This is a genomic window from Bradyrhizobium prioriisuperbiae, from assembly GCF_032397745.1.
Classification (GTDB): Bacteria; Pseudomonadota; Alphaproteobacteria; order Rhizobiales; family Xanthobacteraceae; genus Bradyrhizobium_A; species Bradyrhizobium_A prioriisuperbiae.
On the sequence record NZ_CP135921.1, the window covers coordinates 5507960 to 5619751 of the forward strand.

Annotated in this window: 114 protein-coding genes and 1 riboswitch (2 of these 115 only partly in view); of the genes, 54 read left to right on the forward strand and 60 right to left on the reverse strand. The window is 63.4% G+C overall.

Annotated elements, in window-relative coordinates:
- Positions 1–491, forward strand: partial view of an SET domain-containing protein gene (locus RS897_RS25960; protein ID WP_315831576.1) — the 3' portion only. Its footprint begins 169 nt before the window's first position; only the last 491 of its 660 coding nucleotides appear in the window; the start codon falls outside the window, past its left edge; the stop codon is at positions 489–491.
- Here the strand turns inward: RS897_RS25960 and RS897_RS25965 are convergent.
- The 6 genes from RS897_RS25965 to RS897_RS25990 form a co-directional block, all read right to left on the reverse strand.
- On the reverse strand, positions 481–879 hold the full coding sequence (locus RS897_RS25965) for a hypothetical protein (protein WP_315831577.1): 399 nt from the start codon (positions 877–879) through the stop codon (positions 481–483). The genes RS897_RS25960 and RS897_RS25965 overlap by 11 nt on opposite strands.
- Before the next feature lie 34 nt (positions 880–913).
- Positions 914–1192, reverse strand: coding sequence for a hypothetical protein (locus RS897_RS25970; protein WP_315831578.1), 279 nt, complete (start codon positions 1190–1192; stop codon positions 914–916).
- Positions 1193–1477: 285 nt separating this feature from the next.
- Positions 1478–2419: an alpha/beta fold hydrolase gene (locus RS897_RS25975; RefSeq protein ID WP_315831579.1), complete on the reverse strand. Its 942-nt coding sequence runs from the start codon at positions 2417–2419 to the stop codon at positions 1478–1480.
- 8 nt (positions 2420–2427) lie between these two features.
- A complete protein-coding gene (locus RS897_RS25980) occupies positions 2428–3588 on the reverse strand; it encodes an iron-containing alcohol dehydrogenase (RefSeq protein ID WP_315831580.1) in 1161 nt (386 codons plus the stop codon).
- Positions 3589–3744: 156 nt separating this feature from the next.
- Positions 3745–4560 (reverse strand): oxidoreductase, encoded by an 816-nt coding sequence (locus RS897_RS25985; RefSeq protein ID WP_315831581.1) that lies wholly within the window; start codon positions 4558–4560, stop codon positions 3745–3747.
- Positions 4561–4571: 11 nt separating this feature from the next.
- On the reverse strand, positions 4572–5171 hold the full coding sequence (locus RS897_RS25990; protein WP_315831582.1) for a TetR/AcrR family transcriptional regulator: 600 nt from the start codon (positions 5169–5171) through the stop codon (positions 4572–4574).
- 83 nt (positions 5172–5254) lie between these two features.
- Here RS897_RS25990 and RS897_RS25995 point away from each other — a divergent pair, with 83 nt between their 5' ends.
- The 8 genes from RS897_RS25995 to RS897_RS26030 all read left to right on the forward strand — a co-directional run bounded on the left by RS897_RS25995 (position 5255) and on the right by RS897_RS26030 (position 14681).
- A complete protein-coding gene (locus RS897_RS25995; RefSeq protein WP_315831583.1) occupies positions 5255–6364 on the forward strand; it encodes an efflux RND transporter periplasmic adaptor subunit in 1110 nt (369 codons plus the stop codon).
- Positions 6364–9474 carry an efflux RND transporter permease subunit gene (locus RS897_RS26000; RefSeq protein ID WP_315831584.1) on the forward strand — a complete coding sequence of 1037 codons (3111 nt, stop codon included), beginning with the start codon at positions 6364–6366 and terminating at the stop codon, positions 9472–9474. Before RS897_RS25995 ends, RS897_RS26000 begins: the two co-directional genes overlap by 1 nt.
- A gap of 114 nt (positions 9475–9588) precedes the next feature.
- Positions 9589–10752 carry an alpha/beta fold hydrolase gene (locus tag RS897_RS26005; RefSeq protein ID WP_315831585.1) on the forward strand — a complete coding sequence of 388 codons (1164 nt, stop codon included), beginning with the start codon at positions 9589–9591 and terminating at the stop codon, positions 10750–10752.
- The gene (locus tag RS897_RS26010; RefSeq protein ID WP_315831586.1) at positions 10753–11514 is read left to right on the forward strand and encodes a TetR/AcrR family transcriptional regulator; all 762 of its coding nucleotides are present in this window, start codon (positions 10753–10755) and stop codon (positions 11512–11514) included.
- Entirely contained in the window at positions 11511–12245 is a 735-nt protein-coding gene (locus RS897_RS26015; RefSeq protein WP_315831587.1) for an NADPH-dependent F420 reductase, read from the forward strand. The genes RS897_RS26010 and RS897_RS26015 overlap by 4 nt, the downstream gene beginning before the upstream one ends.
- A gap of 52 nt (positions 12246–12297) precedes the next feature.
- Complete coding sequence (locus RS897_RS26020) at positions 12298–13215, forward strand: SDR family NAD(P)-dependent oxidoreductase (RefSeq protein WP_315831588.1); 918 nt, start codon at positions 12298–12300, stop codon at positions 13213–13215.
- Positions 13216–13244: 29 nt separating this feature from the next.
- Positions 13245–13553 (forward strand): hypothetical protein, encoded by a 309-nt coding sequence (locus RS897_RS26025; RefSeq protein WP_315838746.1) that lies wholly within the window; start codon positions 13245–13247, stop codon positions 13551–13553.
- 294 nt (positions 13554–13847) lie between these two features.
- Complete coding sequence (locus tag RS897_RS26030) at positions 13848–14681, forward strand: helix-turn-helix domain-containing protein (protein ID WP_315838747.1); 834 nt, start codon at positions 13848–13850, stop codon at positions 14679–14681.
- 88 nt (positions 14682–14769) lie between these two features.
- Here RS897_RS26030 and RS897_RS26035 read toward each other — a convergent pair whose 3' ends face one another.
- A complete protein-coding gene (locus tag RS897_RS26035) occupies positions 14770–16014 on the reverse strand; it encodes an MFS transporter (RefSeq protein ID WP_315831589.1) in 1245 nt (414 codons plus the stop codon).
- Positions 16015–16161: 147 nt separating this feature from the next.
- Here RS897_RS26035 and RS897_RS26040 point away from each other — a divergent pair, with 147 nt between their 5' ends.
- Together RS897_RS26040 and RS897_RS26045 are read left to right on the forward strand one after the other, a co-directional pair.
- Complete coding sequence (locus RS897_RS26040; RefSeq protein WP_315831590.1) at positions 16162–16956, forward strand: AraC family transcriptional regulator; 795 nt, start codon at positions 16162–16164, stop codon at positions 16954–16956.
- An 85-nt stretch (positions 16957–17041) separates the two neighbouring features.
- The gene (locus tag RS897_RS26045; protein ID WP_315831591.1) at positions 17042–17710 is read left to right on the forward strand and encodes a DsbA family oxidoreductase; all 669 of its coding nucleotides are present in this window, start codon (positions 17042–17044) and stop codon (positions 17708–17710) included.
- A gap of 10 nt (positions 17711–17720) precedes the next feature.
- Here the strand turns inward: RS897_RS26045 and RS897_RS26050 are convergent, their stop codons facing one another.
- On the reverse strand, positions 17721–19001 hold the full coding sequence (locus RS897_RS26050) for a GNAT family N-acetyltransferase (protein ID WP_315831592.1): 1281 nt from the start codon (positions 18999–19001) through the stop codon (positions 17721–17723).
- Positions 19002–19327: 326 nt separating this feature from the next.
- On the opposite strand from RS897_RS26050, the gene RS897_RS26055 reads away from it, so the two are divergent.
- Positions 19328–19732, forward strand: a complete 405-nt coding sequence (locus RS897_RS26055) for a hypothetical protein (protein ID WP_315831593.1) — start codon at positions 19328–19330, stop codon at positions 19730–19732.
- A 28-nt stretch (positions 19733–19760) separates the two neighbouring features.
- On the opposite strand, the gene RS897_RS26060 is transcribed toward RS897_RS26055, so the two are convergent.
- Together RS897_RS26060 and RS897_RS26065 are read right to left on the reverse strand one after the other, a co-directional pair.
- Entirely contained in the window at positions 19761–20003 is a 243-nt protein-coding gene (locus tag RS897_RS26060) for a PilZ domain-containing protein (RefSeq protein WP_315831594.1), read from the reverse strand.
- Between the two features lie 228 nt (positions 20004–20231).
- Positions 20232–20447: a hypothetical protein gene (locus RS897_RS26065; RefSeq protein ID WP_315831595.1), complete on the reverse strand. Its 216-nt coding sequence runs from the start codon at positions 20445–20447 to the stop codon at positions 20232–20234.
- Positions 20448–20705: 258 nt separating this feature from the next.
- Between RS897_RS26065 and RS897_RS26070 the strand changes: the two genes are divergently transcribed.
- Positions 20706–21032 (forward strand): hypothetical protein, encoded by a 327-nt coding sequence (locus tag RS897_RS26070; RefSeq protein WP_315831596.1) that lies wholly within the window; start codon positions 20706–20708, stop codon positions 21030–21032.
- A 67-nt stretch (positions 21033–21099) separates the two neighbouring features.
- Here the strand turns inward: RS897_RS26070 and RS897_RS26075 are convergent, their stop codons facing one another.
- Complete coding sequence (locus RS897_RS26075; protein ID WP_315831597.1) at positions 21100–21450, reverse strand: nuclear transport factor 2 family protein; 351 nt, start codon at positions 21448–21450, stop codon at positions 21100–21102.
- A 298-nt stretch (positions 21451–21748) separates the two neighbouring features.
- On the opposite strand from RS897_RS26075, the gene RS897_RS26080 reads away from it, so the two are divergent.
- On the forward strand, positions 21749–22042 hold the full coding sequence (locus tag RS897_RS26080; protein WP_315831598.1) for a hypothetical protein: 294 nt from the start codon (positions 21749–21751) through the stop codon (positions 22040–22042).
- A 461-nt stretch (positions 22043–22503) separates the two neighbouring features.
- On the opposite strand, the gene RS897_RS26085 is transcribed toward RS897_RS26080, so the two are convergent.
- From RS897_RS26085 to RS897_RS26095, 3 genes are all read right to left on the reverse strand, one after another.
- A complete protein-coding gene (locus tag RS897_RS26085) occupies positions 22504–22719 on the reverse strand; it encodes a hypothetical protein (RefSeq protein WP_315831599.1) in 216 nt (71 codons plus the stop codon).
- A 431-nt stretch (positions 22720–23150) separates the two neighbouring features.
- On the reverse strand, positions 23151–23492 hold the full coding sequence (locus RS897_RS26090) for a PilZ domain-containing protein (protein WP_315831600.1): 342 nt from the start codon (positions 23490–23492) through the stop codon (positions 23151–23153).
- Between the two features lie 391 nt (positions 23493–23883).
- Complete coding sequence (locus tag RS897_RS26095; protein WP_315831601.1) at positions 23884–24153, reverse strand: hypothetical protein; 270 nt, start codon at positions 24151–24153, stop codon at positions 23884–23886.
- A gap of 254 nt (positions 24154–24407) precedes the next feature.
- Here RS897_RS26095 and RS897_RS26100 point away from each other — a divergent pair, with 254 nt between their 5' ends.
- Positions 24408–24680, forward strand: a complete 273-nt coding sequence (locus RS897_RS26100; RefSeq protein WP_315831602.1) for a hypothetical protein — start codon at positions 24408–24410, stop codon at positions 24678–24680.
- Positions 24681–24986: 306 nt separating this feature from the next.
- On the opposite strand, the gene RS897_RS26105 is transcribed toward RS897_RS26100, so the two are convergent.
- The 4 genes from RS897_RS26105 to RS897_RS26120 form a co-directional block, all read right to left on the reverse strand.
- The gene (locus RS897_RS26105; protein ID WP_315831603.1) at positions 24987–25154 is read right to left on the reverse strand and encodes a hypothetical protein; all 168 of its coding nucleotides are present in this window, start codon (positions 25152–25154) and stop codon (positions 24987–24989) included.
- A 173-nt stretch (positions 25155–25327) separates the two neighbouring features.
- Positions 25328–26887, reverse strand: a complete 1560-nt coding sequence (locus tag RS897_RS26110; protein WP_315831604.1) for an LCCL domain-containing protein — start codon at positions 26885–26887, stop codon at positions 25328–25330.
- An 89-nt stretch (positions 26888–26976) separates the two neighbouring features.
- Positions 26977–27456, reverse strand: coding sequence for a c-type cytochrome (locus tag RS897_RS26115; RefSeq protein ID WP_315838748.1), 480 nt, complete (start codon positions 27454–27456; stop codon positions 26977–26979).
- 325 nt (positions 27457–27781) lie between these two features.
- Positions 27782–28288 (reverse strand): GNAT family N-acetyltransferase, encoded by a 507-nt coding sequence (locus RS897_RS26120; protein WP_315831605.1) that lies wholly within the window; start codon positions 28286–28288, stop codon positions 27782–27784.
- A gap of 106 nt (positions 28289–28394) precedes the next feature.
- On the opposite strand from RS897_RS26120, the gene RS897_RS26125 reads away from it, so the two are divergent.
- On the forward strand, positions 28395–28631 hold the full coding sequence (locus RS897_RS26125) for a hypothetical protein (protein WP_315831606.1): 237 nt from the start codon (positions 28395–28397) through the stop codon (positions 28629–28631).
- Positions 28632–28681: 50 nt separating this feature from the next.
- Here RS897_RS26125 and RS897_RS26130 read toward each other — a convergent pair whose 3' ends face one another.
- A complete protein-coding gene (locus RS897_RS26130; protein ID WP_315831607.1) occupies positions 28682–28879 on the reverse strand; it encodes a hypothetical protein in 198 nt (65 codons plus the stop codon).
- Positions 28880–29294: 415 nt separating this feature from the next.
- On the opposite strand from RS897_RS26130, the gene recA reads away from it, so the two are divergent.
- On the forward strand, positions 29295–30383 hold the full coding sequence (gene recA, locus RS897_RS26135; protein ID WP_315831608.1) for a recombinase RecA: 1089 nt from the start codon (positions 29295–29297) through the stop codon (positions 30381–30383).
- Between the two features lie 392 nt (positions 30384–30775).
- Here recA and gcvP read toward each other — a convergent pair whose 3' ends face one another.
- The 3 genes from gcvP to gcvT are packed head-to-tail and all read right to left on the reverse strand — an operon-like array spanning position 30776 to position 35199.
- A complete protein-coding gene (gene gcvP, locus RS897_RS26140) occupies positions 30776–33646 on the reverse strand; it encodes an aminomethyl-transferring glycine dehydrogenase (RefSeq protein ID WP_315831609.1) in 2871 nt (956 codons plus the stop codon).
- Positions 33647–33666: 20 nt separating this feature from the next.
- Positions 33667–34032, reverse strand: coding sequence for a glycine cleavage system protein GcvH (gene gcvH / locus RS897_RS26145; RefSeq protein ID WP_315831610.1), 366 nt, complete (start codon positions 34030–34032; stop codon positions 33667–33669).
- Positions 34033–34050: 18 nt separating this feature from the next.
- Positions 34051–35199 carry a glycine cleavage system aminomethyltransferase GcvT gene (gene gcvT, locus RS897_RS26150; RefSeq protein ID WP_315831611.1) on the reverse strand — a complete coding sequence of 383 codons (1149 nt, stop codon included), beginning with the start codon at positions 35197–35199 and terminating at the stop codon, positions 34051–34053.
- A gap of 146 nt (positions 35200–35345) precedes the next feature.
- Positions 35346–35435: riboswitch (glycine riboswitch) on the reverse strand.
- 324 nt (positions 35436–35759) lie between these two features.
- On the opposite strand from gcvT, the gene alaS reads away from it, so the two are divergent.
- Positions 35760–38435 (forward strand): alanine--tRNA ligase, encoded by a 2676-nt coding sequence (alaS, locus tag RS897_RS26155; protein WP_315831612.1) that lies wholly within the window; start codon positions 35760–35762, stop codon positions 38433–38435.
- 1 nt (position 38436) lies between these two features.
- Positions 38437–39216: a GNAT family N-acetyltransferase gene (locus RS897_RS26160; RefSeq protein ID WP_315831613.1), complete on the forward strand. Its 780-nt coding sequence runs from the start codon at positions 38437–38439 to the stop codon at positions 39214–39216.
- A gap of 6 nt (positions 39217–39222) precedes the next feature.
- On the opposite strand, the gene RS897_RS26165 is transcribed toward RS897_RS26160, so the two are convergent.
- Complete coding sequence (locus RS897_RS26165) at positions 39223–40104, reverse strand: hypothetical protein (RefSeq protein ID WP_315831614.1); 882 nt, start codon at positions 40102–40104, stop codon at positions 39223–39225.
- 173 nt (positions 40105–40277) lie between these two features.
- Between RS897_RS26165 and RS897_RS26170 the strand changes: the two genes are divergently transcribed.
- Positions 40278–40463, forward strand: coding sequence for a hypothetical protein (locus RS897_RS26170; protein ID WP_315831615.1), 186 nt, complete (start codon positions 40278–40280; stop codon positions 40461–40463).
- 235 nt (positions 40464–40698) lie between these two features.
- Positions 40699–42435: a YbaL family putative K(+) efflux transporter gene (ybaL, locus tag RS897_RS26175; RefSeq protein WP_315831616.1), complete on the forward strand. Its 1737-nt coding sequence runs from the start codon at positions 40699–40701 to the stop codon at positions 42433–42435.
- 24 nt (positions 42436–42459) lie between these two features.
- On the opposite strand, the gene RS897_RS26180 is transcribed toward ybaL, so the two are convergent.
- Entirely contained in the window at positions 42460–42969 is a 510-nt protein-coding gene (locus tag RS897_RS26180) for a DUF3455 domain-containing protein (protein WP_315831617.1), read from the reverse strand.
- 166 nt (positions 42970–43135) lie between these two features.
- Positions 43136–44353 carry an NADP-dependent isocitrate dehydrogenase gene (locus RS897_RS26185; RefSeq protein WP_315831618.1) on the reverse strand — a complete coding sequence of 406 codons (1218 nt, stop codon included), beginning with the start codon at positions 44351–44353 and terminating at the stop codon, positions 43136–43138.
- 232 nt (positions 44354–44585) lie between these two features.
- Here RS897_RS26185 and RS897_RS26190 point away from each other — a divergent pair, with 232 nt between their 5' ends.
- Positions 44586–45206, forward strand: coding sequence for a LysE family translocator (locus RS897_RS26190; protein WP_315831619.1), 621 nt, complete (start codon positions 44586–44588; stop codon positions 45204–45206).
- A 9-nt stretch (positions 45207–45215) separates the two neighbouring features.
- Here RS897_RS26190 and RS897_RS26195 read toward each other — a convergent pair whose 3' ends face one another.
- Complete coding sequence (locus RS897_RS26195) at positions 45216–46949, reverse strand: alpha/beta hydrolase family protein (protein ID WP_315831620.1); 1734 nt, start codon at positions 46947–46949, stop codon at positions 45216–45218.
- A 234-nt stretch (positions 46950–47183) separates the two neighbouring features.
- On the opposite strand from RS897_RS26195, the gene RS897_RS26200 reads away from it, so the two are divergent.
- Positions 47184–48383 (forward strand): TrmJ/YjtD family RNA methyltransferase, encoded by a 1200-nt coding sequence (locus RS897_RS26200; RefSeq protein ID WP_315831621.1) that lies wholly within the window; start codon positions 47184–47186, stop codon positions 48381–48383.
- Between the two features lie 32 nt (positions 48384–48415).
- On the opposite strand, the gene RS897_RS26205 is transcribed toward RS897_RS26200, so the two are convergent.
- Positions 48416–49054, reverse strand: a complete 639-nt coding sequence (locus RS897_RS26205; protein ID WP_315831622.1) for a hypothetical protein — start codon at positions 49052–49054, stop codon at positions 48416–48418.
- 266 nt (positions 49055–49320) lie between these two features.
- Here RS897_RS26205 and RS897_RS26210 point away from each other — a divergent pair, with 266 nt between their 5' ends.
- Complete coding sequence (locus RS897_RS26210; protein WP_315831623.1) at positions 49321–50826, forward strand: carboxylesterase/lipase family protein; 1506 nt, start codon at positions 49321–49323, stop codon at positions 50824–50826.
- Here the strand turns inward: RS897_RS26210 and RS897_RS26215 are convergent.
- Positions 50806–51216, reverse strand: coding sequence for a VOC family protein (locus RS897_RS26215; RefSeq protein WP_315831624.1), 411 nt, complete (start codon positions 51214–51216; stop codon positions 50806–50808). The two genes, RS897_RS26210 and RS897_RS26215, sit on opposite strands and share 21 nt — an antisense overlap.
- Before the next feature lie 129 nt (positions 51217–51345).
- On the opposite strand from RS897_RS26215, the gene RS897_RS26220 reads away from it, so the two are divergent.
- A complete protein-coding gene (locus RS897_RS26220) occupies positions 51346–52488 on the forward strand; it encodes a dipeptidase (RefSeq protein WP_315831625.1) in 1143 nt (380 codons plus the stop codon).
- A gap of 55 nt (positions 52489–52543) precedes the next feature.
- On the opposite strand, the gene RS897_RS26225 is transcribed toward RS897_RS26220, so the two are convergent.
- On the reverse strand, positions 52544–52858 hold the full coding sequence (locus tag RS897_RS26225; RefSeq protein ID WP_315831626.1) for a DUF1476 domain-containing protein: 315 nt from the start codon (positions 52856–52858) through the stop codon (positions 52544–52546).
- A 297-nt stretch (positions 52859–53155) separates the two neighbouring features.
- On the opposite strand from RS897_RS26225, the gene purC reads away from it, so the two are divergent.
- From purC to RS897_RS26250, 5 genes are read left to right on the forward strand one after another with little or no spacing between them, the layout of a single operon-like run.
- Positions 53156–53923, forward strand: a complete 768-nt coding sequence (gene purC / locus RS897_RS26230; RefSeq protein ID WP_315831627.1) for a phosphoribosylaminoimidazolesuccinocarboxamide synthase — start codon at positions 53156–53158, stop codon at positions 53921–53923.
- Between the two features lie 5 nt (positions 53924–53928).
- A complete protein-coding gene (gene purS / locus RS897_RS26235) occupies positions 53929–54171 on the forward strand; it encodes a phosphoribosylformylglycinamidine synthase subunit PurS (RefSeq protein ID WP_315831628.1) in 243 nt (80 codons plus the stop codon).
- A 15-nt stretch (positions 54172–54186) separates the two neighbouring features.
- A complete protein-coding gene (locus RS897_RS26240) occupies positions 54187–54420 on the forward strand; it encodes a hypothetical protein (protein WP_315831629.1) in 234 nt (77 codons plus the stop codon).
- Positions 54417–55118: a phosphoribosylformylglycinamidine synthase subunit PurQ gene (gene purQ / locus RS897_RS26245; RefSeq protein ID WP_315831630.1), complete on the forward strand. Its 702-nt coding sequence runs from the start codon at positions 54417–54419 to the stop codon at positions 55116–55118. The genes RS897_RS26240 and purQ overlap by 4 nt, the downstream gene beginning before the upstream one ends.
- On the forward strand, positions 55115–56107 hold the full coding sequence (locus RS897_RS26250) for a tripartite tricarboxylate transporter substrate-binding protein (RefSeq protein ID WP_315831631.1): 993 nt from the start codon (positions 55115–55117) through the stop codon (positions 56105–56107). Before purQ ends, RS897_RS26250 begins: the two co-directional genes overlap by 4 nt.
- Before the next feature lie 20 nt (positions 56108–56127).
- On the opposite strand, the gene RS897_RS26255 is transcribed toward RS897_RS26250, so the two are convergent.
- Entirely contained in the window at positions 56128–56586 is a 459-nt protein-coding gene (locus tag RS897_RS26255; protein ID WP_315831632.1) for a PaaI family thioesterase, read from the reverse strand.
- Positions 56587–56824: 238 nt separating this feature from the next.
- On the opposite strand from RS897_RS26255, the gene purL reads away from it, so the two are divergent.
- Positions 56825–59038, forward strand: coding sequence for a phosphoribosylformylglycinamidine synthase subunit PurL (gene purL, locus RS897_RS26260; RefSeq protein ID WP_315831633.1), 2214 nt, complete (start codon positions 56825–56827; stop codon positions 59036–59038).
- Between the two features lie 45 nt (positions 59039–59083).
- On the opposite strand, the gene RS897_RS26265 is transcribed toward purL, so the two are convergent.
- The 4 genes from RS897_RS26265 to RS897_RS26280 form a co-directional block, all read right to left on the reverse strand.
- Entirely contained in the window at positions 59084–60295 is a 1212-nt protein-coding gene (locus RS897_RS26265) for an MFS transporter (RefSeq protein ID WP_315831634.1), read from the reverse strand.
- A gap of 244 nt (positions 60296–60539) precedes the next feature.
- Entirely contained in the window at positions 60540–60962 is a 423-nt protein-coding gene (locus tag RS897_RS26270) for a cupin domain-containing protein (protein ID WP_315831635.1), read from the reverse strand.
- A 60-nt stretch (positions 60963–61022) separates the two neighbouring features.
- Entirely contained in the window at positions 61023–61775 is a 753-nt protein-coding gene (locus RS897_RS26275; protein ID WP_315831636.1) for an SDR family oxidoreductase, read from the reverse strand.
- 189 nt (positions 61776–61964) lie between these two features.
- Positions 61965–62876, reverse strand: coding sequence for an MBL fold metallo-hydrolase (locus RS897_RS26280; RefSeq protein ID WP_315831637.1), 912 nt, complete (start codon positions 62874–62876; stop codon positions 61965–61967).
- 192 nt (positions 62877–63068) lie between these two features.
- Between RS897_RS26280 and RS897_RS26285 the strand changes: the two genes are divergently transcribed.
- Positions 63069–64037, forward strand: a complete 969-nt coding sequence (locus RS897_RS26285; RefSeq protein ID WP_315838749.1) for a LysR family transcriptional regulator — start codon at positions 63069–63071, stop codon at positions 64035–64037.
- A 47-nt stretch (positions 64038–64084) separates the two neighbouring features.
- Positions 64085–65110 carry a mechanosensitive ion channel family protein gene (locus tag RS897_RS26290; RefSeq protein WP_315831638.1) on the forward strand — a complete coding sequence of 342 codons (1026 nt, stop codon included), beginning with the start codon at positions 64085–64087 and terminating at the stop codon, positions 65108–65110.
- On the opposite strand, the gene RS897_RS26295 is transcribed toward RS897_RS26290, so the two are convergent.
- From RS897_RS26295 to RS897_RS26310, 4 genes are all read right to left on the reverse strand, one after another.
- On the reverse strand, positions 65093–65581 hold the full coding sequence (locus tag RS897_RS26295; RefSeq protein WP_315831639.1) for an RrF2 family transcriptional regulator: 489 nt from the start codon (positions 65579–65581) through the stop codon (positions 65093–65095). The two genes, RS897_RS26290 and RS897_RS26295, sit on opposite strands and share 18 nt — an antisense overlap.
- A 208-nt stretch (positions 65582–65789) precedes the next feature.
- Positions 65790–67313 (reverse strand): acyl-CoA synthetase, encoded by a 1524-nt coding sequence (locus tag RS897_RS26300; RefSeq protein ID WP_315831640.1) that lies wholly within the window; start codon positions 67311–67313, stop codon positions 65790–65792.
- Between the two features lie 22 nt (positions 67314–67335).
- Positions 67336–68529 (reverse strand): ABC transporter substrate-binding protein, encoded by a 1194-nt coding sequence (locus RS897_RS26305; protein WP_407654303.1) that lies wholly within the window; start codon positions 68527–68529, stop codon positions 67336–67338.
- Between the two features lie 34 nt (positions 68530–68563).
- A complete protein-coding gene (locus RS897_RS26310; RefSeq protein WP_315831641.1) occupies positions 68564–69553 on the reverse strand; it encodes an NAD(P)H-dependent flavin oxidoreductase in 990 nt (329 codons plus the stop codon).
- Between the two features lie 141 nt (positions 69554–69694).
- Here RS897_RS26310 and RS897_RS26315 point away from each other — a divergent pair, with 141 nt between their 5' ends.
- Positions 69695–70585 (forward strand): LysR family transcriptional regulator, encoded by an 891-nt coding sequence (locus RS897_RS26315; RefSeq protein WP_315831642.1) that lies wholly within the window; start codon positions 69695–69697, stop codon positions 70583–70585.
- A gap of 83 nt (positions 70586–70668) precedes the next feature.
- The gene (locus RS897_RS26320; RefSeq protein WP_315831643.1) at positions 70669–71265 is read left to right on the forward strand and encodes a class I SAM-dependent methyltransferase; all 597 of its coding nucleotides are present in this window, start codon (positions 70669–70671) and stop codon (positions 71263–71265) included.
- Between the two features lie 28 nt (positions 71266–71293).
- Here the strand turns inward: RS897_RS26320 and RS897_RS26325 are convergent, their stop codons facing one another.
- Positions 71294–72466: an acyltransferase family protein gene (locus RS897_RS26325; RefSeq protein WP_315831644.1), complete on the reverse strand. Its 1173-nt coding sequence runs from the start codon at positions 72464–72466 to the stop codon at positions 71294–71296.
- 176 nt (positions 72467–72642) lie between these two features.
- Entirely contained in the window at positions 72643–73005 is a 363-nt protein-coding gene (locus RS897_RS26330; protein ID WP_315831645.1) for a DUF427 domain-containing protein, read from the reverse strand.
- A gap of 217 nt (positions 73006–73222) precedes the next feature.
- On the opposite strand from RS897_RS26330, the gene RS897_RS26335 reads away from it, so the two are divergent.
- The 3 genes from RS897_RS26335 to serA all read left to right on the forward strand — a co-directional run bounded on the left by RS897_RS26335 (position 73223) and on the right by serA (position 76146).
- Positions 73223–73459: a BolA family protein gene (locus RS897_RS26335; RefSeq protein ID WP_315831646.1), complete on the forward strand. Its 237-nt coding sequence runs from the start codon at positions 73223–73225 to the stop codon at positions 73457–73459.
- Positions 73460–73499: 40 nt separating this feature from the next.
- Positions 73500–74690: a low temperature requirement protein A gene (locus RS897_RS26340; RefSeq protein WP_315831647.1), complete on the forward strand. Its 1191-nt coding sequence runs from the start codon at positions 73500–73502 to the stop codon at positions 74688–74690.
- Between the two features lie 190 nt (positions 74691–74880).
- Positions 74881–76146: a phosphoglycerate dehydrogenase gene (serA, locus tag RS897_RS26345; RefSeq protein WP_315831648.1), complete on the forward strand. Its 1266-nt coding sequence runs from the start codon at positions 74881–74883 to the stop codon at positions 76144–76146.
- Here the strand turns inward: serA and RS897_RS26350 are convergent.
- The 3 genes from RS897_RS26350 to egtB all read right to left on the reverse strand — a co-directional run bounded on the left by RS897_RS26350 (position 76143) and on the right by egtB (position 79743).
- On the reverse strand, positions 76143–77126 hold the full coding sequence (locus tag RS897_RS26350) for a hypothetical protein (RefSeq protein WP_315831649.1): 984 nt from the start codon (positions 77124–77126) through the stop codon (positions 76143–76145). The two genes, serA and RS897_RS26350, sit on opposite strands and share 4 nt — an antisense overlap.
- 199 nt (positions 77127–77325) lie before the next feature.
- Positions 77326–78318, reverse strand: coding sequence for an L-histidine N(alpha)-methyltransferase (gene egtD / locus RS897_RS26355; RefSeq protein WP_315831650.1), 993 nt, complete (start codon positions 78316–78318; stop codon positions 77326–77328).
- Positions 78319–78459: 141 nt separating this feature from the next.
- A complete protein-coding gene (gene egtB, locus RS897_RS26360) occupies positions 78460–79743 on the reverse strand; it encodes an ergothioneine biosynthesis protein EgtB (protein ID WP_315831651.1) in 1284 nt (427 codons plus the stop codon).
- 235 nt (positions 79744–79978) lie between these two features.
- Between egtB and grxD the strand changes: the two genes are divergently transcribed.
- The 4 genes from grxD to RS897_RS26380 all read left to right on the forward strand — a co-directional run bounded on the left by grxD (position 79979) and on the right by RS897_RS26380 (position 84643).
- On the forward strand, positions 79979–80314 hold the full coding sequence (gene grxD, locus RS897_RS26365; RefSeq protein ID WP_315831652.1) for a Grx4 family monothiol glutaredoxin: 336 nt from the start codon (positions 79979–79981) through the stop codon (positions 80312–80314).
- 319 nt (positions 80315–80633) lie between these two features.
- Positions 80634–81929 carry a serine hydrolase domain-containing protein gene (locus tag RS897_RS26370; protein ID WP_315831653.1) on the forward strand — a complete coding sequence of 432 codons (1296 nt, stop codon included), beginning with the start codon at positions 80634–80636 and terminating at the stop codon, positions 81927–81929.
- A gap of 94 nt (positions 81930–82023) precedes the next feature.
- On the forward strand, positions 82024–83247 hold the full coding sequence (locus RS897_RS26375) for a serine hydrolase domain-containing protein (protein WP_315831654.1): 1224 nt from the start codon (positions 82024–82026) through the stop codon (positions 83245–83247).
- 109 nt (positions 83248–83356) lie between these two features.
- On the forward strand, positions 83357–84643 hold the full coding sequence (locus tag RS897_RS26380; RefSeq protein WP_315831655.1) for a serine hydrolase domain-containing protein: 1287 nt from the start codon (positions 83357–83359) through the stop codon (positions 84641–84643).
- Positions 84644–84746: 103 nt separating this feature from the next.
- Here the strand turns inward: RS897_RS26380 and RS897_RS26385 are convergent, their stop codons facing one another.
- From RS897_RS26385 to murI, 5 genes are all read right to left on the reverse strand, one after another.
- Positions 84747–85814, reverse strand: a complete 1068-nt coding sequence (locus RS897_RS26385) for a threonine aldolase family protein (protein WP_315831656.1) — start codon at positions 85812–85814, stop codon at positions 84747–84749.
- Positions 85815–85912: 98 nt separating this feature from the next.
- On the reverse strand, positions 85913–86530 hold the full coding sequence (rpsD, locus tag RS897_RS26390; protein WP_315831657.1) for a 30S ribosomal protein S4: 618 nt from the start codon (positions 86528–86530) through the stop codon (positions 85913–85915).
- Positions 86531–86752: 222 nt separating this feature from the next.
- Positions 86753–87679 carry an AEC family transporter gene (locus RS897_RS26395; RefSeq protein ID WP_315831658.1) on the reverse strand — a complete coding sequence of 309 codons (927 nt, stop codon included), beginning with the start codon at positions 87677–87679 and terminating at the stop codon, positions 86753–86755.
- A gap of 144 nt (positions 87680–87823) precedes the next feature.
- Positions 87824–88216, reverse strand: a complete 393-nt coding sequence (locus tag RS897_RS26400; protein ID WP_315831659.1) for a cupin domain-containing protein — start codon at positions 88214–88216, stop codon at positions 87824–87826.
- 79 nt (positions 88217–88295) lie between these two features.
- A complete protein-coding gene (gene murI, locus RS897_RS26405; RefSeq protein WP_315831660.1) occupies positions 88296–89087 on the reverse strand; it encodes a glutamate racemase in 792 nt (263 codons plus the stop codon).
- 197 nt (positions 89088–89284) lie between these two features.
- Between murI and RS897_RS26410 the strand changes: the two genes are divergently transcribed.
- Positions 89285–89830, forward strand: coding sequence for a cytochrome b (locus tag RS897_RS26410; RefSeq protein ID WP_315831661.1), 546 nt, complete (start codon positions 89285–89287; stop codon positions 89828–89830).
- A gap of 98 nt (positions 89831–89928) precedes the next feature.
- On the opposite strand, the gene purB is transcribed toward RS897_RS26410, so the two are convergent.
- Both purB and rpe read right to left on the reverse strand, forming a co-directional pair.
- Positions 89929–91236, reverse strand: a complete 1308-nt coding sequence (purB, locus tag RS897_RS26415; RefSeq protein ID WP_315831662.1) for an adenylosuccinate lyase — start codon at positions 91234–91236, stop codon at positions 89929–89931.
- Positions 91233–91925: a ribulose-phosphate 3-epimerase gene (gene rpe, locus RS897_RS26420; protein ID WP_315831663.1), complete on the reverse strand. Its 693-nt coding sequence runs from the start codon at positions 91923–91925 to the stop codon at positions 91233–91235. The genes purB and rpe overlap by 4 nt, the downstream gene beginning before the upstream one ends.
- A gap of 252 nt (positions 91926–92177) precedes the next feature.
- Between rpe and oxlT the strand changes: the two genes are divergently transcribed.
- The 3 genes from oxlT to RS897_RS26435 all read left to right on the forward strand — a co-directional run bounded on the left by oxlT (position 92178) and on the right by RS897_RS26435 (position 95742).
- Positions 92178–93437: an oxalate/formate MFS antiporter gene (gene oxlT, locus RS897_RS26425; RefSeq protein ID WP_315831664.1), complete on the forward strand. Its 1260-nt coding sequence runs from the start codon at positions 92178–92180 to the stop codon at positions 93435–93437.
- A 191-nt stretch (positions 93438–93628) separates the two neighbouring features.
- Positions 93629–94426, forward strand: coding sequence for an EF-hand domain-containing protein (locus RS897_RS26430; protein ID WP_315831665.1), 798 nt, complete (start codon positions 93629–93631; stop codon positions 94424–94426).
- A 161-nt stretch (positions 94427–94587) separates the two neighbouring features.
- On the forward strand, positions 94588–95742 hold the full coding sequence (locus RS897_RS26435) for an outer membrane beta-barrel protein (RefSeq protein ID WP_315838751.1): 1155 nt from the start codon (positions 94588–94590) through the stop codon (positions 95740–95742).
- Between the two features lie 73 nt (positions 95743–95815).
- Here the strand turns inward: RS897_RS26435 and RS897_RS26440 are convergent, their stop codons facing one another.
- On the reverse strand, positions 95816–96079 hold the full coding sequence (locus RS897_RS26440) for a hypothetical protein (RefSeq protein WP_315831666.1): 264 nt from the start codon (positions 96077–96079) through the stop codon (positions 95816–95818).
- A gap of 220 nt (positions 96080–96299) precedes the next feature.
- Positions 96300–97298 (reverse strand): P1 family peptidase, encoded by a 999-nt coding sequence (locus RS897_RS26445; RefSeq protein WP_315831667.1) that lies wholly within the window; start codon positions 97296–97298, stop codon positions 96300–96302.
- Positions 97299–97460: 162 nt separating this feature from the next.
- Here RS897_RS26445 and RS897_RS26450 point away from each other — a divergent pair, with 162 nt between their 5' ends.
- Together RS897_RS26450 and RS897_RS26455 are read left to right on the forward strand one after the other, a co-directional pair.
- Positions 97461–98192 carry a cytochrome c biogenesis CcdA family protein gene (locus RS897_RS26450; protein ID WP_315831668.1) on the forward strand — a complete coding sequence of 244 codons (732 nt, stop codon included), beginning with the start codon at positions 97461–97463 and terminating at the stop codon, positions 98190–98192.
- A gap of 139 nt (positions 98193–98331) precedes the next feature.
- Positions 98332–98661, forward strand: coding sequence for a GrlR family regulatory protein (locus RS897_RS26455; RefSeq protein WP_315831669.1), 330 nt, complete (start codon positions 98332–98334; stop codon positions 98659–98661).
- A gap of 185 nt (positions 98662–98846) precedes the next feature.
- On the opposite strand, the gene RS897_RS26460 is transcribed toward RS897_RS26455, so the two are convergent.
- The 7 genes from RS897_RS26460 to RS897_RS26490 form a co-directional block, all read right to left on the reverse strand.
- The gene (locus tag RS897_RS26460) at positions 98847–99980 is read right to left on the reverse strand and encodes a branched-chain amino acid ABC transporter substrate-binding protein (RefSeq protein ID WP_315831670.1); all 1134 of its coding nucleotides are present in this window, start codon (positions 99978–99980) and stop codon (positions 98847–98849) included.
- Positions 99981–100189: 209 nt separating this feature from the next.
- Positions 100190–101320 carry a branched-chain amino acid ABC transporter substrate-binding protein gene (locus tag RS897_RS26465; protein WP_315831671.1) on the reverse strand — a complete coding sequence of 377 codons (1131 nt, stop codon included), beginning with the start codon at positions 101318–101320 and terminating at the stop codon, positions 100190–100192.
- A gap of 96 nt (positions 101321–101416) precedes the next feature.
- The gene (locus RS897_RS26470; protein WP_315831672.1) at positions 101417–101785 is read right to left on the reverse strand and encodes a DUF6867 family protein; all 369 of its coding nucleotides are present in this window, start codon (positions 101783–101785) and stop codon (positions 101417–101419) included.
- Between the two features lie 41 nt (positions 101786–101826).
- Positions 101827–102570, reverse strand: a complete 744-nt coding sequence (locus RS897_RS26475; protein ID WP_315831673.1) for an ABC transporter ATP-binding protein — start codon at positions 102568–102570, stop codon at positions 101827–101829.
- Complete coding sequence (locus tag RS897_RS26480; RefSeq protein WP_407654305.1) at positions 102567–103430, reverse strand: ABC transporter ATP-binding protein; 864 nt, start codon at positions 103428–103430, stop codon at positions 102567–102569. The genes RS897_RS26475 and RS897_RS26480 overlap by 4 nt, the downstream gene beginning before the upstream one ends.
- A complete protein-coding gene (livM, locus tag RS897_RS26485) occupies positions 103427–104749 on the reverse strand; it encodes a high-affinity branched-chain amino acid ABC transporter permease LivM (protein ID WP_315831674.1) in 1323 nt (440 codons plus the stop codon). Before livM ends, RS897_RS26480 begins: the two co-directional genes overlap by 4 nt.
- A 12-nt stretch (positions 104750–104761) precedes the next feature.
- Entirely contained in the window at positions 104762–105676 is a 915-nt protein-coding gene (locus tag RS897_RS26490; protein WP_315831675.1) for an ABC transporter permease subunit, read from the reverse strand.
- A gap of 305 nt (positions 105677–105981) precedes the next feature.
- Between RS897_RS26490 and RS897_RS26495 the strand changes: the two genes are divergently transcribed.
- On the forward strand, positions 105982–106152 hold the full coding sequence (locus tag RS897_RS26495) for a hypothetical protein (RefSeq protein WP_315831676.1): 171 nt from the start codon (positions 105982–105984) through the stop codon (positions 106150–106152).
- Between the two features lie 237 nt (positions 106153–106389).
- Positions 106390–106923: a hypothetical protein gene (locus RS897_RS26500; protein ID WP_315831677.1), complete on the forward strand. Its 534-nt coding sequence runs from the start codon at positions 106390–106392 to the stop codon at positions 106921–106923.
- A gap of 4 nt (positions 106924–106927) precedes the next feature.
- Here RS897_RS26500 and RS897_RS26505 read toward each other — a convergent pair whose 3' ends face one another.
- Entirely contained in the window at positions 106928–107638 is a 711-nt protein-coding gene (locus RS897_RS26505; RefSeq protein WP_315831678.1) for a GntR family transcriptional regulator, read from the reverse strand.
- Positions 107639–107844: 206 nt separating this feature from the next.
- On the opposite strand from RS897_RS26505, the gene RS897_RS26510 reads away from it, so the two are divergent.
- The 4 genes from RS897_RS26510 to RS897_RS26525 form a co-directional block, all read left to right on the forward strand.
- The gene (locus tag RS897_RS26510; protein WP_315831679.1) at positions 107845–109119 is read left to right on the forward strand and encodes an aminotransferase class III-fold pyridoxal phosphate-dependent enzyme; all 1275 of its coding nucleotides are present in this window, start codon (positions 107845–107847) and stop codon (positions 109117–109119) included.
- On the forward strand, positions 109116–109994 hold the full coding sequence (locus tag RS897_RS26515) for a transketolase (protein WP_315831680.1): 879 nt from the start codon (positions 109116–109118) through the stop codon (positions 109992–109994). Before RS897_RS26510 ends, RS897_RS26515 begins: the two co-directional genes overlap by 4 nt.
- Positions 109991–111004: a transketolase family protein gene (locus tag RS897_RS26520; protein ID WP_315831681.1), complete on the forward strand. Its 1014-nt coding sequence runs from the start codon at positions 109991–109993 to the stop codon at positions 111002–111004. Before RS897_RS26515 ends, RS897_RS26520 begins: the two co-directional genes overlap by 4 nt.
- An 83-nt stretch (positions 111005–111087) precedes the next feature.
- A protein-coding gene (locus RS897_RS26525; RefSeq protein WP_407654569.1) for an ABC transporter substrate-binding protein crosses the window boundary here: on the forward strand, positions 111088–111792 show its start. The gene runs 819 nt beyond the window's last position; only the first 705 of its 1524 coding nucleotides appear in the window; its start codon is at positions 111088–111090; its stop codon lies beyond the right edge, outside the window.

Consider the following 111792-nt stretch of genomic DNA (forward strand, 5'->3'; position numbering starts at 1 on the left):
TCGAGCTGAACGGCCGCTGGACCATCGACGGTTCGGTCCGCCGCAACATCGCCCGCTACATCAACCACGCCTGCCGGCCGAACGCCGAATCCGACGTGCAGCCGCGCAACCGCAAGGTCTTCATCCGCGCCATCAAGAAGATCGAGCCCGGCGAGGAGATCAATTACGACTACGGCCGGGAGTACTTCAAGGAGTTCCTGAAGCCGATCGGCTGCAAGTGCGACGCCTGCGAGAAGAAGCGCAAGCTGGCGCGGGCCGAGGAGCGGGCCGCCAAGCAGGCTGCGAAAAAGCGCGCCGAGACGCGGGCGGCCAAGAAGGCCATGAACGGCCATGCGCTCAATGGTCATGCTCTCAATGGCAAGGCTTTGAACACCAAAGCCTTGAAGGGCAAGGCGATCCGCGTCACGGCGAAAGCCGCCGCGAAGCGCAAGGCTCCGGCAGCGGCTTCGCCCAAGCGATCCAGCAAGGCCGGTTCGGGCGCTAGGCTCTGATCGCGGCTGCGCTCCGGCGCAGCCCGATATATTGCAGCTCAGCAATTACGCCGACCGCGATGGCCTGCAGCACGATGGCACCTTCGCCGAGCCAGTTCGGCGACACCGCCGGGCTGAACAGCAGCGCGACACTGGCGAGCACCCAGACTGCATTGACCGCAATCACCGCCCAGACGGCACCGGCTGATAGCGCGGCGCGGGTTCCCAGCCATCCGACCAGCGCGGCATAGACAACCAGGAACAGGCCGCTCTCGCGCAGCAGGGCTTCAGGCAGGTTGAGCAGCGGCGCGAGCAGCGAAGCGCCGCCGGCGAGCGACAGCGCCGAGACGGCGCTGAACACGGCGTCGATAATGAGGATCCGGCGAAGCAGCAGCGAGGGACGGATCATGACAGGTCTCCTTGATTGCAGTGGGTGAGAAGCTTCAGCGTTGCGAAGGGCCGCGGTGGCTGATGTGTCGCCGCTGCCGCAGCTCCCTCATCACGCGCCGCGGACACACCAGAGCGGAGCGCTGCTCCACTTCAGCGACATAAGCGACGACGAATTCGCCGGTGTCGCGCAGCAGCGCCTCGGGCATGTTGAGCGATCCGGCGATCAGCCGCGTCGCGATTGCCAGGAGCGAGTTGGCGAGCGCCGCTGCCGTGCGGATGACGGTGGGGCTGGTCGCAACCGAGCGGCCCATATGCAGCACAAGGTGGATCATGACGGCGTCTCCTGGTTCGGCCTGTTGTGGCCGTGACAGTAAGATGAGCCGCGCCGGAGCCTAAATCGATTACCTGGGAGGTAAGACGGGCGCCTATTAAGGACTGTTCCAAGACGTCCGAGGTCGTCCGCGGGCTCACTACATCCCTTGATCAAGTGTTTCCGCGCACATCGATGTTCACGACTGTTTGTTATTCCGATAGGGGATCCAAGGCAGATGGCGCGCAACGACAAGCACGCCAACTCGATGCTTTTCGGCTGGACCACTGCCCGCCCTTGGAACCGATCAGCATTTCAGGAAGCGCAAAACGTGGCTCAACACGGCATCGGGCTGCTCAAGATGCAGGAAATGACCGACACCAGGCATCACGACGCGGTCGAATCCATTCGTGAACATCGCCTCCATGCCTTCGCTAAGCTGCGTGGACATGCAGCCGTCGTCCGTTCCGTGCAGATAGAGCGACGGGACGGTGATTGGACCGCTCGCGCGGACTTCAAGGGCTTGGGTTTCCGGCTCGGATGGGGGCGTGAACAGTTGCCGGTAATAGGCCAGCGCCTGAGTTAGCACGCCGGGCTGTCCAAATGTCTCGTTCAGTGCAGAACGATCCGCAGGTGGCAGCACGTATCCCGGCGACCATTCTCGCCAGAGCCGGTCGAGGAAGGCAAAGTCGTTGTGCTGGACGGCCATCTCCGCCATGCGCGTCTGAAAGAAGAACATGTACCAGCTTCGCCGCTGCTGATCGCCGTCGGCGACGAGCGCCGTTCGCAGCCCCTTTCCGTAGGGCACCGCCAACCCGACGAGCTTGCGGACGCGAACCGGATCGAGGCTTGCCGCGGCATAAGCTGCCCGAGCCCCCAGATCATGGCCGATGAGATCGGCGCTGTCGGCGCCAAGCGCTTCAATGAGGGCCAATACGTCCTGCCCGGTCGCCGAGGCGCGGTAAGATCCGTCAGGTGCAGCGCCCCCGACCCAATATCCGCGCAGCGCGGGCGCGACGGCCCGATATCCTTCCCGCGCGAGACGATCGATAAAGGAGATCCAGCTCCGTGCATGATCGGGAAACCCGTGCAGGCAGAGCACGAGCGGGCCATTTCCAGCTTCGAGGATCGGGAAATCGAGCCCGTTGGCGTGAACCGTCCGCCTGCGGATATGACCATCGGCCGGAGAGTTCTCCGGCCGATGCGCGAGGCTGGTCAGCGGCTGTTCTTCCACCGGCAAACGTCCCATTCCTGCAGCTACGCTGCCATTCGCAGCAGATCGACGATGTCGGCCTCGCTTTTGAAAGGCCGCGGATTGGCCTGGACGAAGCGATGATTGATCGCAATCTTGCTGATCCGATCGAACTTGTCTTCACCAATGCCGACATCGGCAAGGTGGCCAGGCAATCCGAGTGTTCTGGTGAATTCAGAGAAAGCATCTGCGGCTTCGATACCCGGGGCACCTAGAGCCGTCGCCAAACGCTTTTGCGCATCCTCGGTGAATGGCTTGTTGTAGCGAAGAAGGCTCGGCATGATGACGGGCGTGCAATAATAGTGAGGAACGTCGAAAGTCCCTCCAAGCACATGGCCGATGCCGTGACTTGCTCCCATGGGGACGCGTGCCTGCAACCCGAAAGACGCGAGCCACGAGCCATATTGAGATAGTCGGCGCGCCTCCAGATCATCAGGTTGCTGCAATGTCCGGAGCATTCCTTCACGCAGAACGCGGATGCCGGCCAGGACGGCTTCGTCAGTCAAGGGAGTGCCGGCCGGCGAGCACAAGGCTTCGATGCCGTGGTCCATCGAGCGCGTTCCCGATCCCATCCAGAGCTTCGAAGGCGTATGAAGGGTGAGGGCAGGGTCGAGAATGATCGCCACCGGCATCATTTGGGGGTGAAAGAATATCTGCTTCAGCTTGTTGCGCTCATCGGTGACGAGCGCTGCGGCATTGTATTCGCCGCCATTCAGTGTGGTTGGCACCGCGATCTGCCGGACTTTCGGCGAGCGGAAGGGAGAGAAGTTCACGCCCGGGCCCATGGGAAAGGGATCGAAGCCCGCTTCATCGCGGATATCGTGTTCCATCGCCATGATGACGATCTTGGCGAGATCGATCGCAGAGCCTCCACCGACAGCCACGACCAGATCGGCTCGTGCGTCATTCGCATGGCGCGCAACCTCGGCAGCCTGCTTGCGCGTCGTGTGCTGCGCAATCCCATCGAAGGTCGCTGCATGTTTGTCGCCGAGCGTGCGCCGGATTTTCTCGATCTCATCGGTGTTGGTGTTCAAGGTGCGACTGACGATAAGGAAGACGCGCTTTGCCTCAAGTCGCTCCGCCTCATCGTTCAAGGCGTCAGACGCAGCTTTGCCATAAACGACACGATCGATTGTTGGGAAATTGTGTATCCCGGCCTTGCGCATTTTTTCTCCTCGTGAATTTAAAAAGCTCGTTGCTGTGGTTTTGATAACGACCGCGGATGCGGGGCCTGAGAGATGCGCGTCCTCCTCGCACAGTGGCTCACGACTCCTCGACTCCTGACTCCTGCCACATCGAGCGAAACAGGTGTCGTATCGACGTCAGGCCGGCAGCCCGAGCTGCTTTCGCAGGCTCTTGTCGAATGCGGATGCGGGAACGAAACGGCGCAGGAGGCTGACCTGGCGCGCTAATTTTCCCGCCGCATAGCGCCGCTTCGGAACGCGATCGGTCGCAGCCGCCAAAACGGTCTTGGCGACCACTTCGGGCGAATCGCCTTTTTCCATCGCTTTCCGCACGGCTACAGCCATGCCGGCGCGCGCAGACCCATAGATATCAAGCAGCTGGTCGGGCCTTACGAGATTCTCTTCGAATGAGGTCCGGGTATAGGCGGGCTCGACCAATACAACGCGAATTCCAAACGGGCGCAGTTCGTGGTCAAGCGATTCGGAATAGCCTTCAACGGCATGCTTGGTCGACGCATAGAGCGCAAAATAGGGAGCCGGGATGAATCCCTGCGCCGAACTCAGATTGACGATTCGCCCCTTGCCCTGACGTCGCATGGCCGGCAACACCGCGTTGGTCACGCGGAGAACGCCGAAGACATTCACATCAAACAGCGCCTGGGCCTGTGCAATCGAGGACTCTTCCGCGCCGCCGAACAAGCCAATGCCGGCATTGTTGACGAGCAGGTCGATGCGCCCGGCCTTGGCCAGCACCTCGTCGACCAGTTTCGCCACGGAGGCGCCATCGGTCACATCGCAGGACAGCATGGTTACGCCGTCGGATCGTTCGGCCGCCGCGCGACGGCTGGTGCCGAACACGCGAAAGCCGGCGTTCTGCAGGGTTGTTGCCGTAGCGTGGCCGATGCCGGTAGATGCGCCCGTCACCAGGGCGACGCCGAGACTGGTCTTGGTCATGGAATTCATCCTTATTGGAGCGGTGCTGGTTTGCTATCGCCGGCAGACGATCCCGCCAGCACGCTCCCGGCGGCCGCCTGCAGGAACCGCTCTGACAGCCGCTCGTCGTTGACCGCCCGCGAGAGGACCACCGCACCGACCATGGTCGAGAGAAGGGCCATGGTCTTGTCGCTGGGTTCATCGCCATCGCCAACCCAACGACTGAGCAGTTGGAGGTATTCCCTGATCCCGGCTTCGAATGACGCCTTCACGTCGGCGCCCTGCCGGGCAGCATCCGAGCCGAGCGCAGCGACCGGGCAGCCGTCCATTCTTTCCGCGCGATGATCCATGCTGAGATAGAACGCGATGACCGCGCCAAGCGGGTCCTGTGGATTGGCCGCGGCCGCGGCTGACCATCGTTGAAAGGCGCTCTCCAGCGCCCGCTTCGAGGCCTGCGCCGTCAGGTCTTCCTTTGACGCGAACTGCTTATAGAACGCGCCTTGGGTCAGTCCGGCGCCTTCCATCAGATCCTTGAGACCGATGCCGTCGAAGCCGCGCTCCCGAAAAAGGCGGCTGGCTACATTAATGACGGTCTCGCGGTTTTCCGCGGCCTGGATGCGACTGACTCGCATTGTCGACCTCCTTTTTTAGATTGCGTTCAACATCTATATCGATTATAGAGTTCGAACGCAATCTATTTTTTTGAGGCGATGACATGAAAAAGAGACCCCTTGTCGTGCTGGTAAGCACCTTGGTCGCGGTGTTCGGGGCGGCCGCAGTCGTCACGCTGTCCATTCGCACGCACGCAGCCCCTGCCGTGAGCGACCCGAGGCAGGAACCACCGATCGTCAGACTGGCGACGGCCGCGCCGGTGGCCGGCTCCGAACGCGGCTTCACGGGCGTCATCGGGGCGAGGGTGCAGAGCAATCTCGGTTTTCGCGTTCCCGGCAAGATTGTGGAACGGCTTGTGAATGCCGGTGAGCAGGTCAAAGCCGGTCAGCCGTTGATGCGGATCGATGAAACCGACCTTCGCCTCGCGGTGACGGCAAAGCGCAACGCGGTCGCGGCGGCGCGTGCATCCGTCGTGCAGATGGACGCGGATGAACAGCGATACGCCAAGTTGGTGAGCAACGGATGGGCCTCCAGACAGCGCTACGAGCAAGCGAAGGCCGCGCTGGATACGACCCAGGCGCAACTCGCAGCGGCCGAAGCTGACGCGCGGGTCGCCGAGAACGAGGCGACCTACTCGGTGCTGGTCGCGGACGCCGACGGAACGGTGGTCGAAACGCTTGGCGAGCCCGGGCAGGTGGTCTCCGCCGGCCAGGCAATCGTTCGGCTCGCAAAGGCCGGCCCCCGCGAGGCGGTGGTCGCGCTTCCCGAAACGATCCGGCCGGCGATCGGCTCAGTGGCCCAGGCCAGCGTGTATGGGGCCGATGGGCGGCGCCATACCGCGCATCTGCGACAGTTGTCGGATGCCGCCGATCCTCAGACCCGCACCTATGAGGCCCGTTATGTGCTCGACGGTGAGGCCGCGGCAGCCCCTCTTGGCGCGACGGTGACCATTCGACTGGCAAGCCAGGCGATCCAGCCGGAAGTCGAGGTGCCGCTGGGAGCGGTGCTCGATGACGGCACGAAGACGGGTGTGTGGGTCCTGGACGGCGCCACATCAACCGTCCGCTTTCGGCCCGTCAAACTTGTTCGGCTGAGCGGCGAAAGCGCGGTGATCTCCGGATTGAGTTCTGGTGATCCGATCGTGTCTCTCGGCGCGCATCTGCTGCAGGAGGGCGCTCGCGTCAGGACTGCCTCTGAAAGCAGGGGCAACTGATGAGCTTCAATCTTTCCGCGATCGCCGTTCGCGAACGGGCGGTCAGCCTGTTCTTCATCCTCCTGCTGACGGCCGCCGGCGTCTACGCTTTCCTCATGCTCGGCCGGGCGGAAGATCCGTCCTTCACCATCAAGACCCTGACGGTCACGACGGTATGGCCGGGCGCGACGGCGCGCGAGATGCAGGACCTCGTTGCGGAACCGCTGGAAAAGCGGCTTCAGGAGCTGACCTGGTACGACCGGGTGGAGACGACCACGCGGCCGGGTTATGCGTATCTGACGGTGACGCTGAAGGACAGCACGCCGCCGTCTGTCGTGCAGGAGGAATTCTACCAGGCCCGCAAGAAGCTCGGCGATGAGGCGCGCAACCTGCCGTCCGGCGTGCTCGGCCCCTTCGTCAACGACGAATATTCGGACGTGAGTTTTGCGCTTTATGCCCTCAAGGCGAAGGACATGCCGATGCGGGAGCTCGCACGGCAAGCCGAGACCATTCGCCAGGATCTGTTGCACGTGCCCGGCGTCAAGAAGATCAACATCCTCGGTGAACGCCCCGAACAGATCTTCATCGAGTTCTCCTATGCCAAGCTGGCAACGCTGGGGGTGTCGGCACAGGATATCGTGGCCGCCTTGCAACGGCAGAACACCGTCACGCCGGCGGGCTCAATCGACACCAAGGGGCCGCAGGTCTTCATCCGGGTCGACGGCGCCTATGACAGCGTGCAGGCGATCGCCGACACGCCGATCGTAGCTGCGGGGCGAACGCTGAAGCTCTCAGATATCGCCGAGATCCGTCGCGGCTACGAGGATCCTCCCACCTACCTCATCCGGCATCAGGGTGAGCCCTCCATCATGCTCGCGGCCGTTATGCAAGAGGGCTGGGATGGCCTCGCCCTCGGCAAGGCGCTGGAGGCAAGGTCCGCAGCTATCGCGCGGACGCTGCCACTCGGAATGACGCTGGCGAAGGTCAGCGACCAGGCCGTCAACATCAACTCGGCGGTCGACGAATTCATGATGAAGTTCGCGATGGCGCTCGGCGTGGTGCTGCTGGTGAGCCTGCTCAGCCTCGGCTGGCGCGTCGGCATCGTCGTGGCGGCCGCCGTCCCCCTGACGCTGGCCGTCGTGTTCCTCATCATGCTGGAAACCGGCCGGTTCTTCGACCGCATCACGCTCGGCGCGCTTATCCTGGCGCTTGGTCTTCTGGTCGACGACGCCATCATCGCCATCGAGGTGATGGTGGTGAAAATGGAAGAGGGCATGGACCGCATCAAGGCGGCGGCCTATGCGTGGAGCCACACTGCGGCGCCGATGCTGTCCGGAACACTGGTGACGGTCGCCGGGTTCCTGCCTGTCGGCTTCGCGCGCTCGACGGCCGGCGAATACGCCGGCAACATCTTCTGGGTGGTGGGGTTCGCCCTCATCGTCTCCTGGTTCGTCGCGGTGGTCTTCACACCCTATCTCGGCGTCAAGATGCTGCCGGCGATCAAGCCGATCGAAGGCGGCCATCACGCGATCTACGGCACCCCGAACTATCGGCGCCTGCGCGGGCTCATCACCTTCGCCGTGCGCCACAAGTTCGTCACCTCCGGCATCGTCGCCATCGCCTTCGCAATGTCCGTCGTCGGCATGGGCGCCATCAAACAGCAGTTCTTCCCGACGTCCGACCGCCCAGAAGTGCTGGTGGAGGTTCGCCTGCCGGAAGGCACCAGCATCGAGACGACGACCGCCACGGTCGAGAAGCTCGAACAGTGGCTCGACCACCAGTCCGAGTCCAAGATCGTCACGAGTTATGTCGGTCAGGGCGCTCCGCGTTTCTTCTTCGCGATGGCGCCGGAACTGCCCGATCCGGCCTTCGCCAAGATCGTGGTGCTGACACCGGATGCGGAGGCGCGCGAGACTCTCAAGCATCGGCTCCGACAGGCCGTGTCAGAGGGGCTTGCACCCGAAGCCCATGTGCGCGTCACGCAGCTCGTGTTCGGTCCCTACACGCCCTTTCCGGTCGAGTTCCGGGTGACGGGACCTGATCCCGCAAAATTGTACGCGATCTCCGAAAAAGCCCTCGATATCATGCGGGGCGTCGGCGATGTGCGGCAAGCCAACCGCGACTGGGGCAATCGCACGCCCGTGCTCCGCTTCGTCCCGGATCAGGATCGACTGAACCTGATCGGCCTCTCGCCGGCGGAGGTGGGCCGGCAGCTCCAGTTCCTTCTCACCGGCATCGCCGTGACGCAGGTCCGCGAGGACATTCGCAATGTCCCCATCGTGGCACGGAGCGCCGGCGGCGAGCGGCTGGATCCGACGCGCCTGATGGATTTCTCGCTGATGAGCCGCGACGGCCGCGCGATTCCGCTCGACCAGGTCGGCCATTCGGAAATCCGTCTGGAAGAGCCGATCCTGAAGCGCCGCGACCGCACGCCCGTCGTCACCATCCGCTCGGACATCAATGAGGCGACCCAGCCTCCGGAGGTGTCCAAGCAGATCATGACGGCGCTTCAGCCACTGATCGCATCGCTTCCGGCCGGCTATCGCATCGAACTGGGCGGATCGATCGAGGAAGCAACCAAGGCCAACGACGCGTTGGCGACGGTGTTTCCCGCCATGATCGCGGCCATGCTGATCGTCATCATGCTGCAGGTGCGATCCTTCTCGACGATGGCGATGGTGATGCTGACGGCGCCGCTTGGCCTCGCCGGCGTCGTGCCGATGCTGCTCATCTTCAACCAGCCCTTCGGATTCAACGCCATTCTGGGCCTGATAGGACTGGCCGGCATCCTGATGCGCAACACGCTGATCCTGACCGAACAGATCAAGGAGAACCATGCGGCCGGCCTTGACGACTATCACGCCGTCATCGAGGCCACGGTGCAACGCACGCGGCCCGTGATCCTGACCGCAATTGCCGCCGTGCTGGCCTTCATCCCCCTCACGCATTCCGTCTTCTGGGGATCGATGGCCTATACGCTGATCGGCGGCACGGCGGTCGGCACAGTGCTGATCCTGCTGTTCCTTCCCGCGCTCTATGCCGCGTGGTTTCGGATCAAGCCGACAGCGGATGAGATCCATGAGGACTCGACGGAAGAACCGGGACTGCGAACGGCAATGGCTGCCGAGTAGGGCTCCGTTGTCGGAGGAGGCGGTTCAAGTTCTCGCGGCTCAGTTTCAGTTGCTCACCCTTGCTTGCCGAGCAAGCTCAGATTTCAGCCATCATCAACGGTGTAGGGAAATCATATGAAGGTTCATCGTGCGCGCGCGGCAACCGCTGTGTTGCTCGGCGTTCTCCTCTCGGGTGCCGTGTTCGCAGGCCCAGCAAATGCCCAATCCAATCCGCCAACGCCGGCCGCCGGCAATGGGCCGTGGGACCAGCGGATCAATCCGACCACCGTGCGGGCGGATGCCTGGTTCGATCATTACAAGTTCCGTAATGGAGAGACGCTGGCGCGCGTGAAGATCCATTATGCGACCCTTGGCACGCCGCATCGCGACGCCATGGGCAACATCGAGAATGCCGTTCTCGTTCTGCATTGGACCGGGGCGGATAGCCGCGCGCTTCTAAGTCCGACTTTTACGAAGGCGCTGTTCGATGCTGGCCGTCCCCTCGACGCGAACCGCTACTACCTGATCTTTCCCGACAGTGTAGGCCATGGTCAATCCAGCCAGCCGAGCGACGGCCTGAAAGCGAAATTCCCCAACTACGACTATGGCGACATTGTCGATCTCCAGCACAAGCTGCTGACCGAGACGTTGGGCATCAAGCACCTCCACGCCATTCTCGGTATCTCGATGGGCGGAATGAATGCCTGGCAATGGGCCGAGGCCTATCCCGACATGATGGACGGCGTGATGCCGGTGGTGTCGCTGCCGATCAAGGTTTCGGGGCGAAACCTTCTGTGGCGTCGCATGGTCATCGATGCGATCCGTTCCGATCCGGAATGGAAAAACGGAGAGTATACGCAGACTCCGCTTGGCTTGACCCTGGGCTACGGCGTGCTGCGGCTGATGATCGACAGCGCTGCGAACCTTCAGCAGGCCATTCCTGACGGGCCCGCCGCAGACAACTTCCTTGCTGTCAACCGCGTGTCGGCCGGGCACATCGACGCAAACGACATTATATACTCGCTCAAGTCATCATTCAGCTACGACCCTGAGCCCGAGCTTGCCAAGATCAAGACGAAGCTCTTCGCCCTCAATTTTTCCGACGACGAGTTCAACCCCGACAAGCTGCAAGTTCTCGAAAAAATTGTGCCAAGGCTGGAACACGGCCGCTACGTGGTTCAAGAGGGGACCCCAACATCGCCGGGCCATTTCACCATGACGCGCCCCGAGCTTTGGGCCCAGCATGTCGCCGAGTTCATGCGATGGCTTGACGACACCGCCGACCGGACAAGCAGGTAGATGTTGGATGTCCGGGATGTCCCGCAGATCTGCTTCATCATTTCAAGGACGTCCATGAAGTGTCCGTCCCGAACGGTAACAGACCTCGACGCGACACGCGCGCGCATCCTGGATGTGGCGGAGGAGCACTTTCGCCGCATCGGTTACCATAAGACGTCGGTGGCCGACATCGCCTCCCAACTCGGCATGAGCTCGGCGAATGTCTACCGCTTCTTCCCATCCCGGGACGTAATCAACGAGGCCATCTGCGGGCGGATCGTCAACGAAGTCGCGGACATTGCTTTTGCGATCGCAGGCACGAACGCGCCGGCCATGGAGAAACTCGACCGGCTCCTGACCGCCGTTCACCACCACAACAAGATGAAGCTTGTCAAAGAAAAGCGCATGCACGACCTGATTGTCGCCGCTACGCAGGAGAACTGGGCGACGATCAAAGTGCATATCGAGCGGATGGTGACGATCTTCGAGGCGGTCATACGCGAGGGGATGGAAGCCGGCGAGTTCGAGAACGAAGATGCCGCGGAAGCCGCGCGAGCGGTCATGTCCGCGTTCATGCCGTTCTTCCATCCGATTTTGATCGAGCACCGCGTTCAACACGGCGACGATACCGAAGCAGGGCTGCGCGACCAGATACGCTTTATCCTGAAGGCGCTCGGCAAGTTTGACCCGGAATTGAAACCGGCGACGCGTTTGATGCATTCGCTCGTCCCGCCCGCGCTTGAGACGAGCGTTTTTCCACGTTCACGAAAGGACGTCCCATGAAGATCGGAATCATTGGCGGTGGAAACATCGGCGCGACCTTGGCGCGAAAGCTTGTCGCCAGCGGCCATGAGGTCAAGCTTGCCAATTCGAAGGGACCGGACACCATCCGCGATCTCGCCGGCGAGATGGGAGCCATTGCTGTTTCGAAGGAGGAGGCCGTGCAGGACGTCGCGGTTATCGTTCTTGCAATCCCGTTCGGGAGGTATCCCGATCTCGCCAGCCTATTCAACAAGGTGCCTGCCGACGTCGTCGTGATCGACACCTCGAACTACTATCCGTTCCGCGACGGTGCAGTCGCCGAGGTCGACGGCGGCAAGTCGGAAAGTGTTTGGGTGAGTGAACGGATCGGTCGTCCGGTCATCAAGGCATGGAACGCGGCTCTCGCGGTCACACTGGCCGCGCGAAGCCAATCGGACGGGGCATCCGGACGTATCGCCATCCCTGTGGCGGGCGATGCTCCGCAAGCCAAGGCCACGACCATCCAATTGGTGGAGGCCACCGGCTTCGACGCGCTGGACTCTGGGACTCTGAGTAACTCCTGGCGTCAGCAGCCCGGCACCCCGGCCTATTGCACGGAGCTGACGGCGAACGAACTGGCATCGGCGCTGCAGGCGGCCGACCGGTCTCGCGCTCCCGGCAATCGTGATGCCCTTCTCAAGGAATTCATGGCGGCCGGCGGTGCGCTGACCCACGACGAGATCGTCGCCCGCAACCGATCCGCGACTGCGTGACTAGTCCGGGTCTAACGCATCACGCTCAGCTCATGGACGCGAGGAGGAAGACATGGGATCTCCAATCTTAGTTACTGGTGCCGCAGGAACGATTGGTCACGCCGTATGCGAGCTGTTGATCGAACGGGGGTGCAAGGTGAGGGCGCTGGTCCGCAAGGAGGATGCCCGATCGGAAAAACTCGCCGAACGCGGCGTTGAGGTTGTTGTCGGCGACCTTCTCGACCTGCATGCGATGCATCGTGCGATCGAAGGCTGCGACCGAGTTTACTTCGGGATGACGGTGTCGGCTTCGTATCTCGAGGCGACCATCAATACCGCCGCCGTCGCGAAGCATCACAAGGTGAGTGCGTTCGTGAACATTTCACAGATGACGGTGTCGCAGATGGGAATCAATTCGACCACGGACAGCCCGCAGCAGAAGATGCATTGGCTGGCGGAGCAGGCGCTGAACTGGTCTGGATTGCCTGTCGTGCACGTTCGCCCGACGTCATTTCTGGATACCTTCTTCCTCAGGTTGTCGATGCATTCGATCCGCGAGCATCGGCAAATTCGGCTCCCCTTCGGAGATGGAAAGACCTCGCCGGTCGCCAGTGAAGATGTTGCGCGGGTGATGGCCACCGTCCTCGAGGCGCCGACCGAGCACATTGGCAAGATATACGAACTGACGGGCCCGCGGTCCCAGGATATGAACGGCGTTGCCGAGGAATTCTCCAGAGCTCTCGGACGTCAAATCACTTATGTGAACGTGCCCCGGGAGCCCTGGCGCAAGCAACTGGAGGCCAGCGGCATGCTGGATCAGCATGCGCTCGCCCATCTCGCGACAATGGCTCTTCTTAAACAGCAGAATCGGTATGACCGCTTGACGTCGGACGTGGAGAAGATCACCGGCACGCCGGCGCTCAGCGTGTATGATTTTGTTCTGCGCCATGCCAATACGTATACGGCGGGAAACCAGGACAAGCTGCGGTGAAGCGTGCTGCGTTGTCGCTGGCTCTGATCATGCTGGCCACAGCCGCACCGGCGCGTGACGACGGGCGCTACGCCAACTCACCACTGAAATCATGGTTCGAGAGCCTGCGCAGCGAATTCGGGCTATGCTGCTCGGACGCGGATGGCTCCTTCGTTGCCGATGTCGATTGGGAATCCGATCACGGGCACTATCGCGTACGCATCGGCGAGGAGTGGGCGGTGGTGCCTGACGGTGCGGTGGTCACGCAGCCGAACAAGGTCGGGCGCGCCATGGTGTGGCGGCGTTATATCGATGGCCACCCGCTGGTCCGTTGCTTCATGCCCGGCAGCATGATGTGATCTGGCAAGTAGCGCAGGAACTTCAGATCGGCACCACTGGCGCCTGCCGTTCGGCTGGGGGTCCATTGCGTGAAGCTGCGGAGGAGGCGTTCGACAACTCCAGCCCGGGTCGCTGACCAATTGGCTTGTCGATGTTTTTTATCGTGGACCCCAGGCTTCGAGATGTTGGTATTTCTGTTGGTATCGATGGCGGTGCGCAAAATAAATTTCACGATTTGAGAGGGTTTGGTGCCACGATCCATTACCTCGGAGGTAATGGATCGTCCGAAGCGCACATGTTAGCGTTCAGCCATGATGACAACCCACATTGCCCCGTCCAAAACCGCAAACGCACGGCCCGTTCACATCGGCGAGTACCTGCGCGACTGGCGCCAGCGCCGCCGGCTCAGCCAGCTCGATCTGGCGTCGGATGCCGAGATTTCGGCGCGGCATCTCAGCTTCATGGAAACCGGGCGCTCGGCTCCGTCACGCGACATGGTGCTGCGGCTGGCGGAGCGGCTCGAGGTGCCGCTGAGGGAGCGTAATGTCATGCTGGTGGCTGCAGGGTTTGCGCCGGCGTTTCCGCAGCGACCGCTGGATGATCCGGCGCTGCAGGCGGCGCGGCAGGCGGTCGACCTGGTGCTGAAGGCGCACGAGCCCAATCCGGCGCTCGCGGTCGATCGGCACTGGAACCTGGTGGCGGCGAACCGCATGGTGACGCCGCTGCTTGACGGCGTGCCGCAGCGCCTGCTCGGCCATCCCTTCAATGTGATGCGGCTGAGTTTCCATCCGGAGGGGCTGGCGGCGCGCACCGTCAATCTCGCCGAGTGGTGTTCGCATCTGCTGGAGCGGCTGCAGCGGCAGTGCGAAGCGACCGCCGATCCGGTGCTGATCGCGCTTTATGACGAGCTGAAGGCGTTTCCGATCCCGGCAAGGCGCACGCCGCACGCGGCGCCGTCGGACAGCATCGCGGTGCCGTTCCGGATGCGGTTCGGCGACGACGTCCTGAGCTTCATCTCGACCACCATGGTGTTCGGCACGCCGGTCGACATCACGCTGTCGGAATTGGCGATCGAGACGTTCTTTCCCGCAGATGAGGTGACCGCGAAGCGAATGCGGGTGCTGGCCGACGCCATGCCCTCCGCCTGAATATTGTAGCCCGGATGAGCGAAGCGATATCCGGGGCAACAGCAGCCGCAGTCCCGGATATCGCTCCGCTCATCCGGGCTACGTCATCTTACGCTCTTGCTGGCGTCGGGGCCGGCAGCCGCGCCGGCAGGCAGGCGACCGCGGCAAGGATGATCAGCGCCGCGCTCGCCAGAATCTTGAACAGCGTGTCGAAGCCCCAGCGCTCGTAGACGATCGAGATCAGCGGCAGCGCCGCGGCCAGTGCGGTGAAGCTCACCACATAACGCACGCCATAGACCCGGGCGCGGGCCTCGCCGCTCGCCATCTTGCCGATCATGAAATCGTTGATCGGAATCTGGCCGAAAGCGCCGAGCATGAAGCCGACGGCGACGGCGAGTGCGAAACCCTCCTGCAGCCCCGGCATCATGGCGAAGAACACGAACTGCATCGCGGCCGCCGTGAGGAACACCGTGCGCGGGCCGAAGCGGTCCAGCATGTGGCCCACGATCAACTGCGCCATCGAGGCCACCGCGAACACGGTGAAGGCGAAGGCGCCCACCAAGGTGGCGACATCGGCGCGGGCAGTGAGGCCGGTGGTGTTCAGCCACTGCGCCATGGCCGTTGCCGTTCCCTGCAGCCGCTCGTCGAAGATCTTTGGCAGCGCGAAAGTCGTGGACTGGAACACGATGCTGGACACCGCGGTGGTGAGGAAGACGATCGCGGAGATGCGCATCAGCAGCGCCTTGTGATCCGGCGTGGTCGCTGCCACGGCGGCCGCGGGCGCCGGCGCTTTGTCGCGGGTCATCTCCGGCCAGATCGCGATGGTGTAGAGCACGCCCATCACGATCGAGAAGATGCCGGGCACCACGAAGGCCGCGCGCCAGCCGCCGTGATCGATGAAGTAGCCGGTGAGCAGCGCGGCGCTGGCGACGCCGAGATTGCCCCAGACGCCGTTCACGGCCAGCCGCATGCCGGTGTTCTTCCAGCGCTGGGTGACGATGGCGAGGCCGACCGGATGATAGATCGCGGCAAACACGCCGACCACGAACAGCCCGATGCCGACCTGCAGCGGTGTCGCCGCGAATGCGGTCGCGATCGACGAAAGCCCAATGCCGATGAAGAACACGCTGATCATGCCCTCGCGGCTCCATTTGTCGGCCAGCCAGCCCGCCGGCAGCGAGAACAGCCCGAACGCGAAGAAGCCGGGCGTGGCGTATTTCAAGAGTTCGCCATAGCCCAGCCCCCATTCGCGCGACAGCGCCAGCGCCGCGACAGTGGCGAAAATCAGCGTGAACAGGTGATCGAGAAAATGGCCGATGTTGAGAAACAGGAAGTGGATGCGATCGCGATTCATGGCAGCCCCGGCAGTTGATGCGTCAAAAATAGCCTTGGCACGCTGGCGTTGTCATGCCATTTTTCGTCGAGAAACGGCCATGGCGGCGCAGGCGGTTTCAATGTCGGCAATCCGCTATCAATTCCGCAAGAGACGCCAAGAGATCGCATGAGCAAGCCGCGTGTCCGCAGCAGCGACGCCGACGACTATCAGGGGGTGCCGCGGCCGCTGGCGGCGATGGCGAAGAGTTTTGCCGGCGGCTTCGAGATCGAACCGCACCAGCATCCGCGCGATCAGCTGGTCTATGCCGTCACCGGCGTGATGCGGGTGCGCACGGAGCGGGAGGCCTGGATCGTGCCGCCCGACCGCGCGGTGTACCTGCCGGCGCACACGGTGCATGCCATCAGCATCCATGGCCGGGTCGAGATGCGCACGCTCTACATCGCCGGTGACGCCCGCGCGGATCTGCCACCGACACCGACGGTGCTGGAAGTCTCCGGCCTGCTGCGCGAACTGGTGCTGGCGATGATCGAGGAGCCGGTGATCTACGACGAGAAAGGACGCGCCGGCGCGGTGGCCTTTCTCATTCTGGCGGAGATCGCCCGCGCCCGGCGGCTGTCGCTGGTGATCCCGATGCCAAGGGATCCTCGGCTGCTGCGGGTCTGCACCGCGCTGCTGGCCGATCCGGCGAGCCGGCAGACGCTGGAGGGCTGGGTCGACACCGCCGGCGCCTCGGTGCGCACGCTGGCGCGATTGTTCGAAGCCGAGACCGCCCTGAGCTTCGCCGTCTGGCGGCAGCGTGTGCGTTTTCACAATGCGCTGGAGGCGATTGTTGCCGGGACGCCGATCTCGCAGGTGGCTGCGCGCAACGGTTATCACTCATCGAGTGCGTTCTCGGCGGCGTTTCGCAAGGTGATGGGGCAGGTGCCGTCGTCGTTGCGGGTCGATCGCCCGGCGGCGTGAGCGGTCACCCCGGTGGAACCACTTGTCTCGGCTCGTCGACGGGCTTATCTGCCGGTCAGCGACCCTTTCAAACAAGGACCTGACGATGGCTGCAGCGAAACAATCCCTGACGGTCGATGTGGTCTCCGACGTGGTCTGTCCCTGGTGTTATATCGGCAAGCGCCGGCTCGAAAATGCGCTGGCCGAGGTCAGCGACGTCGATGTCCAGGTGCGCTGGCATCCGTTCTTTCTCAATCCGTGGGTGCCGCGCGAAGGCATCAGCCGCGACGAATACCTGACCACCAAGTTCGGCTCGGTCGAGGCCTACGGCAAGATCGCGGGCCGTGTGGTCGACACCGCCGCGGCCGAAGGCCTCGAATATCATCCCGGCCTGGTCAAGCGGCAGCCCAACACCCTCGACTGCCATCGCCTGATCCACTGGGCGGAGGCTGCGGGCAAATCGGCGGAGGTGAAGCAACGGCTGATGGAGCTCTACTTCCGGGATGGCGGCGACCTGACCGCCCCTGAGGTGCTGGTGCAGGCGGCCGCCGATTGCGGGCTCGATGCCGATGACATCCGCAAGCGCCTTGGCACCGATGAAGACGTCGAGCTGATCTCGCAGCAGGCGCAGTCGGCCGCGCAAGCCGGTGTCAGCGGCGTTCCCACATTCATCCTCGGCAACAAATACGGCATCTCCGGCGCGCAGCCGGCGGATCAACTGGCGAAGGCGATCCGCCAGGTGGCGGCGGAGCTGGCGGCGCCACCGGCCGCGTAGACAAGCGCCCTTACCGGCGGCGCTCTTTCAGGGCCCGGATGAAGTGGACCAGACGGCGGGCCGGCTCGCGCGCGAGCTGGCGCAGGCGCAGCGCGATCCGGATCGCGGCCACCGCGGGATCGTGACGCCGCAGCGGGATCAGCACGTCACCAACCGTGAACCGATTGCGCCAGATCGGACCGATCATGGGATGGTCGGCCGTCGCGGAAGAATCGACAAAGGCGATGGCGGGATCGGCACACAGATGCCGTGTCAGTTCCAGCGCGAGCTGAACCCCCGGCGACATTTTCGCAAACCGCTCGTCGATGCCGAGCTTGAACCAGTAGGCACGGTCGCGATGCCGCAGCACGACGCCCGATGCCACCGGCGTTGCGCCGGCGGTCAAGGTCACCACTTCGCAGAGCCCGCGCGCGCCGAGGGCCGATGCCGCCTGACGCATGAAGCGCAGGTCGCCCTCGTGCTGGGCCAGCGCGGTGCCGCGCTTGGCCTTCCAGCCGCTGGCCTCGAGTGACAGGAAAATCTCCAGCGCGCTGAGGATCTCGTCGGGGCGGCGCGCGATGTGGAGCGCGATCTCGCCGTGTTCGGCCAGACGGTTGCGCTGCCGGCGCAGCTCCTTCAGTTTTTTGGACCCCAGCGCGTCGCGCAGTGCCTCCTCGGCATCGCGCGTGGCGTCGAGGCCGACGCGCTCCCGGGATTGCAGGATGCGCGGCGCCAGGCCGTCACGGGCGAGGGCGTGGGTGAAGGCGGCGAGCACCGGTCCCTGCAGCGGAACATCACGCAGGATCAGCGCGTGCATCCCGGCGTCGCGGGCCTGGCGCAACATGCGCCGCACGGCATCGTCGGTGGCATCCTGGTCGAGCAGCGGGGTGCCGAGCGGGCCATAAGGATCGGCGCTGACCAGGGCAGCAATGGGAATCCGATAGGCGCGCCACGCGGAGATCGCCGGCAACAGGCCGATCAGCTGCGAGGTTGCGGCGCCTGCGCGCTCCGCATGGCCCCAGGCGGTGAGCGCCAGGGCGCCGCCGCGGTCGCGCGCCGAGGCATTCACCGCGGCTTCCCAATCGGGCAGATAGTATCCATTCGGCTCGGCGGCGCGGTCGGCCAGTTCCTGCCAATGTGCGTTGGCGATGGCGCTCAGCGGCACCAGTCGATCGTGCCGCGGCGCCGCGCGGCGCAGCCGCGGCTGTGCATGGCGGATGACCCAGGACATGTTCGCGCCTTCGTTGCTGCGCGGTTCGGCGGCCTCGCGCAGCGCCTTCGTTCGTTGCATCATGTCGGCTGCGTCAGTCACGTCATTCCCCGTGCGAGCACATGTCACGCGGTCCGTCAGGCCGCTGGAGGCTCACACGCGCGACCTTAAACAGGACATTGAAAAATTACGTGCGGGGAGACCATCAAACTGCGCGCATATCCTTAATTGATAATTCACCACGATCGGCTGAGCCGGGGCCGCCGGCATTGCGGACGGCATCTATAAACCTTTTCATCAAGTTTGACGGGCACGATGCTACCGGGCTACCCGGCTGCCGATTGCGCCTGGATGGATTGCAAGAGCAGGTATTTTCACGCGCCGGACAGGCTTTTTTTGCAGGTCGGCGCCTGGCACGGAAACACGGCATGCAGAACGCACGCGAACGTATTCCGATGAGCGACAACGACATTGTCGATCATTTCGCCCGTTTCGGCTATCGGGTGACCATCGGCCAGATCGCCTTCACCGGCGAGACGGTGGACGATTTCCGCGATGCGCGCGGGGCCAAATGGTGGAAGGCCGGCAAGCTGCGCCAGAACGAGCCCGGGCTGCTGCGGATCGAGGATGCGCAGCCGCGCCCCGATCAACGCACCCGCGACATCATCGTGGTGAGCTTCGGCACCGCGCGGGCCGTGATGGGGGTCGAGATCAAGCCGGGCGCGCCCCCGCTGAAGCCGGGCGACGCGACCTGCCGCTATGCGCCGAACATGGAATGGCTCGCCGCGCCGGCCAAGGCGACCGCATTGGGCAAAGTCGCCAAGCGCGCATAACGAGAAGCTGCCTCGGAGCTGATGCGTCTCAGTCGAAAGCGACGCCGATCCGCCGTTCCTTGCGCCAGACAATATGGCAGGGCTTCGCGCTGTGATCGCCCTCGAAGATCAGCGTGAACTTGGGGGGAATACCCAGCGGACTTGCCACATCGAGCGCGGCGCCGGTCGCCGACAGGTTGCGAATGGTGCAACTGATGCCGGCATCACCGTTGAATGAAATCGTGGCTGCCTTGAAAACCCTCTGACGTGGGCTGGCGCGGTGCTCTTCCATGACTGCGAACTCAACATCGAACTTGTTGCTGCCCGCATAGCACTGCAGCTTGCGCGCGCAAATACATCGATGCTCACGCTAGGGCAGCATCCTTAATCTAGTGTTCCAAAAATAGCGGAGGATTGCGTACAAATCGCAATTGTGATCGTCCGCACCGCAGTTCGGCGGAGCATTGAGCGGAAAGGTGTCCGTATGTTTCCGCCGCAGTGATCGCGCCAGCGCGTCGATCTAACGCATCTTGCCCCAGGGATCCTGCTTCTTGGTCGACGTCGGGATCCGCTCCAGTGCATCCTTGTAGGCGCGTTCATCTTCTTTGGCTTTGCGGGCGGCCGCGCGCTGCTGCGCTTCCGACGGCGGAGCCGGACCGTCGCCGCCTTTGACCGGGGCTGCCAAGGCCGGTGTGGCCAGTGCCATGATCGAGAGCGCGATCAGAACCCGTTTCATATCTTCCGTCTCCTCAAGCTTGGCTATATGCGCCTGTCGCTTGATATTCTATCGGGAGATGGCAAATTTGGGGAGGGGGATGAGCGGTCATCGACCAAATCTGCCCTCCTTTTTGTTGTATTTGCACTGCTGGCATGGATCGGGAATTCCGCGCGCGGGAACCGGCCATCCGGCCGTGCCGGTTTCCACCGGATACGAGAATGGGCTAGTTTCGCGCCGGGCGACCGGACCACGGACGAGAGATTGAGGAGACCTGAAGTGAAGACGTTTCGCATTGCCTTGATGGCGGCGCTGCTGGCCGGTCCGGCCCATGCGCAGAGCCTCGGCACCAGCATCATTCCCGAGACACCATCCAAAACGCCCGACCAGATCGAGCGCGAACAGGCGCTGGAGCGCGACTACAAGGAATCGCTGAAGAAGATTCCCAACGGCAAAGCCAGCAACGATCCGTGGGGGAGCGTTCGCAGCGCCGAGCCGTCGCGGGCCTCGGCGAAAGCGCCGGCTGCCAAGACGGCGCCCGCCAAAACCGGCCAGGCCAAGGCCGCGAAGACGACGCAAGCCAAGCCAGCCGGGAACGTGCAGTAGCAGTTCGCAAGCCGCCAACTGCCTCGGCGCGAACGGCGGAGCGCCGCCCGCGTGGTCCGATCGATGCTCAGCGCGACACGTGCGCGGACACCGCCAGCCATTGTCCATTGCGCCTGGCCCAGACGTCGGTGTAGCGGCCGGAGCCCGCGCTGCCGTCGGGCAGGGTGTAGCTGGTGCGCGCATGGATGATGGCGAAGTCGCCCATGATGCGAATGTTGACGTCATGGGCCGCGAGATCGCGGATGGCCACGGGTCTGGCGGTCTGCTTCAGAAAATTTGCGCGGTCGACCAGCGTTTTGTCGGGGTTGGAGCAATAGAAATCATCCGCCAGGATGGCGTCGAAGCGGGCGACGTCGGAGTGCTGTACCGAGCTGACATAGTCGCGGTTGAGGCTGGTGAGGATGTCCTGATCGGTCATGAGGGTCTCCGGAAAAGCAATGATGAGCGCATCGGGCGGCCGGAAAGCGACCGCGGTGAGACGCGGCATTTTGGTCGGCTAGGGGGGCCGTGCTCACGATCATCGGCATTCGCCAGCGTGAATCAAGCGCGGGTGCGCCGCAGTAATTTCAGGCACAAAGTTCGCGACTGCAGCATGAACGTCGCGTATCCGTAAAACTGCGCGGCATGACGCACTGGCTCCTTCGGATTAGCATCGCGGCTGTGGCGGCCATGAGTCGGCACGCCAGAGACGCAGAAAATCGATCGGAGAGGACATCATGTCAGGGCTACTGATCAATTTAATCATCCAGATTGTCGGCGGCGCGGTTGGTGGAAACGTGGCCGGCGGTGCGGCCAAGGGCATCGACCTCGGCACCATTGGCAACACTCTTGCCGGCGCGATTGGCGGCGGGGTCGGGGGCCAGCTTCTCGGGACCTTGATTCCGCTGCTGGCGAACTCGGCCTCGACGCTCGACATCGGCGCAATGATCGGCCAGCTTGCCGGCGGCGGCGTTGCCGGAGCGGTCCTGACCGCGATTGTCGGCGCGATCAAGAACCGCGCTGCAGCCTAAACGCAGCTCCGTCCCGCGAACCGGGATCCAGTTCGCTCGACACGCTTCACGACGTGCTGTTGGTTGCGACAGAACGCGTGAGGCGATCGCGCTGCGTTGCCGGATGTTGCGTAACCTTGCCGGAGTTCGGGACGTGCGTCGATCGCGCGTTGGTGTCAGCCACGTCCGTAGCGCATTACGGCCGGGGACCGCGGCGTTTTCGATGTAGCTGGCGCTGGATCTGCCAAAGCATCAGCACCACGGCTGTTCCCAGGCATACGACGATGCCGAGAAGAAGCAGGGTCAGGTCGGCGGCTGTCAGCGTCGATAACATGTCCATTGAAAAAGCATTGTGGTGTCAATCCGGCTGATCGCGTCCATGCTCTGACAGCATCCAAAGTCAAAGCCGCGCCGGCGCCAAAGCGGGCGGCGTCAATGCTGCGAATATGGAGTTCAGGCCGTTTGAAACAAGTCGCTGCCGATCAGATAGCCCGAGGCGTTTTCATGATGATGGTATCTTGGTCCGGCACGCAGGACTGCGCCGCGAACCGTTTGATGATGTCGAGAGCAGCGCTTCGATCAGCACGTCGTGGAATGCTCTGGAATACCCGGATCAATTCCAATCCTTCGTCGGCTGAAAATCTTTCGCCTTTCGCCGTGCTCATCGTCTCGTTCGAATAGTCACCGTAGTTGCGCATGGGTATCCCCAATTGTATGGCCCCAATTGTGAATCCGACCCGTTTGGTTCGATCGATCTGGGGTCGCCGACAGCCTTGCGGGGACGGCCGCAATAGCCATCGCCGCAAGGTCACTGATTTTGGCTAGCAAAGCGATGAATCGGCTAGCAAAGGTATTTGTTGGTTATTCAATGAACTCTCGGAACGATCATGCGTCCGATGGCGCGACGACCGATTCCCACGCAAACAAACGAATATGCACGGCCCCAATTCCGTGCGGTGACGGCATCATAGGTCAGGTGGCTGATTCTCAGAAGCCCAGATCACACGTGTGCAAGAGATGAACGGGGACAATGCACACCTCGTGTGCGGGCTATCTTTGACGGGGCGCCCCGAGGTTCTCTGAGATGTCCGGTTTCTCTGCTTGTTGAATCTCTGGACGTTCCATCCGTTCAAACTTGCAGAACCACTTGCTTCCGCGGCGGGCCGGCATCCTGCACGTTCGCCGAGGTGTCGGTCTGGCGGCGTGGCCGGTGAAACCTGACGCCGATCTCCGCGCCCCGTCGCCATGCCGTCACGCAATGCCGGCTGACATTGCCATTCGGCGTCAGCAGCAGGACGAAGACTTTGGGCGGTATCAGCTCGCCCACTTCAATGCGAGCACCTCCTTCCGAAATGTCCAGAATGAAGCATTCATAGAGCGGCGCATTGGCACCGCAAAAAATGAACCCCGGCCGGCGAAGCTCGAACCGCTTGTGCCGTCTCTCGATGATGTGTGCCAAAATCTTGTGCATGAGGAGCGACCGTGAAAACGGAGAAATAACACCATGCGAGGCAGTAGCATGGTGTTGTACATCGATCCGCGTTCACATCCATTCAAGGAATTCACGCCAAATGCCGTCATCGATGAAAGGATTTGTTATGAGTTTGCATAGAGCAGGGCTGTTTTCCGCGAGAATACAGTCGCCCGTGGCGCAGTACCGTTGACTTAGTGTTACCTTTTTTCGGTAAGAGCCGGGGAGCATTAACCTGGGGGCCATCGACGCTGTCCAGCGCTGGCTCCGGATCAGGACCGAGTCGATCTCGGTCGAGCATGCGTCGCTCAAGTGTTCGTCGCATCAGCACGCCGCCAGGCAGTGATCAGGCAATGATAACGGCCTGGATTCGGATCGGCTCAATGGCGGCTCAGCGCAACGCTTCCCCGATCTTGCTGGAATGGGTCTTTCCGGAATGGGGGCTGGCTGCATGAGAGCCGCGCACGGTCCGCAACTGCACAGTGTTGGTGCGCTTCTCTCCCATGCCGCCGGGGGCAGTTGCGAGCTGGTCTTTCGACGCCTGAAGACTCGCCATGTCGAGGAGATGGGCGAGCAGCTTCAGATCGGCTTTTTCTGCGAGTCTTTTCAGTTCGAGGCACGCGGGTCCGATGTGGGCTGCCGCGGCAAATGGGCTGTTCATGGAAAATCCTCCCAGACCCCTTCAACTCCCCGCATCGAATTCCTGATTTGACCGAGTCGCAATACAAATCGGTTTTGCGGCGGATGATCGGGGCGTTTTGACGCGCACATTGCCGTTACGGAATAAGCGCGGGCGTCGGGAGTTTAAGGGTAATTGGCATTTCGACGGATCGCTGCCGATTCTGATCGCAGTCGTTTCCTTGCAGTCGCGGTTTGTTAAAGTGTTGTCGTCGCTGCTTATCGAGCTGATACTTATTGAAGGCGATTCTTGACGGCACCGAGATGTTCGGCGAGGACGATCAAGGCTTCGCGGACCGGTTGACTGTCCAAGGCGCGAAACGCCTTGATGAGACGGAGGGCTTCTTCAGTCCTCAGCGCCGCCTCGTTGGCCTGAACCTGGTTTTCCTCGTGATCCGCTGCCATCGCGCTTCACCCCCAAAATTTATCTTAAATATTATTTCGAATAATAATTCAGTCGACAACAAATCTGCCGTCAATTTGGCTTTTCTGCGTCCGTTACGTTGGTGAACGGTATCGGGTTCCGGGAGGAGAGCCCGGCAGATCGGCGGTTGTATCCGCGCCATCGTTCTATTGCATGGTGGCGAGGCAACGTGAAGCGCCGTCTGGCCCGGGATCCGCGTTCGGCCCGCTTTTTTTGTATACCGGCCAAAGGTTGCGCCGCGTGCGAGGCGACATCCCGTTCCGCAGCGCGGAAGGTCGCGATGATCCGGAAAGCGTAGCACCGTGGAACCGAAACCCACTCGGGAACGGCGGCTGGAGCGAGGCCTCGCCTGATTCCGTTGGATACCGCATCGGGGAGGCGCGCTGGCTGCGTTATTTCCGATCGACCGCGTTCTTGAGCACGAGGCATGACAGCTGAAGCACAAGCTGTTTCAGCCGTGTGTTCTCTTCAATCAGCGCACGCACATCCGGCTGTTCGCCGTCATGCTCGTCGACGGGCGGTGGCGGCCGGCTTCGCTGGGCCGGGTGCACACGTCCCATGGCGAACCTCCACAACGAACCTGCGGTAGCCCCGCCTGGCAGAGCACCGCAATCGCCCCCAGCATTCCGGCGATGGCGGCAGCCTATCTGAGTCGCCGGCGACAGCACAAAACCGTGACAGGTGTGCGTACGCAGGAACCGTAGCCGGCGATCGGCCAGTCACGTTCAGGGATTTACGGGACGCGGATCGCCTGCACCCGGCGATTGAGTGCGCGGCCCGCATCGGTGGCATTGTCGGCGACAGGTTGAGATTGTCCCTTGCCGTCGATGCCGAGACGCGTCTGCGCAATTCCTTGCGCGGTCAGCCAATTCATTACCGCCTGCGCCCGTCGCCAGGACAGCGTTTGATTGTAGTCCGGCGTTCCGATCGCATCGGTATGGCCGACCAGGAGCAGACGGAGGTTGGGTGTCGCGCTCAATGCATCGCGCAACTCGTTCAAGGTGGGCGATGCCGACACATCGAGATCCGCGGAGTTGAAGCGGAACTGGATATAAAGTGCGACCTGGCCGGTGGCTTCGATGGTCGCCGCGATCGGCTGCTGCACAGGCTTGCCGGCGACCACGGCGACCGGCGGTGCTGGTGCCTGCGGCGGTGGTGTCCGGGCCACAGCGAAGCGGAAACTCGCGTCATGCGCGCCGGCATCAAGCGACTCGATCCCGTTGCGAACCGCGCCGGCATAAACCTTGCGTCCTGCCTCGGGAATGATGGTGACGGTGCCGCCGGTCTTGGCGCTGGCGGCACCGGCATGGACCGCGGCCCGGCAGAGGCTGGAATCCGAGGTGTAGACGTCATTGCCGTAGGTCGGGAACGAATACTGGTTGATATTGATCTGCTCGCCGGTGCAGCTGCAGGTCAGGGGCTCGCTGGTTCCGGCGTAGGCCTTGAACGTGCTCGGACAGATTGAAGCCGCTGCCGAGGTTGATGCTGCGGGAGCGGTGGGTGCGGCGTCACGGCCCGGGTTGGCGGCAGGGGCCGGGGCCATGGCGAAGCGGAAACTTGCCTCGTGCTCGTTGGCGTCGAGCGATTCAATGCCGTTGCGGATGGCGCCCGCGTAGGCCTTGCGTCCCGCTTCGGGAACGATCGTAACCGTGCCGCCGGTCCTGGCATTGGCGGCGCCGGCATGGACCGCGGCCCGGCACAGACTGGAATCCGAGGTGTAGACGTCGTTGCCGTAGGTCGGGAACGTATACTGGTTGATGTCGATCTGTTCGCGGCCGCAGCTGCAGGTGAGCGGCTCGCCGCTTCCCGCATAAGCCTTGAACGTGCTCGGGCAGACCGAAACACTCGCAGCCGGCGTGGCGGCGCTCGTGCCTGCGCTTTGGCCCGCGGCGGATCCAGTCGCGAAACGGAAACTCGCGTCGTGTGCGCCGGCGTCGAGGGATTGAATGCCGTTTCGGATCGCTCCCGCATACGCCTTGCGTCCCGCTTCGGGAACGATCGTAACCGTGCCGCCGGTCCTGGCGTCGGCCGCGCCGGCATGGACTGCGGCCCGGCACAGACTCGAGTCCGAGGTGTAGACGTCGTTGCCGTAGGTCGGGAATGAATACTGGTTGATGTCGATCTGCTCGCGCGTGCAACTGCAGGTCAGGGGCTCGCTCGTTCCGGCATAGGCCTTGAACGTGCTCGGGCAAACGGACACGGTGCGCTGGCCGGCGGCTTGATCGTTTCCTTGCGCTTGTGCGGCGCCGGCCGCAACAACGCCGAGGACGGCAATGACGGCCTGCAGCTTCATGGCAACATCCTTGTTTCAGTGCTCATCACGATCCGTTGCGCATCCGCGTCTTCCGTGCGGGAAGGCGGCGGGCGCCTGCGGACACGGTCTCATTTTGCGGAGGGCGCGATCTCGGGCGGCACCACCTTCATGACGAACACCGTCGATTTCTCGCCGGGATGGAATGGGCCGGGCACCTTGTTGCTGACCGGTGGCAAGCTCTTGAGGAATGCGGCGATCGCCTGGGCATCCGCGTCGGTGAGGGCGGCCAGACCCCGCCAGGGCATGATCGGCGCCAGAATGCGGCCATCGGGCCGTACACCGGTTCGAATGGCCGTGACGATTTCCTTGCTGCTCCAGCGGCCGATGCCGGTGTCGTTGTCGGGCGTGATGTTCGGGCCGACGAAAATGCCGAGGCCGGGAATTTCGAAGCCGATGTCCGATCCGCCGAGATAGCGCGCCATGTCCGGCTTGCCGGAGAAATAGCCCTGGGTATGGCAATCCAGGCAGCCGCCGAACGCGACAAGATACTTGCCGCGCGCGATCTCGGCCTCGTCCGCACGGGCGTTGCGCGACGGCGCGCCGATCATCAGCGCGGCGAGGACCGCGCTCGCAGCGACGGTAAGCGTATGACGAGCGAGGGGACGACGGTCGGGGATATGACGATCAAGGATGCGAGACATTGGTTTTCCTCGAGCGATTGCAGCAATCGAATTCGGGTTGTTCAAAGACGGTCTGCATACTGCGGCAAGGCCGGGCTCGCGGCCCCCAGAGATGCGTCTCCCGGCAACGAGACATGGTTCAGCACGCGCGGTGTCGAGGGTGGCACTTGCATGCGTCGCGCCGAGATTGCGGCCATCGGCGCGGCGCCGACAAGGGATTTGTGTTCCACCAGGGTGAAAATTTCTCAACCGATCATCGCAGCCAATGATTGCGCCGTATATCGGTCGATCGGGGGAGGCCGAGGCGTTTGACCATCCGCCAGAACGAGACGCCATCCGGCTGGCCGGCCACTGCATGGGCGAATTGCTCCTGAACCGTCCAGTCTTGACGCTCGTAAAACCGGCGCGCGCGATCGTTGCCCGCCACGCAGTGCAGTTTTGCGTGTTCGATGCCTGCGCGCGCCATGCCCTGTTCCGCGCGTGCCAGCAAACACAGTGCGAGCCCGGACCCGCGCCATTGCGATGCGACGAACATCTGGCTGAGCACGTCGTCGTGCCACGCGGCAAAACCGATGATGGCCCGGTCCCGCGCTGTGACCAGCGTGGTCGGCTGCAGCACCGTCATCCGGTCATGAAAGAACGCCACGTCGCGCCGCTCGCATTCTTCCGCCGGCATGAAGCGGGCGTGGGTTTCATGCCAGATGGAATGATAGAGCGCGGCGATCTGCGGCACGTCGGAGGCCAGAGCATGGCGCAGCATCACAAGGCTCCTTTGTCTGGCGGAAACGTCCGCGGCCGGTTATCGTTGCGTGGGCGAGACATGTGCGAACGGACAGTTGCTCAGCCGGAGCATGAGAGGCGCTGCCATGACGATGATCAATCGCAAATTTCACCAGAGCTGGCGTGGGCCGGCTTCGGCCGATCTGGACTCATGGAGTCTTGTCTTCGATGCGGACACCAGGCGCTTGCAGGTGCGCCACGACTGGCAGACGTCCGGGCATAGCGGTTTCGATGAGTGGGAGATCGCCGAATTCCTGCAACAGGCAGGCGAAGCGCAAACAGCGTTGATCGACAGCCTGTTTCCGGTCCCCGTCGACGCCTAACGTCCGGAGCGTTGTTGCAACGTCACTTCCAAAACGTCACTTGAAAAACCTCACTTCAAGGTGTCGGTTTCTTCAGTGCCGCACTTGGTGCAGCGATAGGTGATCGTGTCCTGTCCGACCAGCGCCGGATGAATGCTCTTGATGACCATCCGCCGCGGCGTGTTGCATGTCGGGCAATCGACCACATCGCCCAGGGCATGACAGATTGTGTCGATCCGCCCCTGCGACAGATTCAGGGCTCCAGTCATTGCGACCCTCCCGGGTTGGCGGCCGCTCAAAATCCTTCATGTCACCGAGACACGCGGTTCGTGGGCCGCGCTGAACGCCGTCGAACACCAAATTCAAGCGGTGACAGCTTATTTTGCGCCGTTGCGTTTGATGTTGCTAGTTAATTCGGCGCGGCGGGGCTGGGAGATAGGACTGCGGACAAATGTTGCCGACCTATGGGCCGGCGAGCCAAGCCCCGCTTCCATCGCCCCGAAATCAAACCAGGCCACCAGGGGACAAAACAGCCCAGCACCCGGATTCAAAAAAGAACATATTGCGAACTTAGAACAAATAGTGTACGAATGTTGCATCAGTTCAGCCGAGCGAGTCTCGGAGCTTTCGACCCGAGCCTTTCGTTGTCCCCCCGCCGAATCCCGTCCATAAGGAGCGCGACCAATGTCCCAAGCTGCTTTGCGTATCGTTGAAGGAAGTTCCATGGACAAATCAAAGGCTTTGAGCGCCGCCCTGTCCCAGATCGAACGCCAGTTCGGCAAGGGCTCGGTGATGAAGCTCGGCAAGAACGACAAGTCGATGGAAATCGAGACGATTTCGTCGGGCTCGTTGGGGCTGGACATCGCGCTCGGGGTCGGCGGCCTGCCCAAGGGACGCGTGGTCGAGATCTATGGACCGGAATCCTCGGGCAAGACCACGCTCGCTTTGCATTGCGTCGCCGAGGCCCAGAAGAAGGGCGGCATCTGCGCTTTCATCGATGCCGAGCACGCCCTCGATCCGGTTTATGCCCGCAAGCTCGGGGTCAATGTCGATGAACTGCTGATTTCCCAGCCCGATCATGGCGAACAGGCGCTGGAAATCGCCGACACGCTGGTGCGTTCGGGCGCGATCGATGTACTGATCGTGGACTCGGTCGCAGCCCTGGTGCCGCGCGCCGAACTCGAGGGCGAAATGGGCGATGCGCTGCCCGGCCTGCAGGCGCGCTTGATGAGCCAGGCGCTGCGCAAGTTGACCGCCTCGATCAACAAATCCAACACCATGGTGATCTTCATCAACCAGATCCGCATGAAGATCGGTGTGATGTACGGTTCGCCCGAAACCACCACCGGCGGCAATGCGCTGAAGTTCTATGCTTCGGTGCGCCTCGACATTCGCCGCATCGGCGCGATCAAGGAGCGCGAGGAAGTGGTCGGCAACCAGACCCGCGTCAAGGTGGTGAAGAACAAGCTGGCGCCGCCGTTCAAGCAGGTCGAATTCGACATCATGTACGGCGAGGGCGTGTCGAAGATGGGCGAGATCCTCGATCTCGGCGTCAAGGCCGGCATCGTCGAGAAATCCGGCGCCTGGTTCTCCTATGACAGCCAGCGTCTGGGACAGGGCCGCGAGAACTCTAAGGCGTTCCTGAAAGCCAATCCGGACATGTCGGCGAAGATAGAAGCCGCGATCCGCCAGAGCTCCGGCCTGATCGCCGAGCAGATTCTCGCCGGTACTCCCGAGAGCGATGCCGACGGTGAGGAGCCGGCGGAAGACTAAATCTTCCGGGCGTTCCCAAGACCATTGTTCAGCGCGTTGTCCATGCCCTGAAGCCGCTTCGTGGGGCAACCACGAAGGTGGAATCCGGTTGGCAGGAGATGGGCCACGCTCGGTTGAACCGGGCGTGATGGCTGGGACTTGGGGCTTCCGGACTCTGGAGCTCGAGTTCGCTGTGACTTGAATTCGCTTTGAGTTGAATTCGCTGTGACTTGAGTTTCACCACACGGGCGTTGAGGACATTGAGTTGCCGATGTCGTCAGCGCCCGCTGTGTTTTTGCCGCTCGCGTCCTGACGCTCGCTTTGATGGTCCGTGCGTGGGCGAGCGCCGCGGGAGTGAGCCAACGGGGCGCGCGCTGGCGCGGACCCGTCGGTTCATTCTCGCGTTTTACCGTTCACTCCGCCGCTTGGGCATAGTCCGCCACCGGCGGGCACGAGCACACCAGATTGCGATCGCCATAGACATTGTCGACCCGGCCGACCGGCGCCCAGTATTTATCGGTGCGCGAGGAGCCGGCCGGGAAACAGCCTTCGGTGCGGCTATAAGAACGGTTCCAGTTGTCGTCGGCGATGTCGTGCACCGTGTGCGGCGCATGCCGCAGCGGCGAGGCTTCGATGGTGAAGCGGCCGGCTTCGACCTCGGCGATCTCGCGGCGGATCGCGATCATGGCGTCGCAGAAGCGATCCAGCTCCGCCTTTGATTCGGATTCGGTCGGTTCGATCATCAGCGTGCCCGGCACCGGGAAGCTCATGGTCGGTGCGTGGAAGCCATAGTCGATCAGCCGCTTGGCGATGTCGTCGACGGTGACGCCCGACGTGGTCTTCAGCCCGCGCGGATCGATGATGCACTCATGGGCGACACGACCGCGCGCGTTGCGATACAGCACCGGGAAATGCGAATCGAGCCGCTTGGCGATGTAGTTGGCATTGAGCACCGCGATCTCGGTCGCCCGGGTCAGGCCGTCGCCGCCCATCATCAGGATGTAGAGATACGAAATCACCAGGATCGAGGCCGAGCCATAGGGGGCTGCCGATACCGGGCCGACCGTGGCGCTGCCGCCGTCAACCGCCGGATGACCCGGCAGGAACGGGGCGAGGTGCGCCTTGACGCCGATCGGTCCCATGCCGGGGCCGCCGCCGCCGTGCGGGATGCAGAAGGTCTTGTGCAGGTTGAGGTGGCTGACGTCGGCGCCGTAGTCGCCGGGGCGGGCGAGGCCGACCTGGGCGTTCATGTTGGCACCGTCGAGATAGACTTGGCCGCCATTGGCATGGACGATGTCGCAGATCTCGCGGATGTGCTCCTCGAACACGCCATGGGTCGAGGGATAGGTGATCATGACGGCGGCGAGCTTGTCTTTGTGCAACTCGGCCTTCTTGCGCAGGTCCTCGACATCGACGTCGCCACGGGCGTCGCAGGCGACCACCACCACGTCCATGCCGACCATGCTGGCGGAGGCCGGGTTGGTGCCGTGGGCCGAGGAGGGGATCAAGCAGATGGTGCGATGGCTGTCGCCGCGCGCGGCATGATAGGCGCGGATCGCCAGCAGACCGGCATATTCGCCCTGGGCGCCGGAATTGGGCTGCAGCGAGATTGCGTCATAACCGGTGATGTCGATCAGCCAGCGCTCCAGCTGCTTGAACATCGCATGGTAGCCGGCCGCCTGCTCGCGTGGCGCGAACGGATGCAACGCACCGAATTCCGGCCATGTCACCGGAATCATCTCAGTGGTCGCGTTCAGCTTCATGGTGCATGAGCCCAGCGGGATCATGGCGCGGTCGAGCGCGAGATCGCGGTCGGCGAGCTTGCGCATGTAGCGCAGCAGCTCGGTTTCCGAGCGGTGCGCATGGAACACCGGATGGGTGAGGTAGGCGCTGCTGCGCTTGAGCTCCGCCGGCACCGCGTCGCGCGCCTCTGCCTCGATCTCGGCATAGCTGAGATTGCCGCCGAAGGTGCGCCAGACGCTCTCCACGATCGCAGGCGTGGTGGTCTCGTCCAGCGCGATGCTCACCGTGGTGTCGTCGAGCCGCAGATTGATCTTTTCGTGTGCTGCGTGCGAAATGATCGCCTGCCGCTGGCCGTTGACGGCAACCGTGACGGTGTCGAAATAATTCTCGTGCAAGGGCGTGATGCCGAGCTTCTTCAGGCCCGCGGCCAAAACCGCGGTGCGCCGATGCACGGTGCGCGCGATGTGCGCGAGGCCCTCGGGGCCGTGATAGACCGCGTACATCGAGGCGATCACCGCCAGCAGCACTTGCGCGGTGCAGATGTTCGAGGTCGCCTTCTCGCGACGGATGTGCTGCTCGCGGGTCTGCAGTGCGAGGCGATAGGCCGGCTCGCCGCGGGCATCGATCGACAGCCCGACAATGCGGCCGGGCAGCGAGCGCTTCAGCGTTTCGCGCACCGCCATGTAGGCGGCGTGCGGGCCGCCATAGCCCATGGGGACGCCGAAGCGCTGCGTCGAGCCGATGGCGATGTCGGCGCCGAGATCGCCGGGTGAAGCGAGCAGCGCCAGCGCCAGCGGGTCGGCGGCAACGACGGTAAGCGCGCCTTTCGCCCGCAACGCGGTGATTGTGGGGCGCAGGTCCCGGACCGCGCCATGGCTGCCGGGATATTGCAGCAGCGCGCCGAACACGTCAGTCTTGTCGAGGTCACGCGCGGGATCGCCAGCCACAACCGTCCATCCCAGCGGCTCGGCGCGCTGGCGCAGCACGGCGATGGTCTGCGGATGGGCGTCGTGGTCGACAAAGAAGGTGTTGCTCTTCGCCTGCGCCGCGCGGTGCGCCAGCGCCATGGCTTCCGCCGCCGCTGTGCCCTCGTCAAGCAGCGAGGCGTTGGCGACATCGAGGCCGGTGAGGTCGCAGATCATGGTCTGGTAGTTGAACAGCGCCTCGAGCCGGCCCTGGCTGATCTCGGGCTGGTAGGGCGTGTAGGCGGTGTACCAGGCCGGATTCTCCAGGATGTTGCGCTGGATCACCGCGGGCAGCAGCGTGCCGGAATAGCCCTGGCCGATCAGCGAGGTGACCATGCTGTTCTGGCCCGCGATCTCGCTCATGTGCGCCAGCGCCTCGCTCTCGCTCAGCGCTTTGCCGCAATCGAGCGGCCTCTGCTGACGGATTGAGGCCGGCAGGGTCTCGCTCATCAGCACCTGAAGGCTTTTTGCGCCCACGGTGTCCAGCATCGCCTCGATGTCGCGTGGCGACGGACCAATGTGGCGGCGTGCGAAGGTGGTGGCGGCCTCGTTCGACAGTTTGCGATGCGCGGTCATGATCGTCCTCTCGAAAAGCTTTAAGCCGTGTGCGCCTTGTAGGCGGCCTCATCCATCAGGCCGTCCAGTTCGGACTTGTCTGCGATCTTGATCTTGAAGAACCAGGCGCCTTCGCCCGGATCGGAATTGACCAGGGACGGCTCGGCGGCGAGTGCGTCATTGATCGCAACGATCTCGCCGGTGATCGGCGCATAGACGTCGGAGGCGGCCTTTACCGATTCGACCACCGCGGCAGCGTCGGCCTTCTTCAGCTGTTTGCCGACTTTCGGAAGTTCGACAAACACCACGTCACCCAGCTGGGTTTGCGCGTAGTCGGTGATGCCGACGGTGGCGACGTCGCCGTCGATCTTCAGCCATTCATGGTCTGATGTGAAAAGAGTGGTCATGACAGAACCTCAGCGTTTCTAGCGTTTATAGGTGTTGGTGATGAATGGCATCGGCGCGACCCGCATTGGCAGCCGCTGCCCGCGGACGTCGGCGAACACGGTGGTGCCTTCAGTGGCAAACGCCGCGGGCAGGTAGCCCATGGCCACCGGTGCGATCTTGCTGGGGCCGAAACCGCCGGACGAGACGTAGCCGGCCGCGGCCGGGTCGTCCTGTTCCACGAACAGCTGGGCACCTTCGCGCACCGGCGCGCGTCCGTCAGCGAGCAAGCCGACGCGACGGCGCGGCGCGCCGTGGGCGAGCTGTTTCAGAATAACATCGGCGCCGGGAAATCCGCCGGCGCGTGCCCCACCGGTGCGACGCGCTTTCTGGATCGACCATTCCAGCGCGGCCTCCACCGGCGTGGTCGCCACATCGAGTTCGTGTCCATAGAGACAAAGACCGGCTTCCAGCCGCAGGCTGTCGCGGGCGCCAAGGCCGATCGGCAAAACGTCGTTGTGATCGAGCAGGGCGGTGGCCAGGGCCTCGGCCTTGTCGGCCGGCACCGAGATCTCGAAGCCGTCCTCGCCGGTGTAGCCGGAGCGGGAGACGTAACACGCGATTCCCATCACCTGTTGCGGGCCGGCGTTCATAAAGCGCAAAGCGGCTGTGGCAGGCGACAGCGGCGCCAGCACGTCGGCCGCCTTCGGTCCCTGCAGCGCGATTAGCGCGCGGTCCGGCAGCGATTCGATCTCACACGTGTCGGAGAGATGTGCACGCAGATGCGCCTCGTCGTCGTCCTTGCAGGCGGCGTTGACCACCAGGAACAGATGGTCGCCAAAGTTCGCCACCATCAGGTCGTCGAGGACGCCACCCCGCTCGTTGGTGAACTGGGCGTAACGCTGGCGATGGAGGGCGATGCCGACAATGTCCTGCGGCACCAGGCGCTCCAGCGCGCGGGCCGCATCTTCAAGTTTGCCGGATTTCGGCCGCAGCCGAAGCTGGCCCATGTGGGAGACGTCAAACAGGCCTGCGGCAGCGCGGGTGTGCAGGTGTTCCTTGAGCACGCCGGGCGCGTACTGAACCGGCATGTCATAGCCGGCGAACGGCACCATCTTGCCGCCGCGGGCAAGGTGCAGCGCATAAAGCGGAGTTCGTTTCAGGGGGTGTTCAACGGACGACGAAGACATTAGCGGACTCCGGACGGCGATCGAGGACCATTCCTCAAAAACCCGTCGAAGCCCCATCTGTCGCTGTGCCTGAGAGTATTATCCCGTCGGCGGGCGTCTCTCCGGGCCGCTCACGCGGGGCCGGCTGCGCCTCTTTCCAGATGTCGTCCCATCACGCGGTTCGTTTGCCTGAGAGTTTCCGGGGCGGTTGCTCCTTCGGCGCCGGCACAAGGCCGATCTCTCCCGACGTGATGTACTCAAACTAAGGGCCACAAAACACCGCGCCGGGGGAGCTGTCAACGCAGCCAATCGGCCTATCAACGGTTCTTGTCCGATTTGATTAACCCGTTGGTCCGTTGCACACTTTCTGGACAGTCCGGCGCCCTCCCAGTAAAAGCAGGTCGGGACAAGGGAAACTGCGCGCGTCATAATCGCCGTGGTATTCCACGAGGGCGGTTTGGGCGAGGGCGGACCTTCAGTTTGCGCCAAAACTGGTTCTCAAATCCGCAAACATCGCGCTTTTGGCGTGGATTTCAGGTATCCGGATGCTGAAGAAGCCCGGATGATGCGATTGGACGGACATGAGCGGCGTTAACGAGATCAGATCTGCGTTCCTCAACTATTTTGCGAAAAACGGCCACGAGATCGTGCCGTCCTCGCCTTTGGTTCCGCGCAACGACCCCACCTTGATGTTCACCAATGCGGGCATGGTGCAGTTCAAGAATGTGTTCACGGGGCTTGAAAAGCGCCCCTACCAGCGCGCCACCACCTCGCAGAAATGCGTACGCGCCGGCGGCAAGCATAACGACCTCGACAATGTCGGCTATACCGCGCGCCATCACACCTTCTTCGAGATGCTCGGCAACTTCTCGTTCGGCGATTACTTCAAGGATCGCGCCATCGAGCTCGCCTGGAATCTGATCACCAAGGATTACGGGCTGGCGAAGGATCGCCTGCTGGTCACCGTCTATTCCGAGGACGACGAGGCGTTTGGGCTCTGGAAGAGGATTGCCGGCCTGCCGGAATCGAAGATCATCCGCATCCCGACCTCGGACAATTTCTGGCAGATGGGCGACACCGGTCCGTGCGGCCCGTGTTCGGAAATCTTCTACGATCACGGCGACCACATCCCCGGCGGCCCTCCCGGTTCACCGGATGAGGATGGCGATCGCTTCATCGAGATCTGGAACCTGGTGTTCATGCAGTTCGAGCAGATCACGCCAGGCAATCGCGTCCCGCTGCCGAGGCCGTCCATCGACACCGGCATGGGCCTCGAGCGCGTCGCGGCCGTGCTGCAGGGCAAGCACGACAATTACGACATCGACCTGTTTGTTGCGCTGATCCGCACGATTGCCGATCTCACCGGCGCCGATCCGCAGGGACCGATGAAGGCGTCACTGCGGGTGATTGCCGATCACCTGCGCGCGGCCTCGTTCCTGATTGCCGATGGCGTGCTGCCGTCGAACGAAGGCCGCGGCTATGTGCTGCGCCGGATCATGCGCCGCGCCATGCGCCATGGCCAGCTGCTCGGCGCACGCGAGCCGCTGATGTGGAGGCTGGTGCCGGTGCTGGTGCGCGAGATGGGCGAGGCCTATCCGGAATTGCAGCGCGCGCGTTCGCTGATCGAAGAGACGCTCCGTCTCGAAGAGACGCGCTTCCGCAAGACCCTCGATCGCGGCCTCGCGATCCTCGACGACAAGAGCGTATCGCTGAAGCAGGGCGACATGTTCGACGGCGAGACGGCTTTCACGCTTTACGACACCTACGGCTTCCCGCTCGATTTGACGCAGGATGCGCTTCGCAACCGCGGCATCTCCGTCGATATCGCCTCCTTCACCGATGCGATGGAGAAGCAGAAGGCCAAGGCGCGCGCGTCGTGGTCGGGGTCGGGGGAAGCTGCGACCGAAACCGTGTGGTTCGGTTTGCGCGAGAAGCTCGGCGCCACCGAATTTCTCGGCTATGAGACCGAGAGCGCCGAAGGCGCCGTCACCGCGCTCGTGAAGGATGGCAAGGAAGTCGATCGCCTCAAGGCCGGCGACACCGGCGCCATCGTGCTGAACCAGACGCCGTTCTATGCGGAGTCCGGCGGTCAGCTCGGCGACACCGGCGTGCTGACCGGCGACGGCGTCACCTTCCGCGTCAACGACACGCAGAAGCGCGCCGGCGACCTGTTTGTGCACCTCGGCACTGTCGAGAAGGGCGAACTAAAACAAGGCGCGGCGCTGGCGCTCGACGTCGATCACGGTCGTCGATCCGCGATCCGCGCCAACCACTCGGCGACGCATCTGCTGCACGAGGCGCTGCGTCAGGTGCTCGGCGATCACATTGCGCAGAAGGGCTCGATGGTCGCACCGGACCGCCTGCGTTTCGACTTCGTGCATCAGAAGCCGATCACGGCCGATGAACTCCGCCGCGTCGAGGACATCGCCAATAATGTCGTGCTCGAAAACGATGAAGTCACCACGCGCCTGATGGCGGTGGATGATGCGCGCGAGGCCGGTGCCCGCGCGCTGTTTGGCGAAAAATACGGCGACGAAGTGCGCGTGGTGTCGATGGGCAAACTGTCGCGCGAGAGCGGTGGCAACGCGCTGGGATGGTCGGTGGAATTGTGTGGCGGCACCCATGTGCGGCGCACTGGCGATATTGGTTTGATCTCGGTGACCGGGGAGAGTGCGGTGTCTTCGGGCGTTCGCCGTATCGAAGCGCTGACCGGTAACCAGGCGCGTCACCACGCCAACGAAACCATCGGGCTTGCCAAATCGGCGGCTGCCGAACTGCGCACCACCATCGACGACATGCCGGCGCGGATCGTCGCGCTGATGGAGGAGCGCAAGAAGCTCGAGCGCGAGCTCTCCGACGCCAAGAAGAAGATTGCCATGGGCGGCGGGGGCGCGGCCAATGGTGTAAGCCTTGGCACTGACATCCGCACCATCGGGGACATCAAATTCCTGGGACGCGCGGTGCAGGGCATCGAGATGAAGGATCTCAAGAGCCTGGCCGATGATGGCAAAAAGCAAATCGGCTCCGGCGTGGTTGCGATCATCAATGTCGGGGAAGACGGCAAGGCCGGTGTGGTGGTCGGCGTCACGCCGGATCTCACCACGCGCTACAGCGCCGTCGATCTGGTCAAGGTTGCGTCCGAGGCGCTGGGCGGCAAGGGGGGCGGTGGCCGTCCCGACATGGCGCAGGCCGGCGGTCCCGACGGCGCCAAGGCCGATGCGGCGCTGAAGGCCATCGAAGCGGCGATCGGAGCCTGATGTGGCGCTGACGGAGTTGTCTTCGTCGGCGCTGTCTTCGCTGTCCTGGCGCGCCGAACACGCCTGCCTCAATGCGTGGCCGGCGCTGTCCAACGTCTTTCATGACGGCTGGGTGGCGCGGTTCGCCGACGGGCTGACCCGACGCGCCAATTCGATCAATCCGCTGCACGGCGGCGCCGAGATGGACGGCGCCATCCTGCAGTTCTTCGAGAACCTGTTCCGCGCGCAGGATCTGCCGCTGATCATTCGGCTGCCGTCGCTGCTCGATCCGGCGATCGATCGCCAACTCGAACAGTTGGGCTATGCCGCGGAAGGCGAGAGTCGCACGATCTATGGTGGGATCGACGAACTACTGATGCAGGGCGATCCCGCCGCGCGGATCCAGAGCGAGGCGGACGAGAGCTGGCTCAAGCTGATTCATGCCATGCAGGGGCGCACCCCCGCCCAGAGCGAGATCTACGAGGATATCATCCAGTCGATCGCGCTGCCGGCGGCGTTCGCATCGCTGCGCGAGAACGGCGAGGTGGTGGCGATGGCCTATGCGGTGCTCGACGGCGACCTGTTGTGTTGCGAGTCCGTGGTGACATCGGCAAGGCAGCGCGGCAAAGGTTATGGCCGGCGGCTGATGGCAGCGTTGTTCCACTGGGCGAAGCTCAACCAGGCGACGGGAGCCTGCCTGCAGGTTGAAAGCCATAACACCGGCGGGCTCGCGCTTTATCGCAGCCTCGGCATGACGACCGAGTTGCATCGCTATCATTACCGGCGATTGCCGCGCGGCTAGCGATCCTCAAACCGGCTGCATGTGCCGGGCATGGTAGGCCAGCTCGATCGAGATCCAGCGCTGGTAGCTGTCGCGCAGATGCGGTGTCGGGGTGGGCACCGCCGCCGGATCCAGGGCAAAAAATCCCAGCCCTGCGCCCTCGGTGATGATGTTCGACACTTGCGTCTTGGACAATCCGAATCGCGCGGCGATCTGGGCCCGGCTCGGTGTCGGCATTCGCTGCATGTCTCCCAGCATGATGCTGAAGACGACCGGCGCCGCGCCTTCGCGTCCGCCGAAGAATGCGATGAACTCCGGCATGCGATCGGTCGGCGGCGTGGCCGTGGTGTGCTCCCGTCCGGCCGCGGTCAGAGTCCGCTGGATGAAGCACAGGTCGTCCTGCAACATTCGTGCGCGCTGCACCTGTGGTTGCAGCAGGTCGAGAGCGTCGGCCGCATTGCCGATCCGCTGCCGAGCAAAACCCATCATGCGTTCGGTCGGGTGATAGAATGTGAGGCGGCGATCGGTCTTGCCCCGCCGGATCGTCACGAAGCCGCTCAGCGTCAACAGCGCCAGCATGGTTTTCAGGACACGCGGGCTGATCTCCTGCCGTTGCGTGCAGAGCTGTAGCAGCCGCCCATAGGATGCACCGCCGTCCGGACCGAAGCGCTCGCGGTCGGCATCGAGATAAAGCAGATAACGCACGGTGCGAAACCGCGCCTCCTGGGCCAGCAGCTTGTTGAACAGCCGCAGGGATTCACGAAAACAAGCGAGGCCGGCGGTGTAATCATGCACGGCTTGAGGGAATGCGGGCAGGGCGCGAAGCTCCGCCGCCTCCGCAAGCAAGCTGTCCTCGCCGGCTTCGCGGTTGTCGCAGTGCGCTTCGTTCTTGCCGACAAGGCGGTGCATGCGGCAGCGAGTCCCGATCAGGTGCGATTCTGATCGCGCAGCGTAACACAGAAAGACCTATTTCTATCTGCGACTCGCCGGGAGTGGGATTCGAAGCGAGCCGGGGACGCTGACTGCCGATGTGATCTGGCGATCGTGCAGCGAGCGGATCCCTGTTTCTGGGAGGGAATCCGGTGGAATTCGCAGCCAATACCAGCCTCGGTGCCGATGAAGAGGCTCCGCTGATGCTCTGCACCGCGTGCGGCCGGATCATGCGGCTGTCGTACAGCGAATCACTGGAACCGGACGGACGACTCCGAATCTACGAGTGCCACGATTGCCGTACCACCACGACAGTGGTCGCTCTGCCGCCGAAATAGCTCTCACCGGTCGGTAGCCGGCGATCATGGTCACGATGGCGTGAAGAACGCGCGTCGTTGCGCCAACCTGTCACGTGCCTACACGTTTCAAGCGCAACGCCGCTCTTTTGAGCGCGACACATGGCGCAGTTGTCGTGACAGCGACATAACGCGATGTTTTGTCGCTATCGTTGTTCGCACCCTTGGTCGGCGCGGCTGCCAAACCCGAAAACCCCGCTCGTCTCAAGGATGCCGGATGCATCATAACACTCCGCTGATGTCGACCGTCGTGGTCGGTCTCGTGCTGGCCTTCATTCTCGGCACGGTCGCGCAGCGCTTCAGGATCTCGCCGCTGGTTGGTTATCTCCTGGCCGGCATCATGATGGGGCCGTTCACGCCGGGTTATGTCGCGGACCAGAACATCGCCAATGAACTGGCCGAGATCGGCATCATCCTGCTGATGTTCGGCGTCGGCTTGCACTTCTCCCTGAAAGACCTGCTGTCGGTGCGCGCCATCGCCATCCCCGGCGCTGTCGTGCAGATCGCGGTCGCGACCCTGCTCGGCATGGGGCTGGCGTGGAGGCTGGGCTGGTCGGTCGGCGGTGGTCTGGTGTTCGGGCTCGCGCTGTCTGTGGCCAGCACGGTGGTGTTGCTGCGCGCGCTGCAGGAGCGGCGGCTGATCGACACCGAGCGCGGCCGCATCGCGGTCGGCTGGCTCATCGTCGAGGACGTCGCGATGGTGCTGACACTGGTGCTGCTGCCGCCGCTCGCTGGAATCCTGAAAGGCGAGGCGGCCTCGGCCGCGGACCTGTCGGCGCTGATCTGGCCGCTGACGGTGACGCTCGGCAAGGTCGCGGCATTCGTGGTGTTCATGCTGGTGGTCGGCCGGCGGGTCATTCCGTGGACGCTGCATTATGTCGCCCACACCGGCTCGCGCGAGCTGTTTCGTCTTGCGGTGTTTGCGATTTCGCTCGGCGTGGCGTTCGGCGCCGCGGTGCTGTTCGACGTCTCGTTTGCGCTCGGCGCGTTTTTCGCCGGCATGATCCTCAGCGAATCCGAGCTCAGCCACCGTGCGGCGCAAGAAACGTTGCCGCTGCGCGACGCCTTCGCAGTGCTGTTCTTCGTGTCCGTCGGCATGCTGGTCGATCCGGCCATTGCGGTGCGGGAGCCACTGGAGCTTTTGGTGACGGTGTTGATCATCACCGCGGGCAAATCCGTTGCCGCGTTCCTGATCGTGCGGATGTTCGGCCATCCGAACTCGACCGCGCTGACGATTTCGGCGAGCCTGGCGCAGATCGGCGAGTTCTCGTTCATTCTCACCGGCCTCGGCGTCAGCCTGGCGCTGCTGCCGGCGGAAGGGCGGGATCTGGTGCTGGCCGGCGCGATCGTCTCGATCCTGCTGAACCCGGTGTTTTTCGCCATCCTCGATCGTGTGCTCGCTGCCCATGGCAAGCCGGTGGCGGGCAAGACTGCGACAGGCAAGACTGTGACAAGCACGACGGCCGCCGCCGCGCCCGAGGCTGCGAGCGAGCCGCTGCCCATCAGCCAGCTGCGCGATCATGTCGTGCTGGTCGGTCACGGCCGGGTCGGCAGTGTGGTCAGCGCGGCGCTGCGCCGGGACGACCGGTCGTTCCTGGTGATCGAGGACGATGCTGGTGCGGTCGAGCGGCTGCGCGGCGGCGGTGTCGAGGTGATCACCGGCAATGCGGCGGCGCCCGGCATGCTGGAGGCGGCCAATGTTACTGGTGCCCGCGCGCTGCTGGTGGCGATCCCCGACGCCTTCGAGGGCGGTCAGATCGTGGCCAAGGCGCGCGCCGTCGCGCCAGGACTTGCGATCATCGCGCGGGCGCATTCGGAGCAGGAGATCACGCATCTGCAGCGCCACGGCGCCAATGCAGTGATCATGGGCGAGCAGGAAATCGCCCGGGCGATGATCGAGCACATTGCCCTGCCGGCCGCGCCGGTTGTCACGGCCGGATCATCGGCGGCCTGAGGCCCTGTTCAGGCTCGGTTGTTCTCAGCTCTTGCGCAGGAACACATAGTCCGCCGCATACGGCACGCTCAGGAACGCGCCGGCGGTGGTGCAGGCGCCGTCGGCCTTGCCGCCCTTGGTGTTGATGCGCTGCACCAGCGCAATGCCATTGAGTGTGCCGCTGCCGCGCTGCGCCATCACCTCAAGCTTCAGCCAGGGAATGTCCTGCGCCGTTGTGCCCGGCGCATTGCCGATGGCCTTGCCGGCCACGGCGCTGCCGTCGCTGTATTCCCAGTTCGGTCCGGCATAGTGCCGCCCGACCGTCTTGCCGTCCGTGAGAAGCGTCGCGATCGGCTCGCGGAATGTCCAGCCCAGTTTGCCGGATGCATCCGCCTTGCATTCATAGACCTGCGCGCCCTCCGCATGCAGCGTCAGCGCCGCGACGTATCCGGGTGCTGCGACGGCGTCGGGCATTGGCGTATCGGCCGCGGTGGCGTTCGCGACGAAGCCGACCAGGGCGATCGATGTCAAAGCGAGTTGTTTGATGGATGTCATGAGATGCGCGCTCCAGAGAGATGACCGCCAAGGTAAAGACCTTGGGGGTGAGACGTGCGCGTGCCCGCATCGGTTCAACAGATCCGATGACTCCGGTTCGCAATCATGATGATTGCGAACCGGCCTCCGTCGTTCGTGGGAGACGCTGTGATCAGCGCCTTGCTGATCAGGCTTTCGCCAGCGCCGCGGTCAGGTTCTCGGCGACCTTGTCCAGGAAGCCGGTGGTGGAGAGCCAGCGCTGCTCGGCGCCGACCAGGAGCGCGAGGTCCTTGGTCATGAAGCCGGCTTCGACGGTGTCGACGCACACCTTCTCCAGCGTCTTGGCGAACACAGCCAGCGCTTCGTTGTTGTCGAGCTTGGCGCGATGCGACAGGCCCTGGGTCCAGGCGAAGATCGAGGCGATGGAGTTGGTCGATGTCTCCTTGCCCTTCTGGTGCTCGCGATAGTGGCGGGTCACGGTGCCGTGGGCGGCTTCGGCTTCCACGGTGTTGCCGTCGGGCGTCATCAGCACCGAGGTCATCAGGCCGAGCGAGCCGTAGCCCTGCGCCACGGTGTCGGACTGCACGTCGCCGTCATAGTTTTTGCAGGCCCAGACGTAGCCGCCCGACCACTTCAGCGCCGAGGCCACCATGTCGTCGATCAGGCGGTGTTCGTAGGTGAGGTGCTTGGCTTCGAACTGGGTCTTGAACTCGCTGTCGTAGATCTCCTGGAAGATATCTTTGAAGCGTCCGTCATAGACTTTCAGGATGGTGTTCTTGGTCGACAGATACACCGGATAGTTGCGGATCAGGCCGTAGTTCAGCGAGGCGCGCGCGAAATCCTTGATGCTGTCGTCAAGGTTGTACATGCTCATGGCGACGCCGGAGCCCGGGGTCTTGAACACCTCACGCTCGATCACGGTACCGTCTTCGCCGACAAACTTCATCGACAGCGTGCCTTTGCCCGGGAACTTGATATCGGTGGCGCGGTACTGGTCGCCATAGGCGTGCCGGCCGATGATGATCGGCTTGGTCCAGCCCGGCACCAGGCGCGGCACGTTCTTGCAGATGATCGGCTCGCGGAAGATCACGCCGCCGAGAATGTTGCGGATGGTGCCGTTCGGCGACTTCCACATGTTCTTGAGCTTGAATTCTTCGACGCGGGCTTCGTCGGGGGTGATGGTGGCACATTTCACGCCGACGCCGACCTGCTTGATGGCGTTGGCAGCCTCCACGGTGACCTTGTCATCGGTGGCGTCGCGGTGCTCCATGCCCAGGTCGAAATACATCAGGTTCACATCCAGGAACGGCAGGATCAGCTTGTCCTTGATGTATTGCCAGATGATCCGGGTCATCTCGTCGCCATCGAGTTCGACGACGGGGTTGGTCACCTTGATTTTCGCCATGGGGGATCGGGCCTTCTTCGGTAGGGCGTTGGGGGTTTACCGCCGGGCTATAGCACTGCAATCCGGCCGGCGGAAGCTGGGCGGGGGGCGACTTTCAGCCGATTTTAGAGGCTCAAAATGCTCATATGCAGGCGGCCCCTGCACATTTCGCAGCTCTCCGGAGGTGTCGGAGAAGATCCCAGATCTCATGCGAGTGTGTGGTGGTATCATGGGCTCCGGTGGAGGGCAGGGCATGACCTGGCAGCTTTGGCTGGTGTTCGTCGCGACCGAGGGCCTGCTGTGCATCACGCCGGGTCCGGCGGTCCTCCTGGTGATGTCGCAGGCGCTGACCCGCGGCGCGCCGGCCGGAGTGTCGGCGACGCTCGGCGTTCTCGCCGGCAACGCGTTTTATTTCGCGCTATCGGCCTCCAGCCTGGGCGCGCTGATTGCGGCCTCGCATGAGATGTTCCTGCTGATCAAATGGTTCGGCGCGGCCTACCTGATCTGGCTGGGTGTTGCGACGTTTCGCGGGCGCTCCTCGTCATTCTCGGTCAGTCCGGCACGGCGCACCCAACTGTCGCGTGTGTTTGCCAACGGCGTCGCATTGCAGCTTGCCAATCCAAAGGCGCTGCTGTTTTTTTTGGCGCTTCTTCCACAATTCATCGATCCGGCCGGACCGATCGTGTCGCAAATCGTCATTCTTGGCGTTACCAGCGTCGTGCTGGAGTTCCTGGCTCTGCTGGCCTACAGCACCGCCGCAAGCCGGTGCGGCGCGGCTGTCATGCGATCGCGGTTTGCCCGCTGGATCGATCGCATGGCTGGATCGTGTCTTATCGGGGCCGGACTTTTGACAGCGGCGATCCGGCGCAATTAGCCGCCGGCTTCAAAACACTGCCTGGGTCGCTGTTCCTGCCACCACGTACCAGGTCACCACCAGGGCGCAGATCAGCGCGCCGGGCAGGCTCGATCCGGTCCGCCGCCAGGTGTGGGTCGCCAGCACGCCGACAGCCGCCAATAGCGGCACGAACTGGATCGCGACAATGGTGGAGAGCGGCACGAAGCCGGGATCGGGCAGCGGGTTGAACAGCTTTCCGGTAAGCCACAGCGTGCCGTATTGCAGCCCCACCAGGACGATGAAGCCTGCCGATAGCGCCAGCGCGTTGGTCAGGATCAGCCGGAGGCACCCGGCGCCTGGGCGGCTGAAATTGCGGTGCAGGACATGCAGCGCGATCACGAAAAACACCGTGAACGGCGGCAGGTAGATCAGGAACATCAGCCACTGTTTGGCGCTCATCAGCTTGAGCGCCACGATCCAGAACCGGAAGTCGATTGTGAAGGCGAGATCGGCAAGCCAGAGCGCCAGATAGCCGATTGCAGCCGTTGCAATGGCGATCAGGATCGAGGGAACGATGATGCCGCTGCGGCGGCTGGCGCGTTTGGGCGCGAACGGCATCAGCGCCAGCGTGATGAGGGCATTGATCAGGGCCCAGACCACGACCTGGTTGGTGATGCCTTGCGGGTAATAGCCGGACGGCTTCACGAACGTGCCGGCGAGGGCAAACGCCGGATAATAAGTCAGGGCCGGGATCAGGGCTGAGAGCCAGAACGCAGTCCACCAGCGGCCGGCGGTGGTATCCACCGTCGCCGTCGGTTGGGGGCCGTCCACCGGCTGCGGCAAAGCGAGCCTTGAGAACGCGGGCATGCCGATGAACACGTCAAACGCGCCCATCAGCAACACGACGAAACCAATCAGGGCGATCAGCGTGCCGATTTCCTTGCGGAACCAGATCTGGTTGTCCGCCGGCAGCGGCGTGCCGCCCTGCAGGGTTTTCGCGAACCAGTCGAGACTGTAACCGATCGCTTCATGGGAAATATGCTCGGCCGGGTGGGTGATCGCCGGCGTGTAGAGCACCCGCGCGGTGCCCTGCGCGATGTCGCCATAGACCTTGCCCGGCTCCACGGCCCCGGTGGTGCCGAACATCGCCCAGAGTTTCGGGCTTTGGGTCACGTCCTTGGCGCGATCGACGCCCCACATCAACGTCGAGAATTCTTCGTATTGCGCGAACACCAGCGCGGTGTTGCGCGGCCAGCTCGGCGTGCCGTCAGCGGCGAAGGGGGCGCCGGTGGACGAGCTTTCCAGCACCATCGCCTTGTAGTCGCCGGGCATGGCGACTGCTGCGGCAAGGATGGTCCAGCCGCCCATGGAATGGCCTTCAAGACCGATATTGGCTTTGTCGACGAACGGAAGGCTGCGCAGGTAAGCGAGGCCGTCGGGGCCGCCGAACCCGTTGGCGAACGCCGGAGGATCGCTGTAGCCATGGCCGGTCTGGTCGAGCGCCACCACCACATAGCCGCGACGGGCAAACTCGATGGCGAAACCGTCCTGGGTCTCTCGCGAATTGATGTAGCCGTGCACGGCGAGAATGCCGGGAGCAGGCTTCTCAGCCGTGGCGCCGGGCGGAACATAGAGCAGGGCGCTCATGGTGTTGCCCTTGGCGCCCTTGAAGCGAACGTCCTGGATGCGGATGCCACCGGAAGTCTGGGTGAGGTGGGCGATCAGGCCACCTATGACAATCAGCAACACACCGGCAATTGCCCAGGACCATCGTGCGCGCATTCCCATCCTCCCGCGCGCCGGCGAGGCGCTTATTCGTTTTAATTGTGATTCCAACCGTATCCGAAACTCATTCGCGCGCAATGGGGCGTAGGCCGTGCCCCAGTTGAGATTGTGCAAGAGATTCAAGGCGCTCGCCTAACCCTATTATTTGCTTGAGAAATTCTCCAAAAAGCGCAATCGAGGCGGCCTCGGCCATTGAAACGGCCCACCGAGCCTCAGAATCAGGAAAACGCGATGTCCGGAACGGACAGAACCAAAACTGCTGCGGACCTGCCCGGTCCCGTCGTCATTCTTGTCGAGCCGCAGCTTGGCGAGAACATCGGCATGGCCGCGCGCGCCATGGGCAATTTTGGGCTGACGCGGCTGCGCATCGTCAATCCGCGCGACGGCTGGCCGAACCTGCATGCCACGCGCGCGGCGGCGGGGGCCGACCACATCATCGACACTGTCGAGCTGTTCGACACCGTCCAGGCCGCGGTGGCCGACCTCAATTTGCTGTTTGCGACCACGGCACGGCCGCACGACCAGGCCAAGCCCGTGGTCGGACCGGATATCGCAGCTAGCGAGATCGTTGCGCACATCGCGGGTGGCGGCGGTGCTGGCATCCTGTTCGGCCGGGAACGTTACGGCTTGCAGGCGGAAGAGGTCGGGCTTGCCGACCGTATCATCACCTTTCCGGTCAACCCGGCGTTTGCTTCACTCAACCTTGCCCAGGCAGTGCTGCTGGTCGGCTATGAGTGGTTCAAGCACGCGGCCGGCGGCGTGCTGCCGAACGCCATGCCGGAGCGCAGCCCGCGCGCCGGCAAGGAGCAGGTCGCGTCGTTCTTCGACAATCTGGTCACTGAGCTCGACAAGGTGGAATTTTTGCGCCCGCCGGAAAAGCGCGACACGATGCTGGTGAACCTGCGCAACATTTTCACCCGGATGGAGCCGACCAAACAGGACATGCACACCCTGCACGGCGTGGTGATGGCGATCGCCGAGGGCCGCAAGGGCCCGGCCAAGGGCGGTGTGCTCGATGGCGCCCAGGCGACGCGCCTGCGCGCGCTGCTGGCGGAGCAGGGCGGCGCCGGCAAGCCGTCCGACGATGGCGGTTCGGTGCGGGGTCTGGCGCGATTGCTGCGGCGAAATCCCACCGATGCCGAGCGTTTGCTGTGGGACGCGCTGCGGTCCGATCGCCGCTTCGCCGGCAACTTCAAGCGGCAGACACCCGTCGGCCGTCATATCCCGGATTTCGTCTCGTTCACCCAGCGCGTGGCCGTCGAACTGCTCAATGCGGATGAAACGCAGGCCATCGCAGCGGATCGCGCGGCGCGCAAGTCCTGGCTCGAACAGCGCAATTATCGGGTGATGGTGCTGGCCGCGACCGACGTCGAAAGCAACCTCGCGGCGGCTCTGGACCAGCTCGCCGCCGCAGCAACGCCCGAGGTGTGAGCGAAGCGGAGGCGTGTGTTGGGCGCCGCCGGTCAGCCGTCGTGGGTGTATTGTTGGCCTAGCAGCCAGCCGGTCACAATGCCGGCGGGACCACCCCCGGTGGCATAGATGGGATGCAGGCCCACGCCCGCGCGAAGCATCCGCCATTCGGCATTGCCGACCCAGGGAATTCCGGGATCGCCCCGCTGGTATTGGCTGAGCAGCGTGCGGGCCGTCAGTTCGGCATTGGCGAAGATCTGGCCGTTGGCCCACCTTGGACGAGGCAGGCCGGTCATTCGGCAATAGAGTGCAGTGCAGACATAGGCCGAGGCTTCTTCCGCGTTGCCATCGAGGCCGGTGCGGAGCAGATCATACGCCGCATGCAGGCTCTCATGCACGATGTTCGCCTCGTCCAGTCGACCCAACGCGGAGGCAACTTCAATTGTGTTGGCGCGAACCACGGTGCCGTTCGCACGGGTTCGGGCGACGTCGTTGTATTGCGCGGCCACGCCGGCCGCGAGATCGGTCGGGCGCCGGACGATGACGCGGCCGGACTGGATGGCGCGTGCGACGTGGTGGAAGGTTTGCGGTGCGATCGTGACGTGGCTGCCGGCGATGGGAAATCGGAACCGAATGCGCGCGACCGTCGGGCCGTTGAGCACCTGCAGCACTTTACTATCGAGTGAGGACATCGATCATCCCTCGCCGGCTGTTGATATCAACAGTCCTGAGAAGGTTGTCGGAGGTTCGGACCAGCAGGTTCGACTGCGATGGAGATTTATTGTCGGCTGCGAACGGTCGCGTTCCTATCCAAGTCTTAACATGATGTTTCGGAAGGCTAACACCGTGGTATTTGACACTGCGGACCTCCTGCGATCTGCTCCAGGCAAGCAAAAACCAACAATGGGATGGAATGGTGGGCAGAATTTTTCTTGTTGCGGCGCTTCTGTGCGCGTCGATGACAACCGCCTTCTCCGGATCGGATCCGCAACTGACCAAGCCGGTGGCCACGACCGGCGGCAAGGTTGTCGGCGTCGCGGAAACCGATTTGAACGTCTTCAGGGGTATTCCGTTTGCCGCGCCTCCGGTGCGCAATCTTCGATGGCGGGATCCGCAGCCGGCCGTGCCCTGGAGCGGCACCAGGATCGCCGATCGGTTTTCGCCGATGTGCCTGCAGTCGCTGCGACCGAAGAACTCGGTCTTCTATCTCGGTGAGGAAGCGAGCAGTGAGGACTGCCTCTATCTGAACATCTGGGCGCCGCGCGCGGGCGAGCCGAAGAAACCGGTCATGGTCTTCATCTATGGCGGCGGCTGGACCATCGGCTCGGCGTCGTTGCCGCTTTATTCCGGTGACGGACTGGCGCGCAAGGGCGTGGTCGTCGTGTCGTTCAATTACCGTGTCGGCACCCTGGGCTTTCTCAGCCATCCGGAGCTTGCGAAGGAATCGCCCGATGGCACGTCCGGCAACTATGGCCTGAAGGACATGGTCGCGGCGCTGCAATGGGTGAAGGCCAACGTCGCCCGGTTCGGCGGCGATCCGCAGAATGTAACGCTGTACGGCCAGTCCGCCGGCGCCGCGGCGATCTCGTTGCTGATGGCGTCGCCGAAGGCCAAGGGCCTGTTCCAGAAGGCCATCGGGGAAAGCGGCGCCTTCGGCACCGGCGAGCGCATGCTGGACCGCGCGGCGGCCGAGACCGCCGGTGTCGCGCTGGCTGAAAAACTCAAGGCTCCCTCGATCACCGACATGCGAAACCTTGGCGGTGATGTGATTGTCACGACCGGCAACACGTCGCGGCCGATCATCGATGGCGTATTCCTGCCGCGTCAGCCCAGCGAGATCTTCAAGTCCGGTGCCCAGATGGCGATTCCGATCCTGGTTGGCGCCAATGCGAACGAGGCGACCGTCTATCCGGTGGTGCGCAGGGCGGAGGATTTCCGCAACGATGCGGTGAAGACTTATGGCGAGAGGGCAGGCGAACTGCTCGCGCTGTATCCGGCCACAGACGACACCGAGGCGGCGACCTCGAGCTATCAGTTGTTCCGTGACCGCGTGTTCGCGGGGCCGGTGCGGGCGTGGGCGAAGGCGCAATCCGGCGCAGCGCCGGTATTCATGTATCACTTCGCGCGGCCGCAGCCGTTCGTGAAGGGGATCGGCTTCCAGCAGCAGGCGGATGCGGTCAGCTTCGGCGCCTATCACGGCGCGGAAATGGCCTACGCCTTCGGCAATCTCGATGTGTTGAACGCGCTCGGCAAAACTCGCGACTGGTCGGATGACGATCGCAAGCTGTCCCGGCAGCTGTCGTTATACTGGGTGAATTTCGCGGCCACCGGGAATCCCAATGCCAACGGGCTGCCCGTGTGGCCGCGCTACCGCGCCGCCGACGAAAAGGTGCTGTTCGTCGGCGACGCGCTGTCTGTCCGGGACATTCCGAACAAGCCGCAGCTAGACTTTCTCGAGCGCTGAAGCTTCGCGTGGCGCTGCTGTCGCCGTATGGGGCGCGTACACCCTGATGCGGTTGCCGTCCGGATCGAGCGCCACGAAGGTGTGGCCGAAATCCATCTCGGTCGGCGGCTGGACGATCCCCAGTCGCTGTTCTGTCCATTTGCGGTGGGTGGCGCGGACTGCGTCCGCGTCCGCCACGACGAACGCGATCTCGCTGCCGCCCGGCGAAGCGACGGGGCGCGGTTGCACATCTTTCCGCAGCCACAGCCCGAGCATGACGTCGTCATGGAGGTTCAGCATGGCGAAGGTGGCGGATGCCTCCACCGGCGGCCGGCCCAGGAGCTTGCTGTAGAATTCGGCGCTGGCCAGTGGATCGGTCACATAGAGCATCACGAAGTTGAACTTGGGCATAGCGGGCTTCCTGGGTTGATGGAAACCCCATAGCCGGTGATCGCGACAGTTTCTGTCAGCAGCGTCGTCGGGCTGGTGGCGGCGAGACGCCATGGATGGCAATCTCGGGAGACGATCCAAGGATTCGCCATGCCCAAAGCCATCAGCCGCCGCACCGCCACGCTTCGTGCGCGCGAGTTTCTCAAGCGTCATCTGCTGATCGACGGCCACAACGACCTGCCGTGGGTGATCCGTAACGACAAGATCGCGCGTGGCGATGTTGCCAAATTCCGCCTCGACAAGGCGCACAACGATGCGGACACCGACATTCCGAAGCTGCGCAAGGGTGGCGTCGGCGCGCAGGTGCTGGCCGCGTATCTGCCGACCGCGATCCCGCATCCGGCGACCGTGACGCTGGAGCAGATCGATGTCATTCGCCGGATCGAAGAGCTGCATGCCGATGTGTTTCATCCGGTGCGTCGCGTCGCGGATCTGGCGGTCGCGCGCCGCCGCGGCAAGATCGGCTCCATCATGTCGGTCGAAGGCGGTGTGGGTCTTGAGGGCAGTCTGGCGCCGCTGCGCATGTGGCATGCCCTGGGCATGCGCATCATGACGCTCTGCCACAACGAGACACTGGACTGGATCGACAGCGCCACCGACGCGCCCCGCCATGACGGACTGACGGATTTCGGACGTTCAGTGATCGCCGAGCTCAATCGGCTCGGGGTGCTGATCGATTGCAGCCACGCCTCACCGAAATCGGCGCATGACGTGCTTGACGTGTCGACGGCACCGATGGCGTTGACGCATTCGAATGCATTTGCGCTGTGCGATCACCCACGCAATGCGCCCGACGATCTGCTGAAGCGCTTGCCCGCCAATGGCGGTATCGTGATGGCAACGTTCGTGCCGATCTTCATGCGGCAGCAGACCCTGCAGGCGGTGCGGCCGTATCAGGACCAGTTCGGTAAGTCGCGCCACGATCTCTCGCAGGGCGAGGGCATCGCGGCTGACACGCTCTCGCGGAGTGGCTGGGAGCGGGATGGGGCCTCCGTGCTGGCCGACCACATCGAATACATGACCAACATCGTCGGCATCGACCACATCGGCATCGGTTCGGATTTCTACGGCGGCCCGACGCCGCCCGGGCTGGAAGATGCCAGCACGTTTCCGTTTCTGTTTGCGGAACTGACCCTGCGCGGCTGGGGCGAGGATGCCCTCGCCAAGCTGGCCGGGCGGAACACGGTTCGCGTCCTCAGGGACGTTGAAAAAGCGGCCCGCACGCGGAGTTGATCGCGGGCGGGCTGCGGGGAGCCAATCAAAGGGGCCGGGAGTTGGCCGGACGGGGTCAGCCGGCCTTGATCTGCTCCACGGCGACGGCGAGCAACTCCAGCATCTTCTCGCGAATCGCCTGGTCGGTGACGCCTTTGCCGGCCAGATCCTTGGCAACCTTGCGCACCACGTCCTCGTCGCCGGCTTCCTCGAAGTCGGCTGCGACCACTTCCTTGGCGTAGGCTGTGGCCTCATCGCCGGTTTTGCCGAGCTTTTCGGCGGCCCAGAGGCCCAGAAGCCGGTTTCGGCGGGATTCCGCCTTGAACTTCAGGTCCGCGTCATGAGCGAACTTCTTCTCAAAGGCGTCCTTGCGGTCGTCGAAAGTCGTCATGATATCGATCCTGTTGGCTGGTATGAGAAGAGAGTCGGTTTCTGGCCGATTTTGCCAGTTTCCTTAACCAGATGCACGTGGCCGAGACAGCAGGCAATCGGTCGCAGGAAGGGCGGTAAAACTGCCTCAAAATGGTCTCCGTCGATTGTATCGGGGGGGCCAATCAGCTAGGTTGCCAACAGGTCCAGTTCTCGTTCTGTTTCCCGAGTTCCGGTTCTCGCGGCAGCTCCGCCGTGGGTCATGTTTCAAACGGAGCCTATCCCATCCATGGACTTCAACAACACACGGTACATCCCAATGAGCCGTCGGCGTCGCATCTACGAAGGCAAGGCCAAGGTCCTCTATGAAGGACCGGAACCCGGCACCCTGATTCAGCACTTCAAGGACGACGCCACCGCATTCAATGCCAAGAAACACCAGGTGATCGAGGGCAAGGGCGTCCTCAACAACCGGATTTCGGAGTTTCTTTTCCAGCATCTGAATGACATCGGGGTGCCGACCCACTTCATCCGCCGTCTCAACATGCGCGAGCAGCTCATTCGCGAGGTCGAGATCGTGCCGCTCGAGGTGGTGGTGCGCAATGTCGCCGCCGGCTCGCTGTCGCAGCGCCTCGGCATCGAGGAGGGCACCCAGCTGCCCCGCTCGATCATCGAATTCTACTACAAGAACGACCAGCTCAACGACCCGATGGTCTCGGAAGAGCACATCACCGCGTTCGGCTGGGCCACGCCCCAGGAGATCGACGACATCATGGCGCTGGCCATCCGGGTCAATGATTTCCTGACCGGACTGTTTCTCGGCATCGGCATCCGCCTGGTCGATTTCAAGATGGAGTGCGGCCGTCTCTTCGAAAACGAGATGATGCGCATCATCGTCGCCGACGAGATCTCCCCGGACTCCTGCCGTCTGTGGGACATCAAGTCGAACGAAAAGCTCGACAAGGACCGTTTCCGCCGCGATCTCGGTGGCGTACTCGAAGCCTACACCGAAGTCGCCAAGCGGCTCGGCATCCTGGGCGAGAATGAGCGTCCGGCCGGCGCCGGCCCGGTGCTGGTGAAGGGCTGAGCGCGATGAAGGCACGTGTCACAGTCACGCTGAAGAACGGCATTCTGGACCCGCAGGGCAAGGCTATCGAGGGAGCACTGAAATCGCTCGGCATCGATGGCGTCGCCAGCGTCCGCCAGGGCAAGGTGTTCGACATCGAGCTCGCCGGCGGCGACAAGGCGAAGGCGGAGGCGGCGTTGAAGGACGCCGCCGACAAGCTCTTGGCCAATACGGTGATCGAGAATTACCGGGTCGAGGTGGTGGGTTGAGGAGGGGGCCCGATCATGGCCGTCGTCACCAACGAATTGATGTGCGAGATGCTCAAGCAAATCCAGGAGCGTCTCAATCGCGTCGATCACAAGACCGATGAAATCAAGAATGAGCTGCAGGCTATGCGCGGCCATCTCGTGGCCGTACAACAGGACGTCGGCAATGTTTATCAAACATTGGTCCGTCACGAAGCGCGTCTGGAGCGGATAGAGAACCGTCTCGAACTGGGCGATACGCACACACCATGAAATCTGCAGTTCTCGTCTTCCCCGGCATCAATCGCGAACGCGACATGGCGCGGGCGCTCAAGCTGATCTCGGGCCATGAGCCCGCGATGGTCTGGCACGCCGAGACGGCGCTGCCCACCGGCACTGACCTCGTGGTCGTGCCGGGCGGCTTCTCCTACGGCGATTACCTGCGTTGCGGCGCCATCGCTGCGCGCGCACCGATCATGGACGCAGTGCGGGCCTATGCCGCGAAGGGCGGCCTCGTGCTCGGCGTCTGCAACGGTTTCCAGATCCTCTGCGAGTCCGGCCTCTTGCCGGGTGTTCTCATGCGCAATGCGCGGCTGAAGTTCATCTGCAAGGATGTGCATCTGCGCGTCGAGCGTTCTGACACGCCGTTCACCCGCGGCTACAATGCGGGGCAGGTGATCCGCGTGCCGGTGGCACACGGCGAGGGCAACTACGCCGCCGATGAAGAGACGCTGAAGCGGCTCGAGGGCGAGGGGCGGGTGCTCTATCGTTATTGCTCGGCGACCGGCGACGTCGGCGACCTGCACAACATCAATGGCGCGGCGGCCTCGATCGCCGGCATTGTCAGCGAGCAGGGCAACGTGCTCGGCATGATGCCGCATCCGGAAAACCACGTCGAAGACATCATGGGCAACACCGACGGCCGCGGCTTGTTCGCAGGGCTGACAGCGCATCTGGAGCGCGCTGCATGATTGGCCGCGTGCGAACGGCTGCGCGTGCCGCCGTTCTGCTTGCTGCCGTCGGCGTTTTTGCTTTCGGCAACACTGCGCCGGCCGCCGCACAGGACAGCAATTATCCCAGCCGCCCGGTCACCATGATCGTGCCGTTCGCTGCGGGCGGCTCGTCCGACGTGATCGCGCGCGCGGTGGCCGAGCAGATGGGCGCACCGCTGGGGCAGACCATCGTCAACGAAAATGTCGGCGGCGCCGGAGGCTCGATTGCGCTGGCGCGCGCGGCCCGCGCCGAGCCGGACGGCTATACCATCGTGATCGGCAACGCCGGCACCAACGCCGCGACCTACACGATTTACCCGAAACTGTCGTTCACGCCGGAGTCCTTCGTGCCGATCGCCATGGTCGCCAAGACCTTCGGCGTCGTGGCGCTGAAGAAGGAATTTCCGGCGAACAACGTGCAGGAATTCATCGCCTACGCGAAGAAGAATCCGGGCAAGATCAATCTCGGCCACGCCGGTGTCGGCTCCTCGAATTACCTGATCTGCAAGGCGTTCGTGCAGGCGGCCGGTGTCGACGTGGCGCTGGTTGGCTATCGTGGCGCAGGCCCGGCGCTGACCGACCTGATCGGCGGCCAGATCGATGGCGTCTGCGACGCCGCGACCTCGGTCTCGCAGGCGATCCAGGACAAACTGGTGAAGGGCCTCGTGATCGGCTCGACCAAACGGCTATCGACGCTGCCGGATGTGCCGACATCGGCGGAGGCCGGCATTCCCGAGTTCGAAGCGCAGGGCTGGAACGGGCTGTTCGCGCCCAAGGGCACGCCGCCCGCGATCATCGCCAAAATAAATGCCGCGGCCCGCAAGGCGGTTGCCGGCGAAGCGGTGCAAAAGCGCTTGAAAGACCTCTCGTCGGTCGCGCCCGACGAGGCCGAGCAGACGCCTGAGGGGCTGCAGCAGGTGGTGACGCGCGACGTGGCGAAATTCCGCGTGCTGTTGCAGGAGAAGTAGCTCGTCTGGGCTACTTGGTCTTACGTCCGTTTCTTCACCCGCTTGATCGTCCCCGAAAAGCTTAGCAGCGGCCGGCCGTCACTGGTCAGCAGGCCGCGCAAAAAGATCAGCGAGCCGCCGGCGCGGGTGACTTCGCCATTGGCTTCGACCAGTTCGCCTTCCTTGGCCGCATCGAGGAATTCGGCGTTGAAGGCGACCGTCACGCCCGAGCCCTGCAGCTCGCGCCGCGCGAAGGCGAACAGGCAGTAGTCGGCGAAGGTCATGAAGCAGCCGCCATGGACGTTCTGTTGCCCATTCAGGTGCTTTTTCTCGACCCGGAAGGCGCAGCGGATCCGGCCGTCCTCCTCCAGCCGGTGCCAGAACGGACCGTTGTGCGATTCGAAGGTGTCGCGGGTCCAGGTGGTCCAGCCGGCGAATTCGCCCTCGGTGGCGGTAAAGGTGTTGCGGTGGTCCGGCGGGATCGGCGAGACAAGGTTCACGGCGTCTCCTCAAACAGTCGATTGCTGCATTGCCGGAGGACATAATCCGACTGGCCGGGCCGGTGCAAATGGCCCGTTTCGGGGCGATCCCCAGCTTTGGCCGGGTTGTTGAAGAAGAGGGGCAGAAAGGCCTTTTCCGGCCCTTCCGATGCCCGTAAACAGGGCCAAATACCTGCCAACCGGCATATGCTGTCAGTTGGCATATATCCCGAAATCCTCTGAGCCCCGCGCGAGCCCCATGTCGTCCAACGAACCGAAAATCACCCCGGATCTCGTCGCCAGCCATGGCCTGAAGCCGGACGAATATGAGCGGATTCTGAAGCTGATCGGGCGCGAGCCGAGCTTCACGGAACTCGGCATTTTTTCGGCGATGTGGAACGAGCACTGCTCCTACAAGTCCTCGCGCAAGCACCTGCGCGGGCTGCCGACCAAGGCGCCGTGGGTGCTGCAGGGGCCGGGCGAGAATGCCGGCGTGATCGACATCGGGGACAACCAGGCGGTGGTTTTCAAGATGGAGAGCCACAACCACCCCAGCTATATCGAGCCATACCAGGGCGCGACCACCGGCGTCGGCGGCATCCTGCGTGACGTCTTCACCATGGGCGCGCGTCCGATCGCCTGCCTCAATGCGCTGTCTTTTGGAGACCCGTCGCATCCCAAGACCCGCCATCTGGTGTCGGGCGTGGTCGCCGGTGTCGGCGGCTACGGCAATTCGTTCGGTGTGCCGACCGTGGGCGGGCAGGTGCGTTTCCACACCCGCTATGACGGCAACATCCTGGTCAACGCCATGGCGGTGGGCCTCGCCGACGCCGACAAGATCTTCCTGGCGGCCGCCTCCGGCGTGAGCATGCCGATCGTCTATCTCGGCTCCAAGACCGGCCGCGACGGCATCCATGGCGCCACCATGGCGTCGGCCGAATTCGACGACGCTTCCGACGAGAAGCGCCCGACCGTGCAGGTCGGCGATCCCTTTGCCGAGAAGCTGCTGCTGGAAGCCTGCCTCGAGATCATGGCCAAGGATTGCGTGATCGCGATCCAGGACATGGGCGCGGCGGGCCTCACGTGCTCCGCGGTCGAGATGGGCGCCAAGGGCGACCTCGGCGTCGACCTCAATCTCGATGCGGTGCCCACCCGCGAGACCGGCATGAGCGCCTATGAGATGATGCTCTCGGAAAGCCAGGAGCGCATGCTCATGGTGCTCAAGCCCGAGAAAGAGCAAGAAGCCGAAGCTATCTTCCGCAAGTGGGGTCTCGATTTCGCCGTGGTCGGCTACACCACGCCGACCAAGCGTTTCGTGGTCAAGCATGGCGGTCACGTGATGGCCGACCTGCCGATCAAGGAACTCGGCGACGAGGCGCCGCTCTATGATCGGCCCTATGTCGAAAGCCCGAAGCTGCCGTGCGTCCATGCCCGCGATATCGCGGCACCGTTACAGACCGTCGCCGCGCTGGAAAAGCTGCTGGCGACGCCGGAGCTGTGTTCCCGCCGCTGGGTGTGGGAGCAGTACGATCACGTCATCCTCGGCAACACCCTGCAGCGCCCCGGCGGCGATGCCGCGGTGGTGCGTGTCGAAGACGGCCCGAAGGGCCTGGCGCTGACCGTGGACGTGACGCCGCGCTATTGCGAGGCCGATCCGTTCGAAGGCGGCAAGCAGGCGGTGGCCGAAGCCTGGCGCAACATCACCGCCGTCGGTGGCCGTCCGCTGGCCATCACCGACAACCTGAACTTCGGCAACCCCGAGCGGCCCGAGATCATGGGCCAGTTCGTGCATTGTTTGCGCGGCATCTCGGCCGCCTGCACCGCGCTGGATTTCCCGGTCGTGTCCGGCAACGTCTCGCTCTATAACGAAACCAACGGTCGCGGCATCCTGCCGACCCCGTCCATCGGCGGCGTCGGCTTGCTTGATGATTTCAAGAAATCGGCAACGCTGGCGTTCAAGCAGGCGGACGAAGCCATCCTGCTGATCGGCGAGACCCATGGCTGGCTCGGACAGTCGGTGTATCTGCGCGACATCTGCGGCCGCGAAGAGGGCGCTCCGCCGCCGGTCGATCTCGCCATCGAGAAGCGAAACGGCGACGTGGTGCGCGGCATGATCCATGCGGGCACCGCCACCGCGGTGCATGACCTCTCCGACGGCGGTCTTTTGGTGGCGCTGGCGGAAATGGCGATCGCTGGCGGCATCGGCGCCACACTCGACGCGACGCCGCAGGCCATCGTGCCGCATGCCTGGTGGTATGGCGAGGACCAGGCACGCTACGTCGTCACCGTGCCGCAGGCCGATCTGCTCGGCGTGCTGACCAAGCTCAAGGCGGTGGAAGTGCCTTATGTGCAGATCGGCACCACCGGCGGCGACAAGCTGATCATCGCCGGCGAAGGCGAGGTCGCGGTGAAGACGCTGAATGCGGCGTTCGAAAGCTGGCTGCCGGCCTATATGGCGGGCAAGGCGAACTGATTTCTGATCTCACGCTGCGAGGATAGCGCGCAGCGTGATCGATCGTCAGCTCGACGCGACCGCATCGAGTGCCGGGCGCCGCCGGCTGAGCAGATGCAGGATCAGCATGACGACGCATGAACAGAGCGCGGCGAGGCCGAGAACCGCGTGGCTGCCGACATGGGTGAGCAGCCCCACCAGCACCGGCGGCGACAAGGCGGACATCGCATTGAGCGGCAGCGCGATCTGCGAGGCCGCCTTCGCATAATCGGCCTTGTCATAGAACACCAGCGGGATGGTGGCGCGGGCCACGGTGAAGGCGCCGCTGCCCAGGCCATAGAGCACGATAAAGGCCGCGATCGACCAGTAGGTGCCGCCGCTGGCCAACAGCAGCAGCATCGCGCTTGTCAGCGCGATTCCCGCGACAAACCCGGTCGTGATCCCGTCCCATCGGGCGCCGCCGAGAAAATCGATCCCGCGCGCGCTGATCTGGATCACGCCTAAGGCCGAGCCGAAGGCAATCGCCTGGGTCGGTGGAAGCCCCTGGGCTTTCAAAAGTTCGATCAGCACGGCGCTGAAGCCGAAGGTGACGAAAGCGTTCAGCGCGATCGCCGACGTGACCAGATAGAATGTTGTCTTGTGCACCCGCGGCGCTGTCGCCGCGGTCGGCGCGGGTGAAGATTCCGTCAGTTCCTGCCGCTCTGCCCGGTGCGGCAATCCGAAGGCATAGAGCGGGACGCACACCACGATCATGACCGCGGCATAGATCAGGCAGGTCGTCCGCCAGCCGATGGCGTCGGACAGGAATGCGGTGGTCGGCCAGAAGATGCTGCTGGACAATCCCGTCACCAGCATCAGAGCGCCGATGGCGCTCCTGGCGTTCCGCCCGGCGATCTCGTTGAGCATGATGTAGGCCGCCGTCGTTAGTGTCGCGCTGCCGGCGGTGCCGAGAATGGCCCATGCGGCGAAGTATTGGACTGGTCCTTGGGCGACGGCCAGCAGCGCGAACCCGGGTGCGGCGAGGCTGGCACCGACGATCATCACGCGGCGGGCGCCGAGGTTGATGAAGACCTTCGCCAGCGGCGGAGCCCACAGTCCCATCACCACGTACAGCACCGAGTTGCCGGCGAAGACCGCTGTGATGGTCATCTGAAGATCGGCAGCGACTTGGCGGCCAATGACGGCAGGAAGGGAAATCGTTCCCCAGCCGACGACCTGGGCAATGGCAAGTACGATCAGGACACGAATGATCGTCTTGTCGGATCGGAGAAACCGCATCGCCTCTGCCGGACTGCAAATGATCGGATAGCAGTCTCTGTGTAATGGCTTCGCGCTGTTGCGCGATATGCGATTTTCAGGGGGCGCACATCGATTCCTGCAGCGCGCCGGCTGATATCCGAACGGAACGGCCGGCCTCTGGGGGGAGGCCGGCCGTCGTGCATGCCCGAGCGCAGTCAGAGGGGCGACTGCCGGGCCGCATGTCCTCGCGCCATTGGGGGACGCGGGGAATGCAGAGGCACAGCTATTTCTTGATTGGAAACGTCAGTTCACGCTGGGCGGTATCGACCACGAAGACAGCGAGCAGCTTTGCCGGTTTCGCCTTGCTGGCATTTTCGCTCACGCCATGGCGGTCGCCGGGCATTTCCGAAAAGCTTTCACCGGCCTTGTAGATCGTGACGGGGCCGTCGTTGACCTGGCTGCGGATCTCGCCTTCCAAAACGGTCGCGTAGATGAAGGCGGACTGAGGATGGGTGTGGCCCTCCGAGAAGCCGCCAGGAGCATATTCCACGAGAACTCCCTTCATGCTCTTGCCTGGCACGTTCGGCAGTTCATGGTCGTAGACCAGCGTAACTTTCCCGCCTTTGCCGCCGCCAGGTGTGTCGTGTGCAAAAGCTGACCCTGACAGAAGCGCCAGGGCTGCAGCGACAACAAGTGACTTGATCATGTCGATTTTCCTTTCATGAGGTGGACGCCGCACCGTCGCACGACGACAGGCGCAAGCGGGTCATTTCCGGGGCGTTGTGGCGAACCATTGATCGAAGCCAACGCGGCCAATGCGAGGATCGTTGTCGGAGACGAGTGAACCGTCTTGCAGCTTGGTCCCGAAATACCGCGCCTCCGGGTCGGCTATCACGGTGCGCGTATCGCCGATCGCCTTGAGGTAACGGGCGACGAAATCGCAGAGCCGCGCGCGCTCGGGACCGGAAATATCGATGGTGCCGTTGACCGGCGCGGCAAGGGCTGCGTCCGTCACGAAGTCCGCGACGTCATCGGAGGCGATTGGCTGAAGATAGCCCGTCGACAGGCGCGCCGTATCGCCGACCGTGCCCCCCTGGGCGATGCCACCGAGGAATTCAAAGAACTGCGTGGACCGCACGATGGTATAGGGGGTGCCGGAGTCCCTGATGATCTTTTCCTGCGCGACCTTGGCGCGCAGATAGCCGCTTTCCGGCAACTGGTCCGTCCCGATGATGGACAGCGCGACATGATGTCTGATGCCGGCGGCCTTTTCCGCGGCAAGCAGGTTTCGGCCCGAAACCTGGAAGAATTCGAGCACGGCCTTGTCCTCGAAGGAGGGTGAATTTGCGAGGTCGATGACCACCTCGGCTCCCTTGAGCGCTTCTGCGATGCCTTCGCCGGTGATGGTATTGACGCCGGTGTTGGGAGAGGCGGCAATCACGTCATGGCCGTGTTTGCGCAGGCGTTCGGCGGTTTTGGAACCGATCAGGCCGGTTCCTCCGATGATGACGATTTTCATGTGATGTCTCCGTTCGCGCCTGCCGTTGCGGCGCACGTTGCTCGATGGGATGTTTGGGTGAAGGGCTTCGTTGAGAGACCGGCCTCTCGAAGCTGTCGAGCTCGAGGCCTTATCGAAGCCTTGGAGTTTGTCAGCCGAGCCAGACACGGCCTTGAAGGCGGCGCGCCATGGTTCGGCGCTAACAGGCGGTCAGTAATTCCACAAGGCGGGGACCCAACGATAACCGTTGCCAACGGCCGCCACCCGGCAGACGGACGGGAACGGCAGGTGAGTGCCCAGCAGCGGCTCGCCGGTCGCCGCCAACTCCCGCAACAGACGGGCACGGACGCGGACAGCCTCCTCGGGGTCGTGCTCGAAGCCGTTATGCCACTCGAGGTGATCGAAGCCGTGCGGGAGCACGGCGTCGCCGACGAACGTCAGGCGCTCGCCGCCGGATGCCAGGCGGACGATGCTATGCCCGGGGGTGTGGCCGCCCGTGCGCGTGACGACCACGCCCGGCGCCACCTCGGCGTCCGCTTCGAACGTCTGCAGCTTGCTACCGTACTGGGCCAGGAACCGTCGGGCGGCCGACCGGATCATCTCCGTCATCGGCCCCGGCATGGCGGTGCGGGAGAAATCGGGCGCCTGCCAGAACTCGGCCTCGGCGGCCGACGCGTGGATCCGGACGTCCGGACGCAGCTGATCCTGCACCCCGTCGACCAGCAGCCCGCCGACGTGGTCGAAGTGCATGTGGGTGAGCACCACGTCGGTCACTTCAGCGAGATCGATGCCGGCGGCCTGCAGGCGCGAGGACCACCGCCCGGTTTTCGGGAAGTTCGGGGCCTCCATTCCCAGTCCGGAGTCGATGAGGATGGTGCGGCCGCCGCTGCGAACGACGACCTCGTTCAGCGCCCAATCCATTACCTCCGGCTGCAGCCTCTCGTGCAGCCAGGCGGAGCGAACGGCCGGGTCGGCGTTGGTGGCCATCGCCTCCGCGGAGATCGAGATCACCCCATCGCTGACCACCATGACATCGATCTCTCCGACCCGCTGCACGTAGCGCGACGGAACCAGCTCGTCGGGGCCCGGTCCACCGGGGTGCGAGGTTTTGTCTAAGCTCATGGCTGTCTCCTGCTGACTGCGGTTTTGGGAGCGATCAGGTCGGCTCGACCGATGACGATGACATCATCGTTAGCCTTCCTCATATTAAGGATGTTGAATATCCTTATGGATATGTAGTATCCTTAATTATGTAAAGCCCTTCTGACCAAAGCAGCAGGCATAAGGCTTATGTCGAAAATAAAGGGGATGGCGATGGACATCGTTTGCGCACTGCGGAGCTTTTTGAGAGTTGCCGATGCCGGTTCGTTTTCTGCCGCCGCTTTCGATCTCAATCTGACGCAGCCTGCGGTTTCTCGGCAGGTTTCCGCGCTGGAGGCGCATCTCAATATGCGCCTTCTGCATCGCTCGACCACCGCATTGACGTTGACGGCCGAAGGCAAGCAGGTGATCCCGATGGCTCTCAGGGTTATCGAGGCGGTGGAGGCGCTCGGCGAATCCGCCAGCTCGGGAGGAGTCTCAGGCAAGGTTCGGCTATCCTTACCTGCGCCGCTGGGGCTCCATATCAGCGACCGACTTGCAGCACTCCTCAACCGCCATCCGAAGCTCTCGATCGAAGTGCTGTTTCGCGAAGAGCCGTCCGATCTGGTTGGAGAAGGCATCGATATCGAAGTGCGCCTCGGGGCCGTCGCCGATAACGATCTGGTATGTCGCAGGATCGGTTGGACGGCGGCATTTCTCGTTGCCGCGCCGAACTACCTCGAAAAGCGCGGTCCTCCGCGCACGTTCGAGGATATCAGCCGCCATGATTGCATCTGCTCCAGTCTCCACGGTGACAGCCGTTCCTGGCTGTTTTCGAACGGGACAGACGAAGTTGCCGTGCGGATCGCGCCACGTCTTGTCGTCAACAGTGCCGTCGCCGTCCACCGCGCCACGCTTGCGGGCGCCGGCATCGCAATCCTCTCCCACATCCTCGCCGTACCGGACATCGAGGCTGGCCGATTGATCAATTTGTTGCCCGATTTCCCGCCGGCCCGTCTGCCGATCACCCTGGTCTATCCCTCACGGCACAACGTGCCGCTTCGCGTCAGAACAGTCCTCGACCTTCTCGTTGCGGCCATGCGGGAAGACCGGCTGTTGGCTTCGTCGTCTGCACCGGATTCCGTGGAAACGACATTGCGCTCGACCAAAGCGCCTCCTGCCGCACCGCATGCGGCAGCGTGACTTCAAACACTTGCGCAACCTTTGGCCCGTCTTGGAGAGTTCCTGTTATGTTGGGTGAAGACCATTTGATGCCGTTTGTTCTGACCAACATTCTGGGACTCGCCGGTATCGTCGTCTGGCATGCTCAGGGCAACAACCGTCCAACAAGCCGACTGATCGTCCAGATCCTGTTCTTTATCGGCATGAGCCTCGTGCTTTACCTGGGCGGCATTTCTCCGCACCACGTCGATGACACCCACATGCAGGGTTTCGGCGCGTTGCTCTCCAAATCGGCCAGGATCCTGTGGTGGACCCATCTCGCTTGGGCAATCATCGGATTGGTTCACATCTATATCAGGCTCAACCGCCGGCCACGGGAAGCGCACCTCATCCAGGATATGGCCGTCGGCGTCATCTATCTCGGTGTGACGCTGTCGATCATAGGCTTCGTTTTCGGCGTACCGGTCGGCACGCTGGTTGCGACCTCAGGCATCGTCGCCATCATTTTCGGCCTCGCGTTGCAAAATACCCTTGGTGATGTCTTTTCGGGCATCGCGCTGACCCTCGGCAGGGCCCATGCGATCGGCGACTGGATCCAACTCAAGGACGGCACGGAAGGCCGCGTGGTCGAAACCAACTGGCGCTCCACCAACCTGCTCACCGGAGGGTATAATGTCGTTGTGGTGCCGAACAGCATTCTGGCAAAGCAGGGGGTAACCAATCTGAGTCGTCCCGACGAGACTCACCAGATCACGTTGACCGTACGCATTGTGACCACAACGCCTGATATCGTCGAGCAGGTCATGCGGTCCGTCCTGGACAGCAGCACGCGGATCGTCAAAGACCCACAGCCAGTCGTCGCCTTGAAGACGATCGATGCAGCTGCCATCGAAGTCGAGCTGCAGTTCCGCGTCGAGAGTCCCGCCGGCTGGACAGCGGCTCGCAACGAAATCATCGGTCTCGTTTATAGCCAATGCAAGGCAAGTGGTCTTTCACTGGCCGCTCCGGCCGAGAGCCTTGTTTTCAGCCTGGCTGTGATCAGCGGCGAATATGCCGCCGGGGGGATCAATGCGCGTTCAACCCGCCCGGCCTAACACCCATTCGAAAGTGTCCTTCCAGACCGCCGGAGCCGTTTCCTCTGCAAGGATCTCGGTGAGGTCCTGCAGGGTGACGCTGCGCAGTTTCTGGCGCCAGGCTTCGTCGGCCTCCCACATGATGCGTGCGACCGCACACGCGCGGCGGTTGCGATGGTTCTTGGGCAAACAGGGATTGTTTTCGCGGATGTTGTTGCAGACAAAGGTGCGTGACTTGCCTTCCACGGCCTCTACGATGTCCAAAAGAGGCAATTTCGCAGGCGGCTTCGCGAGACGGTATCCGCCGGATGGGCCAAGCGTCGTATGGACAAGGCCCGCTTGAGACAGGCTCTGCAGCGCCTTGGAAAGATATTCCTTTGGAAGCCCGTGCAATTCCGCCAGCGCCTTGGTCGACAGATAGCGCCCCTCGGGCAGGCCGGCGAGGATCGCACAGCAATGCAGCGCCCATTCAACTTGGCTTTTCAGAATCATCGATTTGTTCCGAGAACGGCGCAATCCGCATCTATTAAGGATATAGAGTATCCTATTAGTGCTGGATGTAAACCTGGAGGTCTTTGAAGCACCTCGCGTTTAGAGCGCACATCAGCCAGCCATGCTGAGCCAAGTGCTCGCCGCAGTGGCGACTTTGGCCACAGCGCTGCTCGCAACGCTCGCGAAGGCGGATGGGGGAGTGGACCGTCTAGCTCGCCTTGTCGCGCGCTTCCCAATACGGCGCGCGCAGCTTGCGTTTGAAGATCTTGCCGCTCTCCTCGCGCGGCAGCGCATCGATGAATTCGATCTCCCGGGGCACCTTGAAGTTGGCGAGTCGCCGCTTCAGATAATCCTGCACCGCCGCCGGCGTCAGCACGGCTTCATTATCCGGCTCGATATAGGCGCAGAGTTTCTCGCCGAATTCGTCGTCGGGAATGCCGAACACGGCGCAGTCGCGCACACCGTCCATGCCGATCAGGGTGTTTTCGATCTCGGCGGGGTAGATGTTGACGCCGCCCGATATCACCATGTCGCTCTTGCGGTCGCACAGGAACAGATATCCCTCGGCGTCGAGGTAGCCGACATCGCCAACGCTGATCAGGTCCTCGCGGCCGGCCTCGGCGCGCGCGCCGGTCTTGCCGTGATAGTCGAAATCGGAAATCGCCGTCTGCCGCATGAAAATCTCGCCGGGCTCACCGACGTCGCAGGGCGTCCCATCGGGGCGGAAGATCTTGACAATGCCGCCTTCGACGACACGGCCGACCGTGCCGGGTTTCGCCAGCGCTTCCTCCGAGGAGTGCCAGATCGGGATGCCGGTTTCGGTCGATCCCAGATACTCGTTGATCACCGGCCCCCACCATTTGATCATCGCCTGCTTGACCGGGATCGGGCAGGAGGCCGCGCCATGAATGATGAAGCGCAGCGACGACAGGTCGTAGCGCGCCTTTACCTCGTCCGGCAGCCGCAGCAGCCGCACGAACATGGTCGGCACCATGTGCATGTGGGTGATTTTGTGGCGCTGGATCAGCTGCAGCATGTCTTCCGGATCGAAACGCGGTTCGAGCACGATGGTGCAACCGTGACGGAACGCCAGCATGCCGTAGGAACTCGGCGCCGAGTGATACATCGGCCCGTTCATCAGGATGATCTGGTCTTCGTTCGGCTTGACGCCATAAGTGAGTCCGCCGACGCGCTCGACCGCGGCCGCCTGTTCGGGCCGCATCGGCTGCCGGCGCACGCCCTTTGGCCGTCCGGTGGTGCCGGAGGTGTAGAACATCGCCGATGCGCGTTGCGGCGGTTCCTGCGACGGCACATGGCCGTCGCGCCAGTGATCCCAGTCGGTGGCGCCTTCGGGAACGCGGGTGTCAGGCGGGCTCACGCCATAGGCGGCCGCGATTTCCGGTGGCGTTTCGACCACCAGCAGCCGCAGCCGTTTCGGCAGGCCCTGCCGGATCTGCGGCAGCAGATCGGCATGGCACACCAGGACGTCGGCGCCGCAGTCGGCGATGATGTAGGAGACCTCCTCCGCCTTCAGGTGCCAGTTGATGGGCACGATCGGCGAGCCCAGTGCGGCGGCCGCAGCCGAGGCTTCGAACAGCGCGAAATCGTTGCGCAGCATCATGGCCACCGGCTTGCCGCCGCTGACGCCGAGGGCCTTCAGGCCGGTGGTGGCCCGCGCCACGCGCTCGCGGATGGCGGGATAGCTGATCTGGCGGTCGCCGCTGATGATCATGTCGCGTTACCTCATCATCTCTTTACCGATCATCGAGCAATCCGCTCAGCGCCGTCCAGCTCTTTCCATCAAAGCGGCGCAGCCGCAATTGCTGGAACGGCAGATAGTCATCGGAGCCGGTCGTAACCGCAACATCCGGCAGCAGCAGGGGCAGGGTCACCGCGCGCAGCGACGTCGCCTGGCGCAGCACATTCTCGCGGCTGAGATCGTCACCGCAGGCCCGCAGCACATGCACCAGCAGCCGCGCGTTGACGTACGCGGTCGCATAGTTGGTGTTGCGCTCGTCCCCGCTGGGCAAATATTGCTTCAGGAACGCGAAGTATTCCTTCACGTCCGGGTCGTTGGCCCACTGCTCGTCGAAAATGTCCTTCTGGTAGCTGGAGGTGACCAGCCCGGCCGCGTTGGCAAGGCCTGCCGGCTCCAAAAATGTGATCGACGATGCGGAGGTCGGAACATAGACCGCGTCGGGCTTCCAGCCGATTTCGGCCATGCCCTTGATCAGCTGCGAGGTGAATTTACCGAGCACGACGCCGAACACGATGTTGGCGCCGGAGCCTTTCAACGCTGCGATCTGCGAATTGATGGTCGGCGCGCTCGATTCATAATTTGCCTCCGCGACGATCATGCTCGCGGCCTTGCTGCCGAGCGCGCGCTTGAAGCCCGCCACATAGTCGCGCCCGAAGTCGTCGTTCTGCGACAGGATGGCGATCTTCGCATCCGGTCGCGCCTGCAGGATGTGCTTGGCATAGACCACGCCCTCGGATTCGTAGGTCGCCATGCCCGGCATGGTCCAGGGGAAACCTTTCGGGTCGGCCCATTTGGTGGCGCCGCTCAGCACGAACAGCTGCGGCACCTTCTTGCCATTGAGATAACGATGCACGGCGTTGTTCGTCGCGGTTCCCAGCGAGCCGAACATCAGCAAGACTTCGTCCTGCTCAACCAGCTTGCGGGTCTGTTCCACCGTCTTGGGCGGCGAATAGGCGTCGTCGAGACTGATCAGCCTGATCTTGCGGCCGTTGATGCCACCCTCGGCGTTGATCTTGGCGAAATAGGCCTCCTGGGCGCGGCCGATGGCGCCGAAGCCGGACAGAGGCCCGCTGTAGGGCAGGGTCTGTCCGATGCGGATCTCCTCCTTGCCGGGGTCGGCGCGTGTCGCGGTGGCGGCAGACGCCACCATCAAGCCAAGCGCAATCGCGCGCAGCGCTGCTGCTCTCATGTCGTCCTCCCCTCAGAACCGTGTTGTTGTTGTTTTATTCGGCTGCTTCGAGACGCTGGCTGCGCTGCAGGAAACTGCTGCCGGCTTCAGCGAATTCGCCCTTCAGCCGCTCGACCAGTTCAGCCACCGGCGGCGAGTCGATGATCTGGCCGATACCCTGGCCCGATCCCCAGATGTCGCGCCAGGCTTTGACCTTCATGTTGCCGCCGGAGCCGAAGTTCATTTTCGACTTGTCGGCCACTGGCAGGTTGTTCGGATCGAGGCCGGCGGCGGCGATCGAGGGTCCCAGGTAATTGCCGTGCACGCCGGTGAACAGGTTGGTGTAGACGGTGTCGTGGGCGGCGTGCTCGGTCAGCGCCTTTTTGTAGGCGGGATCGGCGTTGGCTTCTTCGGTGGCGATAAAGCGGGTGCCCATGTAGGCGAGATCCGCGCCGAGCGCGAGGGCGGATGCGATGCCCCAGCCGTCGGAGATCGCGCCGGACAACAGGACGGTGCCCTTGAACCACTGCTTGACCTCGCGAACCAGCGCGAACGGTGAAATCGTCCCGGCATGTCCGCCGGCGCCGGCGCAGACCAGGATCAGGCCGTCGACGCCTTGCTCGGCAGCCTTGCGGGCGTGCTTGACGTTGATGACGTCGTGGAACACCACGCCACCGTAGGAATGCGCGGCTTCGACGATCTCGGACGGCGGCCGCAGCGAGGTGATGATGATCGGGACCTTGTGCTTGACGCAGGTCTCCATGTCCTGCATCAGCCGGTCGTTGGAGGCGTGGCAGATCTGGTTCACCGCATAGGGCGCGACCTTCTTGCCCGGATGTTTCGCCTTGTAGTCGGCGAGCTCGTCCTCGATCCGGGTCAGCCACTGGTCGAGCATCTCGACGGGGCGCGCGTTGAGGGCGGGAAACGAACCGACGATGCCGGCCTTGCACTGGGCAATCACCAGCTCCGGCCCCGACACGATGAACAGCGGTGAGCCGATCACCGGCAGTTCCAGCGTTCCTTTCAGCGACGCGGGCAGCGACATGGTTCCTCCAAGGGTTTTATGAGGGGTTGTCGAGTCTTGTTGCGGCGCACTTTAGCGCTTGACCCGCTCCCGTCTCTGTTCGATTTTGTACAGCTCTATCTCCAGAATTGAACATGCAGGATTGAGCATCGAGGTGTCGGAATGGACTGGGATCATTGCCGAACGTTCGCCGCCGTCGCCGAAGCGGGCAGCTTTCTCGGAGCCGCCCGGCTGCTGCGGGCGAGCCACCCCACCGTCGGGCGGGCGGTGGCGTCGCTCGAGGCGCAACTCGGGACCAAGCTGTTCGCCCGCTCCAACGATGGCCTCGTGCTGACACCGCAGGGGCAGCGCTTTCGCGAGCATGTCGAGGTGATGGCGGCAGCGGCGCTGCGCGCGGAAGCTGCCGTTTCGGCCAAAGGTCCGCGTGCGCGGGGCGTGGTCAAGCTGTCGATCGGGCCGACGCTCGCGGCCTACTGGCTGATGCCGCACATGGAAGCTTTCCTGCAGACCCATCGCGACATCGAGGTCGAGCTGGTGACGCATCCGTTTCCCGTCAGCGTGCGCCGGCGCGAGGCCGATATCGTGCTGCGGGTCTACCAGAGCGGCGACGAAAACCTGGTCGGCCGCAAGATCGCCCGTCTCGGGGTCGGCTTCTATGCCTCGCGCGACTACGCCGCGCGCCATCCGCTGCCCGAGCACAAGGATGACTGGAAGGATCATCGCATCGTCGGCTTTGCCGACAAGGCCTCCAATGCCGAACTCGGGCGCTGGAGCGACCATGTGGCGCGCCACGCATCGGTGGTGATGCGGTGCTCGTCGCAGGCTGACATGCTGGCGGCGGTGCGGGCCGGGATCGGCATCTCCGTGATGTCATGCATCGTCGGTGACGCTCATCCGGAGCTGATCCGTGTCGCGCCGGACAAGCTCGCCGGCAGCTCGGACACCTGGCTGCTGGCGCATCCGGATCTGGTGGATTTGCCGGCGATGCGCGCGGTGATCAACTTCGTCACCGAGTGCGCGCGGCTGGACCGCGAGCGCTTGCGCGGGGCATAGACTGGACGACGGCCTGGAGATCGTCGATCATGCAGGACCGACGATCTCGCACGCCAGTCGCAGTGAATGAAGGCCGACACCACATGACCATTCCCGGCTTCTTCAAGGGGACCGGCATGCCTGCCCCGGGCTGGTGGGAGGCGCTGTGGCCGGAGCCGGCCCGGGTCATCACGGCGATGGGAATCGAGCCGGGGATGACCGTCGTGGACCTGTGTTCCGGCGATGGTTGGTTCACGCTGCAGCTCGCGCGAATTGCGCGGCATGTCATTGCCGTCGACATCGATGATATGCTGATGGCGACGTCGCGCACCCGTCTGCAGGAGGCGGGCATGATCAACTGCACCTGTGTCGTGGCCGATGCCTACGACCTTGCTAGGGTGGTCGGCTCGCCGGTGGACCATGTGTTTCTGGCAAACGTCCTGCACGGGGTGCCAGACCAGCGACACTTGGTAAGACTTGTCCGCGATGTGCTAAAGCCGGCGGGACTGTTCGCGGTGGTCAATTGGCATGCGAGGCCCCGCGAGCAAACCGTGGTATTGGGAGAGCCGCGGGGGCCGGCGACCGAATTGCGAATGACGCCCCAGCAGACGATCGAAGCGATCGAACCGGCTGGGCTTGCGCTTCAGGCACAGAGTGAAGTTTCTCCCTATCACTATGGCCTTGTATTCCGGCGCTTCTGACTCGCGTGGTGCGGACTCCGGTCGGCCACTACAGGATCCGCGTTGCGCCCGGGATCCGCCGCAGTGTGGCAGTGATGATCCAGCTTAGGCCCAGCGTGCCGACGAACACGATCAAGACCTTTGCGATCGCCGGCAGCGGTGCGTTCAGCAGCGAGAACTGCAGCCACAGGCAGAAGATGTAGTGGAAGATGTAGATGCCGTAGGCGTCGCCCCGCAGCGGATCGAACAGGTTCTTCTCGCCCTGCGCGAAGCGCAGGAACAGCGCCAGCACCGCGATGCTGATGGTCACGCACGCCAGCGCATAAACCACGCCGTAGCTGCTCTGCCACCAGAATGGCGGGGCGCCCGGCAGGTTGCTGAGCCGCATCCGTCGGAAATTGATCAGGATCGTCAGCAGGCCATAGGAGGCGGCGGCCGCGACCACCCAGACATACCAGCGTAGCGCCAGATTGCCGGCCTTCGCCAGCAAACCGCGGTCGATGTTGGCGGCGCCGACACCCATGCCGGCCAGGAAGAACACGCCATAGATCACCACCCGGCTGGCCTGCACCTGCAGCGGGCCGAGATTGAACCAGCGCACGGCACCGAGGTGGAAGAGCAGCGGGACATAAGCCACGACGGTGGCCGCGAACAGCACGCCGACAAACAGTACGGGCCGCGAGAACGACGCGATCGACAGCCGGTTGATCGCGTCGACCAGTTTCGGTGCGAACAGGAACACCGGAATGGCGAGGATATCCAGCAGCAGCAGGAACCAGATGAACCAGGCCGGACCATCGAACCAGATGCCCTGCTTGAAATTGCCCAGCCAGAACTCCACGAAGCCGGCCTTTGAGTCGGTCAGCCGGAACGAGGCGTAATAGGCGATCGGCATCAGGATGAAGATGCAGGCCAGGAACGGCACGCCCAGGCGCAGCACGCGGTCGCGCAGGAAATGTCCGATGCCCTTGCGCTGCAGGCTTGGCCAGACGAACAGGCCCGAGAGGAAGAACATCAACGCCATGAAGAAGGCGTCGTTGAACAGCGTCAGCGCGTTGAAGCCGATCCATTTCTGGGAATCGACGATCGGGGCGGTCGACCACAAATAATGGTTGGGGTAGAAGCGGCCGAATGCGGTGTAGGCAACCACCGAATGGTTGATCAGCACCAGCACAGTGATGAACGTTCTCGCGCGATCGAGCGCCGCGTTACGGTCAGACATTTCGGATCGACGCCCCCAGCTTCTTCCCGCTCAAGCCTAAACGTGATCCGGACAAGCGGCTATCGCTTTTCCGGACCACTTCAAACCCGCATTGAATCAAATTCTAGCCGGTACAAGTCTAGGCGACGCAATTCTAGATGACATGGGCCGGAAAGTCGAAAGCCTCGCTGGGGACATCAGCCCGCCAATTCCTCGATCGTCACCTTGTCGGGATAGAAGGCGAGGTGCCCGGCGATCTGGCCCACCGCGTCATAGGGCTGCTCATAGGTCCAGATGACGTTTTCGAGGGTCTTGCCGCCGACGGTGATGCTGAAGTAGTTGGCGTCCCCCTTGTAGGGGCAGTGGGTGACATGGGTGGTACGGGTCAGCAGCGCCATATTGGCGTCGGTGCGGGGGATGTACTGCACGGCCGGATAGGACGCTTCCTTTAGGCTCAAGGCCTGGCCGGTGTCGGCGACCGTCGTATCGGACGCGGAGACCCGGACACGCTTCGGGTTTGACGTGATCGTGATGGGATGGTCGGGACCTGGAATTTTCATGACATTTGCCTGTTGCTGGGGAAACTTCCTGTCGCGGGATAACGCTGTCGCAGGGCATTTGGCGGGCGGCATTTGGACACAGAACCGGATATAGTGCGGGGATACCGACTTGGAAGGCGTGACGCGGGCACCTGTTCAAGGTAAATTCGCACGTCAAATTTGGCGGCGACCGAGCGGCATCCAGCCGCGAATCGCAAGCGTTCTGGAGACTTCATCAATGCCTATGGATGCGCGGGATATCGAGGCCATGATCAAGGCCGCCATTCCCGACGCGGAAGTGACGATCCGCGATCTCGCCGGCGACGGCGATCACTATGCCGCCACCGTTCTCTCCGAATCCTTCCGGGGCAAGTCCCGGGTGCAGCAGCACCAGATCGTCTATCAGTCGCTGAAGGGACAGATGGGCGGCGTATTGCATGCGCTGGCGCTGCAGACCGGCACGCCCGAGAAGTGATTGTCGTCCGTGACCACGGCGGTCGGTGCGGGGTGAGGGCATGAGCGAGACGGCGCGCGCCTCGATGTTGCGGGAGCGCTCGTCGCACGGCCATGCCCGCGTCACCTATGTCGAGTTGTTTTTCGACCTGGTGTTCGTGTTCGCTGTCACCCAGGTCTCGCACACCCTGCTGAAGGATTTTTCGCCGCTCGGCGTGCTGCATATCACGCTGCTGTTCCTCGCAGTTTGGTGGGCGTGGATCTACACCTCCTGGGTCACCAACTGGCTCGATCCCGAACAGACCCCGGTTCGCATCCTGCTGTTTCTGCTGATGTTAGCCGGCCTCGTGCTGTCCACCTCGCTGCCGGGTGCCTTCGGTGCGCGCGGGCTGGTGTTCGGTCTCGCATTCGCGGCCATCCAGATCGGCCGCTCCGCATTTACGCTCTGGCTGATCCCGGCGTCCGAGCCGGGGCTGCGGATGAATTTCGTCCGCATCCTGATCTGGCTGTGCTGCAGCGGCGTGCTGTGGATCGCCGGCGGTCTTGCCGACCCGAACACGCGCCTGGTGCTCTGGGCATTGGCGCTGGTGATCGAATATTGCGGTCCGGCCATGCGTTTCCGGTTGCCTGGACTGGGGGCGACCTCGATCGACGACTGGAATGTCGAAGGCGCTCATCTGGCGGAACGCTGCGCGCTGTTCATCATCATCGCGCTCGGCGAATCCGTGCTGGTCACCGGGGCGACTTTCGCCGAACTGTCATGGACGGCGGAGACTATCACCGCCTTTGTCGCCTCGTTCGTCGGCAGCATCGCGATGTGGTGGATCTATTTCCACAAGGGCGCGGAGGCCGGCTCGGAACGGATCTCCGGCGCCGATGATCCCGGACGCATCGCGCGGCTGGCCTATACCTATTTTCACATGCCGATCGTTGCCGGCATCATCGTCTCGGCGGTGGCCGATGAACTGGTGCTGGCGCATCCCTCCGGCCATACCGAACTCAAGACCGTGCTCAGCGTGATCGGCGGGCCGCTGTTGTTCCTGGCTGGCACTCTGGTGTTCAAATGGACCATTCGCGGCCTGTGGCAGCTGTCGCACCTGGTCGGCATCGCAGCGCTGCTGGTGCTGGCGGTCGCGGGCAAGGAACTCTCGCCGCTGTGGCTGTCGAGCCTTGCCACCGTGATCCTGGTGGTGGTCGCGAGCTGGGAGGCGGCCTCGTTGAGATCGAAGCCGGAACCGGCCGGCAGCCTCTAAGCGTTCTCTCCTGATGAATTGGGTCATGAATTGAAGCCCTGAGCCATGGATGGTCGCGGGGTGATGATGTATACACCCCGGACATCAGGGAAAGCTTGAATCGAGCCAACTCGATAGCCGTTGAACCGGCTGGCATTTTCGTCTTTATCGCCGGTCGACTGCTCATCTCACGCCGAAGGACGCCGCGACCGTGCCCGACAATTCCACCTCATCCCAGCTCTCGCTCTCGAAAGACAAGATCCGGGTTCTGCTGCTCGAAGGTGTCAACGACAGCGCCGCGCAGATCATCGAGACCGCGGGTTATTCCAGCATGACGCGGCTGTCCAAGGCGCTGGAGGGCGAGGCGCTGACGGACGCCATCAAGGGTGTTCACATCCTGGGAATCCGGTCGCGGACGCAGATCACTCCTGAGGTTCTGGCGGCTGCCGACCGTCTGATCGCGATCGGCTGTTTCAGTGTCGGCACCAACCAGGTGGAGCTGGACGCGGCGCGCCGGGACGGGGTTCCTGTTTTCAATGCGCCGTTCTCGAATACGCGCAGCGTGGCGGAATTGGTGATCGGCGAGATCGTCATGCTGCTGCGCCGTGTCATCCCGCGCTCCGTCGCGGCGCACGACGGCCGCTGGGACAAGTCCGCGAACGACAGCCACGAAGTCCGCGGCAAGACCTTGGGCATCATCGGCTATGGCAATATTGGATCGCAGCTCTCATACCTCGCGGAAGCGATGGGGATGCGGGTCATCTTCTACGACCACACCGACAAGCTGCGTCACGGCAACACCGAGCCAGCGAGCAGCCTGCACGAGCTGTTGGCGCAGAGCGACGTCATCACCCTGCATGTGCCGGAAACGCCGGCCACTCATGGCATGATCGGCCGCGCGGAAATCGAGGCGATCAAGCCCGGGGCTTACTTCATCAACAACAGCCGCGGCACCGTGGTCGACCTGGATGCCCTTGCGGACGCCTTGCGGAATGGAAGGCTCCGCGGCGCGGCCGTCGACGTTTTCCCGGTCGAGCCGCGATCCAATGCGGACCGTTTCGTTTCGCCGCTGCAGGGGCTGGAAAACGTCATCCTGACGCCGCACATCGGCGGCTCGACCGAGGAGGCGCAGGAGCGCATCGGCGCCGAAGTCGCGCGCAAGCTCGTCGATTACAGCGACACGGGGTCGACCATGGGCGCGGTCAACTTTCCGCAGGTCCAGCTGCCGCCTCGCCCGGAGGGGACGCGGTTCATCCAGGTGCAGCGCAATCTGCCGGGCATGCTCGGACGGCTGAACGAAGTGCTGGCCCGCCATGCGGTCAACATCGCCGCGCAATATTATGAAACCTCGGCCGATGTCGGTTATGTGGTTCTGGACGCCGATGCGTCGGCCGCGGACAGCCAGCGTGTGCTCGCCGATATCCGCGCACTGGAAGGCACGATCCGCGCGCGGCTGCTCTACGAGCGGAAGATCTAAATGTGTCGTCGCCGGAATTGCGCTGAGCATCGGCGCAGCAGCCGCGCCAGCGGCAGCACGGCCCGCAGGCTGAGCGGTGCGGAGGATAGCTGGAGATGATGAATCAGGCTGAACAGCTGTTCCTGTGAAGCTTGCAGGGCGTGCTCGCGCGTGTCGGCGCTTTCGACCAAGACCGACACGCGCTCTTTCAGCACGTTCTCCTGCTCCATGAGCGCGTCCAACTGTTCTTTGAGCGTGTTCAACTGCTCTGTCAGCTGGTTCATCTCGATGTCCCGAGCTTGAGCAAGCCGCTGCATCGCATCTTGCTGCTCGCCGGCTCTGCGCCAGATATCCTGGCTTTCGACGGCCGGTGTCACGATTTCGCCGATGAAGCTCGTACCGGTCATCCGCCCGTGCGGCGGAAACGGCATGGCATCGGAAAAATGCCCGTAGCTGTCGTGGCAGATATAGTCGTCACGGATCAGGGGAAAGATTATCTCCGACATGAACTGGTCGTTCTCACCCTGCAGGCTGTAGCGTCCCCAGGAATCCGTCAGGTTGCGCATCTGTGGAAACGTGTTGCCGGTCGCGCCCCACATGCCGCTCAGCATGCGTCTGCCATGAGCGGCGCTGTCGCGCATCACATGAACGGATTTGTCGGACCTGATCCAGTCGTCGACGGCGGCTGCCTCACGCGTGTTGAGCCGGGAATCGACATCGCGCACGATGAAGCGTTCGATGCCGGTCTCGGCCGCAACCCAGAACCGCCAGTACCGGCCGTACATCGGACCCAGGCGCGGCGCTGCGACCCGCAGGATTTCTGCCTGCCGTGCACGTAACGCGCTGACGACATCGGCGGGTGTCGTTTCGTCCACATAGAAGCGCACCGTCCAGCCCGGGTAGAGATGCGTCGCCAACTCTGCGTTGGTGATGGCGCCATCGGTATAGAGCGGGAGGTTTCCATACAGACTGAAACTGATGATCCTGCGTGGGGTCGACAATCCGAGCAAATCTCCGCGAGCCATTGAAAAGCTCGAACGCTACTATGCGTCTCGGGGGAGCACAGGCAATCGTTTCCGGCGCGTGTCGGTGCTGGATCGCGCTGCAAATGCAGCATTTGCACGAAATGAGAGCGTGTTTGTGTCCAGCGGTTGCGCTGCGTGCGTGTTGCAGCCGCTGGACGAATTTTCGTCGCAGGTGTCAGGTGCCTTGGGTTTCGCCGGCCCGCAGCGCATGCACCGAGAACATGTTGTCCGCGTCGGTCCATGACTCGAGTGGGGTCCAGCCGGAGCCGCGCGCCAGTGCGCCGAAGCGGTCCGTGCTGTATTTGTAACTGTTCTCGGTGTGGATGCTTTCACCGGCGCGGAACGTGATGCTGCGCCCGAGCAGTCGCACGGTCTGCGCCCTGCGGCTGATCAGATGCATTTCGATGCGATAGCGCTCGCGATTGTAGATCGATCGGTGGGTAAAGCCGGAGAGGTCGAAATTGGCGCCGAGCTCGCGGTTGATGCGCACCAGCAGATTGAGGTTGAAGCGTGCAGTGACGCCGGCCGCGTCGTTGTAGGCGGCGCGCAACACCGCCTCGTCCTTTTCCAGGTCGATGCCGATGATCAAAAGCGCGCCGTCGCCGAGAATGGCGCGGGCGCTGCGCAGGAAGGCGCAGGCTTCGTGCGGCTCGAAATTGCCGAGCGTGGAGCCCGGAAAGAAGCCGACCTTCGGCATCGCCTTGACGTCATCGGGCAGGTCGAACGGCGTGGTGAAGTCGGCGACCACCGGATGGATTTTCAGCCGCGGATAGTCGCGCCGCAGCTCGGCCGCCTGTCCGTTGAGGAAGTCCCCGGAAATATCCACCGGCACATAGGCGCCGAGCCGTGCACCAAGATCGTGTTGCTGCAGCAACAGGCGCACCTTGGTGGTGGCGCCGGCGCCGAATTCGATCAGTGCCGCGCCATCAGGAATGATGTCGGCGATCTCGCCGCCGCGGGCGCGCAGGATGCCGAGTTCGGTGCGCGTCGGATAATACTCCGGCAGCACGGTGATCTGCTCGAACAGCTCCGACCCCGCGGCATCGTAGAAATACTTCGGCGATAGATATTTCGGTTGATGCGTCAGGCCCGCGATGACGTCGGTGGCGAACGCGCTTTCCTTCTCAAGGGGGCTGGCGACGGCCATCGCGCTGGAATGCATATTCATCGGAGTCTCCCAAAAGGCGCGCCCGCGCCGTCATATTTTCTCGTAACGGTGTGCCAAAAAGTGTCAGCATGTTCTGCCAAAGGACATCGGCGCCGTTCTTTCCATCAAGCGCGTCTGCAACATCATTTTCCGGATCGTGCTTTAAACGCTGTAATCGGCAAGCCGCAGTCCGGTGAATTGCCACCGGTGATGCGGATAGAAGAAGTTGCGATAGGTGACGCGGGTGTGTCCCTCAGGTGTCGCCAGCGATGATCCCCGCAGCACCAGCTGATTGACCATGAACTTGCCGTTGTATTCCCCGAGCGCGCCTTCGATGGCGCGATAACCGGGGTAGGGAGCGTAGGCGCTGCGAGTCCATTGCCAGACGACGCCGAAAGCATCGTTGAGCTGACCGGCGCGGGCGGCGACCTCCCATTCCATCTCGGTCGGCAGGTGCCTGCCGGCCCAGCGCGCGTAAGCGTCGGCCTCGTAATAGCTGACATGGCAGACCGGGGCCTCCAAATCGACTGGCCGCAAGCCGCCGAGCGTCATGACCTGCCAGGCGCCGTCGATCTGCCGCCAGTGGCCGGGGGCGTCCCATTCCTCATTGGTGGCGGCGGCGAAGCCGTCCATCAGCCACAAGCTCGCCTTGCGGTAGCCGCCATCGGCCATGAAGGCCAGCCATTCGCGGTTGGTGACGAGGTTGCGCGCGAGCTTGACAGGTCCGACCAAAGCGCGGTGCGCCGGCTTTTCATTGTCGAAATGGAAGGTGTCGGCCTGGTGTCCGATGCTGTGGATGCCTTCGGTCAGCGTCACCTCGGCCTCGCCATCGCGATGTGTAGTCGGGAACGACCAATCGGTGTCGTAGGTCGGGGGGATCGGGTTGCAGGAGAAGGCATGCAGGATGTCGGTCAGCATCAATTCCTGATGCTGCTGCTCGTGATTGAAGCCGACTTCCATCAAGGGCGCGACTGTCTCCAGCGTGGCCTTATCGGCGCTTTCGAGAAAACGCACCACGGCGGTGTCGACATGGCGCCGGTAGGCGGTCACGTCGTCGGCCGAGGGGCGGGTCAGCAGCCCGCGATGGTTGCGGGCATGGCGGGGCCCAGCGGAGACGTAATAGGAATTGAACAGGAAGGCGTAGTCCGGATGAAACGGGGTGTATCCGGGGACGTGCTCGCCCAGCAGGAATTGCTCGAAGAACCAGGTGGTGTGGGCCCGGTGCCATTTCGCCGGGCTGGCGTCGGGCATGGACTGCACCCCCTGGTCCTCGGCGGACAGGGGGGCGGCCCGGCGTTCGGTCTCATCCCGGACGGTCTGGAAGGCGCATACCAGATCCCCGGCGGGGCCTGCCAGCTCCCCGGCGGGGCCGGCGCGCAATTTGGACGGGATTTGGGCGGGAGAGGCGACCTGGGAGGTGGCGGCGGTCGAGGCTGCTTTCGTCACGCAGAACTCCAATTTGGGAGAAGAACGTCGCTGTTCAGGATCGGTTCCGCAGAATAGCGTCCCGAGAGATAGGGGCGCCTCGTGAACAAAAACAGGGGGAGACCCCCATGATGGCCATACGTGGGAGCTATGCCAGCTGTTACCGCCCCGAAATTTGTTTGGGATGCAAAGGCGTTTCGGCTACATATATGGTCATGAGCCAGGCCGGTTCGCCCCGGCGTACAAGGACCAGACCATGAGCATCGAGCAATTCATTGAGAACGAAGTGAAGTCGAACGACGTTGTGCTGTTCATGAAGGGCACGCCGCAATTTCCGCAGTGCGGTTTCTCGGGGCAGGTGGTCCAGATCCTCGACCACGTCGGCGTCGCCTACAAGGGTCTCAACGTGCTCGAATCGGCCGAACTGCGCGACGGCATCAAGACCTTTTCGAACTGGCCGACCATCCCGCAGCTCTACGTCAAGGGTGAGTTCGTCGGCGGTTGCGACATCATCCGCGAGATGTTCCAGGCCGGTGAATTGCAGCAGCTGTTCGCCGACAAGGGTCTGCCGGTCCATCAGCCCGCCAACTAAGCCTCTCCCGGCGTTTTCCCGATATGACCGGGCTGCAGTCTCGTACTGCGGCTCGGATTTGTTTGACCAGAACGTTGCCGACCAAGGCATGAATCTCTCCTGCCGCGCGGGGTGTGCGGCATCGCCGTTGTGCAACGGAAGGGTGTGAGTGGCTTGGTGAAAGTTGCTCGCTGACCAGCTGACGATCCCCGGCGGACGTTTCCCTCGCACCCTGCGTGCAGTTGTTCGGATCCACGGCGCGGCCGTCTTGTTCTGTCATTGATCCCCGATACACTCTGCGCTCAATTCGGGCCCAAAATCCGAATCGGGGGGAGATCAGATGACATTGCTGCGTAAATGCCTGCTGCCATTGGCGGTGGCCATCGCCGTTGCAACCTCGGTGTCCGCGACGTCGGCATTCGCCGATAGTCTCGCTCGCAACACCAGTCCCGAGGCTGCGGGTCTCTCGCGCGAGCGGCTCGGCCGGATCGGCACCTATCTCAAGAACGAAATCGCCACCAACAAGATTCCCGGCGCGATCATGCTGATCCAGCGCAAGGGCAAGCTCGCCTATTTCGAGGCGTTCGGGGTGCGCGATCCCGCGACCAAGGCGCCGATGACGGCGAACAGCATTTTCCGCATCTACTCGATGTCGAAGCCAATCACCACGGTCGCAGCGATGATGCTGGTCGAGGAGGGCAAGCTCTCGCTCGACGAGCAGCTCGGAAAATACATTCCCGCCTTCGCCAATGTGAAGGTCGGGGTGGAAAAGAAGGGTGAGGACGGCAAGCCCGTGCTCGATCTGGTGGCGCCGACCCGGCCCATCATCATCCAGGACCTGATGCGGCACACCTCCGGCATCACCTACGGCTTTTTCGGCGAGGGCCTGGTCAAGAAGATGTATGTCGACGCCCACGTGTTCGCGGGAGATGTCGACAATGCGGAGTTCGCCGAGCGCATCGCCAAGCTGCCGCTGGCCTATCAGCCCGGCTCCACCTGGGACTATAGCCATTCGACCGACATCCTTGGGCGGGTGGTTGAAGTGGTGTCAGGCAAATCGCTGTATCAATTCGAGAAGGAACGCATCTTCGATCCGCTCGGCATGAAGGACACGAGTTACTATGTCACCGACAAGGCCAAGCAGCCGCTGGTGGCCGAACCGTTTCCGAACGACCGCCACATCGGCAACGATGCCGACATGAACGATCCGCGCGTGCCGCAGAAGTGGGAATCCGGCGGCGGCGGTCTGGTCTCGACCATCGGTGATTATGCGCGTTTCACCCAGATGTTGCTCAATGGCGGCAGCCTGGACGGTAAGCGTTATCTCAGCCCGAAAACCATCGCCTTCATGAGCGCCAACCACATCGGGCCGGCAGCCAGCATTGTGCCGGGGCCATATTATTTGCCAGGGCCGGGGTTTGGCTTCGGTCTCGGCTTTGCGGTGCGCACCGAAGCCGGCGTCAGCGCCGTGCCGGGCACGGTCGGCGAGATCAATTGGTCCGGCGCCGGCGGCACCACCTTCTGGATCGACCCGAAGGAGGAGATGTTCGTGGTGTTCATGTCCCAGACCGTGGCGCAGCGGACCCGGCTGCGGGTAGCGCTGAAGAATTTGGTGTATGGGGCGTTCGAGAAATAATGCCGGACGAGCGTCTTTTTTCCATCGTGCGACGGTGGATGTTTTGGTGAGTAAGACTAGCCGACACCGACACCCTGCGGCCTGGATTGCCGCCGTGCTGTCTTTCGCTCTCTTCTCCGCCGTCGTCGGCTTTACGGCCGCTGCAGAAGCAAGCGATCTGAAGCTGTCGCCATCACGCCTCGATCGCATCACCTCCTTCTTCAACAACGAGGTCGCCAGCAAAAAAATTCCCGGCGCCATCGTGCTGATCCAGCGCCACGGCCGTCCCGCCTATTTCAAGACCTTCGGCGTGCGCGATGTCATGACCATGCGGCCGATGACCTCGGACACGATCTTTCGTCTCTATTCGATGTCGAAGCCGATCACCGCGGTGGCGGCGATGACGCTGGTCGAGGAGGGCAAACTCTCTCTGACCGATCCGGTGTCGAAATACATTCCCTCGTTCGCCGACATGAAGGTCGGCGTCGCGCGGGATGTGCCTGGCGGCAAACCGGTGCTGGATCTGGTGCCGGCCGAGCGTCCCATCACCATCCAGGATCTGCTGCGGCATACCTCCGGCCTTGTCTACGACTACGTCGTGTTCGACCCGCTCAAGCAGGTTCACATCGATGCCAACGTGCTGGCCGGGGATTTCGACAATGCCGAATTCGCCGACCGCCTTGCCAAGCTGCCGCTGGCCTATCAGCCCGGCACCACCTGGGCCTACGGCTATTCCTTCGATGTGCTGGCGCGGGTGATCGAGGTGGTGTCGGGCAAATCGCTGCGGCAGTTCGAATACGAACACTTGTTCGGACCGCTCGGCATGACCGGCACCGGCTTCTATGTCACGCGGCCGGACCAGCAGGACAAAGTGGCGGAGCCGCTGCCGAGCGATCCGGTGCGCGAGAATCCAAGGATCCGCAAGCGCTGGGAATCCGGCGGCAGCGGCATGGTATCGACCACTGCGGACCTCGCGCGTTTCTTCCAGATGCTGCTCAATGGCGGCATGCTCGAAGGCAAGCGTTTTCTTAGCCCCAAGACGGTCGAGCTGATGCTGGCGGACAGCATCGGGCCTGCGGCCGGCGTCAAGCCGTGGTTGTATTATTATCCCGGCGCGGGCTTCGGGTTTGGCCTCGGCTTCGCGGTGCGGACGGAGGCCGGCGTCAGCCCCTGGGCGGGCTCGATCGGGCAGGTCGACTGGGGTGGTGCGGCCGGGACCTATTTCTGGATCGACCGGGAAGAAGACATGCTGGTTCTGTTGATGGTGCAGACGCCGACCGAGCGGGGGCGCATCGAGTCCGCGCTCAAGAACCTGGTCTACGGCGCGTTCGAAAAATAATCTCGCAGCGCATCATCCGGCATGGTGCTTGCACCGCTTGAGCGGGCCGTTATCCTCGCCCTCAAGCGAGAGGTTTGGTCATCCACTTTGTTTCAGAGGATTGCAGCGCATGATGATTGGCAACGGCGTGGGATTGCTTCGAACCGCTGTTGCCCTGCTGGCATCGCTTGCATTTTCGGCGAGCAGTGCTATGGCCGAGACCCCGACACGGTTGCGTGAGTCCAGCTTCGCGCCGGCCGGCCTGGACAAGATCAGCGCATATTTCGACAACGAGGTTGCAACCGACAAGATCCCGGGCGCGGTTGTGCTGATCCAGCGGCGGGGCAAGCCGGTCTATTTCAAGAGCTTCGGTGTCCGCGATGTCGCGACTAAAATCCCGATGTCGCCGGATACCATCTTCCGCATCTTCTCGATGTCGAAACCGATTACGGCGGTCACCACCATGATGCTGATCGACCAGGGCAAGATCAAGCTGGACGATCCGTTGTCGAAATACATTCCTTCCTTCGCAAATGTCAAAGTCGGCGTCGAGGTCAAGGGTGCTGACGGCACACCGAAGCTCGATCTGGTGCCGCCGGACCGGCCCATTACCATCGCCGACATGCTGCGGCAGTCGTCCGGCATCACCTACGGTTTCTACGGCGATGGTTTGGTGCGCAAGGCGTACAAGGCCGCGGATCTGTTCGCTGCCCCTCTGGACAACGCCGAGTTCGCCGAGCGCATTGCCAAATTGCCGCTCGAAGTGCAGCCGGGTTCGATTTGGGACTACGGGCATTCGATGGATGTGATGGGGCGCGTCATCGAGGTGGTGACGGGCAAGTCGCTGTACCGCACCGAGAAGGAGATGCTGTTCGATCCGCTCGGCATGACGGACACGGCATTTTATGTGTCGGAGCCGGATAAATTTCCGCTGATTGCCGAGCCGCTGCCGAACGACAAGACGTTCGTGGCGGCGATGGAGCGCGATATCCATGTCCCGACGATGTGGGAGGCGGGCGGCAGCGGCATGGTGTCGACCGCACTGGATTATGCCCGCTTTGCCCAGATGCTGCTCAACGGCGGCAGCCTTGACGGCAAGCGCTATCTCAGCGAGCCGATCTTCAAGGCCATGACCTCGAACCAGCTTGCGCCCGTCTCGGAGGTGCGCAAGGGGCCGTATTATTTCCCCGGCGACGGCTTCAGTTATGGCTACGGTTTCGGCGTGCGTGTCGAGCCCGGCGACAATAGTCCGCCGGGATCGATCGGCGAGTTCAAATGGGACGGCGCCGGCGGCACCTATTTCTTCGTCGATCCGGTGCACGACATGTTCGTGGTGTTCATGGTGCAGACCCCATCCCAGCGCGGCCGCATCCAGAGCGAGCTGAAGAAGCTGATTTATGATGCGCTGGAGCCGTAGACGATGCTGGTTGCGTAGCCCGCATGAGCGCAGCGACATGCGGGGATGAGTCTCAACCTATGACCCCGGATGTCGCTGCGCTCATCCGGGCTACAACCTGCAATCAAACTGCGCGCGCAACCTCGCGGATCAATCCGAGCGTTTCCTCGATCATCGCGCTGGTGACATCAAGATGGGTGCACGCGCGGATGCGCCCGCCCAACGTTGACATCAGAATGCCGTGCTGGCGCAGCGTCGTGATCAATCGTTGCGGCGGCAGACTTGCAGCCTTGGTGTCGAAGAACACCAGATTGGTGTCCGGGCTCTGCACCTGAAAGCCGGGGATCTGCGCCAGCCCGCTCGCCAGCAGTCGGGCGTTGTCGTGATCGTCCTTGAGCCGGTCAATGTGATGGTCGAGCGCGTACAGACATCCAGCAGCGGACAGGCCGGCCTGGCGCATCGATCCGCCGAGCCGCTGCTTCCAGCGCCAGGCCTCGCCGATGAACTCGCGCGAGCCCGCCAGGGCCGCGCCGAGCGGGGCGCCGAGGCCCTTGGTGAAGTCGAGCCACACCGTGTCCCAGCCCGCCGCCATGTCGTGGGCGGCGATGCCGGTGGCGACGCAGGCGTTCATCAGCCGTGCGCCGTCGAGATGGGTCGCCAGCCCACTGGCCTTGGCGATGCGGGCGACCTCGTCGAGGTTGGTCTTCGGCCAGATCGTGCCGCCGCCAATATTGGCGGTCTGCTCGGCGCTGACCACGACCTGCCGCGGCGCGTAGCGCGAGGGCGTGCGCAGCGCCGCCGTCAGCGTCGCGCCGGAAAATTGACCGCGTGGTCCCTGCAGCGGAAAGATCTGAAAGCCGCCCAGTGCCGCATGGGTGCCGCCTTCGCTGGTCAGCACGTGGGCCGTCTCGTGCGCCAGGATTTCGTCACCGGGACGGCAATGGGTGAGCAGGGCGACCACGTTGCACATGGTGCCGGACGGCAGGAACATCGCAGCCTCCTTGCCGAGCAGGGCAGCGACACGGGCGCAGAGCGCGTTGACGGTGGGGTCGAGGCCGAACTGCTCGTCGCCGACTTCAGCGTCCGACATCGCCTTGCGCATCGCCACGGTCGGGCGGGTCTGGGTATCGGACAGCAGGTTGATGCGGATCGGCGGCAGGGAGGGATCGTGCGGGACGGGCGTATAGGCCATCTTGGAACTCACCGTGAAGGAGTGGTGAGTTTAGCTGTGATGGCGCAATAAAAAAGGCCCCGGAAACCGGGGCCTTTTTCGAAGTCTCAAGTCCGCGCTTAGCGCGAATAGAATTCGACGATCAGATGCGGCTCCATCTGCACCGGGAACGGCACTTCCGAAAGGCCCGGGATGCGCGCGATCTTGGCGACCTGCTTGCCGTGATCGACTTCGATGAAATCGGGCACGTCGCGCTCGGCCAACTGGTTGGCTTCGAGCACCACGGTGAGCTGCTTCGAGGATTCCTTGACCTCGATCACGTCGCCGACCTTGACCTTGTAGCTCGCGATGTTGACGCGCTTGCCGTTCACCTTGATGTGGCCGTGGTTGATGAACTGACGGGCCGCGAACATGGTGGCGACGAACTTCGAACGATACACCACGGTGTCGAGACGGCGCTCGAGCAGGCCAATCAGGTTCTCACCCGAGTCGCCCTTCAGACGGGTCGCCTCGACGTAGATGGCGTGGAACTGACGCTCGGAAATGTTGGCGTAGTAGCCCTTGAGCTTCTGCTTGGCGCGCAGCTGCACGCCGAAGTCGGAGAGCTTGCCCTTGCGGCGCTGGCCGTGCTGTCCCGGGCCGTATTCACGCTTGTTGACCGGGCTCTTCGGACGGCCCCAGATGTTCTGGCCCATACGGCGGTCGATTTTGTACTTAGACTCACTGCGCTTTGTCATCGCGTCCTCATGATTGCGATTGAAGGTTGAGGATCGCGCCCTCCTGTGCACCGGGCAAAAAGCCCTGTGCCGACAGGCCTGCTCCAAAAGCTGATGGAGACGACCACGGGTCGCGAAACGCTTCGCGGGCCGAAATCGGCCCGCGAGCAGGGGTGTTCTAGGTCAAAAGGGGTGGGGGGTCAACCGCCGGAGGGCCGGAAATCCGGCCGAAAATGGCTGAAATCAGCCGATTCCGAGCCATTTCAGCCAGAAAATGCTGGTTGGGATCATCAGCACCGTGGAGATCGCCACCGCGGCCGCCGCAATGCCCTGGCCATGGCCGTAACGGGCGGCGAACAGGTAGACATTGATTCCCGCCGGCGTCGAGGCGAACAGCACCGCGGTTCCGGCCCAGACCGGCGGCAGCGCGAACACATGAAACGCCAGCACATAGGTGATCGCAGGATGCACGATCAGCCGCAAGGCGGTCACCACCAGGCCGGGACCGGCGCCCTCGCGCAGGCCGTAGCGGCGCATCGCCATCCCCAGTGACACCAGCGCCCCGGGCAGCGCGATCGCCGCCAGCGAATCGACGATCGAGCCGATGGCGCCGGTGGGCTTGTAGCCGGCGAATTTCGCGACCAGGCCGCAAAAGATTCCGATCAGCAGCGGGTGGGTGGCGAGATTGCGCAGCAGCCTTCGCAGCGAGCGGCCATCCTGGCGGCCGCGTTCGAGCAGGATGCTGGCGATGGTCATGGTCAGCGGCAGGTTGACTGCGATCAGCAGCGCGATCGGAAAGGCCGCGGCCTCGCCATAGGCGCGCAGGATGATCTGGATGCCGATGGCGACGATGTTGGCTTGTCCCGCGGCAAGGCCCGTGATCACCACGTCGCCGTGTGAGGATTTGAAGGCATAGATCGCGACCAGCGAGGCGGCGATCCAGATCACGGCAATGCCGATATAGTAGGACAGCCAGTAGCCCAGCGGCACGGTGTCCGGCAGCGTCGAGGTCGAAATCAGCTTGAACAGCATCACCGGCAGGCAGAACACGAACAGGAAATCCGTGAGCCCGTCGGTCATGCGGTCGTTGGCAAGCCCGAGCAGCGCGCCGGCGTAACCGATGCCGATCAGGCCGAACACCGGCAGGACGATCGAGAGAGTTTCATACATTCGGATATATCTGCCTGCCGGCGAAGGCGCGTCGTGGCGCGCGAAAAAACTAAAACACGGCACGACAGATAGAACGCGCCGGGATGCCGATCCAGACGCGTTCTCCGCAGATGGCTATGCGTTGCCTGGTGTCTGGCGTTGCCGTCAGGGCGCCGGCGTCGCCAGCGGCTTGGTCTTGTCGACGATATAGATGCCGATGATCTTCAGCGCCTTGTCGCCATGGACCTTGGCGTCGTGCACCACGCCAGCCGGAATCGCATAGGAATCGCCAGCCTTCAGGTGCAGGTCCGGCTTGCCCTCAATGATGAGGTCGGCCTCGCCCTCGAGGACATAGCCGGTTTCGATGCCGGGGTGGGTGTGCCGGCCGGCGCTGCCGCCGGGCTGGATTTCCGCTGTCGCGGTGATGGTGTTGTAGCCGTCAGGGAATTCAATCTTCTGCAGCGGCGTGCGCTTGATGCCGCCCTGTTGCGCGAACGCCGCGCCGGCCAGCGCCATCGCAGCCACCAGCGATAGTCCGATCAGTTTTGTTTTCAGCATTGTGTTGCCCTCCCAGCTTTGTTGTTGGCCGGAAGGCTAGCAGCGGGACGTCAGATGGGGAAGTTCGCCGTTCGGCGGATCAAGCGAAGGCGGGTTGGCCGAAATACGGGGCCAGCGCACGGGCCAGGGTCGGTGAAGGCGCTGCCCCCGAGGTGTAGATGAACTGCGCCGGCGCGGGCGGATGGGAGGCGGAGACCTTGCTCATGAGATCGGCGGTGCGCCGCGCGATCGCGGGTGCCGGATCAATCCAGGTCACTTCCCAGGGCGCCAGCGCCACCAGCCGGTCCAACAGCAGCGGATAGTGGGTGCAGGCCATCACCACCGTATCGGTGCGGGCCGGACCATCGACGAAGCAGGGCGCGATCTCGGCAGTAATGGCGGCATCGCTGATGGCTTCGCCGTTCAAGGCAGCCTCGGCCAGCGAGGCGAGGTTGGCGGCGCCGACCAGCGTCACGTCACAGCCCTGGGCGAAATCCCGGATCAACCCCTGGGTATATTCCCGCCGCACCGTGCCCTTGGTGCCGAGCACGGACACCCGTTTGGTCCGGGATGAGGCGCAGGCGGGCTTGATGGCGGGGACGGTGCCGACAAACGGCACGGTATAGGCGGCGCGCAGATGCGCCATCACCAGGGTCGAGATGGTATTGCAGGCGATCACCGCCACGTCCGGCGTGTGCGCTGCGATCAACTCGCCGATCAGCGGCACCACCCGTCCGATGATCTCTTCCTCGCTGTGATGGCCATAAGGAAAGAAGACGTCATCGGCGACGTAAGTATAGGCCGCATCCGGGCGCGCCCTGACGATCTCGCGGAACACGGTGAGACCGCCGAGGCCGGAATCAAGCACAAGAATCGTGGGAGTGCTGGTCACGGGACAATTCTAGCTCGATGCAGGTTACGAACCAGTTGTCATCCGGATTGCTGCAAAGTGATGGCGTGGACGGGTGACAAGATAGCTATCTTAGAACGATTCCAAATGGATTGAAAAGTCAATCGCTTGCCCGTCATCGACGGGTATGGCTTTCGTGCTAGCGCGACGACATCCTTCCGGAGAGGCGGTTCAGGCACATGGTGAAGAATACGGCGGTGGCGTGGGGCAGCGTGGCCCGCGCCTTTCACTGGGCCCTGGGCCTGACCATCATCTTCATGCTGGCCTATGGCTGGTGGATGAACCACATCGTGGCGCGGCCGGATCGCTTCTTTCACCGCTCGATCCATGCCGACATCGGCTATGTCGTGCTGCTGCTGATGGCGCTGCGGTTGATCTGGCGCGCGCTCAATCCGACCCCGGCCCCGCCGGCCGGGACGCCACGATGGGAGCGGGTGATCGCGCACATCAACCAGGGCGGGCTCTATGTCGTCACCATGGTTGTTGCGCTGTTGGGCTGGGCGCATTCCGGCGCCCACAAGCCGGATTATGCGAGCTGGTTCGGGTTGTTTCGTGTGCCGCAATTCACCTCGGAGGATCGCGCCAATGCGCGGCTGTTCGAGGATTGGCACATCTATCTCGCCTATGTGCTGATCGCGATGGTGGTGCTGCATATCGTGGCAGCGCTGTATCACCACGTCGTCAAGCGCGACCGCGTCTTGACGCGCATGGTGAGCGGCAATTGACACCTCTGTAGCCCGGGTAAGCGAGACCCGGGTTCTAGCCCTTCCCGCATGTCGCTGCGCTCATGCGGGCTACGCTATTGTGCCGAGTGGCCGCTTCCTCAGGCTTCGCCGAACACCCGCTTGAAGATCGTATCGACGTGCTTGAGGTGATAGCCGAGGTCGAACTTCTCTTCGATCTCGGCGTCCGAGAGATACTTTTTCACGTCGGCGTCGTTCTTCAGCAGTGTCTGGAAGTCACCTTCGCCGCGCCACACCGGCATCGCGTTGCGCTGGACCAGCTTGTAGGACTCTTCGCGGCTCGCGCCCTTCTGCGTCAGCGCCAGCAGCACGCGCTGCGAATGCACCAGGCCGCCGAGGCGGTCGAGGTTTTTCTGCATGTTCTGCGGATAGATCAGCAGCTTGTCGATCACACCGGCCAGGCGGTTGAGCGCGAAGTCGAGGGTCACCGTGGCGTCGGGGCCGAACATGCGCTCGGCGGAGGAGTGCGAGATATCGCGCTCGTGCCAGAGCACGACGTTTTCCAGCGCCGGCGTGACATAGGCGCGGACCATGCGCGCCAGGCCGGTGAGGTTTTCCGTCAGCACCGGATTGCGCTTGTGCGGCATCGCGGAGGAACCCTTCTGGCCCTCCGAGAAGAATTCTTCCGCCTCGAGCACTTCGGTGCGCTGCAAATGGCGGATCTCGGTGGCGAGACGCTCCACCGACGAAGCCACCACACCCAGTGTCGCGAAATACATCGCATGGCGATCGCGCGGGATCACCTGGGTCGACACCGGCTCCGGCGACAGGCCCATCGCCTTGGCGACGTGCTCTTCCACCCGCGGATCGATCTGCGCGAAGGTGCCGACCGCGCCCGAAATGGCGCAGGTGGCGACTTCCTTGCGCGCCGCGACCAGGCGCTCGCGTGAGCGGGAAAATTCGGCGTAGGCATAAGCCAGCTTGAGCCCGAACGTCACCGGCTCGGCATGGATGCCGTGGGAGCGGCCGATGGTCGGCGTCATTTTATGCTCGAAGGCGCGCTTCTTCAGCGCGGCCAGCACCTTGTCGACGTCGGCGATCAGGATGTCGGCGGCGCGCACCAGTTGCACATTGAGGCAGGTGTCGAGCACGTCGGACGAGGTCATGCCCTGGTGCACGAAACGCGCTTCGGGGCCGACGATTTCGGCGAGATGCGTCAGAAAGGCGATCACGTCATGCTTGGTCTCGCGCTCGATCTCGTCGATGCGCTCCACATCGAAGGTGGCGTTCTTGGCCTTGGCCCAGATGGTTTTCGCAGCGTCCTTCGGGATGGTGCCGAGCTCGGCCAGGGCGTCCGCCGCGTGGGCTTCGATCTCGAACCAGATCTTGAAGCGGGTCTGCGGCTCCCAGATCGAAGCCATTTCAGCACGGGTGTAACGAGGGATCATGCGAGTTCTCCGCGCGCGGCCGCCGCGGCATGGCGGATCGCTGCGATGTTGGTTTTGTAAGCTTCGAGCGTGCCGCCCTTGAATACGGCGGAGCCGGCGACGAAGGCATTGGCGCCAGCGGCCGCGATGGCGCCGACGGTCTGCGGCGTGACGCCGCCGTCGACTTCAACATCGATGGGACGGCCGGCGGTCAGCGCGCGGACCTGGCGCACCTTTTCAACCGCGACCGGGATGAACGCCTGGCCGCCGAAACCAGGATTGACCGACATCACTAGCACCAGGTCGAGCAGGTCGACCACGTTCTCGATGCTCGACACGGGGGTGGCCGGATTGAGCGAGACCCCGGCCTTCTTGCCAAGCGCACGGATCGCCTGGAGCGAGCGATGCAGATGCGGGCCCGCTTCGACATGGACGATGATGTGGTCGGAGCCCGCCTTGGCGAAGGCTTCGAGATAGGGATCGCAGGGAGCGATCATCAGGTGGGTGTCGAAGATCTTGCTGGTGTGCGGGCGCATCGCCTTGATGACATCGGGGCCGTACGAGATGTTCGGCACGAAATGGCCGTCCATCACGTCCATGTGGATCCAGTCGGCCCCGGCCTGATCCACGGCGCGGACCTCTTCCCCCAGCTTGGAGAAATCGGACGCCAGAATGGAAGGCGCGATGATCAGCGGGCGGTGTTGGGACATGGTGGTTTTCCGAGCTTCCGACGGACGGGCTCCGCGTAACATGCTGACGGGGCAGGGGCAACGCACCTCCCCCCGGCGGCGTGCACAGGCGGCTGGGAAAACAACGTCGGGGCCGAAAAAAAGATCGGCGGCCGGTGAAGATTTGGCCTCCGGCGGGGTTCTGGCATGGGATGGCGCTGCCATCCGGTATGCCAGTTGGCACATGGCTTGCGATGCGAGGCGGATATGAACACCCCGTCAAGAGGTCCTTCCATGAGCGTCATCACCCAGCCCATCGCGGCCGAGCTTCCCAAGACACGCTGGATCCAGCTTGGGCTCGGCCTTGTCGCGATGATGGCGATCAGTAGCCCGCAATACGTCTGGACGCTGTTTGTCAAACCATTTCAAGGGACTACCGGCGCCGACCTGCCGGCGATCCAGATCACTTTCTCATTGTTGATCGTGCTGCAGACCTGGCTGTCGCCGCTGCAGGGATGGCTGGTGGAGAGGTTCGGCTCCAGGCTGCTGATCACTGTGGGCTGCCTGCTCAGCGGGCTTGGCTGGGTGAGCGCTGCCTACATCCAAAGCATCTGGGGGCTTTATCTCACCTACGGGTTGTTCTGCGGTGTCGGCACCGGCATCGTTTATGTCGGCATTGTCGGGCTGATGGTGCGCTGGTTTCCCGACCGCCGCGGTTTTGCCACCGGCGTGGTGGCGGCCGGCTACGGCTTCGGCGCGATCCTGACCACGTTCCCGATCGACGCCATGCTCAAGAGCTCGGGTTATCAGCCCACCCTGATCACGTTCGGCCTCATCCTCGGCGCCGTCGGCGCGCTGGCCGCGCTCGGCCTGCGCGATCCCTCCGCCAGCGAGGTGGACGCGGGTGTGCCGGCGAGCGCCAGCATCGGCTCGGTGCCGGATGTCGCGCCGTCGCAGATGCTGAAGACCCCGGTGTTCTGGCTGATGTTCGTGATGATGACCATGATGTCCACCGGCGGGCTGATGGTGATCTCGCAATTCGCCGCCTTCACCAAGTCGTTCGGCGTCGCCGACACGCTGGTGTTCGGGCTTGCGGCGCTGCCGTTCGCGCTGACCTTCGACCGCATCACCAACGGCCTGACCCGGCCGTTCTTCGGCTGGGTGTCCGATCGCATCGGCCGCGAGCAGACCATGCTGATTGCATTCATGCTGGAGGCGGTGGCGATCTATCTGCTGCTGCACTTCCGCGACAATGCCGCGATGTTCGTGCTGCTGTCCGGCGTGGTGTTCTTCGGCTGGGGCGAGATCTTCTCGTTGTTTCCCTCGACGCTGACCGACACCTTTGGGACGAAGAATGCCACCACCAATTACGGCTTTCTCTACATGGCGCAGGGCATCGGCTCGGTGCTCGGCGGACCGGTGGCGGCGATGATCTATGTGGCCTCGGGCAGCTGGATGCCGGTGTTCGCGCTGATCATCGCGATGGACGTCATCACCGCGCTGCTGGCGTTCTTCGTGCTGAAACCGATGCGAAGCGCCTATCTGGCGCGTTGACACAAAGCTCGTCCCGGCAATTCCTGCCTCGATCGGCTGGAATTGCCGGGATTGTTTCTCGCCTCGATTCAAAAATCCCTTGTTTTTCAAGCCCTCGCCCGCGGCACGCCATTTGCTGATCCGATTGTGCGGGGAATCGCAGGCTGTGCCGTGCACGGCCCGTTGTGGGATTCCGATTGGGGTTGTGAATCATGTTGGGTGCCATCGGCGCTGTCTCCAGCGCGATCGATCTGTTGTCATCGCTGCAGCAGGCGGGTTCATCGAACAAGGCGAAGGGACAGCCGGCGGCGAGCGGGCTGTTCGGTCTTAGCAGCAAGACCACTGCGTCGAGTTCGACAGACTCCGGCTCGACTACATCGACCTCGACCACCTCGGGTTCGAGCAGCACAAGCGGCACGCTCTCGCCGGAAACCTATGCGGCGGTGCTCGCGGCCCAAAGCCAGGGGGCGGGTCAGGCGCAGCCGCAGAGTTCATCCGACGCCCTGAAGGACCTGTTCTCGCTGCTCGACAACAATGGCGACGGCCAGATCAGCAAGTCCGAATTCGAGACCGATCTCGGCGCTGGCGGCAGCAATGTGCAGGCCGCCGACAACGTGTTCGCCAAGCTCGACACCGACGGCAACGGTTCGGTCAGCCAGGATGAACTGGCGTCGGCGCTGAAGGGCGCCGGTCATCACCACGCCCATGGCGCGGGCGGGGCGAAGCCGGGCGACGGTGCCGATGGATCGGGTGCAGCCGGTTCGTCGGACTCGACGCAAAGTACGCAAGGCACGACCAGTTCGTCGGTCACCAACAGCGACGGCTCGGTTACGACCACGGTGACCTATGCGGACGGCTCCAAGGTTTCGATGACCACGGCAGCGGCGGCCGCCTCGTCGTCGGCTGCAAGCGCGGCTGCCAAGTCCTACAATCACATCGAGCAGATGATTCAGCGCCAGGCCCAGGCGCTGTCCGCATCCGCCAGCGGATCGCTGTCCTTCAGCGTCTGACGATGGGCGCGGTAATCCCGCGCCCTTGCGCTCCGCACGACTACGTAACACAGCCCCAAATTTAGGCCTTCGTAACCCTGCGCGCCAGTAATGGTTGCCATGTGGGCGTTGTGCTGGGTGGTGCCGTGTTGCGGTTGTGTCGGATCGTCGTTCCGTCTGTGATGTTGATCGCGGTGGCTCTGCGCTGCGGTCCGGCTGTCGCCGAAGATCAATTCGCCGCGTCGCTCAAGCTGCGCGGCGGTTACGATACCAATCCGGAATTCTCCACCTACAGCGGAGTTGGCGGCAGCGCCTTCATCGGCACCGACACGGCGCTGGCAGCCGCGCGCAAGGAAGAGGGTTACAGCATCGGCATAGCGGCGGAAGCCAACACCACCAACTATGCCAATCGGCTGGTGACACCGGCGCTCGGGGCTAAGGTGATCCTGCGCGGCATGGTCGGCAATGACGATGCGAGCCTGAGTTCGACCTCGACCATCGCCAATGTCAGCACCTACAATTTGCGCCAGACCGACCTGGTCCAGTCGTTCAAGGCGGAAGCGAAGCTGGACTCGATTAAAGTGTTCGTCACCGCCGAGGGCGCGCAGTCCAGCCTGAATCAGACCAACGTGATCTTCCAGGATTTCCTGCCGGCGCCGCATCAGTATCTGCGGGGCACCATCATCCCGGGCATCGCGTATGTCAGGGACAAGTTCGAGATCGGGACATCGGTCAATCTGTCGGCGCGGCGTTATAACCCGGAGCTCGACGATTTCGGCTTCCGCCGCGACAACGAGCGGATCGAGCCGTTCGTGTTCGCGAAATACTCCAGCGACGAACTCTCCGCCTACGCATCGGTGTCGCAGCTGTTCGGCCAGTGGCATGACGTCGATTTCAGCAATGTCAGCCGCACCATGTTCGACGCCAATCTGACCTGGCGCCCGAAGCCGTTCACCGTCGAACTGTCGGGCACGCGCCGCGCCAACGAGACCACGTTCCCGATCTCGCCGATCACCATCGACACCGCGCTGGTGGCGAAGGCGTCATGGCAGGTGGCTGACACGTGGAAGGTCTCCGCCGCAGCCGGCTATTTCACGACGGAGTATCTGGATTCGCCGTTTGCCTCGCTGACCCGCACGGTCGCCGCAGGCCTGTCGAAGGATCTGCCGGACAATTACACGGTTGGGCTCGATCTGACCTATGCGAAGGGGACGCTGATTTCCGGCGACAAGGCCAGTGCGCTGATCATCACGTCGTCGCTGACCAAACGCTTCTCGCCGTTCGACACCAGTGCGAAGCCGACCGCGGTGGCGGAGCCGAAGATCACCAAGGGATAAGGGATCGCACAAAGCAGGACGGACGGGGAGCATCCCGTCCGTAACATCTGCGTTGTTTCTGAAGGGATTGGGATTAGTGGCAGCCGCAACCGCCGCCGCCGAGCAGGCCGCCCAGCAATCCTCCGCGGCCCAGCACCGCGCCGAGAACGCCACCCTTGCCGGTGACGACGCCGACATTGAGCGCGAGCCCGCCGCGTCCGCCGAGCAGACCGAGGACGCCGCCGTGGCCGGTCAGCACGCCGACATTCACTCCGAGACCGCGGGGGCCAGCGAAAGCCGGAGCGCTGATACCCACGAGGGTCGATGCGACAACGGCGAGAGCAAGAATCTTTTTCATGACGTTCTCCACTGTTTTGTTGAGCACGACGTCGTGCACGGGTGGAGCATTGATCTGAACAACTCGTCCAGCAATCGATACGCAAAACTAACCTTAAACCGAACTGGTATAAGGATAACGAGATCGCGTGGATTCTGCACAACGGTGTTGGGTGCTTACGTAGTCAAGCGGATAGCGGCCACAGCAATGACACGTCAGCGCCACGTGAGTCGCGGCACGATCACGCCTTGAAGCGATCCTTCCAGGCCGGCGGTTGCCCCGCAAACGGCAATGCGGTGGCTTCATAAACACCGCGCGCGATCGCCCGCGCCACCACATTGGCGGCGACCATGCCGAGTTCGGTGAGGCCAAACAGCGGATCGATGGTCTTCTGTCCGGTTGAGGCGGCGAACACCACGTCGCCGTCGAGCGGTGCGTGCACCGGATAAATGGCGCGGGCAAACCCGGTCTGCGCGATCATTGCCAGCCGTTTTGTTTGCGGCTTGGTGAGCTCGGCGTCGGTGACCACCGCTGCAAGCGTGGTGTTTTCCACCGCGGTGATCGCGGGGCCGCCCTTCAGCCTCATCGCCAGCATGTCCGCGGTGAAGGAGGACGGCAGGCCGCGGCCGCCGAACTCGCCATCGACTTCGAATGGCGCGGCCCAGAACCAGGGTCCGTCGCCCACCGTGACGGTGCCGGCTGCATTGACCACCGCCAGCGCAGCTACGGTGATGCCGTCCCGCGTTCGGGCCGAGGCCGAGCCTGTTCCGCCCTTCAGGGTGGCGGTGGTCGCGCCGAGCCCGGCGCCGACGCTGCCGAGCGGGACTTCGGTGGTCGCGGCCGCCGCCGCCGCATAGCCGAGATCGCGATAGGGCGCGAAGCGGCCCCAGCTTTTGTCGCCGCCATTGAGCAGGTCGAACACGATGGCGCCGGGCACGATCGGGATCACCGCTTCGCGCACCTTGAAGCCGCGGCCCTGTTCGGCAAGCCAGGCCTGCACGCCGCCGTCGGCATCGAGGCCGAACGCCGAGCCGCCGGAGAGCGCCAGCGCATCGATCCGCTCCACCGTATTGGCGAGGTCCAGCAGCGAGCCCTCGCGGGTGCCGGGTCCGCCACCCCGCACGTCGATCGCCGCGACCGCCGGGGCATCAAAGATGATGGCAGTGACGCCGGAGGCCAGCCGCTCATCGCCGGCATGGCCGACGCGCACGCCGGCAACGTCGGTGAGGGAGTTTTTCATGCGCGCCGCTCTCGAAACAGGGACCTGCAGGGATCGGAACATGAACGTATGGCCGGGGCAGCGTCAATGCGGCTGTCCGCATGATCACGTTGCGATCACAACGGCAGGAGCAGCAGCAGGAGAGGGGTTGCATCGGGGGGATACGCCGGTGCATCTAGCCTCATGATCACCGACGTCACCTTTCCCGCCGCCTTTCTCGCCGGCCTCATCAGCTTTCTCTCGCCATGCGTGCTGCCGCTGGTGCTGCCGTATCTGGTCTATTTGACCGGAGCGACCATCGAGCATGTCGCCAGCGAGGAGCGCCGCGCCTCCAAGCGCGCGGTGATGTTGTCGGCGCTGATGTTCGTGCTCGGCTTCTCCACGGTGTTCGTGGCGCTGGGCGCCAGCGCCAGCCTGATCGGCACGCTGATTCGCGCCTGGTCGGCCGAGCTGTCGATCGTGGCCGGCATCGTGATCATCATCATGGGGCTGCATTTTCTCGGCCTGACCCGGCTTGGCCTGCTGATGCGCGAGGGACGCCTGCCCATCCCCAGGCCGGTCGGGCTGTGGGGCGCCTATGTCATGGGGCTGGCCTTTGCGTTCGGCTGGACGCCGTGCATCGGCCCCATTTTGGCGGCGATCCTGTCGGTGGCGGCGTCTGCGGCCACGGTGACCAAGGGCGCGGTGCTGCTCGCGGTCTATTCCGCCGGGCTTGGCATTCCGTTCCTGCTCGCGGCGTTTGCAATCGAGCGGTTCTCGTCCGCCCTCGCGCGCATCAAGCGTCATCTCGCCGTGGTCGAGCGCGGGATGGGCGTGCTGCTTGTGCTGACGGGAATCGCATTCCTCACCGGTGCCGTCTCCAATGTCAGCATCTGGCTGCTGGAGACATTTCCCGGGCTGGCCAATTTCGGCTGAGCCGCCGCATTCTCGTGTGGCGAGATTTCTCAGTTGGGCTCGGCTCAATTGACTCAGATTTGAACAGCGATTGATCCTGGCGCGATTGTCCGCCCTTCGCGGACCCCGTAAGCTTCATTGCAGCGCGGCATCGGGGACCATGATGAAGGAAGGGCTCTACAAGATTGAATTCCACACCAGTCAGGGGCGGGGACGTGGCATCATCTATGCGACCGGCGGCAAGCTTCGTGGTGGAAATTCAGCCTTCGCCTTTGTCGGCAGCTATTCGGTCGACGGCGAGGAGATTTTGGCGCGGGTGACGACCACCCGGCACACCGAGGATCCGCAATTCAAGCCGCTGTTCGGCACCGATGTGGTGACCCTGGTGCTGCGCGGGGCGGCGAACGGCAATCTCATCGACTTCGAAGGCACCGCGCTGCAGCTTCCCAGCCTGCCGATCAAGATCGTATTCTCGCCGCTCAGTGATTAGGCCTTGATGGAATGTAGCCCGGATGAGCGAAGCGACATCCGGGAAGCAACATCCAAATTACCCGACGCGCAGGTTTTTGAATGGGCATCGGCCCCGGATATCGCTGCGCTCATCCGGGCGACAGATAAAACAAAAGCCCCGGCTCGATAAGAACCGGGGCTTTGTTTCGGCTTGCGTGCCGTTAATTACGATCCCTTGCCGGGATCGAGCTGGGTGTAATTGCCCTTGTCGTCGAACTTGTAGACGACGTAGTCGATCGCCTTGATGTCGCCCTTGGCGTCGAAGCCGAGCTTGCCGAGCACGGTTTCCCATTCGCCGGCCTTGATGGTCTCGGCCACTTTCTTCGGGTCGGTGGTGCCGGCCTTGGTGGCGGCCTGCGCCCACACCTGGATCGTGGCGTAGGTGTAGAGGGTATAGCCTTCCGGATCGATGCCCTTGGCCTTGAACTTCTCGACGATTGCTTTCGCGGTTAGCTTGTTGCGCGGGTCGGGGCCGAAGGTGAACAGCGTGCCGGCGCCGGCCGGACCGGTCACCGAGGAGAATTCCTTGTCATTGAGCGCGTCGCCGCCCATCAGCGTGGTCTGCATGCCCTGGTCGCGCATCTGGCGCACCAGGAGGCCGCTTTCCTGGTGATAGCCGCCGACATAGACCAGATCGATGTTGTCGCGCTTCAGCCGCGAGACGATGGCGGTGAAGTCCTTGTCGCCCTTGTTGTAGGATTCGAACAGTTTCTCCTGGATGCCGGCCTTGTTCAGCGCCTTCTTGGTTTCATCCGCGAGGCCTTTGCCGTAGGTCGACTTGTCGTTCAGAATGGCGATGTTCTTGCCCTTGAAGTTCTTGGCCAGGAACTCGGCGGCGATCAGGCCCTGCTGGTCGTCGCGTCCGCACAGCCGCATCACGTTCCACAGCTTGCGCTCGGTGAACAGCGGGTTGGTGGAGGCCGGCGTGATCTGCAGCACGTTGCCCTCGGCATAGGCTTCCGACGCCGGGATCGACGACGACGAGCAGAAATGCCCGGCCACGAACGGAATCTTCATTCCGGCATATTTTTCCGCCACCGACCGGGCCTGCTTGGGATCGCAGGAATCGTCGCCGACCTCGAGCTGCAGCTTTTTGCCGAGCACGCCACCGGCGGCATTGAGATCCGCCACCGCCAGTTCCGCGCCGTTCTTCATTTGCCGGCCGAAGGCGGATTCGCCGCCGGTCATCGGTCCCGCCACCGCGATGGTGGTGTCCTGCGCCAGGCTCGGTGTGATGGCTGCCGACGACAGCAGCAGGGACGCACCCAAGGTCAAACCCAGAAGCTTCAGAGATGTCATGTGCTGCTCCTCGCAAAGGACGCCGTCAAATGGCCTGCCAAATGAGAGGTATTGTTGACTGATTTGACAGCCGAGTCACCGCCATATTTTGGGCGAATCGGTGCCCGTCTCAGGACAATACGACGCAGCAAAAGGCCCCGGTTCTGGCAGAACCGGGGCCTTTGGTCCGTGGCCGCGAAGGTCTGCGGCAAGATATGCGAGACGGCGTCTTACGACTTGCTCGGGGCGAGCTCGGCGTAGTTGCCCTTGTCGTCGAACTTGTAGAGCACGTAGTCGATCGCCTTGATGTCGCCCTTGGCATCGAACGCCAGGGTGCCGAGCACGGTGTCCCAGCTGCCGGCCTTGATGGTTTCGGCCACCTTCTTCGGGTCGGTGGTGCCGGCCTTGGCGGCGGCCTGGGCCCACACCTGCACCGCAGCGTAGGTGTAGAGGGTGTAGCCTTCCGGATCGATGCCCTTGGCCTTGAAGCGGTCGACGATCGCCTTGGCGGTCGGCTTGTTACGCGGGTCCGGACCGAAGGTGAACAGCGTGCCGGCGCCGGCGGGGCCGGTCACCGAGGAGAACTCCTTGTCGTTGAGCGCGTCGCCGCCCATCAGGGTGGTCTGCAGCCCCTGGTCGCGCATCTGCCGTACCAGCAGGCCGGCTTCCTGATGGTAGCCGCCGACATACACCACATCGATGTTGTCGCGCTTCAGGCGGGATACGATCGCGGTAAAGTCGCGATCGCCCTTGGTGTAGGACTCGAACATCTTCTCCTGGACGCCGGCCTTGTTCAGCGCCTTCTTGGTCTCGTCCGCGAGGCCTTTGCCATAGGTCGACTTGTCATGAAGGATCGCGATGTTCTTGCCCTTGAAGGTCTTGGCCAGGAATTCGGCCGCAACCGCGCCCTGCTGATCGTCGCGCCCGCACACCCGCAGCACGTTCCAGAGTTTGCGCTCGGTGAACAGCGGATTGGTGGAGCCCGGCGTGATCTGCAGCACATTGCCTTCGGCATAGGCTTCGGATGCGGGGATCGACGACGACGAACAATAGTGCCCCGCGACGAACGGGATTTTCATGCCGGCGAGCTTTTCCGCCACCGAGCGCGCCTGCTTGGGATCGCAGGCGTCATCGCCGACTTCCAGCTTGAGCTTCTTGCCCAGCACGCCGCCGGCCGCATTGATGTCGGCGACCGCCAGCTCCGCGCCGTTCTGCATCTGCCGGCCGAACGCGGCTTCGCCGCCGGTGATCGAGGAGGCGACGGCGATGGTGATGTCTTGCGCGCGGCTCGGTGTCATGGCCGCAGCCGACAGCGCGATGGTCACGCCCAGCGTCAGGCCGACAAATTTCAGGGGTTTCATATGGGTGTCCTTGCAATGGACGTCGCGTACGCGACGCCGGAGATCGGCAGTATTGTTAGCCGACGCGCGACAAGTCACGAGCTTTTTTTGTCGAATTCAGGGCGTTTCGCTTGCGGGCGCGTCCTGTCTTGGCCGCCAGCTCAGCGGACCTCTCATTTGGTAGAGCCAGTAGTACTGTCGGACCATCTGTAGCGCGCGTGTGCGCCGGTAGGCGAGCAGCGCCACGGCGAACAGAATCGCCGTTTCCACCAGCAGCGTGGTCAGTGCGAACAGCGGCTCATCGAACAGGGCGAAGTGGATGAACCTGACCGCCAATCCCATCAGGATCGCGGCGCCCAGCACCATGGTCAGGGGACGCCATGTCAGCGCGATCGCCCGGCCGGCAAGCCATGCGCAGCCACAGCCCATGACGCCGGTGATGAAGAAAATATGAAGCAGCGAGGTGCTGGAATAGAGATCAGCCATGCGCCGTCCCCGTGTGCAAAACCGTCACCCGCATTTTGGGATCATGCGCCATGCCGGCCGCCTTCGAGATAGGCCGCGCGGATTTCCGGCCGCTGCAGCAGCTCGCGGCCTTCGCCGCTGAGCGTAATCAGGCCGTTGACCATGACATAGCCGCGGTGGGCGAGGCGCAGCGCGTGGTTGGCGTTTTGCTCGACGATCAGCACGGTCAGCCCGTCCTGCCGGTTGAGGGTGCGGATCGCGTCAAAAATCTGTCGCGTGATCAGCGGCGCAAGGCCGAGCGAGGGTTCGTCCAGCATCAGCAGGCGCGGCCGCATCATCAGCGCGCGGCCGATCGCCAGCATCTGCTGCTCGCCGCCGGACAGCGTGCCACCGCGCTGGGTCAGCCGCTCCTTCAGGCGCGGAAACAGTGTCAGCACTCGCTCCAGATCGGCATTGCGATCGCCGTCGCTGGCTTCGGCCGCATCGGCGCCCATCTGCAGGTTTTCCGCCACCGTCATGCGCGGAAAGATGCGGCGGCCTTCCGGCGACTGCGAGATGCGCAGCCGCGCGATGTGGTGGGTCGGCACATGGGTGATGTCCTGGCCGTCGAATTCGATGTGGCCTTCGCGCGCCCGCGGCCGGCCGAACACCGTCATCATCAACGTGGATTTTCCCGCGCCATTGGCGCCGATCAGCGCCACGATCTCGCCGGGCTTGACCTCGAGATCAACGCCCTTCAGCGCCACGATCTTGCCGTAGGCGGCGGTGAGGCCGCGGATCGCGAGCAGGGGAGCGGCCGCGCTCATGGCGCGCTCTCCATCACCGCGATGGCGTCTTCTTCCTCGGCGCCGAGATAGGCGGCAATCACCTTGGGGTCGTCGCGGATCTGGCGTGGCGTTCCGTCGGCGATCTTGACGCCGTGATCGAGCACCACGATGTGGTCGGAGATTTCCATCACCACGGCCATGTCGTGCTCGATCAGCAGCACCGAGGTGCCGTACTCCTTGCGGATCGACAGCAACAGTTCGCTGAGTGCATCGCCCTCGCGGGCGTTGAGGCCGGCGGCCGGCTCGTCCAGGCACAGCAGCGCCGGTTCGGTGCACATGGCGCGCGCGATTTCAAGGCGACGCTGGTCGCCATAGGGCAGATTGCCGGCGGCATCGTCGGCACGATCGATCAGACCGATGCGGTTGAGCCAGTGGCGCGCACGCTCGATGGCCTGGCGCTCCGCGGTGCGATAGACCGGGGCGCCGAACAGTCCGAGCACGGTCCAGCCGGAGGCGCGCATCAGCGGGTTGTGCTGGGCAACCATCAGGTTTTCCAGCAGCGTCATGCCGGCGAACAGGCGGATGTTCTGAAAGGTGCGCGCGACCTTGGCGAGCTTGGCGATGCGGAAATCGAACAGGCGCTCGAGCAGGAAGTCCTTGCCGTCGTCGTGGGTCAGGCGGATCATGCCGGTGGTCGGCTTGTAGAACCCGGTGATGCAGTTGAACACCGTGGTTTTGCCGGCGCCGTTCGGGCCGATCAGCGCGGTGATCTGGCCGCGCTTCGCCGAAAACGACAGGTCGCTGACGGCGCGGATGCCGCCGAAACGCATCGACAGATGGGTGACCTCGAGAATCGGAGTCACGTCAGGATTCGCTTGAAGATTTTCTTGCGCGCTCATCCGTGGCCTTCCTTGACCAGGTCGGCGGAAATCACCTGCCGCCGTTCGAGGAAGACCGAGGGTGCGCGATGGCCGATCAGGCCGCGCGGTCGCCAGATCATCAGGAGCACCATCGCAAGCCCGAACACCAGCATGCGATACTGGTCGAACCCACGAAACAGTTCGAAACCGCCGATCATGGCGACCGCGGCCAGCGCGACGCCAAGCTGCGAGCCCATGCCGCCGAGCACGACAATGGCAAGCACCAGCGCCGATTCCTGGAACGAGAACGATTCCGGACTGATGAAGCCCTGTCGGGTCGCGAAGAAGGCGCCGGCGAATCCGCCGAACATGGCGCCCAGCGCGAATGCAGTCAGCTTCGTGGTCGTGGTGTTGATGCCGAGCGCGCGGCAGGCAACCTCGTCCTCGCGCAGCGCCTCCCAGGCGCGGCCGATCGGCAGGCGCCGCAGCCGGATCGTGGCCCAGTTGGTGAGCAGCGCAAGCGCCAGGATCACATAGAAAAGAAACACCACGCGATGGGTCGGAGAGAACTCGATGCCGAGTTTGGCGGCGAGGCCGTCATCGCCTGCGGTCAGCGGAATGCCGAAGAAGCTCGGGCGCGGAATCCCGCTGATGCCGTTGGGGCCGCCGGTGACATCCTGCCAGTTCAGCAGCACCAGGCGGATGATTTCGCCGAACGCCAGCGTGACAATGGCGAGATAGTCGCCCTTCAGCCGCAGCACCGGGAAGCCGAGCAGGACGCCCCAGAATGAGGCGAGGATGCCGGCCAGCGGCAGGCAGACCCAGAACGACAGGCCGAACGTCGTCGCCAGCAGCGCATAGGAGTAGGCGCCGACGGCATAGAACGCGACATAACCAAGGTCGAGCAGCCCAGCGAGCCCGACCACGATGTTCAGGCCCCAGCCTAGCATCACGTAGGTCAGCACCAGGATCCCGAGATCGAGGATGTAGCGCTGATCGTAGAAAATCACCGGAACGAGGACGGCGAAGACCAGCAGCGCCGGCGCCAGAAAACGCTGCAGGCCGGTGAGTGCGCCGCGCGCCTCGTCGGGAATGAGGCGCGCCGTGTTGAGCGGACCGATCCAGCGGCGCAGCAGTTCGACGAGTATGCTGCCGGCGAATACCACGCCGACGATGGTTGCGAGCTCGCCGAACCGCGTCCAGTAGATCAGGGTTCCCGCCGGTCCCGCCTCGGTGCGGATGCCGATCATCAGAGAGAACAGCACCAGCGCGACCAGCGCGCTGAGGGCGGATTTTTTCAGGATGAAGGCGAACCCGTGATCCGGTCCGGCGGCGGCATGAGAGTGGGGAGCAGCCACGCAGTCTCTCTTTCAGACTTTTTCGACTTCGGGGCGGCCGAGCAGGCCGGTCGGAAGGAAAATCAGCACCACGATCAGGATCGAGAAGGCGGCGACGTCCTTGTACTGCGAGGAGAAGTAGGCGGCCCAGAACGTCTCGATCAGGCCGATGGCCAGCCCGCCCAGCATCGCACCCGGCAGCGAGCCGATGCCGCCCAGCACGGCGGCGGTGAACGCCTTGATGCCGGCGACGAAGCCCATGAAGAAATCCACCACGCCATAATAGAGCAGGTACATCAGGCCGGCGACCGAGGCGAGGGCGGCCCCGATCACGAAGGTCATCGAGATCGTGCGGTCGACGTCGACGCCGAGCAGCGCGGCCATGGTCTGGTCTTGTTCGCAGGCGCGCATGTCGCGGCCCAGACGCGTGCGCGCCACCAGCCATGAGAAGATCACCAGCAGCACCACGGTCGAGACCACGATGAAGATCTGGATGTTGGACAGCTGCACGGCGAAGCCGTCGTGATCGGACAGGGTATAGCCGCCGGTGATGATCGGCGCCACCGCCTTGATCCGCGCGCCCTGCGTCACCTGGGAAAAGTTGGTCAGCACGAACGACATGCCGATGGCGGAGAGCATCGGCGCGAGCCGGAACGAATGCCGCAGCGGTCGGTAGGCCAGCCGTTCCACGGTCCAGCCATAGAGCGCAGTGATCGCCATCGAGACCACCAGCACCAGCAACAGGATCACCGGCACCGCGGTGAGGCCGATTGAGACCAGGATCAGGAACGAGATCAGTGCAATGAAGCCGCCGATCATGAAAATATCGCCGTGGGCGAAATTGATCATGCCGACGATGCCGTAGACCATCGTGTAACCGATGGCGATCAGGCCATAAATGGAGCCGAGGGCGATGCCGTTGATGAGCTGTTGGGCGAAATAGTCCATAGGCTGCCGTTCTCGTGGTGGTTTGGAAGTTCCCATCAGCGGGTGGCGCGCCGCGTGGCTCCGGCAGCCGGAACGTTGCACCTTCCAGGAATTTTTAACAGTGGGAACCGGCAGCGGCAACAGCCCCCGATACCGCCGTAAATCGTTGTCCACGACTGACTTTTGTGTGGGGCCGCGAAGGGCAACCGTGTCCGGTTCCCGTTGCGTGCGCAAGAATCATCAAAATGCCGCGGCGGTGCCACGCCGGAACCGAAACGTTCGGCGCCCCGGCACGTTGGTCCGATGTTCAGAAAGGGAGATCCTGAATGTCCAATCCAAACCAGAACAATCAGCAGAACCAGACCCCCGGTCAAAAGCCCGGGCAGCAGCAGGGCGGTGGCCAGAAGCCGGGCCAGCAACAGCAGGATCCCGGCAAGCAGCAGGGCCAGAGCCATCGTCCGGATCAGAAGGATCCGGATCAGAAGGGCGAGCGCTGACGGCACCCCCGCAGATTCGGGGACGAGTTCAGTGACAAGGGAGATCCCGCCGCGAGGCGGGATTTTTCTTGCAGATTTTTTGGCAGAAACGGCCGCTTTGGGCTGATTTATTCACAGGGTTAAGGGACGTTAACCTTAATAAAGGGTTTAAATTGCTGGCGGCAATTGCCGCGGGTTAGCTCGGTCGATGATCGGATCGCGGCCTGTGCCCGCGCGATCGAAGGGCCGATAGCGATGATGAAGGACTGGAAGATCAGCACATTCAACGGCGTCCTGATCGCCTCGTACTTCATTCCGGCCTGGGCCATGCCGGCGCTGCGGATCGTGATGTCGCCGGTGAAAGGCTTGTTCTTTGAGCGGGCGAACATGGCGCCTGCGATGTTCGTCAGCGATCATCTCCAGTTCAGCGTCGTGGCCACCGTGCGGTTCGCGTGGCTGCTGGCGCTGGCGAAGCTGACGGTGGTTGCCTTCTTTGCCATGTTCCTGGTGTACGCGCTGCGAACGCCGACCCGCAGGCGCAATGCCGGCGACGAGGCATTCAGTATTGCCCTGAGCCTCGCGGCCGCGGTCAGCTTTGTCAGCATGCTGCTGGCATCGAAAGTCGGCGAGTTCGCCGCGCTGCGCCTGCATGCGACCGAAACGCTGCTGCTGCTGTCGATCGGCATCGTGATGCTGGTGGAGACGGCCAAACCTGCAGCCGAGCCTACACCCGAACGTGTGCGGGTGCCGGCCGAGACGTTTCCGCAGGCGCAGCCTTCGACGGCCTCGTAGCCCACTATGTCGCCGTGGCATCGAGGTGCGACGGCGCGGTGCCGGCTTCGATGTCCTGAAGCAGCTGCAGCAGTCGCGCGCCGCCTTCCAGCAGATCGTCCTTGATCGCCTGCTTCACGGCCTCGGGGTCGCCCGCCATCAGGCCGTCGATCACATTCAGATGCTGATGCCGCCCCGGGTAGGTCGGGGTCGCATGCGGGTAGAGCAGGTTGAACAGGGGCCCGTTGCGCAGCCAGATCGTTTCGATCATCTCCAGCAGTTCCGGCGCGTCGGCCGCCTTGTACAGCGTGTGGTGAAACTGCCAGTTCACCTGAACCGCTTCGCGCGAGTGTCCGCCGCGTTCCGCCGCCACCAGCGCCTGATGATACTTCTTCAGGCTGGCGATATCCGCCTTGGAGATCCGGGTGGTGGCGCGTTCGGCGGCGAGGCCTTCGAGCAAAATGCGGATGCTGCGCAGTTCCTCATACTGCGCAGCGCTGAGGCGCGCGACTTCGATGGAGCGGCTCGCCTGCATGCTGAGCACGCGCGCGCGCACCAGCTGCATCAAAGCCTCGCGGATCGGCGTCTCCGACACACCCATGGTGCTGGCGAGCTCGCGGATCTTGAAGCGATGGCCCGGACGGAAGCGTCCTTCCATCAGGGCCAGTCGTAGCTCCTGAAACACGCGGGCCGTCAGGTTGTCGCGGCCAACCAGGCCGATGACCTCATTCGACATCTCAGAGTGTCCTGCTTTCGATTCCGAATCTCGCTCGGTACGCCATCAATAGCCTGTTCGCACCGGGTGCGTCCGCAGGCCGTGCTGGCTTGCGGGACCAAGGCTCTTTGGCCTTCCTTTTGATATATCATATATCACGCTTGACAGAATGATATATCATATATTTAATTTGCTCAACGCGGACAGCCGGGCACGAGGAACAACCGATGGCGCCTCACGCGACACATAATTTGCTCTCCCAGGAGGAGGGCGCGCTGCGGGCGCGGGCCCTGCGGGTCATTCCCGGCGGCATGTGGGGCCACATGAATGTTGCGCGGTTGCCGGCCGGCTATCCGCAGTTTTTCCGCAACGCGCGCGGCTGCCGCCTGTGGGACGTGGCCGGCGCCGAATATGTCGACATGATGTGCGGCTATGGCCCGATCGTGCTGGGCTACGGCGATCCCGATGTGGAGGCGGCTGCCGCGGCGCAGCGTGACCGCGCCGACTTGATGACCGGGCCGTCCGAAGCCCTGGTCGAGCTCGCAGAGCTCGTGGTCGAGACCATCCCCCATGCCGATTGGGCGTTGTTCGCCAAGAACGGCACCGACGCGATGACCGCCTGCGTGACGATTGCGCGGGCCGGCACGCAGCGGCGCAAGGTGCTGGTGGCAAAAGGCTCCTATCACGGCGCGGCACCCTGGTGCACGCCGTCGCTGGCTGGCGTCACGGCGGAAGATCGCGCCCACATCGTGCACTATGAGTACAACGATATCGCGAGCCTGGAGCGCGCCGCCGACGAGGCGGGCAACGACCTTGCCGCTGTGCTGGTGACCGCGTTTCGCCATGATGTGAAGCGGCCGCAGGAGGCGCCCACGCTTGCCTTCGCCCAGGCGATGCGGCGGATCTGCGATGCGACCGGGGCGGCGTTGGTGCTCGACGATGTACGGGCGGGTTTCCGCATCAACATCGGCGGCAGCTGGGAGCCCTACGGCGTGCGTCCCGATCTCTGCGGCTGGAGCAAGGCGATCGCCAACGGCCATCCGTTGGCGGCGGTGACCGGCAACGATCGGTTTCGCGAGGCCGCCCAGCAGGTCTATGTCACCGGCTCGTTCTGGTGCGCGGCGGTGCCGATGGCGGCTGCCGTGGCCACCATCAGGAAACTGCGCGCGACCGACGCCATCGCCACCATGGAGGCGATGGGGCGGCGGCTGCGCGAGGGGTTGGAACAGCAGGCGCGCACGTATGATTTGCCGTTGCGACAAACAGGTCCGGTGCAGATGCCGCTGATCATGTTTGACGGCGATCCGGATTTCGCGCTGGGGCATCGCTTTGTGCTGGAGGCGCTGCAGCGCGGCGTCTATCTGCATCCCTGGCACAATATGTTTTTGTCCAGCGCCCATCAGGCCGCCGACATCGACCGTGTTCTTGAGGCCACCGACGGCGCCATGAAAGACATCAGCCGATCGTTCGACCGGCGCCAGCTCGCGAAGGCCGCTCCATGAGCGCCGCCCCGCATCGTACCGAGACGAGCGGGAACCCGCAGCCCGCCGAGCGCATTCACGACCTTGCCGCGTTGAAGACCATCGCGCGCGAACTGCGCCGCCAAGTGGTGCGCCTAGTGGCGCCGACCGGGCAGGGCTATGTGCAGCAGGGCCTCGGCGCGACCGACATCTTCACGTCGCTGTTCTTCTCGGAGCTGCGGCTCGACCCGGCCGATCCCGCCTGGCCCGATCGCGATCGTTTCCTGCTGTCGACTGCGCACAACACCGCGATTTTCTATGCCACCTTGGCGGCACGGGGCTGCATTCCCGCGTCGGCATTGGAGTCCTACTGCCGCGACGGCTCGCCGCTCGAGATCAACGCGTCCGAGCGGATGGGCCCGGTGGTGGAGGCGACCTGCGGCTCGCTGGGGCAAGGGCTCTCCGTCGCCGTCGGCATGGCGCTGGCCGGGCGCCGCCAGCGCCGTCCCTATCGCGTTCATGTGGTGCTCGGTGACGGCGAGATGCAGGAGGGGCAGGTGTGGGAGGCCGCGTTGGCCGCCGGCAGTCATCGGCTGTCCAATCTCTGTCTGCTGCTCGACTACAATCGGATGCAGGTCGGCGGCCATGTCGACAGCGTGGTGGACATGAACCCGGTTGCCGACAAGTGGGCGAGTTTCGGCTTTCGCGTCGACACCATCGACGGCAATGACATGGCGCAGCTGCTTGCGGCATTCGAGCGGGCGCGCCGCGATGACCAGAAACCCACCTGCATCATCGCCGAGACGCTGGTGGGCAAGGGTGCGCCCTCCCTCGAAGGCATTCTCGGACACAACATGCGTCTGCCGCCGGACCTTGCCGCCCGTGCGCTGGATGAATTGTCGGGAGAGGACGCATGACCGCAGGCCTCGCCAGCGCCGACCACAAGGTCGACGATTTCATCGCGCGCGGCGTGACTGCGCCGCTGCCGCGCTTCTATGGCGACGCTCTGGTCGCCGCCGCGCGACGCGATCCCCGTATTGTCTGCCTGTGCGCCGACCTGCCGGGGCCGACCGAGACCGACGCCTTCAAGCAGGAATTGCCGGAGCGCTATATCGAAGCCGGAATCGCCGAAGCCAACATGGTGGGCATGGCGGCCGGCATGGCGCGCTGTGGCGAGATTCCTTTCCTGCATTCGTTCTGCGTGTTCGTGACACGGCGGGCCTATGATCAGGTTGCCAACCAGATCGCCTATCCGGGACTGCCGGTGAAGCTGGTCGGCTTCCTGCCTGGCCTCACCACCATGCTCGGCGTCTCGCATCAGGCGATCGACGATATCGCGATGATGCGCGCGCTGCCCAACATGACCATCATCGAGCCATCGGGGCCCGAGCAGCTCGGCGCCGCCGTCGCCGCCGCGCTCGACGTGCCGGGGCCGGTGTATCTGCGGATGAAGCGGCCGGATGGCGCCATGGCGTCGCTGCAGGCACGCACCATCCAGCGCGGCCGCGGCGAGATCCTGCGCGAAGGCGCCGACGGCACGATCGTGGCCTGCGGGCTGATGGTATCAGCGGCACTGCAGGCCGCCGATCGGCTCGCGGTCCAGGGCAAGCAGGTGGGGGTGGTCAATATGCCGACCATCAAGCCGCTCGACACCGAACTCGTGATCGGTCTCGCCCGCCGCACCGGCGTCGTGGTTACGGCCGAAAACCATTCCATCATCGGGGGCCTCGGATCGGCGATCGCCGAGACGTTGCTCGAAGCCGCCATACCCGTCGGCTTCGCCCGGGTCGGCGTGCAGGACACCTTCGCCGAGGGTGGCACCACGCCGTATCTGCAAGGGAAATATGGACTGACGGCGGAAGCCATTGTTGACGGGTTCATCCGCGCCGCCGCAAAGCGGGCGTCCATGCAGGTGAACCACGATTGATGCACGCGCCCAACAGGAAGGCCGTTGTGATGACAAGTTCTTCGACCAGCCACTTTCTGAACAAGCTTCGTTCGATCGCCATCATGGGCCTGGCGATCTCCGTTCTCACCGCATTGGTGGCTCCGGTCGATGCCGCGGAACCCAAACGCGGCGGCAGTCTCGTTTACGCTTATCTCTCGGGGCCGGGCACGCTCGATCCTCATGTCGCGTCGAGCATCGTCGAACTCGAAGTGATTCATCACATCTTCGAGCCGCTGGTGGCGATCGACGGCAACTACAACGCCCGGCCGGTGCTCGCTTCGAAGGTCGACACCAGCGCCGATGCCAAGGTCTTCACTTTCACCCTGCGCAAGGGCGTCAAGTTCCACAACGGCAAGGAGATGACCTCGGCCGACGTGCTGGCGTCGTTCGAACGCTATCGCAAGGTCAGTCCCAATGCGTCCGTGCTGGCCGATGTCGAGAGTTTCGAGGCGCCCGATCCCCTGACGTTCGTTGTCCGCCTGAAATCGCCCAATGCCGTGTTCATCGACGTGTTGAAATCGCCGGTCTATCCGTTCGAAATCCTGCCGGCGGAGCAGAAGGACAAGGCGGCGCGCGAGATCGACATCATCGGCACCGGACCATTCACACTGGGCGAGTGGGTCAAGGACAGCCATCTCGTCATCAAGCGCTTCGATGGCTACGTGCCGGATGAAAGCGCGCCGGGGCCGGATGGCCTGGCCGGACGCCGCACCGTCTATCTCGACCAGGTTCGCTACAACTTCGTGCCCGAGGCCAATGCCCGCGTC

Coding starts and splice junctions, on each gene's coding strand:
- RS897_RS25965 (WP_315831577.1), bottom strand. CDS start 879: ATGATCCGTCCCTCGCTGCTGCTTCGCCGGATCCTCATTATCGACGCC.
- RS897_RS25970 (WP_315831578.1), bottom strand. CDS start 1,192: ATGATCCACCTTGTGCTGCATATGGGCCGCTCGGTTGCGACCAGCCCC.
- RS897_RS25975 (WP_315831579.1), bottom strand. CDS start 2,419: ATGGGACGTTTGCCGGTGGAAGAACAGCCGCTGACCAGCCTCGCGCAT.
- RS897_RS25980 (WP_315831580.1), bottom strand. CDS start 3,588: ATGCGCAAGGCCGGGATACACAATTTCCCAACAATCGATCGTGTCGTT.
- RS897_RS25985 (WP_315831581.1), bottom strand. CDS start 4,560: ATGACCAAGACCAGTCTCGGCGTCGCCCTGGTGACGGGCGCATCTACC.
- RS897_RS25990 (WP_315831582.1), bottom strand. CDS start 5,171: ATGCGAGTCAGTCGCATCCAGGCCGCGGAAAACCGCGAGACCGTCATT.
- RS897_RS25995 (WP_315831583.1), top strand. CDS start 5,255: ATGAAAAAGAGACCCCTTGTCGTGCTGGTAAGCACCTTGGTCGCGGTG.
- RS897_RS26000 (WP_315831584.1), top strand. CDS start 6,364: ATGAGCTTCAATCTTTCCGCGATCGCCGTTCGCGAACGGGCGGTCAGC.
- RS897_RS26005 (WP_315831585.1), top strand. CDS start 9,589: ATGAAGGTTCATCGTGCGCGCGCGGCAACCGCTGTGTTGCTCGGCGTT.
- RS897_RS26010 (WP_315831586.1), top strand. CDS start 10,753: ATGTTGGATGTCCGGGATGTCCCGCAGATCTGCTTCATCATTTCAAGG.
- RS897_RS26015 (WP_315831587.1), top strand. CDS start 11,511: ATGAAGATCGGAATCATTGGCGGTGGAAACATCGGCGCGACCTTGGCG.
- RS897_RS26020 (WP_315831588.1), top strand. CDS start 12,298: ATGGGATCTCCAATCTTAGTTACTGGTGCCGCAGGAACGATTGGTCAC.
- RS897_RS26025 (WP_315838746.1), top strand. CDS start 13,245: ATGCTGGCCACAGCCGCACCGGCGCGTGACGACGGGCGCTACGCCAAC.
- RS897_RS26030 (WP_315838747.1), top strand. CDS start 13,848: ATGACAACCCACATTGCCCCGTCCAAAACCGCAAACGCACGGCCCGTT.
- RS897_RS26035 (WP_315831589.1), bottom strand. CDS start 16,014: ATGAATCGCGATCGCATCCACTTCCTGTTTCTCAACATCGGCCATTTT.
- RS897_RS26040 (WP_315831590.1), top strand. CDS start 16,162: ATGAGCAAGCCGCGTGTCCGCAGCAGCGACGCCGACGACTATCAGGGG.
- RS897_RS26045 (WP_315831591.1), top strand. CDS start 17,042: ATGGCTGCAGCGAAACAATCCCTGACGGTCGATGTGGTCTCCGACGTG.
- RS897_RS26055 (WP_315831593.1), top strand. CDS start 19,328: ATGCAGAACGCACGCGAACGTATTCCGATGAGCGACAACGACATTGTC.
- RS897_RS26060 (WP_315831594.1), bottom strand. CDS start 20,003: ATGGAAGAGCACCGCGCCAGCCCACGTCAGAGGGTTTTCAAGGCAGCC.
- RS897_RS26065 (WP_315831595.1), bottom strand. CDS start 20,447: ATGAAACGGGTTCTGATCGCGCTCTCGATCATGGCACTGGCCACACCG.
- RS897_RS26075 (WP_315831597.1), bottom strand. CDS start 21,450: ATGACCGATCAGGACATCCTCACCAGCCTCAACCGCGACTATGTCAGC.
- RS897_RS26080 (WP_315831598.1), top strand. CDS start 21,749: ATGTCAGGGCTACTGATCAATTTAATCATCCAGATTGTCGGCGGCGCG.
- RS897_RS26085 (WP_315831599.1), bottom strand. CDS start 22,719: ATGCGCAACTACGGTGACTATTCGAACGAGACGATGAGCACGGCGAAA.
- RS897_RS26090 (WP_315831600.1), bottom strand. CDS start 23,492: ATGCACAAGATTTTGGCACACATCATCGAGAGACGGCACAAGCGGTTC.
- RS897_RS26095 (WP_315831601.1), bottom strand. CDS start 24,153: ATGAACAGCCCATTTGCCGCGGCAGCCCACATCGGACCCGCGTGCCTC.
- RS897_RS26105 (WP_315831603.1), bottom strand. CDS start 25,154: ATGGGACGTGTGCACCCGGCCCAGCGAAGCCGGCCGCCACCGCCCGTC.
- RS897_RS26110 (WP_315831604.1), bottom strand. CDS start 26,887: ATGAAGCTGCAGGCCGTCATTGCCGTCCTCGGCGTTGTTGCGGCCGGC.
- RS897_RS26115 (WP_315838748.1), bottom strand. CDS start 27,456: ATGATCGGCGCGCCGTCGCGCAACGCCCGTGCGGACGAGGCCGAGATC.
- RS897_RS26120 (WP_315831605.1), bottom strand. CDS start 28,288: ATGCTGCGCCATGCTCTGGCCTCCGACGTGCCGCAGATCGCCGCGCTC.
- RS897_RS26125 (WP_315831606.1), top strand. CDS start 28,395: ATGACGATGATCAATCGCAAATTTCACCAGAGCTGGCGTGGGCCGGCT.
- RS897_RS26130 (WP_315831607.1), bottom strand. CDS start 28,879: ATGACTGGAGCCCTGAATCTGTCGCAGGGGCGGATCGACACAATCTGT.
- recA (WP_315831608.1), top strand. CDS start 29,295: ATGTCCCAAGCTGCTTTGCGTATCGTTGAAGGAAGTTCCATGGACAAA.
- gcvP (WP_315831609.1), bottom strand. CDS start 33,646: ATGACCGCGCATCGCAAACTGTCGAACGAGGCCGCCACCACCTTCGCA.
- gcvH (WP_315831610.1), bottom strand. CDS start 34,032: ATGACCACTCTTTTCACATCAGACCATGAATGGCTGAAGATCGACGGC.
- gcvT (WP_315831611.1), bottom strand. CDS start 35,199: ATGTCTTCGTCGTCCGTTGAACACCCCCTGAAACGAACTCCGCTTTAT.
- alaS (WP_315831612.1), top strand. CDS start 35,760: ATGAGCGGCGTTAACGAGATCAGATCTGCGTTCCTCAACTATTTTGCG.
- RS897_RS26165 (WP_315831614.1), bottom strand. CDS start 40,104: ATGCACCGCCTTGTCGGCAAGAACGAAGCGCACTGCGACAACCGCGAA.
- ybaL (WP_315831616.1), top strand. CDS start 40,699: ATGCATCATAACACTCCGCTGATGTCGACCGTCGTGGTCGGTCTCGTG.
- RS897_RS26180 (WP_315831617.1), bottom strand. CDS start 42,969: ATGACATCCATCAAACAACTCGCTTTGACATCGATCGCCCTGGTCGGC.
- RS897_RS26185 (WP_315831618.1), bottom strand. CDS start 44,353: ATGGCGAAAATCAAGGTGACCAACCCCGTCGTCGAACTCGATGGCGAC.
- RS897_RS26190 (WP_315831619.1), top strand. CDS start 44,586: ATGACCTGGCAGCTTTGGCTGGTGTTCGTCGCGACCGAGGGCCTGCTG.
- RS897_RS26195 (WP_315831620.1), bottom strand. CDS start 46,949: ATGCGCGCACGATGGTCCTGGGCAATTGCCGGTGTGTTGCTGATTGTC.
- RS897_RS26200 (WP_315831621.1), top strand. CDS start 47,184: ATGTCCGGAACGGACAGAACCAAAACTGCTGCGGACCTGCCCGGTCCC.
- RS897_RS26205 (WP_315831622.1), bottom strand. CDS start 49,054: ATGTCCTCACTCGATAGTAAAGTGCTGCAGGTGCTCAACGGCCCGACG.
- RS897_RS26210 (WP_315831623.1), top strand. CDS start 49,321: ATGACAACCGCCTTCTCCGGATCGGATCCGCAACTGACCAAGCCGGTG.
- RS897_RS26215 (WP_315831624.1), bottom strand. CDS start 51,216: ATGCCCAAGTTCAACTTCGTGATGCTCTATGTGACCGATCCACTGGCC.
- RS897_RS26220 (WP_315831625.1), top strand. CDS start 51,346: ATGCCCAAAGCCATCAGCCGCCGCACCGCCACGCTTCGTGCGCGCGAG.
- RS897_RS26225 (WP_315831626.1), bottom strand. CDS start 52,858: ATGACGACTTTCGACGACCGCAAGGACGCCTTTGAGAAGAAGTTCGCT.
- purC (WP_315831627.1), top strand. CDS start 53,156: ATGAGCCGTCGGCGTCGCATCTACGAAGGCAAGGCCAAGGTCCTCTAT.
- purS (WP_315831628.1), top strand. CDS start 53,929: ATGAAGGCACGTGTCACAGTCACGCTGAAGAACGGCATTCTGGACCCG.
- RS897_RS26240 (WP_315831629.1), top strand. CDS start 54,187: ATGGCCGTCGTCACCAACGAATTGATGTGCGAGATGCTCAAGCAAATC.
- purQ (WP_315831630.1), top strand. CDS start 54,417: ATGAAATCTGCAGTTCTCGTCTTCCCCGGCATCAATCGCGAACGCGAC.
- RS897_RS26250 (WP_315831631.1), top strand. CDS start 55,115: ATGATTGGCCGCGTGCGAACGGCTGCGCGTGCCGCCGTTCTGCTTGCT.
- purL (WP_315831633.1), top strand. CDS start 56,825: ATGTCGTCCAACGAACCGAAAATCACCCCGGATCTCGTCGCCAGCCAT.
- RS897_RS26265 (WP_315831634.1), bottom strand. CDS start 60,295: ATGCGGTTTCTCCGATCCGACAAGACGATCATTCGTGTCCTGATCGTA.
- RS897_RS26270 (WP_315831635.1), bottom strand. CDS start 60,962: ATGATCAAGTCACTTGTTGTCGCTGCAGCCCTGGCGCTTCTGTCAGGG.
- RS897_RS26275 (WP_315831636.1), bottom strand. CDS start 61,775: ATGAAAATCGTCATCATCGGAGGAACCGGCCTGATCGGTTCCAAAACC.
- RS897_RS26280 (WP_315831637.1), bottom strand. CDS start 62,876: ATGAGCTTAGACAAAACCTCGCACCCCGGTGGACCGGGCCCCGACGAG.
- RS897_RS26285 (WP_315838749.1), top strand. CDS start 63,069: ATGGACATCGTTTGCGCACTGCGGAGCTTTTTGAGAGTTGCCGATGCC.
- RS897_RS26290 (WP_315831638.1), top strand. CDS start 64,085: ATGTTGGGTGAAGACCATTTGATGCCGTTTGTTCTGACCAACATTCTG.
- RS897_RS26295 (WP_315831639.1), bottom strand. CDS start 65,581: ATGATTCTGAAAAGCCAAGTTGAATGGGCGCTGCATTGCTGTGCGATC.
- RS897_RS26300 (WP_315831640.1), bottom strand. CDS start 67,313: ATGATCATCAGCGGCGACCGCCAGATCAGCTATCCCGCCATCCGCGAG.
- RS897_RS26305 (WP_407654303.1), bottom strand. CDS start 68,529: ATGAGAGCAGCAGCGCTGCGCGCGATTGCGCTTGGCTTGATGGTGGCG.
- RS897_RS26310 (WP_315831641.1), bottom strand. CDS start 69,553: ATGTCGCTGCCCGCGTCGCTGAAAGGAACGCTGGAACTGCCGGTGATC.
- RS897_RS26315 (WP_315831642.1), top strand. CDS start 69,695: ATGGACTGGGATCATTGCCGAACGTTCGCCGCCGTCGCCGAAGCGGGC.
- RS897_RS26320 (WP_315831643.1), top strand. CDS start 70,669: ATGACCATTCCCGGCTTCTTCAAGGGGACCGGCATGCCTGCCCCGGGC.
- RS897_RS26325 (WP_315831644.1), bottom strand. CDS start 72,466: ATGTCTGACCGTAACGCGGCGCTCGATCGCGCGAGAACGTTCATCACT.
- RS897_RS26330 (WP_315831645.1), bottom strand. CDS start 73,005: ATGAAAATTCCAGGTCCCGACCATCCCATCACGATCACGTCAAACCCG.
- RS897_RS26335 (WP_315831646.1), top strand. CDS start 73,223: ATGCCTATGGATGCGCGGGATATCGAGGCCATGATCAAGGCCGCCATT.
- RS897_RS26340 (WP_315831647.1), top strand. CDS start 73,500: ATGAGCGAGACGGCGCGCGCCTCGATGTTGCGGGAGCGCTCGTCGCAC.
- egtD (WP_315831650.1), bottom strand. CDS start 78,318: ATGAATATGCATTCCAGCGCGATGGCCGTCGCCAGCCCCCTTGAGAAG.
- grxD (WP_315831652.1), top strand. CDS start 79,979: ATGAGCATCGAGCAATTCATTGAGAACGAAGTGAAGTCGAACGACGTT.
- RS897_RS26370 (WP_315831653.1), top strand. CDS start 80,634: ATGACATTGCTGCGTAAATGCCTGCTGCCATTGGCGGTGGCCATCGCC.
- RS897_RS26380 (WP_315831655.1), top strand. CDS start 83,357: ATGATGATTGGCAACGGCGTGGGATTGCTTCGAACCGCTGTTGCCCTG.
- RS897_RS26385 (WP_315831656.1), bottom strand. CDS start 85,814: ATGGCCTATACGCCCGTCCCGCACGATCCCTCCCTGCCGCCGATCCGC.
- rpsD (WP_315831657.1), bottom strand. CDS start 86,530: ATGACAAAGCGCAGTGAGTCTAAGTACAAAATCGACCGCCGTATGGGC.
- RS897_RS26395 (WP_315831658.1), bottom strand. CDS start 87,679: ATGTATGAAACTCTCTCGATCGTCCTGCCGGTGTTCGGCCTGATCGGC.
- RS897_RS26400 (WP_315831659.1), bottom strand. CDS start 88,216: ATGCTGAAAACAAAACTGATCGGACTATCGCTGGTGGCTGCGATGGCG.
- RS897_RS26410 (WP_315831661.1), top strand. CDS start 89,285: ATGGTGAAGAATACGGCGGTGGCGTGGGGCAGCGTGGCCCGCGCCTTT.
- purB (WP_315831662.1), bottom strand. CDS start 91,236: ATGATCCCTCGTTACACCCGTGCTGAAATGGCTTCGATCTGGGAGCCG.
- rpe (WP_315831663.1), bottom strand. CDS start 91,925: ATGTCCCAACACCGCCCGCTGATCATCGCGCCTTCCATTCTGGCGTCC.
- oxlT (WP_315831664.1), top strand. CDS start 92,178: ATGAGCGTCATCACCCAGCCCATCGCGGCCGAGCTTCCCAAGACACGC.
- RS897_RS26430 (WP_315831665.1), top strand. CDS start 93,629: ATGTTGGGTGCCATCGGCGCTGTCTCCAGCGCGATCGATCTGTTGTCA.
- RS897_RS26435 (WP_315838751.1), top strand. CDS start 94,588: ATGTTGATCGCGGTGGCTCTGCGCTGCGGTCCGGCTGTCGCCGAAGAT.
- RS897_RS26440 (WP_315831666.1), bottom strand. CDS start 96,079: ATGAAAAAGATTCTTGCTCTCGCCGTTGTCGCATCGACCCTCGTGGGT.
- RS897_RS26445 (WP_315831667.1), bottom strand. CDS start 97,298: ATGAAAAACTCCCTCACCGACGTTGCCGGCGTGCGCGTCGGCCATGCC.
- RS897_RS26450 (WP_315831668.1), top strand. CDS start 97,461: ATGATCACCGACGTCACCTTTCCCGCCGCCTTTCTCGCCGGCCTCATC.
- RS897_RS26455 (WP_315831669.1), top strand. CDS start 98,332: ATGATGAAGGAAGGGCTCTACAAGATTGAATTCCACACCAGTCAGGGG.
- RS897_RS26460 (WP_315831670.1), bottom strand. CDS start 99,980: ATGACATCTCTGAAGCTTCTGGGTTTGACCTTGGGTGCGTCCCTGCTG.
- RS897_RS26465 (WP_315831671.1), bottom strand. CDS start 101,320: ATGAAACCCCTGAAATTTGTCGGCCTGACGCTGGGCGTGACCATCGCG.
- RS897_RS26470 (WP_315831672.1), bottom strand. CDS start 101,785: ATGGCTGATCTCTATTCCAGCACCTCGCTGCTTCATATTTTCTTCATC.
- RS897_RS26475 (WP_315831673.1), bottom strand. CDS start 102,570: ATGAGCGCGGCCGCTCCCCTGCTCGCGATCCGCGGCCTCACCGCCGCC.
- RS897_RS26480 (WP_407654305.1), bottom strand. CDS start 103,430: ATGAGCGCGCAAGAAAATCTTCAAGCGAATCCTGACGTGACTCCGATT.
- RS897_RS26490 (WP_315831675.1), bottom strand. CDS start 105,676: ATGGACTATTTCGCCCAACAGCTCATCAACGGCATCGCCCTCGGCTCC.
- RS897_RS26495 (WP_315831676.1), top strand. CDS start 105,982: ATGTCCAATCCAAACCAGAACAATCAGCAGAACCAGACCCCCGGTCAA.
- RS897_RS26500 (WP_315831677.1), top strand. CDS start 106,390: ATGAAGGACTGGAAGATCAGCACATTCAACGGCGTCCTGATCGCCTCG.
- RS897_RS26505 (WP_315831678.1), bottom strand. CDS start 107,638: ATGTCGAATGAGGTCATCGGCCTGGTTGGCCGCGACAACCTGACGGCC.
- RS897_RS26510 (WP_315831679.1), top strand. CDS start 107,845: ATGGCGCCTCACGCGACACATAATTTGCTCTCCCAGGAGGAGGGCGCG.
- RS897_RS26515 (WP_315831680.1), top strand. CDS start 109,116: ATGAGCGCCGCCCCGCATCGTACCGAGACGAGCGGGAACCCGCAGCCC.
- RS897_RS26520 (WP_315831681.1), top strand. CDS start 109,991: ATGACCGCAGGCCTCGCCAGCGCCGACCACAAGGTCGACGATTTCATC.